The following is a 114339-nucleotide window of genomic DNA, read 5'->3' on the forward strand; positions in this document are numbered from 1 at the left end:
GGGTACGGGCGCGGTAGCGGCCATGGGCGTTCCCTTCACGGCGTCGGACGCCCCTGGATCCATCTTGCCGACGTCCGGAAAGGAAGGCCGTCCGAGATGGCGGGCGACACCACCGGCCGGACGGCGTCCACCCCCGGTGGCGCGGGTACTGGCAAGGGCCCATGCCCGACCGCGAGCGCCGCGAGCACGACGACCGCACCGCCTTCGGCCGGCTGCGCGTGCCGGAGCGGGCCTTCGTCCTGGACGCGCTGCGCACCGAGACCGTCGGCGGCCTGGTGCTGCTGCTCGCCGCGGCGGTCGCGCTGGTGTGGGCCAACACGCCGTTGCGGGGCCTGTACGAGTCCGTACGCGAGACGCACATCGGCATCGAGGCCCTCGGTCTGAACCTCTCCGTCGCCCACTGGACGTCCGATGGCCTGCTGACCGTGTTCTTCTTCGTCGCGGGCGCCGAAGTCAAGCGGGAGCTGGTGCTCGGCGACCTCCGCCACCCCGGGGCCGCCGTGCTGCCCCTGGTGGCGGCCGTGAGCGGGATGGCCGTGCCGGCGCTGGTGTACGGGCTCGTCGCCACCTCCGCCGGAGGGACCTGGGCGGGGTGGGCCGTGCCCATGGCGACGGACATCGCCTTCGCCCTCGGGATCCTGGCGGTGATCGACACGCATCTGCCCTCCGCGCTGCGTGCCTTCCTGCTCTCCCTGGCGGTGATCGACGACGTGGTCGCCATCACCGTCGTCGCCGTCTTCTTCCCGTCGACGATCAACCTGGCCGCGCTCGTCGGTGCGGTGCTGGGGCTGGGGCTCTTCTTCCACCTGCACGACCGCAGGCGGGTGCACGGCTGGTACTGGTACCTGCCGCTGGCGCTGGCCATCTGGGCGCTCACCTACACCAGCGGCGTACACGCCACGGTCGCCGGCGTGGCCATGGGGCTGCTGCTGCGGGTCACGCCGGACGGCCCCGGCGGCCGCCGGCCCGCGGAGCGCGTCGCCCACCTCGTCCGTCCCGTCTCCGCCGGGTTGGCCGTCCCGCTGTTCGCGCTGTTCGCGGCGGGGGTGAGCGTGTCGGGCGGCGCCCTGGTGGCGGCCGTCCAGCGCCCGGAGCCGCTGGGCGTGGCGCTGGGCCTGGTCGTCGGCAAGGCCCTCGGCATCTTCGGCGGCTCCTACCTGGCCGTCCGCTTCACCCGCGCCCGGCTCGCCCCCGGCCTCGCGTGGGCGGACGTCCTGGGGGTGGCCATGCTCGCGGGGATCGGCTTCACCGTCTCGCTCCTGATCGGCGAACTCGCCTACCCCCGCCCGGAGGACGCCGCCCTCGTCAAGACCGCCGTCCTGCTCGGCTCCGTGACGTCCGCCCTCCTCGCCTGCGTCCTGCTGAAGCTCCGCAACCGCGCCTACCGGCGGCGGTACGAGGCGGGAAACGGCCGCCCTACTGACGGCCGGTGAGGCGGGCCGGCGGAACCCGGCGGTGGTGCGGGCAGGCCCGGGCGGCGGCGAGGAGGTGCCGGATCTGTTCACCGGCCTGGCCCGGTTCGCGCACCGGGGCGGGGAAGAGGATGCGGACGTCGCGGTGGCCGCGGGCGTATTCGCAGCGCAGCGTGATGCCGTGGCGGTCGAGGGCGAGGGGCTGTACGCGGACGACGCCGTGCAGCAGCCGGGGTTCGGCCAGCCGGGTCAGGCGGGTCACGACGTCGTCGTGCGCGTCGGCCAGGTGCGTGAGCATCGCGGCTTCGTGGACGGCGAGGGGGTCGGCTTCGGCGAGGACGAGTTCGTCACGGCCGACGGTGACCGTTCCCGCCGCCGTTTCGAGGGTGGCGCGCTCGGTGTCGAGCCGGAGGCCGGAGTCGTGCGTGCGGGTCAGCCGCCCGGAGAGGGTGACGCGGGCGCGTACCCGGTCGCGGACGGAGGTGGCGGCGATGTCGGTGAACTCCAGCAGGGCGGCCGCGACGGCGCCGCCCGGAGCGCTCGCCGCCTGCGTCACCGGCGGACTGCCGGCCGGCGGATGGAGCGTCAGCCGGCCCCTGTCGTCGATGGTGTGGCCGCCGACGAGGTCGTGGCGGTGCCCGTCCATGGTGAGGCTCAGCGACTGCGCGCGGGCCAGTACCGAGCGGATCCGCTCCGCGGCGGACGGGTCGGCCGCCATGAAGGCCGCCGGGGCGTCGGGAGCACTCATCAGACCTCCATAAGGTTAGGCTTACCTAAGCTAGACCACTCGCCGACTCGGCAAGAAGGCCACGGGAAGGCCTCGCAAGGCATCCAGAAGGCATCCGGAAGGCATCCGGAAGGCCGGCTCCCTACCCTCAAGTGGCGTGTAACAGAAGTGGCTTGAGTGTGCACAGCGAGGGCGCGGGGTAGTGCGAGAGATCTCGACATGGTCACAAGCCCGCCGATCGGCGTCAGACCTCTAAGGTGTGCCTTACCTAAGTTGTATGGTGGCGCCGTCGGATCGGCAGCGGGGAAGGAATGTGGTGTCCATGGGCGACGTCCGCCTGGTGGCGAAGGACCTCGAGGTCGGGCACGGCGGGCGCCCGGTACTCAAACAGGTGGACCTGTCGCTCCGGGCCGGCGCGATCACCGTGCTCGTCGGACCCAACGGCTGCGGAAAGTCCACCCTGTTGCGGACGGTGGCGGGTCTTCTTCCGCCGCTCGGCGGCGAGATACGCATCGACGACGCCCCGCTCGGCTCGTTCGCCCGCCGCACGCTGTCCCAGCGTCTGGCCTTCCTCCCCCAGACCTCGCAGGCGCCCGCCGGTGTGACGGTCCGTGAGCTCGTACGCCACGGCCGGTACGCCCACCGCGGCGCCCTCGCCCGGCACACGAGCGAGGACACCGAGGCGATCGACTGGGCGCTCGACGTCACGGACGCGGCCCCGCTCGTGGAGCGGCGGCTCGACGAGCTGTCGGGCGGCGAGCGCCAACGCGCCTGGCTGGCCATGGTGCTGGCACAGCGCGCCGGGGTCCTGCTGCTGGACGAGCCCACCACGTACCTCGACATGCGCCACCAGTTCGAGGTCCTCGACGTCGTACGGCGCCTCGCCCAGGAGCACGAGATCGCCGTCGGCGTGGTCCTGCACGACCTGATGCAGGCCGCGGCCTACGCCGACGACGTCGTGGTCGTCGCCGACGGCGGGATCGCCGCCGCGGGCGCGGCCGACGACGTCCTCACGCCGGACGTCATCGAGCGGGCCTTCGGCCTGCGCGTGCATGTCCTGCGCGATCCGGCGACGGGCCACCTCGCCTGCTTCCCCCAGCGCTCCGAGGCCTCCACCGCGTCCTGAACGCATCGGCTCACCCCCCACAACGGTTCGCCCGCATCACCAGCACACAAGGAGAGATCGACCATGCAGAAAATGCTGCGCGCCCTCGCGACGGGCGGTACCGCTGTGGCCCTGATACTGACCGCCGCGGGCTGCGGGTCCGGCACGGTCGGCGAGACCACCGACGGCAAGACGGGCGGGGACAAGGCCGCCACCGGCAAGATCACCGTCGACACCGCCCAGGGCAAGGTCAGCCTGGACAAGCCGGCGACCAAGGTCGTGGCGCTGGAGTGGACGTACACCGAGGAACTGGTCGCGCTCGGCGTGACCCCCGCCGGAAACGCCGACAACAAGGGCTACAGCACCTGGATCACCGCCAAGGGCGCGGGCCTGCCGGACAAGGTCACCGACGTCGGCGACCGCAACGAGCCGAGCCTGGAGAAGATCCGGGCCCTCCAGCCGGACCTCATCGTCATCGACAACGACCGCTCCAAGGCCAACCTCAAGCAGCTCCAGGCCATCGCGCCCGTCCTGTCGTTCACGTACACCACCAAGCCGCAGCTCGAAACGATGAAGAAGAACTTCGGCGAGCTGGCGAAGGCGGTCGGCAAGGAGGACAAGGCCGCCGAGGTGACCAAGCAGATCGACACCAAGGCCGCCGACCTCAAGGCACGGCTGGACAAGGCCGGCAAGGGCGGTCTGAAGTACGCGCTGGCGCAGGGCTTCACCGCCAACGGCACCGCGTCGATCCGGATGCTCACCGATGACGCGATCGCCCCGCAGGTGCTGAACCTCGCCGGGCTGAAGAACGGCTGGAAGGGCCAGTCCGACGCCTGGGGCATGACCACGGTCGGCGTCGAGGGCCTGACCAAGGTCGAGAAGGACGCCACCTTCCTGTACGTCGCCGCCGACAACGACAACCCCTTCACCGGTGACCTCAAGAACAACGCGGTCTGGAAGGGCCTGGAGTTCGTCAAGAAGGACAAGGCCCTGCCGCTGGACCCGGGCACCTGGCTCTTCGGCGGCCCGCTGTCGGCGCTGCACATCCTCGACGAGACCGGCAAGGCTCTGAAGGTCTGATGGCACAGGAAGGACTGACGGCCCCTGTGGCCCGTCCGCTCGGCCGCCGCCCACGAGCTGTGCTCGTGGGCGGCGCCCTGTCCCTCGTCCTGTGCCTGGTCGGCGTGGTCCACCTGGGCCTCGGTGTGTCCGGTGTGGGCATCGGCGACATCGTGGACCTGCTCCTCGGCCACGGGGACGCGCGCACCGAGGACGTGCTGCTCGGCAGCCGCCTGCCGCGCACGCTCACCGGGCTGGTCGTCGGCGTGGCGCTCGGCGTGTCCGGCGTGCTCGTCCAGGGCGCGACCCGCAATCCCCTGGCGGCGCCCGACACGCTGGGCGTGAACGCCGGGGCGTACTTCGCCGTGGTGCTGGTGGCGTTCACCGGCATCAGCCTGGGCCCGCTCCCGGCCGGTGGCGCGGCGTTCCTCGGCGGTCTCGTCGCGGTCGCGGTGGTGTACCTGCTCAGCCGCAGCGGGGTGATGACGCCCGGACGGGTGCTGCTCGCCGGTGCGACGGTGGCGCTGGCGGGTACGTCGGCGGCCGAGTTCCTGCAGATGCTCGACGTGCAGGCGACCCGTGGGCTGTTCTTCTGGGGCAACGGCACCCTGATGCAGTCCGGTCTGGAACGGCCCCTGACCCTCGGCGCGGTCGTCGCCGTGGGCGCGCTGCTCGCCCCGCTCCTGGCCCGTCCGCTGGACCTGCTGGCGCTCGGCGACGAGACGGCCGAGGCCATGGGCGTACGGGTGGAACGCGTCCGCCCGGCCGCCTTCCTGGTCGCCGTCCTGCTGTCGGCCGCGGCCGTGTCGCTCGCCGGGCCGATCGGCTTCGTCGGGCTGATCGGGCCGGTCATCGTGCGGCAGTTGGGCATCCGCAAGCACGCGCTGCTCATCCCGATGGCGGCGCTGCTCGCCTCCGCGCTGGTGCTGGGCGCCGACGCGGCCGCGCAGCTGATCGTGACGCCGTCCGCCACGCAGCCCGCCGAGATCCCGGTCGGTGTGGTGACGGCGCTGATCGGCGGCCCGGTGTTCATGGCGCTGGCCCGCCGGGTGAGCACCGGCGACGCCGACACCGGGGCGGCGGTCGTGGTCTCCGACCAGCGGCGCGCCCCCGCGTACGCGGTCGCGCTGGGCGGCGGGCTGGTCGCCCTGGCCGTCGCGATGGTGCTCTCGCTGCGCGTCGGGGACGTGGAGATCACCTGGAGCCAGCTCGTCGCGTCGCTGTTCGGGTCGGCCGAGCAGATCACCGAGGCGGTGGTGGACTACCGGCTGCCGCGCATCCTGGTGGCGGCGCTGGCCGGGGCGTGCCTGGCGGTCGCCGGGGCGGCGGTGCAGGCGGTGGTACGCAACCCCCTGGCCGAGCCGGGTCTGGTGGGCGTGACCGGCGGGGCGTCGCTCGGCGCGATCGCGGTCATCCTCGTCGTCCCGTCGGCGCCGCTGGTGGCCCTGCCCGCCGCGGCGGGGGTCGGCGGCGTCCTGATGCTCGCGCTCGTGGTGCTGGTCGCGCGCGGGAGCGGGAAGGACGGCCGGACCGGGCTGGATCCGACCCGGGTGGTGCTGGTGGGCCTGGGCGCTGCCGCCACGTCGATGGCCCTGGTCAACATCATGGTGGTCGGCGCGCAGATGAACATCTCCTCCGCGCTGGGCTGGCTGGCGGGCAGCACGTACGCCCGTGACTTCTCCGCGCTGGGCTGGCTCGCCCTGCCCGCGCTGGTCGCGGTCGGCCTGGTGGTCGCCGCGCGGCCGGTGAACCTGCTCTCGCTCGGTGACGAACTGCCGCGCGCCCTCGGGCTGGAGCTGGGCCGCGCCCGGCTGCTGGTCCTCGGCGCGGGCGCGGTGCTGGCGGCGGGTACGGCGGCGGCGGTGGGCGCGGTCGGCTTCGTCGGCCTGGTCGCGCCGCACCTGGCCCGGCGGATCGTCGGCAACAACACGGCCCGGATGGTGCCGATGGCCGCCGTCCTCGGTGCGGTGCTGGTGGTGTCGTCGGACGCGCTGGGCCGCTGGCTGCTGGCCCCGACCGAGATCCCGGTGGGCATCGTCACGGCCCTGGTCGGGGCTCCGTACCTGGTGTGGCTGCTGCGGCGGCTGTGACCGCCGGTGTTCAGGAGGTCTGAGCGACACGGGACCGGGCGCGCCGCTTCGCGGTGCCGCCGATGGCCTCCGCCTCGGGCCTGAGCGTGCGTGCGGCCAGCACGCCGAGCAGGCAGACGAGCGCGGAGGCCAGGCACACGGCGCTGAAGGCACCCGAGAAGGCGGTACGGGCGAGTGGCTGGAGCGCGGGGTCGAGGAGCTCGAACCGGCCGGTCTCGACGGCCTCGCGCGCCGGACCGGCGGCCACCCCGCTGCCCAGGCCGTCGCTCAAGCGGGCGGAGAACACCGCTCCGAAGACGGCGACGCCGGTCGCCGTGCCGAGCGGGTAGCAGGCGTTGGTCAGCCCGGAGGCCATCCCGGCCCGGTCGGCGGGCGCGGCGCCCACGGCGACGCCCATCAGGGGCGGGAAGATGACGGCCCCGCCGACACCGAGCAGCACCAGGGCGACGACCGTGACGGCCTGCCCGCTGCCCGAACCGGCGGCTGCCAGCCCGAGCAGCCCGAGCCCCTGGGCGGCGAATCCCCCGGCGACCAGCGTGTCCGGCGGGAACACCTTCTGCAGCCGGGCGACGAACAGCCCGGCGATCAGCAGACTGCCCGTCAGCGGCAGCAGATGGAGGCCGACTTCCAGCGGGGAGTACGCGTGGGTGCTCTGCAGCCACAGCGTGACGAAGGCGAGTACGCCGAGGCTGGACAGCCGGGCGAGGAAGCCCAGCACGGCGGCGCCGGAGAACGCCCGGATCCGCAGCAGCGTCATGTCGATCAGGCCGTCGCCGCGGCTCTGGCTGGCCACGAGTGCCACGGCCAGTACGACGCCGGCGACTGCCGAGAGCAGCACCTCGGGCGCCGCCCAGCCGACTTCGGGGCCCGTGACCAGCGGATAGTGCAGCGCCAGGAGCGCGCCGACGCCGAGCGCCGCGCCCAGCAGGTCCATCCGGCGCCGGGTGTCCCGCGCCGCCATCGACTCGGGCATGCGGCTGAGGGCGCCGGCCACGACGAGGATGCCGATGGGCACATTGACCAGGAAGATCCACCGCCACCCGAGTACCTGGACGAACAGCCCTCCGACGATCGGGCCGAGGGCGCCCGCCGCTGAGGCGATGGCGGCGAAGGCGGCGATGGCGGCCTGGCGGCGGGCCCCTTCGTACGCGGCGGCTATCAGCGCGAGGGTGGGCGCGAACACCATGGCGCCGCCCAGTCCTTGGGCGGCGCGGGCGGTGATGAGGGTGCCGGCGTCCGGTGCCAGGCCGCAGGCGGCCGAGGCGAGGGTGAACAGCGCCATGCCGGCGGTGAACACGGTGCGGCGGCCTATTCGGTCGGAGAGGGCGCCGGCCGTGAGCAGCAGTGCCCCGAACGCCAGCGAGTACGCCGACACGGTCCACTGGACCCTGCCCAGCCCGGCCTCCAGATCCCGGGCGATGTCGGACAGGGCGACGTTCACGACGGTGACGTCCAGGGTCATCATCACGCCACCGGCGCTGACCAGGGCGAAAGTCCATCGCGGAGTGCATCGCGGGGCAGGACGGCGGGAAGGCACCGCTGATCACCTCCAGGAGAAGTGCGGGGGCGGCCAATCCGGGACACCGGTAGCTGACGGACCATCAGGCGTTAACTCGGGCTCCGTGGCTGAAAGTTGACCTTGCCCATTAGGTAAGCCTAACCTAATCTAACTCCGCTCGAACGTCCAGGTGTTCGAGCGCACTGATCCGGACATACATCGGAGCTGCCTGATGCCCACCCCCGCCGACCATCCCGTGCCCGCGCTGCCCGACGTGGACCCCGCAGCATGGCGGGAGGCCAACCGACGACTCCTCGCCAAAGCGATAGGCGAGTGGTGTTTCGAGGACATGCTCAAGGCGGTCGAGACCAGTGACGGCGGTTACCGCATCGACCTCGACAGCGGCACCACGTACGCCTTCAGCGCCACGCCCGGCGCGTTCGGCTGGCTGCGGGTCGACCCGGGGTCGATCACCCGCACCGCCACCAGCATGCTCGGCAACTCCATCGCCCAACCCGCCTGGGACGCCCAGCAGTTCCTCATGGAGGCGGCCACGACGATCGGCAGCGACCCGTCCACCATCGCCACGTACTTCACCGAGCTGTCCGCCACCCTCGCCGTCGACGCCGCCCGCATCACCCACGGCGGCGAGACCGTGGCCGAGCTGCGCGCCCTGGACCACACCGAGCTGGAGTGCCGCATGACCGGGCACAACCTGCTCGTGGCCAACAAGGGCCGCATCGGCTTCTCCGCCACCGACGTACGCCGGTACGCCCCCGAGTCCGCGCAGTCACTGACGCTCCAGTGGGTGGCCGTCCACCGGGGCCTCGCCGAGTTCCGCGGCACCTCCGAGCTGTCCGAAACCGACATCCTCGCCCGGGAGTTGGACGACGAGACCCGGGCCCGGTTCACCGCCGTCCTCCAGGAGGCCGGGGTCGACCCCGAGGGCTATGTCTGGATGCCCGTGCACCCGTGGCAGTGGGACCACGCCGTCCAGATCCTGCACGCCGCCGACGTGGCGCAGCGCCGCATCGTCCCGCTCGGCGAGAGCCCGGACGCCTACCTTCCGGGCCAGTCCATCCGGACGATGGCCAACGTCACCAGCCCCGAGCGGTACGACGTCAAATTGCCGCTGAAGATCCTCAACACCCTGGTCTGGCGCGGCATCCCGCCGCACTGCACCATGGGCGCGCCCGTCGTCACCCAGTGGCTGCGCGGGCTCGTGGAGCGCGACGCGTTCCTCACCGAGGAGTGCCGCACCGTGTTCCTGGGCGAGGTGGCCTCCGTCACCGTCCGGCACCCCTACCTCACCAAGCTGGAGGACGCGCCCTACCAGCACCTGGAGACGCTGGGCTGCATCTGGCGCGACTCGGTGACGGCGCGCAAGGACCAGGGCGAGCGCGTGCGCACCTTCGCCTCCCTCCTCCACGTCGACAACGCCGGTGACGCGTTCGTCGCCGAACTGGTCCGCGCCTCCGGACTCGACCCGCAGGAGTGGCTGCGGCGCCTGTTCGACACCCTCCTCGTGCCGATCATGCACGTGCTGTACCGGTACGGCGTCACCTTCAACCCGCACGGGCAGAACACGCTGATCGGGTACGACGACAACGACGTACCCACCCGCCTGTACCTGAAGGACTTCGTGGACGACGTGTGCGTGTCGTTCACCGATGTGCCCGAGCGCGGTCCCGAGCCGGACGGGCACGACCACGTGCTGCCCCGCAAGCACCCCTCCATCATCAAGCAGCACGTCGTCGACCAGGTCTTCGTCGGCCACTTCCGCTACCTGGCGCCGCTGTGCGCCGAGCAGCTCGGCGTACCGGAGAAAACGTTCTGGCGGCTGGTCCGGCAGACGATCCTCGACTTCCAGAAAAGGTTCCCCGAGCTGTCCGAGCGGTTCGCCGAGTACGACCTGCTCACCCCCGAGATCCCCCGCTACGGCCTCAACCGCGACCGGATCGTCGTCACCCGGTACACCGACCGCGCGCTGCGCCACGCGCTGTACCCGAACGGTACGCACCCCAACCCGCTGGCCGAGCACTGAGGAGACAGGGCGTGACACCGCTGACCGAAACCCGACCCCCGCTGTCCCCCTTCCCGCCGTCCGTGCTCGCCGGGTCCCACGACGGCCTCGCCGAGGTCCTCGCCACGCTCACCGAGGCGATCGACGCCGCGTCCACCGCCCGCCGCCCGGACGGACCGATCCCGGCGGGCACCCCCGCCGAGGTCCTCGCCGCCGCCTCCAGGGCGCTGGGCCCCGCCGAGCTCGCCCCCGAGGGGCTGGGCTCCAAGGCCGCGCTGCAGTTGCTGGCGACCGTGCTGACCGAGCACGGCATCGACCTGTCCCACCCGCGCGCCGCCGCCCACCTCCAGCCGCCGTCGCTGGCGGTCGCGGTCGCCGCCGACACGCTGGCGAGCGCCGGCAACGCCTCGCTGGACACCTACGACTCCGGGGCCGCCGCCCTCGCGGTCGAACGCTGGCTCATCGGCGTACTGATCCGGCTGGCCGGTCTCGGGGAGCGCGCCGACGGCGTCCTCACCCCCGGCGGGTCGCTGTCCAACCTGATGGGCCTGTTGCTCGCCCGGGACGCCGCCGCCGCGCGGCGCGGCATCAACGCCCGCGAACAGGGCGTCGGGGCGCTGCCCGGCCCGGTGGTGTTCTGCTCGGAGCTGGCCCACTTCTCCACCCACCGGGCGTGTGCCGCGCTCGGGCTCGGCGAGGCCGCCGTGTTCCCGGTGCCGGTCGACGAGCGCCGCCGGATGCGGCCCGAGGCGCTGGCCGCCGCCCTGGACACGCTGGGCCCGGACCGGACACCGGTCGCGGTGGTCGCCACCGCCGGGACGACGGACTTCGGCTCCATCGACCCGCTGCCGGAGATCGCCGAGATCGCCGCCGGGCACGGCATGTGGATGCACGTGGACGCCGCGTACGGGTTCGGCGCGCTGTTCTCCGAGCGGCTGGCCGGCCGGCTCGCGGGCCTGGAGCTGGCCGACTCGGTCACGCTCGACCTGCACAAGATCGGCTGGCAGCCCGCCGCGACGAGTGTGCTGCTGGTCTCCGACACCACCGCCTTCACCTCGCTCGACCGCGAGGTCGCCTACCTCAACCCGGTCGACGACGCCGAGGCCGGGTACGACGGGCTGCTCGGCCGCAGCCTGCAGACCACCCGCCGCCCCGACGCGGTCAAGGCCGCCGCCACGCTCCTGACGTACGGCCGCACCGGCCTCGGGCGGATGGTCGACACCTGCCACGACCTCGCCCGCCACGCCGAACGGCGCATCCTCGCCGAACCCGAGCTGGAGCTGGTCGCCCCGGCGGAGCTGACCACGGTGGTGTTCCGCTACCGCGGCAACGCCCACCCCGCGACCCTCGGCGACCTCAACGGCGCCCTGCGCAGACGGCTGCTGGAGTCCGGCACCGCCCTCATCGGACGTACGGAGGTCAGGGCCGCCGGACCGGGCTCCCGCACCCGGGTGTGCCTGAAGTTCACCCTGCTCAACCCCACCGCCACCACCGACGACATCGACGGACTCGTGGACACGGTCCTCGACGCCGGCCGCACCTGTGAACGACTCATCGAGGAGGGCGCCGCATGAGCATCACCACCACGGCGGCAACCACCACCGCCCCCGACCCCCTGCACACACTCGACGCCCGGGGCGCCGCCGAACACGCCCACATCGAGGCCCTGTTGCGCTGCTGGCTGCGCGAGACCGGCACGCCCGTCACACCCGGGCCGCTCCGGGTCGAGCTGCCCACCGCCGGGCTCACCCTGGTCACCGAGGTCACCCACTGCTCCCCCACCGGCTGGCACCGGTTCGCCCCCGCCCGCCTGGAGGGCCCCGGCGGCCCGCTCGGTCCGTCCGCCGACCCGGTGACGGCGGTCGCGCTGCTGTCCACCGAGGCGGCGGTACGCGGCGGCAGCCGCCCCGGCGGGGTGCCGGCCGGGGAGGTCGCCGACCTCGTGGAGCGTACGGCCGAATCCGTACGCCGGGTCGCGGCCTTCATCGCCGACCGCCGCGCCCATCCACAACCGCCCCCGGAGGTGGACGGCTTCCTCGACGCCGAACAGGCGCTGCTTCTCGGCCACTTGAACCACCCGGCACCCAAGAGCCGTGACGGCATCTCGGACAACGACGCCGCCGCGTTCTCGCCCGAGCTGCGCGGCTCCTTCCGGCTGCACTGGTTCGCCGCCGACGAGTCGGTCGTCTCGCACGACGCCGTCGAGGGCGCGCCCTCGCTGGCCGGCCGCGACACCGTCGCGCTCCTCGCCGACCTCGCCGGACGGCGCCTGGACGACGGACGGGTGCTGGTGCCCGCGCACCCCTGGCAGGCGCGGGACCTGCTGCACCGCCCCCGTATCAAGGCGCTGGTCGCCTCCGGCGCGCTCACGCCGCTCGGTGAGCTGGGCCCCGAGTGGTGGCCCACCTCCAGCGTGCGGACCGTGTACCGGCCGGACGCCGACGTGATGCTGAAACTCTCCCTCGGGCTGCGGCTGACCAACTCCCGCCGCGAGTCGACCCGTACGGAGCTGCGCCGGGGCCTGGAGATCAACCGGCTCCTCGACGCCGGGTACGCGGACACCACGTTCCTCGCCCACCCCGGGTTCGCCATCACCCGCGACCCCGCCTGGCTCGCGGTGGACGAACCGGGCCGCCCCGAGGGCCCTGACGTGACCGGCCTCGACGTCGCCGTGCGCGAAGTCCCCGACGGCATCGCCGACCTGCGGTGCCTGGTCGGCCTGGTCGCGCCGCGCCCGGGCCTCGGCCGCAGCGCGCTCGGCGAGCTGGTCGCGGCGCTCGGCCCCGGCGCGGCCGAGCAGTGGACGGCCGACTACACCGACCGGGTGCTGGTGCCGATGCTGCACCTGTACGCCGCGACCGGCATCGGCCTGGAGGCCCACCAGCAGAACACCCTGGTCCGGCTGGACGCGGCGGGCCGCGTCACCGGCTCCACCTTCCGCGACAACCAGGGCTACTACCTGGCGACGTCGTACCTGCCCGGTCTGCTGGAGCGGCTCTGCGCCGGCTCCTCCACGCTCGCCGTGGTCGACGACGCCCTGGTCGACGACCGGCTGTCGTACTACCTGCTGCGCAACCAGGCCCTGTCGGTCATCGGCTGCCTCGCCGTCGACGGCCTCGCCGACGAGCGGGACCTGCTCGCCGTCCTCGCCGGCCGGCTGCGGGCCGCGCTGCCCGCGCTCGCCGAGGCCGGGCCGGACGGCGACCGGCTGGCGCGCCGCTGGCTGGAGGCGGACACCCTGCCGTGCAAGGGCAACCTGCTGACCCGGCTGCACGGCATCGACGAGGTCCTCGCGCCGCTGGACGCCCAGTCCGTCTACCTCGACGCCCCCAACCCCCTGAGGGAGGCCGCGGTATGACACCGGCACAGCGCGCCCCGGGGGCAACCGTCCCCGGCCCGCCGCTCCCGCTGCTGAACGGCCCGTGGTCGGCGCGGGTCGCGCGGGCCGAGGGCGCCGACCTGGACCTGGTGCACGGCTGGATGCAGTCGCCGCACATCGACGCCTTCTGGCACCAGGCGTGGCCCCGCGAGCGCTGGTACGAGGAGATCGCCGGCCACCTCGCGGGCGACGCGATCCTGCCGGTGCTGGTCGACCTGGACGGCCGGCCGCTGGCGTACATCGAGGTGTACCGGGTGGTCCGGGACCGGCTCGCCGGTCACTACCCCGAACTCCCCCACGACCTGGGCGTCCACATCGCCATCGGCGAGGTGGGGCGCACCGGGCAGGGGCTGGGCCGGGCCCTGCTGCGGGCCCTCGCGGAGGGCCTGCTGGCCGCCGACCAGGAGTGCACCCGGGTGGTCGCCGAGCCGGACGTGACCAACGCGCCCTCCCTGAAGGCGTTCGAGGCGGCGGGCTTCCGGCCCGCCGGAAAGGTCACCTTCCCCGACAAGACCGCCGCCCTGATGATCCATCCGCGCGCGGAGGAGGACATGCCCCGATGACCGACACCATCCTCACCACCGAACACGACGTGGTGGCCATCGGCTGCGGCCCCTTCAACCTGGGCCTGGCCGCGCTGGCCTCCACCGTGGACGACGTCGACCTGGTCGTGCTGGAGGAGCAGCCGGAACTGACCTGGCACCGGGGCATGATGTTCGGCGACGCCTCGATGCAGGTGAACTTCCTCGCCGACCTGGTGACCCTGGTGGCCCCCTGGCACCCGCTGTCGTTCCTGGCGTACCTCCACGACATGGACCGGCTCTACACGTTCACCGTGCGGGAGAACTTCTTCCCGTCCCGGCGGGAGTACGAGGACTACCTGCGCTGGGCGGCGGCCCGGCTGCCCTCCGTGCGCTTCTCGCACCGGGCGGAGGAGGTCCGGTGGGACGCGGACGGCGAGCGCTTCACCGTGGACGCCGTACGCGGTGACGGCACCCGGCTGCGGATGCGGGCGCGCAACCTCGTGCTGGGCATCGGCACCGCGCCGTACGTGCCGGAGGCGCTGGCGGGGCTCCCGGCGGACAGGCTGCTGCACACCTCCGACTACCTGTACCGGGCGGACGACGTGGCGGCCGCCGGGAAGGTCACGGTCGTCGGCTCGGGTCAGTCGGGCGCCGAGGTGGCGGTGGACCTGCTCGGGCGGAACGTCGAGGGCGGCCCGGCGGTGAGCTGGCTGACCCGCACCTCGTCGTTCGCGCCACTGGACTACACCAAGATGAACCTGGAGCTGACGACCCCGGCGTACATGCAGTACTTCCACTCCCTGCCCGAGGATGTGCGGGACCGGCTGGTCAAGGAGCAGTGGCAGTTCTACAAGGGCATCTCCACCGACACGCTGGAGGAGGTCCACGAGCTGTTGTACCGGCGGCAGCTGGAGCACGGTCTCGCGGAGGTGGAGCTGCGCTTCGGCATCACCGTCGAGTCGGCCGCCGTGGACCCGGCGTCGGGCCGGGCGGTGCTGACCTGCCGGCACCGTGACACGGGCGAGAGCTTCGAGCACACCACCGACCTGGTCGTGGCGGCGACGGGCTACCGCAACCGGACGCCCGCCTTCCTGGAGCCGGTCGACGACCTGCTGCTCCGGGACGGCCGGGGCCGCCCGCGCGTACGTCTGGACCACTCCGTGGAACTCGCCGACGGCGTCACCGGGCGCGTCTTCGTGGCGAACGCCGAGATCCACGCCCACGGCGTCTCCGCCCCGAACCTGGACATCGGCGCCGTACGCAATGCCACGATCCTCAACGCGATCACCGGCCGGGAGACCTACCGGCTGCCGAAGCGGAGCGCGTTCACGAGCTTCGACGTACCGAGGCGCGTGTCGTGAGCGGCGGAGCCCGCCGGACCGGCATCCGGTCCGGCGGGCTCCGCCGGCTCCACGGTGGCCATGGGCACCGCCCAGTCGCCGCCGCCAGCAGGACCGGCCCGCCGACCGTCTCCGTCCCAGGGCCTCGGTGACCGCGTCGCGTCCCGGCAGGGGCGGCAGGCCCACACCGACCGGCGGCGGGCCCGAGTCGAAACCTTGTTCGCTCAGCGGATGCTCAGATTCGAATAACGGTCCGGTCACGCTTGCTGGGACTTTCCATGATTACTGATGGTTATGTGATGTGCGCCACTAAAGAATACGTAAAGGCCGTGGTAGAACTGCGCAACTCCGCAGGTGGCACCACCCCTCGCCGACCCGCGGAGCGCCGGCACGCACCGGCAGTACGTCCTGAGGTGATCACTGTCCGAGTCCGCGGACGTGTGACCCCGTGTCGCCGATCGGACAACGGCGTTCGCTCACAGACCGCACATCATCCGGCGCCCACCTCCCGCGCGCCGGTCCCTGCGCCATCGAGGTAGCAACGTGTCACTCGACTCCATCACGACATCCATCGACAAGGCCGTCAGTGGGTTCTTCGAGCCCATAGCCACGTGGCTGATCGAAGTCGTCTTCTACGCCCTCCCCGTCGGGGGTACGGAGCTCCCCCTCATCGTCGCCTGGCTCGTCGTCGCCGGCCTGGTTTTCACCGCCTGGTTCGGGCTGGTCCAGGTCCGGAAGTTCCGGCTCGCCGTCGACGTGGTGAGAGGGAAGTACGACGAGAAGGGGTCGGCCGGTGAGGTCAACCACTTCCAGGCCCTGACCGCCGCCGTCTCCGGCACCGTCGGCCTCGGAAACATCGCCGGTGTGGCCGTCGCCGTCTCCATCGGTGGCCCGGGTGCCACGTTCTGGATGATCCTGTGCGGCCTGCTGGGCATGGCCACCAAGTTCGTCGAGGTCACCCTCGGCGTGAAGTACCGCGAGGTGCACGCCGACGGCACCGTCTCCGGCGGCCCGATGCACTACCTGCCCAAGGGCCTGGCCGAGCGCTTCGGCAAGAACGGCAAGACCCTCGGCAAGATCCTCGCGGTCCTCGCCTCCTTCTTCATCCTGTTCTTCGGCCTCTTCGGCGGCAACCTCTTCCAGGTCAACCAGTCCTACGCCCAGCTCGTCTCCATCACCGGCGGCGAGGACGGCCTGATGGGCTCCTCGGCCGGCGCGCTGTTCTTCGGCATCCTCATCGCCTCACTCGTCGGCATCGTGCTGCTCGGCGGCATCCGCTCCATCGCCAGCGTCACCAGCAAGCTCGTCCCGGCCATGGCCGGCAGCTACATCGTGGCCTGCCTGGTCGTCGTCCTGGTCAACGTCACCGCCGTCCCCGCCGCCGTCGCCACCATCATCGAAGGCGCCTTCAACCCGGAGGGCGTGGCGGGCGGTGTCCTCGGCGCGCTGATCGTCGGTTTCAAGCGGGCCGCGTTCTCCAACGAGGCCGGTCTCGGCTCCGCCCCGATCGCGCACTCCGCCGTCAAGACCAAGCACCCCGCGAGCGAGGGCCTGGTCGCGCTGCTGGAGCCGTTCATCGACACCGTCGTCATCTGCACGATGACCGCGCTGACCATCGTCATCGCCAACCCGGCCAGCTGGGCCGAGGCACGCGCCGGCGAGTCCATCGGCGGTGTGACCATCACCTCCGACGCCTTCGGCACCGTGATGCCGTGGTTCCCCTACATCCTCACCTTCGCGGTGATGCTGTTCGCCATCTCCACCGTGCTCACCTGGGGCTACTACGGCCTCAAGTCGTGGACGTACCTCTTCGGCCGCAGCCGCACCAGCGAGATCACCTACAAGGTCGTCTATACGCTGTTCGCGATCGCGGGCTCGCTGCTGACGCTCCAGACGCTGATCGACATGGCCGACGCGGTGCTGTTCATGCTCGCCGTCATCAACATCATCGGCCTGTACCTCCTCGCCCCGGTCGTCAAGCGCGAGCTGAACTCCTTCCTGGAGTACGTCCGCGCCCGCAACGCCGGCGAGATCGACGACTCGGCCGGCCCCGAGGACGAGAAGGAGTCGGTCTCCCCGGGCGCCTAGCACCTGGATTCCGCTGTGCCGTGGGCCTGTCCGTACCGCTGTCGGTACGGACAGGCCCACCGGCGTGCGGGGGTCAGGGCCGGGGGTCAGGGCCGGGGGTCAGGGCCGGGGGTCAGGGTTGCCACCTCCACCCGGTGATCTCGGCCGGGTCGACACCGGTACGGCGCAGCTCCGCGCGCAGCCGGTCGCGGTGGCGGGCGTAGGAGGCGGCCAGGTCGCCGGTGGCGGCCGGGCGGCCGCGCAGATGGCCGAGGGCGGTGATGGCGAGGTCGTGCCGGGAGACGCCGTTGCTCGCGAGGAGGTCGTACGGCGTGGTGGTGGTGCCCTCCTCGACGTACCCGCGAACGTGGAAGCGGTCCGGGTGGGGCCGGCCGTGCAGCAGTTGGTGCACGGCCGCCGGGTAGCCGTGGAAGTCGAACACGACGTGCGTGTCGGTGCCGAACAGGTCCCGGAAGTCCGCGTCCGCCATGCCGTGCGGGTGCCGGCCGGGCGGGGCGAGGACGCACAGGTCGACGACGTTGACGACCCGGAGGCGTACGCCGGGCAGGTCGCGGCGCAGCAGGTCGGCGGCGGCGAGCGTCTCGACGGTGGGGATGCCGCCCGCGCAGGCCAGGATCAACTCCGGGTCCTCGCCGTCGTTCGTGGACGCCCAGCACCAGGTGGAGGCGCCGGCCTCGCAGTGCCGGCGGGCGTCTTCCAGACCGAGCCACTGGGCGGCGGTGTGCTTGCCGGCGACGACCAGGTTGATCCTGCCGGTGTCGGCGAGCAGCCGCTCCATGGTGACGAGGAGGGTGTTGGCGTCGGGCGGCAGGTACACGCCGGTGACGGTGCTCTTCTTGGTGAGCAGGTTGTTGATGAAACCGGGGCCCTGGTGGCTGTAGCCGTTGTGTTCCTGACGCCACCCCTCGCTGGTCAGCAGGTACGTCAGGTTGCTGACGGGCGTGCGCCACGGCACCTCGTCGGACATCTTCAGCCACTTGGCGTACTGGTTGAGCATGCTGTCCACGACGGACGCGAACGCCTCGTACGTCGGGAACAGGCCGTGGCGGCCGGTCTGGAGCCAGCCCTGGAGCCAGCCCTGGCAGTTGTGCTCGGACAGCACCTCCATGACGCGCCCGTCGCGGGCCAGGTCCTCGGCGTACTCGTCCACCGGCCAGGTGTAGGCGCGGCCGGTGGCGCCGAGGACGCTGTCGAGCTTGTTGGAGGCGAGTTCGTCCGGCGACATGATCCGGAAGTCGCGGCTGCTCTCCGTCCGGTGCATGATCTCCGTCAGCCAGGCGGCCAGTACGCGGTTCGGGCTCGCGGACGCCGTGCCGGGGCCCGCGCCGACGTCGACGGCGTACGGTTCGAGCGGCGGCAGGTCCAGCGGGCGGCGCAGGCGGCCCCCGTCACCGGCGGCGTTCATGCCGATACGCCGCTCGCCCTCGGGGCAGCCGGCCAGGACGTGCGGGCGGGGGCGGCCGTCCTCGTCGAACAGCTCGTCCGGCCGGTAGGACCGCAGCCACGCCTCCAGGGCCTTGAACTGCTCGTCGTCCTCGTGGACCCCGGCCAGCGGGACCTGGTGGGCGTGGAAGGTGCCCTCGATACGGCGGCCGCCGACCTCGTACGGGGCTCCCTGGCCCTTGAGGCTGCGCAGGACGAGCATCGGCCAGGCCGGCCGCTCGGGCGGGTCGCCGTCGTCGCGGGCGCGGCGCTGGATGCAGGTGATGGCCGTGTGGGCGTCGCGCACCGCGTCCACCACCCGGTCGGGGTCGGTGGTCGCGTCCACGATCCGGGGGTCCCAGCCGTAGCCGCGGAACAGCGCCGTCAGCTCGTCGTCCGTCATGGTGGCGAACAGCGTCGGCGAGGAGATCTTGTAGCCGTTGAGGTGGAGGACGGGCAGTACCGCGCCGCCGGTGACGGGGTCGAGGAACTTGGTGGAGTGCCACGCGCCGGCGGTCGGGCCGGTCTCCGCCTCGCCGTCCCCGACGATGCAGGCCACGAGGCGCCCCGGGGCGTCGAAGGCGGCTCCAAAGGCGGTGGACAGGGCGTAGCCGAGCTCGCCGCCCTCGTGGATGGTGCCGGGGACGGCCGGCGAGAGGTGGCTGGGGAAGCCGTCGGGCGCGCAGTAGCGGCGGGCGAGTTCGGTGAGGCCCCTTTCGGTGCGCGCGAGGGCGGGGTCGTGGTGTTCGTGGGTGCCCTCCAGCCATAGGTTCGCGTGGTTGGCGGGGGCGCCGTGGCCGGGGCCGGTGACCAGGAGCACGTCGGTGCCGCGCTCCTTGATGAGGGTGTTGAGCGCCGCGTACACCATGGTGATGCCGGGGCACGAGCCCCAGTGGCCGAGCAGCCGCGGCTTGAGGTGCTCGCGCAGCAGCGGCTCACGGAGCAGGACGTTGTCCCGGAGGAAGATCAGAGCGGCGGCGACGTAGTCGGCGGCGCGCCGGTACGCCTGGGTGTCGTGGGTGTCCCGCTCTGTGTGGGTCTCCCGCTCTGTGTGGGTCTCCCGCTCCATGAAGCACCCTCCCTGGTACGCCGGTCAGTCCTGGACCTCGTCGCCGGTGCTGCCCGCCGTGGTGGCCGCTCCGGTGCCGGCCGCCTCGCCGAGGCCCGGGGCGACGGAACCGCGCTCGCTCATGCCGAGGGCCACCTTCGTCCAGCCGCTCTCCCGGCGGTCGAAGGACCGGTACGCCTCGATGGCGTCGTCCACGCCGGCCCAGCGGGTGATCAGCGGGGTGGGGTCCAGGGTGCCGGAGGCGACCAGGGACACCAGGTGGGGCAGGTGGCGGCGGTGGTTGCAGTTGCCCGTCTTCAGGGTGAGGTTCTTCATGAACGCCTCGCCGAACGGATAGTGCCGAACCTGCGGCGGGTAGACGCCGACCGTTCCGACGGTGCCCGCCTTCGCGGCCATCCGCACCGACCAGAGCGCCGCCAGCGAGGGCGCGTCGCCGGGCACCCAGGTGTCGCCCCGCGGGTGCGCCTCGGGAGCCGCCTCGTCGCGCTCGTGGTCGAACTCCTCCGCCCGCTCGCGCAGCGCCTCGGCGGCCGGGCCTCGCGAGGGCCGTTGCGCGTCCACGCCGACCGCGTCGATCACCCGGTCCACGCCGATGCCGCCGGTCAGCTCCCGTACCGCCTCGACCGGGTCCTCGGCGTTGAAGTCGACCGGCTCGGCGTGCTGGCGCCGGGCCAGCTCCAGGCGGTCGGCGACACCGTCGACGACGATGACCCGTCCCGCGCCCTGGAGGCGCGCACAGGCCACGGCCGCCTGGCCCACCGGACCGGCCCCGACGACCGCGACGGTGTCGCCGGTGCCGACCTCGGCGAGCTCCGCGCCGAACCAGGCGGTGGGGTAGATGTCGGACAGCAGGATCGCCTGGGCGTCGTCGACGGTGTCCGGCAGCGGCACCAGGCCGACGTGTGCGTAGGGCACGCGTGCGTACTCGGCCTGGAGGCCGTCCAGGCCGCCCGCCGCCTCCGGGCCGCCGAAGAAGACGGTGCCCGCGCGCGGCCCGCCCGGGTTGGCGTTGTCGCACTGCGCGTAGTAGCCGGCGCGGCAGTAGCTGCACGTGCCGCAGGCCACGGTGGACGGTACGACGACCCGGTCGCCGGGCCGGAAGTCGCGTACGCCGCTGCCGGTCTCCTCGACGATGCCGACCGCCTCGTGGCCGAGCACCCGGCCCTCGCGCATGCCGGGCATCGTGCCGCGGATGAAGTGCAGGTCCGTCCCGCAGATGGCGGACGAGGTGATCCGTACGATCGCGTCGTACGGGTCCTGGATCTTCGGCTCCGGTACGTCGTCCAGTCGTACGTCGCCGATGGCGTGCCACACCACGGCCTTCATAAGCGCTCCCCGGTGCTCCCTGGTGCTCCCTGGTGTCCCGATCTTTCCGGTCTTTCCGGTCTTTCCGATCTTTCCGATCTCCGGTCTGCCCGAACAGGCCGCGAGTGCCCGGCCCGGGGACGTGCGAAACAACACGTCCGGGTGGGGTACTCGCAGGGCGGAGCAGGCCGAGCAGGCCGAGCAGGCAGGGTGCACGCGACGGAAGCGAGGCAGCACGATGCGTTTCCAGGACCGCAGGGAGGCCGGTCGTGAACTGGCCGCCCGGCTTGTCGAGCGGCAGCGGCAGGGCCGGCTGGAGGACCCCGTCGTGCTGGCGCTGCCGCGTGGCGGCGTGCCGGTGGCCGACGAGATCGCGGGAGCGCTGCACGCGCCCCTGGACGTCCTCGTCGTCCGCAAGATCGGCGCGCCGTACAACCCGGAGGTCGGCATCGGAGCCGTCGTCGGGAACCAGCCGCCCATCTTCGACGAGCGGGCGCTCGCGGTGCTCGACCTGACGCCCGGTCGGCTGAGCGTCCAGGTCGACACCGAGCAGGCCGAGGTGCGCCGCAGGGAGGAGCTGTACCGCGGCGGCCGGCCGGCGCCGGAGCTGCGCGGGCGTACCGTCGTGGTCGTCGACGACGGGCTGGCCACCGGTGTCACCGCGCGTGCCGCGCTGCGCGCCGTACGCGCCGCCGGCCCGGCCCACCTGCTGCTGGCCGTGCCGGTGTGTTCCCGTCAGGCGACGGAGGCGCTGCGCGGGGAGGCGGACGAGATCGTGTACGTGTACCAGCCTCCGCACTTCGAGGCGGTCGGGCAGTGGTACGACGACTTCGCGCAGCTCACCGACGACGAGGTGATCCGGACCCTGAGCGCCGCGCACGGCGGCTGACGCCTCCTCAGGCGTGGCCCTCGCCCCGCTCGTCGGGCTCGCCCGGCGGGGACGGCACGCCGCGGCCGGGTTCGACGACGTCGCGGCGGCCCCCGGTGTGGGCCTTCTCCAGTTGGGCGATCTCCGGGTGGTGGAGGTCGAAGGCGGGCGATTCCGAGCGGATGCGGGGCAGGGTCGTGAAGTTGTGGCGCGGCGGCGGGCAGGAGGTCGCCCACTCCAGGGAGCGGCCGTACCCCCACGGGTCGTCGACGTCGACGCGCTTGCCGCGCCTGGCGGTCTTCCAGACGTTGTAGAGGAACGGCAGGGTCGACAGGCCGAGCAGGAAGGACCCGAGCGACGACAGGGTGTTGAGGGCGGTGAAGCCGTCGGCGGCGAGGTAGTCGGCGTACCGGCGGGGCATGCCTTCGGCGCCCAGCCAGTGGTGGACGAGGAACGTCAGGTGGAAGCCGACGAGCAGCGTCCAGAAATGGATCCTCCCCAGGCGTTCGTCGAGCATTTTGCCGGTCATCTTGGGCCACCAGAAGTGGAATCCGGCGAACATCGCGAAGACGATGGTGCCGAAGAGCACGTAGTGGAAGTGGCCGATGACGAAATACGAGTCGGTGACGTGGAAGTCCATCGGCGGTGAGGCGAGGATGACGCCGGTCAGGCCGCCGAAGAGGAACGTGACGAGGAATCCGATGGCCCACAGCATCGGTGTCTCGAAGGTGATGGACGCCTTCCACAACGTACCGATCCAGTTGAAGAACTTCACGCCGGTCGGCACGGCGATGAGGAAGCTCAGGAAGGAGAAGAACGGCAGGAGCACCGCTCCGGTGGCGAACATGTGGTGCGCCCACACCACCACCGACAGGCCGGTGATGGCGATGGTGGCGCCGATCAGCCCGATGTAGCCGAAGAGCGGTTTACGGGAGAAGACGGGGAGGATCTCGGTCACCACACCGAAGAACGGCAGCGCCAGGATGTACACCTCGGGATGGCCGAAGAACCAGAACAGGTGCTGCCACAGCAGCGCTCCGCCGTTCTGGGGGGCGAAGACGTGGGAGCCGAACTGGCGGTCGGACTCCAGGCACAGGAGCGCGGCGGCGAGCACGGGGAAGGCCATCAGCACGAGGACCGAGGTCAGCAGGACGTTCCAGGTGAAGATGGGCATGCGGAACATCGTCATGCCGGGCGCGCGCATGCCGATGATGGTGGTGATGAAGTTGACCGCGCCGAGGATCGTGCCGAAGCCGGAGAGGACGAGCCCCATGATCCAGAGGTCGGCGCCGATGCTCGGGGTGCGTTCCAGCCGGTTGAGCGGCGCGTAGGCCGTCCAGCCGAAGTCGGCGGTTCCGTTGGGTGTCAGCACGCTGCCGACGACCATGAGGCCGCCGAAGAGGAACAGCCAGTACGAGAACATGTTGAGCCGCGGGAAGGCGACATCCGGCGAGCCGATCTGCAGCGGCATGACGGCATTGGCGAATCCGGCGAAGGTGGGCGTGGCGAACAGCAGCAGCATCACGATCCCGTGCAGCGTGAATGCCTGGTTGTACTGTTCGTTGGAGATCAACTGGAGTCCCGGCCGGGCGAGTTCGGCGCGCATCAGCAGGGCGAGCGCGCCGGCGAAGAGGAAGAACCCGAACGACGTGACGAGATACAGGTTGCCGATCTTCTTGTGATCCGTCGTGGTCAGCCAGTCCACCACGACACGGCCGCGACCGCGTCCCGCCACCGGCACTGGAGCGACCGGCTCCGTCGTTGTCACCATACGAATCCTCGTCAACGCACACGCACGGGCAGGACGCGCGGCAAAGTACCCCCTTACCGCCCTCCGAAACGCTATGCGTTGTGGCGTCGACGCCGCGCGCTTTGCGCCCGTACGGCGCTGGTCACGTCACCCGTTTGACGTCACCGCCGCACACCTTCCGCACCGTCTTCCCGGTCCTGGCGCTGTGCTGGATGGCCGTCTTCTTCGACGGGATGGACGGCAACATCTACCGTCAGCTTCCTTCTGGTCATCAACGCGGGCGGCATCGTCGGCCTGCTCGTCACCGGGCGCACCGCCGACCGGTTCGGCGCGGTGCGCGTCTCGGCCATCTGGTTCGTGCTCACCGCGGCGGGGGCGCTGCTGCTGCGCTCGCAGCTGCCGCTGGGGTGGACGTACGTGGTGGTGGCGTGCACCGGTGTGGTGCTGTTCAGCGCGCAGGTCATGGTGTACGCCGCCACCAGCACCCTCTACCGCGACAGCGAGCGCGCCGCCGGCCTCGGCCGGGTCGCCGGGGTGGGCCGTACGGGCGCGGTGTTCGGCCCGTGGCTGGGCGGGGTGCTGGCGGCGAGCGGCCACGACAGCTGGGGGTTCACCGCCTTCGCGATGGCCGGGCTGCTGGGCGCGGCCGCCATCGCGTGCGTACCGCTCGCCGCGCGGGCGTCGCGCGGGACGGCTCAGCCCATCGGCAGGCCGGTGTAGTTGGACGCCAGTTCTGCGGCGGCGTGCGGCGAGGAGGCGATCCGGTCGAGCTGGGCGAGCTGGAGGCGGGTGTCGAACGGCGACTGGTCCGGGTCGGTGTGCAGGGTGGTCGTCATGAAGTACGAGAAGTGCTCGGCCCGCCACACCCGGCGCAGGCAGGTGTCGGAGTACGCCTCCAGCAGCTCCTCCGAGCCCGTGGCGTGCCGGTGCGCCAGGGCGCGGGCGAGCACCACCACGTCGGCGACGGCGAGGTTGAGGCCCTTGGCGCCGGTGGGCGGCACGATGTGCGCGGCGTCCCCGGCGAGGAAGAGCCGGCCGTGGCGCATCGGCTCGGTGACCCAACTGCGCATCGGCAGCACCGACTTCTGGGTGACCGGGCCGCGCTTGAGCCGCCAGTCGGGCTCGGCGTCGAGCGCGAAGCGGGCGTCCAGCTCGTCCCAGACCCGCTCGTCGGGCCAGTCGGCGGGGTCCGTGCCGTTGGGCACCTGGAGGTAGAGGCGGCTGACGGTGGGCGTGCGCATGCTGGCGAGGGCGAAGCCCCGCTCCGAGTGGGCGTAGATCAACTCGTCGTACACGGGCGGCGCTTCGGCGAGGATGCCGAGCCAGGAGTACGGGTAGGTGCGCTCGTACGTCGTCCGCAGCCCCTCGGGTACGGCGCTGCGCGCGATGCCGTGGAAGCCGTCGCAGCCGATGACGTAGTCGCAGGTCAGGGTCTGTTCCCGGCCTTCGTGGGTGTAGCGGACGCGGGGCCGGTCGGTGTCGGCGCCCTCGATGGCGTGGACCTCGGCGCCGAAGAGCAGGGGTCCCCCGTCTTCGAGCTGAAGCGCTATCAGGTCCTTGACGACCTCCGTCTGGGCGTACACCGTCACTCTGCGCCCGCCGGTGTGGGAGAGGAAGTCGAGGCGGTGGGCGCGCCCGTCGAAGCGCAGTTCGATGCCGTCGTGGACCAGGCCCTCGCGGTCGAGGCGGGCACCGGCACCCACGTCCCGCAGGACATCGACGGTGGCCTGCTCCAGGATGCCGGCACGCTGGCGCCGTTCGACGTAGGAGCGGTCACGGCTCTCCAGGACGACGCTGTCGACTCCCACGCGGTGGAGCAGCCGGGCGAGCAGCAGTCCGGCCGGGCCGCCGCCGATGATCCCGACGGTGGTGTGCATGCGCTCTCCTGTTCGTCCAGTGAAGTAAACTTCACGATATTGGGTGGGGTGAGTGTGCGCCCGGTGCCCGACCCTGTCAACGCCCGCCCCGACCTGAGCGACGGAGAGCCGATGCCTTCCCCGAGCCCCACGGACCCACCACCGGAGGCGGTCGCCCCGCTGATGCGCGGCATCGCCGTCCTCCGCGCGCTGACCGACGCCGCCGGGACCCTCAGCCTCAGCGAACTGGAACGCGCCACCGGCCTCGCCCGCGCCACCGTCGACCGGGTCACCGCCACCCTCGCGCGCATGGGGTACGTCCGCCTCGACGGCCGCGACGCCACCCTCGCCCCGCGCCTGATGGAGCTGGGCAACTCCTATCTGGCCGCGATCCGCCTGCCCGGCCTGCTCGGCGCCCGCGCCGACGCCCTCGCCGACGAGCTGGACGAGTCGGTGTCCATGGCGGTCGCCGACCGGGACGGCATCCGCTTCGTCCACCAGGCGACCCGGCGCCGCGCCATGTCCCTCAGCTTCCGCATCGGCGACCTGCTGCCCGCCGAGCGCACCGGCCCCGGCCCCCTCTTCGCCGCCGGCTGGACGGAGACGGAGTGGACGCGCTGGCGCGAGCGCCGCGCCGCCGACCCGGAGGACCGCGGCTTCCCCGCCGTACCGCCGCCCACCCGGGAGGTGCCCTTCGAGGCGCGGGTCGAGGAGGCGCGCGAGCGAGGCTGGGCGCTGGACGACCAGCTGATCGAGCCGGGGCTGGTGGCCGTGACCGCGCCGGTCCGCGCACCGGACGGGGGGATGGCGTGCGCGGTGAGCGTGGTGAGCCACACCAGCCGGCACAGCGCCTCCTCGCTGCGGGAGGCGGCGCTGCCCCGGCTGCGGGCGGCGGTGGCGGCCATGGAGCGGGAGCTGCGCGAGGCGGCGCCGCCGCGGCCGGGGCTGAGGCCGGCCGCGCTCGCCGCGTGGACCGGCGCGTCCAAGCAGGAGCTGGGGCGGGACTTCATCGAATCGCTCGCCCGGGGGCTCACCGTGCTCACCGCGTTCGGCGAAGGGCGCGACACCCTGACCCTCAGCGCCGTCGCCGAGGCGACCGGCCTGGCCCGGGCCACCGCACGGCGCGCACTGATCACCCTGGAGCACCTGGGGTACGTCACCGCCCACGAGCGGACGTTCCGGCTCACCCCGCGCGTGCTGGACCTCGGGTACCCCCCGCTGTCCCGCACCACCCTGCCGGCGATCGCGGCGCCCCATCTGGCCGCGCTGGCCACCCGGGTCCACGATTCCGCGTCGCTCGCCGTACTGGACGGCGACGACATCCGGTACACGGCGCGCGTCGCCACCAGCCGCATCATGAGCGTCAACATCACCGTGGGGACGCGCTTCCCGGCGTACGCGACGTCGATGGGGCGCGTGATGCTGGCGGGGCTGGAGCCCGGGGAGCGGGCCGAGCGGCTCGCCCGCACCGAGCTGCGCGCCCTGACTCCGTACACCGTCACCGGCCCCGCCGAGCTGGCCTCGGTCCTGGACTCGGTCGCCCGCTCCGGGTACGCGTTGGTCGACGAGGAGCTGGAGGAGGGCCTGCGGTCCATCGCCGTACCGGTGCGCGACCGCGCCGGGACGGTCGTCGCCGCGGTCAACGTGGCCATGCACAGCGTGCGGCGCACGGCGGAGGAGTGCGTGCACGAGCTGCTGCCCCAGCTGCGGGCGACGGCGGACCGGATCGAGGCCGACCTGGCGGTCGCGGGCCGCTTCACCCGCGTCGCGACGGGGTGATCAGAAGACGGAGAGGCCGGTGAGCGTCGTGAAGCGGTCCAGCGCCGCGACGCCCGCCACCGAGTTGCCGCGCCGGTCGAGGCCCGGGCTCCACACGCACAGGGTGCAGTGGCCGGGTACGACGGCGATGATGCCGCCGCCGACACCGCTCTTGCCGGGCAGGCCGACGCGGTAGGCGAAGTCGCCGGCGGCGTCGTACGTCCCGCACGTCAGCATGACCGCGTTGATCTGCTTGGCCTGGCTGCGGGTGAGCAGGGTCGAGCCGTCGGCCCGTATGCCGTGCCGGGCGAGGAACCCGGCGGCCAGGGCCAGGTCGGCGCAGGACGCCTCCACCGAGCACTGGCGGAAGTACTGGTCGAGGAGGTCGGGCACCGGGTTGGTGATGTTGCCGTACGAGGCCATGAAGTGGGCGAGGGCCGCGTTGCGGCTGCCGTGCGCGGACTCGGACGCGGCGATCTTCTCGTCGAAGTCCAGCGCCGGGTTGCCGCTCTCGGCGCGCAGGAAGTCCAGCAGGCTGCCGGAGGCGTCACCGGTCAGCGACTGGAGGCGGTCGGTGACGACGAGGGCGCCCGCGTTGATGAACGGGTTGCGGGGGATGCCGTTCTCGTACTCCAGCTGCACCAGTGAATTGAACGGGTTGCCGGACGGCTCGCGCCCGACGCCCTCCCACAGCGTCTCGCCGTCCGTCGCGAGCACCAGGGCGAGGGTGAACACCTTGGTGATGGACTGCGCCGAGAACGGCTGCTGCCAGTCCCCCACCCCGTACACCGTGCCGTCCAGCTCCGCGACGGCCATCCCGAAGCGGTTCGGGTCGGCCTCGGCGAGGGCGGGGATGTAGTCGGCGGGCCGGCCGCGGCCGGGGGTGGCGGCGATGTCGGCGGCGATGCGGTCGAGCACGGGACGGAAGTCCGTGACGGGCTGGGCGGAGGGTGGCACGGCCCCCACAGTACGGGCTACGCCAGGGCGGGCAGCACCCGGTCGGGGGTCAGTGGCAGCTCGCGGAAGCGGACGCCGGTGGCGTGGTGGAGGGCGTTGCCGATGGCGGCCGGGGTGCCGACGATGCCGATCTCGCCGATGCCCTTGCTGCCCATCGGGTTGAGGTGGGCGTCCGTCTCCTCCACCCAGTGGGCGTCGATGTCCGGGACGTCGGCGTGGCTCGGTACGTGGTAGGAGGCGAGGTCCCGCTCGGTGAAGTCGCCGAAGACCGGGTCCATGGTGCTGTGCTCGGTCAGGGCCATGCCCAGGCCCATGGTCATGCCGCCGATGAGCTGCGAGCGGGCGGTGCGCGGGTTGAGGATCCGCCCGGCGGCGTACACGCCGAGGAGCCGTCGCACCCGCACCTCGCCCGTGCCGGTGTCGACCTGGACCTCGGCGAAGTGGGCGCCGAAGGCGTGCCGGGCGAACGGCGGGGTCCGCTCGGCGTCCTCGGTGGTGTCGGCGGCGGCGGACAGGCCCTCGGCGGGCAGCGGGCCCACGTGGTGGGCGAGCCGCTCGGCCAGCCGGGTGCAGGCCTGGTGCACGGCCCAGCCCCAGGAGGCGGTGCCGGAGGAGCCGCCGGCGAGCGGGGCGTACGGGAGGCGGGTACTGCCGATGCCGATGTGTACGGAGCCGAGGGCGACGCCGAGCGCGTCGGCGGCGATCTGGGCGAGGACGGTCCGGGCGCCGGTGCCGATGTCGGTGGCGTTGACGCGCACGTCGTAGCCGCCGTCGTGGAGCGCGGTGACGGTGGCGGTGGACGGCGAGACGAGCACGGGGTAGGTGGCGGCGGCGACCCCGGTGCCGGTGAGGAGGTGGCCCTCGCGGCGGACGCCGGGGCGCGGGTCGCGGTCGGACCAGCCGAAGCGGCGGGCGCCTTCGCGGAGGCAGGCGACGAGGCCGCGGCTGCTGAAGGGCAGGCCGCTGTCCGGCTCGGTGGCGGGCTCGTTGCGGACGCGCAGCTCGACCGGGTCCAGGCCGAGGGCGCCGGCGAGTTCGTCCATGGCCGACTCCAGCGCGTACATGCCGGGTGCCTCGCCGGGGGCGCGCATCCAGGAGGGGCTCGGCACGTCGAGGGGGACGACGAGGTGGTCGGTGAGGCTGTGGGGCGAGGCGTACATGACCCGGGAGGGGACGGCGCCCTGCTCGACGAACTCCTTGATACGGGAGGTGTGGGTGGTGACCTGGTGGCTGAGGCTGACGAGGGTGCCGTCGCGTTCCGCGCCGAGCCTGACGCGCTGGATGGTCGGGGCGCGGTGCCCGACGACGGCCGCGAGGTGCTTGCGGGGCAGGGCGATCTTGACCGGCCGGCCGGTGTGGCGGGCGGCCATCGCGGCGAGCACGACGTGCGGGCGGGGCGTGCCCTTGGAGCCGAACCCGCCGCCCACGTGCTCGGAGACGACGGTGACCCGGTCCTCGTGGAGGCGGAAGAGCCCGGCGAGGACGGCGCGCACGGGGTTCGCGCCCTGGCTGGAGTCGTACACCGTCAGGTGGGCCCCGGCGCCCTCGCCGTCCCAGCGGGCGTAGGCGGCGTGCGGCTCCATCGGGTGGTTGTGCAGCGGCGGGACGCGGTAGGTGGCGTCCACGCGTACGGGCGCGGCCGCGAAGGCCTCCTCGGCGTCGCCGCGCTCGCGGCGGGCGGGGACGCCGCCGTTGGCCTCGTCGGGGCGGTACGCGTCGGAGTGGTCGGGGGTGAGCGTGACGTCGTGCGGCTCGGTGGCGTACGTGACGTGGACGGCGTCCGCGGCGGCGCGCGCGTCCTCCAGGGTCTCGGCCACGGCGAGGGCGACGTACCAGCCGCGGTGCGGCACGGCCGGGTTCTGCAGGACGGCGAGCGTGGGGTCGTCGGGCTCGGCGAGGCGGGGTGCCGTGTCGGGGGTGAGGACGGCGAGGGTGCCGGGCAGGGCGAGGGCGGCGGCCGTGTCGACGGCGGTGACCCGGCCGCGGGCCACGGTGGCGGGCACGGGCCAGGCGTAGGCGCAGTCGGGCGGGGTGTGGGCGAGTTCGGTGGCGTAGCGGGCGGCGCCGGTGACCTTGTCCCGGCCCTCGACGCGCTCGGTGGCGGTGCCGAGGGCGGGGGCGGGCGCGGGCGGGACGCGGGTTCGGGTCCGGGTGGAGTGCATCGCTGGTCTTTCGGTTCGGAGGCCGGTTCAGGGGCGGGCGGCGGCCAGTTCGGCGAGGACGCGGCAGGCCAGGTTGTGGGCGAGCGGCACCTTGAAGGCGTTGTCCCGCAGCGGCTGCGCCAGCCCCAGTTCGGCGTCCACCGCGTGGGCGATGGCATGCTCGGTGGGCGCGGCGCCCAGCAGCGCGGTCTCGGTGAGGCGGGCCCGCCAGGGGCGGTGGGCGAGGCCGCCGAACGCCAGCGCCACATGGCGTACCGTCCCGTCATCGGCCACGTCGAGGACGGCGGCGACGGAGGCGAGCGCGAAGGCGTACGAGGCACGGTCGCGGGCCTTGCGGTACGCGGAGGGCAGCCCGGCCGTGGTGGGCGGGACGACGACCGCGGTGATCAGCTCGCCGGGCCGGATGACGGTGTCCCGCTCGGGGTGGTCACCGGGCAGCCGGTGGAACTCGGTCACCGGCACGGTCCGTTCGCCGTCGGGGCCGTGCAGGTGGACGGTGGCGTCGAGGGCGGCGAGGGCGACGGCCATGTCGGAGGGGTGCGTGGCGATGCAGTGCGGGGAGTGGCCGAGGACGGCGTGGTCGCGGTGGTGGGCCTCACGGGCGCTGCAACCGGTGCCGGGCTCGCGCTTGTTGCAGGGCTTGGAGGTGTCCTGGAAGTAGGGGCAGCGGGTGCGCTGGAGCAGGTTGCCGCCGGTGGTGGCGATATTGCGCAGCTGGCCGGACGCCCCGGCGAGCAGCGCCTGCGACAGGGCGGGATGCCGGTCGCGTACCAGGGGGTGGGCGGCGAGGTCGCTGTTGCGTACGGTCGCGCCGATGCGGAGGGACCCGTCGGGCAGCTCCTCGACGGTGTCGAGCGGCAGGCGGCTGACGTCGACCAGGGTGTCGGGGGCCTCGACCCCGTGCTTCATCAGGTCGACGAGGTTGGTGCCGCCGGCGAGGTAGCGGGCGCCGGGGCGGGCGGCATGGGCGGCGGCGGCCTCTTCGACACTTCTGGCGCGTACGTAGGCGTAGGGCTTCACCGGGTCACGTCCTCGACGGCGGCGACGATGTTGGGGTAGGCACCGCAGCGGCACAGGTTGCCGCTGAGCCGCTCACGGATCTCGGCGGGCGTGAGCTCCACGGGTCCCTGGCCGGAGGGCCGGGCGGGGTCGGTGACGTGGGAGGGGTGCCCGGCGGCGGCCTCGGCGAACACGCCGACGGCCGAGCAGAGCTGGCCGGGTGTGCAGTAGCCGCACTGGAAGGCGTCCCTGTCGAGGAACGCCTGCTGGACCGGGTGCGGCTCGCCGCCGGCCGCGAGGCCCTCCACGGTGATGACCTCGGCCCCGTCCTGGGCGACCGCGAGGAGCAGGCAGCTGTTGGCGCGCCGCCCGTCCACGAGGACGGTGCACGCCCCGCACTGCCCGTGGTCGCACCCCTTCTTGGCCCCGGTCAGCCCGAGGTCCTCGCGCAGGACGTCGAGGAGCGTGGCGCGGTGGTCGACGGTGAGGCCGCGCATTTCGCCGTTCACCTGGAAGGCGACGCGGGAGCGGGTGGGCGGCGTGGGCGGCGTGCCTCGCGTGGGCGGCGTGGCCTGCGTGCCCGACGTCGGCCGCGTGCCCGGCGTGGGCCGCGTGCCCGGCGTGGCCTGCGTGCCCGACGTCGGCCGCGTGCCCGACGTGGGCCGCGTCGGGGTCTCGGACGCCGCCTCGGCCGGGGTGTCGTCCGGGACCGGGTTGGGGGCCGGGTCCGGTGTCGGGTCCGGGGCCGGGTCGGGTGTCGGCGTCGGGTCCGGGATGGGGTTCGGGATCGGGGGCGTGTGCGCGGTGCTCATCAGTAGGTCTCGTCGGCCTCGTCGGGGACGGTGTGCATGGCCGCCTCCTCGGCGGACGCGGCGGCTCCGGCGATGCCGACGTCACGGGCGACCACGTCCTTCTCGTCGTCCGTGCGCACGCCTTCGTCGGGCGCGACGAGGCGGCCGGAGCGGTCGCGGCCCACCTGGTCGTCGATGGGTTCGCCGTCGCCGCCGGGGAGGTCGCCGATGCCGTTGGACAGGTCGGCGGTCTCCGCCGCCTGCGTCGTGTCGGGCAGCTCCTCGTTGAGCCGCTGGTCCAGGCTCTCGCGTTCGCGCTGCTCGCGGGCGGTGGTGCCGATGTGGTCGACGGCCAGCGGCCGCTCGGGCGGCGACCAGCCTTCGTCGTAGGGGTCGGCCTCGCGGTCCGACAGGGTGTCCTCGGGGTCGAGGATGCCCGTGTCCTCCCGGTCCTCGGCAACGGGCTGGTAGACCTCGTCGCCCATCGAGTTCTCGTTCTCGGTCGCCATGGCGTGGCCTCCCGTGTGCTCTCCTGCTGCTCCTGGCGCTCCTGCTCGTATGCCTGATCGCGTATCCAGCCTGGAACAGGTCACACATCCCGGCATTCCGGACAGTGCGGGAGGGCGCGGGTCGGCGCGCACGACTCGGCGGCCCGGGGCACGTCGCCTGCCGGGCCGCCGAGGGCGTGATCAGGGTGTGATCACCTACGGAATGCGTCCTTCACCTTCTTGCCCGCCTGGCGCAGATCGCCCTTGGCCCGCTCGGCGCGGCCCTCGGCCGTCAGACGTTCGTCGCCGGCCGCCCGGCCGACGTTCTCCTTCGCCGCGCCCTTGACCTCGTCGGCCTTGGCGGAAGCCTTGCTGGAACCCTTCTTGCGTGCCATGGCCACGCTCCTTCGTCGGCGTCTGCCGGGTGTGTGCCCGGCGCCGCACGGAGCAAACCTGGACAGTCAGGGCTGTTCCGTATGATCCCGCCCGAAACCGAAAACGTCCCAGGCCAGCACCCGCTCGGCTTCCTGGTGGGTGCGCTCGGCGAGCTTTCTGGCCTCGTTGAGCACGTCTCCGTGCTCCTGGACGAGCTGGTCGTATATGGGCGAGCCGGGAGGGGTGTGGCGCGGGATCACGTGCGGTTTCTCCTTCGGGCACGGGCGGCTGTGGGGTACCGGGGCGGTCCCGGCGCCCGGCGCCTGCCCATAGCTCGGCGGATCATGCGGAATCCCGGCTACCGCTTTGTGGAACATGGTGCCCGTGCGCCCGGACGTCCGTGCGGCCGTGGCGGGAACCGCTGTAGGCGGCGGCGCGCAGGCCGTGCAGCCGGTCGGTGGGGCGCAGTCCGGGCAGGCCGTGGAGGTACGGATCGTAGGTGGGCGTCGTCCCCTCCGGGTACGGCCGCGGTGTCCCGACGGTCAGGGTCGCGAACGTCCGCCAGGGCTCGCCGGGCGCGGCCGCGCGCAGCTCGAAGCGGACGGGGCCGCGCTCCAGGGCCTGGCGCAGCGCGGCCAGGTCACCGCGTACGCGGCGGCGAGGGCCCCCTGCCGGAAAGGCCGCGATCACCCGTTCCCGGTCGCCCACCCGGTAGGACAGCAGGGTGGAGTACGGCCCGGCCAGGGCGTCGCGCCTCGGGTGCGGCACATGGCGGCCGAGGCGGCCGGTGCCGCTGGAGGTCAGCAGCAGGTCCAGCGGGGCGCCGTGCCCGCCCGCCTCCGCCACGCGCAGGGCGAGGCCCAGTCCGTCCGGCAGCCGCGCCGGCAGCCCCGCCGCCCGCGACCACCGCACGGTCACGTCGTACGAGCCCGCCCGGTCGAGCAACGGCACGCCCCATGGAGCGGCGTCCCCACCGGTCCCGGGCACGTCCAGCACGCCCGCGCACGTCAGGCCCCGCGGGTGGAGGGCCGGCGCCGAGCGCCGCCGGGCGATGCGCCGCGCTATGCCGAAGGCCCGCTTCTCGATCGCCACACCGGCTCCCTTCCGTCGTCGGACAGCACCGGGTACCCCGCCCGGCCGGGGGGCTACCGGCCCCCCTGGGTGCGGCGTACGCAGGCGGCGACGACCTCGCGGAGGCTGCCGGTGCGGCGCAGCAGCTGGCGTTGGACGCGGGCGCCGTTGCCGCCGCTGAGCAGTTCGGCGAGGCCCTGGCGGGCGTAGGCGAGGTCGCCGTTCTCGTCGAGGGCCTGCTCGATGTGGGCGAGCAGGGTGTAGACGACCTGTTCGGCGGGGGCGGGGCGCATGGTGAGCGGGTGGATCAGCTCGTCGTCCAGGCCGGAGCGGCCGGCCCGCCAGGCCGCCGCGCGCAGCAGGCCGACGCCGTGGCGGGCGGGGGGTTCGCCCTCGCGCCACTCGCGGGCGGCGGTGTCCACCAGGCCGCGGGTGAGCGTGGCGAGCAGGGCGGTGGTGGACGCGTCGAGGCAGACGTCGGCGGCGCGGACCTCGACGGTCGGGTAGTTGCGGGAGAGCCGGGCGTCGAAGTAGATCATCCCCTCGTCGTGGAGGACGCCGGTGCCGATCAGGTCGCGCACCTGCTGGTGGTAGCGGTGTGCCGAGCCGAAGATCTCCACGGGGCCCGCCGAGGGCCAGCGTCCCCACACCCTGCTGCGGTAGCTGTTGTACCCGCTGTCGTGGCCTTGCCAGAACGGCGAGTTGGTGCTCAGCGCGAGCAGGACGGACAGCCACGGCCGTATCCGGTCCAGCACGCCGACGCCCTCCTCGTCGGACTCGACCGACACGTGCACATGGCAGCCGCAGGTGAGCTGTTCCAGGGCGGTGAGGCCGAAGTGCTCCTGCATCCAGCGGTAGCGCTTGCCCTCGGTGAGGGCGGGGCCGGCGGGCAGGGGCGAGGTGGCGAGGGCGACCACCGCCGCCCCGGCCTCGCCCGCGTGCCGCGCGGCCTCGGCGCGCCAGCGCTCGATCTCGGCGGCCAGCTCCTTCATCCCGCTCTGCGGGTGCGTGGCGAACTCCAGTTGCTGGCCCTGCAGCTCCTTGGTGAAGGCGTGGGTCCTGCCCCGGCTCTCCTTGGCCGCAATCGCCAGCACGGCCTGGGACAGGGCGCGCGGCTCGCCGGTCCGCGGGTCCACGAGGAGGAGTTCCTCCTCCACTCCGACAGTGCGCAACGGAAACCACCTTTCCGATCGCATCCAGCGGGTGTTGGTCCAGCGGGGACTGGCCCAACGGGGACAGCGCGGGACGCACCATCATCCCGGCTGGGACGACGCTCCGCACCGGTCCGGAGGGCGGCCACCGGGGATCTGGCGAGTTCCCGACGCCTTCGGCTTGAACCGCGAGGGCCGCAGCACGTCGGTGATCAGCCCGGCGACGCCGGGCAGCTGGTCGTTGAGGTAGAAGTGGCCGCCGGGCAGGACGTGCAGCTCGAAGGGGCCGCCGGTCTCCTCCCGCCAGGCCCGCGCCCCGTCGATCGGCACCCAGGGGTCCCGGTCGCCGGTGAGCACCACCAGGGGGCAGCTCAGCGGGGGGCCGGGCCGGCGGCGGTACGTGGACACGGCGCGGAAGTCGGCGCGCAGCGCCGGCAGGGCGAGCGCGCGCACCCCGGGGTGGTCCAGCACGCCGTCGGGGTCGCCGCCGAGCCCGCGTACCTCGGCGACGAGCCGTTCGTCGTCGGCACCGGCCGGTGGGAGCGCCGTGCCGGGCTGCCGGGGCAGTGCCGGGGCCTGCCGCCCGGACACGATCAGCGCGGCCGGCCGGGTGTGCCCGGCCGCCTCCAGCCGGCGCGCGACCTCGTACGCGACGAGGGCGCCCATGCTGTGTCCGAAGAGCGCGAAGGGCTCGTCCGCGTACGGCCGCAGCTCAGGCAGGCAGGCGTCGGCGAGCGCGTGGATGTCGTCCAGGCACGGCTCGGTGAAGCGGTCCTGGCGGCCGGGGTACTGGACGGCAAGGGCCTCGATCCCGTCCGGCAGCGCGGCGGACAGCGCGCGGTAGGCCCCCGCGGCACCGCCCGCGTGCGGGAAGCAGAAGAGCCGGACGCCGGCTGCGGGTGCGGGGTGGAAGTTCCGTATCCACGCGGTCACGTGGATCCTCCTCTGGCGGGCGGACGGCACTCCCGCGTCACCCTACTGGGTGTTACGCCACCGATCCGATGCGCCCCGTGGGGGCGACGGGGCCGTCGCGGTGGATCGGGGTGTGGGCGCCCGTCAGTGACACCCCGCTGCCGCCGCGCCGGCTCGCGACGATCTCCGCCGCGATCGACAGGGCGGTCTCCTCCGGCGTACGGGCGCCGAGGTCGAGGCCGATCGGGGAGCGCAGCCGGGCCAGTTCCAGTTCCGTGACGCCGGCCTCACGCAGCCGCTCGTTGCGGTCCTCGTGGGTGCGCCGGGAGCCCATCGCGCCGATGTACGCGACGGGAAGCTTCAGGGCCAGTTCGAGCAGGGGGACGTCGAACTTGGCGTCGTGGGTGAGGACGCACAGCACGGTGCGGCCGTCCACCTCGGTGCGCGACAGGTACTCGTGCGGCCATTCGACGACGACCTCGTCCGCCTCGGGGAAGCGGGCGGGGGTGGCGAAGACCGGGCGGGCGTCGCAGACGGTGACGTGGTAGCCGAGGAACTTGCCGATCCGTACCAGCGCCGCCGCGAAGTCGATCGCCCCGAAGACGATCATGCGGGGGGCCGGGACGCTGGACTCGACCAGCAGGGTGAGCGGCTGCCCGCAGCGCGAGCCGTCCTGGCCGATGGTGACGGTGCCGGTGCGGCCGGCGTCGAGCATGGCGCGGGCCTCGCCCGCCGCCGTGCGGTCCAGTTCGGGGTGGCCGCCGAGGCTTCCCTCGTACGAGCCGTCCGGGTGGACCAGCAGAGCCTGCCCCAACAGGTCTGCCGGTCCTTCCGTGATTCTGGCCAGAGCCGCCGCCTCCCCTCCGGCGGCGGCTCCGAGCGCGGCGGGGTACACCCCGCCGCGGACCGGGGTGACGAGGATGTCGATGATGCCGCCGCAGGTCAGACCGACCGCGAAGGCGTCCTCGTCGCTGTAGCCGAAGCGCTCCAGGACGGTCTCGCCGTCCTGCAGCGCCTGTCGGCACAGGTCGTACACGGCTCCCTCGACACATCCACCGGAGACCGACCCGATCGCCGTGCCCTCGCCGTCGACGGCGAGTGCGGCGCCCGGCTGCCGGGGCGCGCTGCCGCCGACCGCCACCACGGTGGCGACGGCGAAGTCACGTCCCTGCTCGACCCACCGGTGAAGCTCAGCGGCGATGTCCAGCATGTCGGCCTCCTTACCGATGGCAGATGTGTCAAGGATCCCGTCAGTGCGCGGTACCCGTGGCGAAGTAGAAGATGAACACCGCGGACAACACCCACATCAGGATGCTCGGCTCGCGCCACTTGCCTTGCGCCGCCTTGATGGCGCAGTACGCGATGACACCCGCGCCGACACCGGTGGTGATGGTGTACGTGAACGGCATCAGCACGACCGTGAGGAAGACCGGGACGGCGACGGACCAGTCGGTCCAGTCGACGTGCCGGGCGTTCTGCAGCATCATCGCGCCGATGACGACCAGGGCGGCGGAGGCCACCTGGCCCGGCACGAGCTGGGTGAGCGGCGTGAAGAACAGGCACGCGGCGAAGAAGAGACCGGTGACCGAGGCCGACAGGCCCGTACGCGCACCCTCGCCGACGCCCGTGGCGGACTCGATGAAGACGGTCTGTCCGGAGGCTCCGGAGACACCGCCGATCGCGCCGCCGGCGCCGTCGATGAACAGTGCCTTGCTCAGGCCCGGCATGCGGCCCTGTGCGTCGGCGAGCTTGGCCTCCTGACCGACGGCGATGATCGTCGCCATGGCGTCGAAGAAGCCGGCCAGCACCAGGGTGAAGACGATCATCGAGACCGTGGTGTAGCCGAGGTCGCCCCAGCCGCCGAACTCCACCTGGCCGAGGAGCGAGAAGTCCGGCATGGAGACGGGGCTGCCGTGCAGGATCGGCGCTGTGCCGCCCCACGCGGATTCCTTGATCAGGCCTGCGGCGGTAGCCGTGACCGAGATGACTGTGCCGGCGACGATGCCGATGAGGATGGCGCCGGGGATCTTGCGGGCCTGCAGCATGAAGATCAGCAGCAGGGTGAAGCAGAACAGCGCGACCGGCCAGCCGGCGAGCGAGCCGCCGACACCGAGGGTGACGGGTCCGCCGACCTCGCTCGGGCCGACGAAGCCGGCCTTGACGAAGCCGATGATCGCGATGAAGAGGCCGATGCCCATCGTGATGCCGTGCTTCAGCGCCAGTGGGATGGCGTTCATGATGACTTCACGGACACCGGTCACCACCAGCAGGCAGATCACGGCGCCGTAGATGACACACATGCCCATGGCCTGCGGCCAGGTCATGTCCGGGGCGACCTGGGTGGAGATGACGCCCGCGACGCTCAGGCCCGCCGCGAGGGCGAGCGGGACCTTGCCGATGAAACCCATCGCCAGGGTGGTGACGGCCGCGGCGAGAGCGGTGGCGGTGATGAGGGCGGGCTGGCTGAGCTTGTTGCCGTCCGCGTCGGGACCGCCGAGCAGCAGCGGGTTGAGCAGGAGGATGTACGCCATGGCCATGAAGGTCGTGACGCCGCCGCGCACTTCCTGCGCGACCGAGGATCCTCGGTGGGTTATGTGAAAGTACCGGTCGAGCCAAGACCGTCCGGCGGGGACACGGGAACCGGATCCCGCGTCTTCGGCGACGGTCTTCGGCTCCACTGACGACTGGGTCATGGTGCCTAACTCCCAAGGTTCAAAGGGGCACCCGCGTGCACTGGGGCAAAAGCTCTGCGGGATTTGGGATGGTGCGTTGGCTGCACGACCCGGGGGACGGCCCGAGACGAACGGTGTAATGCGGTACTGCGAGGTGGGGGGAGCGGGGTGTTGCGTGGGGGGATACTCCGGGCGGTGCGGGCTGTGGAAGTGTGACGTTCCCGGGAGGCACGCACCGCCCGGAGGGCTTATAGGGTGCCGGTGAGGTGCTCGGGGCGTACCGGCGTCTTGTTGAGCTCCAGACCCGTCGCGTTCCGGATCGCCGCGAGGACGGCCGGGGTGGACGACAGGGTCGGGGCCTCTCCTATGCCGCGCAGCCCGTAGGGCGCGTGGTCATCGGCGAGCTCGAGCACATCGACCGGGATGGTCGGGGTGTCGAGGATCGTGGGGATCAGGTAGTCCGTGAAGGACGGGTTCCTGACCTTCGCGGTCTTCGGGTCGACGATGATCTCCTCCATGACCGCCACGCCCAGGCCCTGGGTGGTGCCACCCTGGATCTGGCCGATGACGGACAGCGGGTTGAGCGCCTTGCCGACGTCCTGGGCGCAGGCCAGCTCGATGACCTTGACCAGGCCGAGCTCGGTGTCCACCTCGACGACCGCGCGGTGTGCGGCGAACGAGTACTGGACGTGGCCGTTGCCCTGGCCGGTGCGCAGGTCGAAGGCCTCGGTGGGGCGGTGGCGCCACTCGGCCTCGATCTCGACGATCTCGTCCTCCAGGACGTCCACCAGGTCGGCGAGGACCTCGCCGCCGTCGGTGACGACCTTGCCGCCTTCGAGCAGCAGCTCGGCGGTGGCCCAGGCGGGGTGGTACGTGCCGAGCTTGCGGCGGCCGATCTGAAGGACCTTCTCGCGGACGAGCTCACAGGAGTTCTTGACCGCGCCGCCGGTGACGTACGTCTGGCGGGAGGCGGAGGTGGAGCCGGCCGAGCCGACCTGGGTGTCGGCCGGGTTGATCGTCACCTGGGCGACGCCCAGCTCGGTGCGGGCGATCTGCGCGTGGACGGTGATACCGCCCTGGCCGACCTCCGCCATCGCGGTGTGGACGGTCGCGACCGCCTCGCCGTTGATGACCTCCATGCGCACCTTGGCGGTGGAGTAGTCGTCGAAGCCCTCGGAGAAGCCGACGTTCTTGATGCCGACCGCGTAGCCGACGCCGCGGACGACGCCCTCGCCGTGCGTGGTGTTGGACAGGCCGCCGGGCAGCGCGCGGATGTCGGCGCCCTCGGTGGACTCCCACTGGCGCTCGGGCGGCAGCGGGCGCGCCTTGACGCGGCGCAGCAGCTCGGCGACCGGGGCGGGCGAGTCGACCGGCTGGCCGGTCGGCATCAGGGTGCCCTGCTCCATGGCGTTGAGCCGGCGGAACTCCACCGGGTCCATGTCCAGCTTCTTGGCGAGCTTGTCCATCTGGGCCTCGTACGCGAAGCACGCCTGGACCGCGCCGAAGCCGCGCATGGCGCCGCAGGGCGGGTTGTTGGTGTAGAGCGCGATGGCCTCGATGTCGACGTCGTCGATGACGTACGGGCCGGCGGCGAGCGAGGAGGCGTTGCCGACGACGGCCGGGGAGGCCGAGGCGTAGGCGCCGCCGTCCAGCACGATCCGGCACTTCATGTGCGTGATCTTGCCGTCCTTGGTGGCGCCGTGCTCGTACCAGAGCTTCGCCGGGTGACGGTGGACGTGGCCGAAGAAGGACTCGAACCGGTTGTAGACGATCTTGACCGGCTTGCCGGTGCGGAGCGCCAGCAGGCAGGCGTGGATCTGCATCGACAGGTCCTCGCGGCCGCCGAAGGCACCGCCGACGCCGGAGAGCGTCATCCGGACCTTCTCCTCGGGCAGGCCGAGGACGGGCGCGATCTGGCGGAGGTCCGAGTGCAGCCACTGCGTGGCCACGTACAGGTCGACGCCGCCGTCCTCGCCCGGTACGGCCAGGCCGGACTCGGGGCCGAGGAAGGCCTGGTCCTGCATGCCGAAGACGTACTCGCCGGAGACGATGACGTCGGCCTTCTTGGCGGCCTCGTCGGCGTTGCCGCGGATGATGGGCTGGCGGTGCACGATGTTCGGGTGCGGTACGTGCCCGGCGTGGTGGTCGTCGCGGCCCGGGTGCAGCAGCGGCGCGTCGGGGGCGGTCGCGGAGGCCTCGTCGGTGACGACGGGCAGCTCCCTGTACTCGACCTTGATCTTGGCGGCCGCGCGGCGGGCGGTCTCCGGGTGGTCGGCGGCGACCAGCGCGACCGGCTCACCGTGGTGGCGTACCCGGCCGTGGGCGAGGACCGGGGTGTCCTGGATCTCCAGGCCGTAGTTCTTCACCTCGGTGGGCAGGTCCTCGTAGGTGAGGACGGCGTAGACGCCGGCCTGGGCGAGGGCCTCGGAGGTGTCGATGGAGACGATCTCGGCGTGCGCCACCGTGGAGCGGAGGATCTGGCCCCACAGCATGTCCTCGTGCCACATGTCCGAGGAGTAGGCGAACTCGCCGGTGACCTTGAGGGTTCCGTCGGGGCGCAGCGTGGACTCGCCGATGCCGCCCTTGGTCTTCGAACCCTGGGTGACCTTGGTGGGAGTGCCGGCCGGAGCGGCGACTCGGGTGTTCCGCGACATGGTCAGACCGCCTCTCCCTGACGTTCCTGACGGGCGGCCGCGAGGCGGACGGCGTCCAGGATCTTCTCGTAGCCGGTGCACCGGCAGAGGTTGCCGGAGAGCGCCTCGCGGATGTCCTCGTCGGACGGGGAGGGGTTGCGCTCCAGCATCTCGTCGGCCGCCACCAGCAGGCCCGGGGTGCAGAAACCGCACTGCACGGCGCCCGCGTCGATGAAGGCCTGCTGGATCGGGGAGAGCTCGGTGCCCTCGCCGGTCTGGGAGTCGGCGCCTTTGGCGGACCAGCCCTGGGCCTCCTGGAGGGCGGTGCCCTGCCTGCCGTCGCCGGAGGAGCCGCACGCGCCGGTGCCACACGCGCCGCTGTGCTCGGCACGCTGCCTGGCGTAGTCGGCGAGGCCCTCGACGGTGACGACCTCGCGGCCCTCGACCTGGCCGGCGGCCACGAGGCAGGAACAGACCGGGACGCCGTCCAGGCGGACCGTACAGGAGCCGCACTCGCCCTGCTCGCAGGCGTTCTTCGAGCCGGGCAGCCCCAGGCGCTCACGCAGGACGTAGAGGAGGGATTCGCCCTCCCAGACGTCGTCGGCTTCCTGTGGGCGGCCGTTGACCGTGAAACTCACGCGCATGGTTATGCAGCTCCTTCAAGGGTGCGGCCGGTGCCGCGGTACTGCTCCCAGGTCCAGCCGAGCGTGCGCCGGGCCATGATGCCGACCGCGTGGCGCCGGTACTTGGCCGTGCCCCGCACGTCGTCGATCGGGTTGCAGGCCCCGGAGGCGAGCTCCGCGAACTGCTTGGCGATCGAGGGAGTGATGATCTTGCCGCTCTCCCAGAACCCGCCCTCTTCGAGCGCGGCGTTCAGGAAGTCCTCGGCCGCCTTCGCCCGTACGGGCGTGGGGGCCGCCGAGCCGATACCGGTCCGCACGGTACGGGTCTCCGGGTGCAGCGCCAGACCGAACGCGCACACCGCGATCACCATCGCGTTGCGGGTACCCACCTTGGAGTACTGCTGCGGTCCGTCCGCCTTCTTGATGTGGACCGTCTTGATGAGCTCGTCCGGGGCGAGCGCGTTGCGCTTGACGCCCGTGTAGAACTCGTCGATCGGGATGAAGCGGGAGCCGCGTACGGACTCGACCTCGACCTCGGCACCGGCCGCCAGCAGGGCGGGGTGCGCGTCACCGGCCGGGGACGCCGTACCCAGGTTGCCACCGACACCGCCGCGGTTGCGGATCTGCGGCGACGCCACGGTGTGCGAGGCGAGCGCCAGGCCCGGCAGCTCGGGCCTCAGCTGCTCCATGATCTGCGTGTACGGAACAGAAGCGCCCAGCCGGACGTTCTCCTCGCCGATCTCCCACTCACCGAGCAGCTCGATGCGGTTCAGGTCCAGCAGGTACTCGGGCCGCCGATGGTCGAAGTTGATCTCGACCATGACATCCGTACCACCGGCGATGGGCACAGCCGTGGGGTGCTCTGCCTTGGCGGCGAGCGCCTCCTCCCAGCTGGCGGGGCGAAGGAAGTCCATGAGTGGCTCTCTTCCACGTGTTCCGGTGATCGGTGGTCCGGCGGTGCGTGATCGGGGTGATCGACTGGGTCCGGGGGGCGTGTGATCGAGTGGTTCGCTGGGGCTCGGGGGACGGCGGGCCCACGTGTTCGTCTTCATGTTCATGTGCTGTTAACGCGTTGTGGCCCCAGTACACCCAGCGGTGCTCCGCCCGGTGCAGTCACCGAAACCATGAAGGAGTTGGCTGGTCGCCCTCTCCGTCTTGTAGATTCGAACGAAAGGCGAGGAGCAGTAACCTCTCCGTTTCCCCCCGGAAACGGTGGCCACGGCTCACCGGCAACAACCAGACACCCACGAGACAGATCGGCGGCGATCACATGCGGCTGCGCGCACTGCTGGAAACCGATGCGCTGGGGCTGCGGCTGCTCGGCGGCGAGGACGAGCTGGACCGCACGGTCCGCGGCGTGATGACGACGGACCTGCGTGACCCCAGCAGGTACCTCTCCGGCGGAGAGCTGGTGCTCACCGGCCTCGCCTGGCGGCGGGACGCGGCGGACTCCGAGCCCTTCGTCCGGATCCTGGCCGGCGCCGGTGTGGCGGGCCTGGCGGCCGGCGAGGCGGAACTGGGCGCGATCCCCGACGATCTGGTGCAGGCGTGTTTGCGCCACCGGCTCCCACTGTTCGCAGTAAACGAGTCGGTTGCGTTCGCAACGATCACTGAGCATGTTGTTCGACAGGTGTCGGGCGAACGGGCCGGTGATCTCGCGGCTGTCGTCGATCGCCACAGAAGGCTGATGACGTCCGGCCCGGCGGGCGGCGGACCGGAGGTCGTTCTGGACCTGCTCGGCTCCGACCTGGACCTTCGCGCCTGGGTACTGTCGCCGACCGGGCGTCAGATCGCGGGCGCCGGGGCGCCGTTGCCCGCCGAGCTGGGCGCCGCCCTCGCCGCGGAGCACCTGGCCGCCACGCGCACCGGGCGGCGCGGCCCGCACCGGGCGGTCGCGCGTGGAACGACGTACTCGCTCTTCCCGATCCGGAACACCGGGCGCGGTGCCGCCCCCGCCTCGCGGGACGTGCGCGAGAGCGTGCTGTCCGACTGGCTGCTGGCCGTCGAGGCGGACGCCGGTGACTGGCCGGCCGCCCGGCTGGACCTGCTCCAGGGCGTCACCCAGCTGATCGCCGTGGAGCGCGACCGGCGGGACGCGGCGCGTACGGTACGGCGCCGGCTGGCGCAGGAGGTCCTGGAGCTGGTGCAGACGGGCGCCGCCCCGGCCGAGATCGCCGCACGCCTGCGGGTGGCCGCGCCGGTACTCCTGCCGGGGCTCGGGACCGCGCCGCACTGGCAGGTCGTGGTGGCCCGGGTCGAGTGGGGTGAGGGCGGTACGGGCGCGCCGGGCATCGAGGCCGGTCCGGTCGCCCAGTCGCTGCTGGAGGAGATCCTGGTCGACCCGGCGACCTCCGGCCCCGACTCGGCCGACCGCATCGCGGTGGCCCACACCGGCGACGAGGCCATCGCCCTGGTGCCGCTGCCGGCCGTGCCGGATTCTCCGGAGGCGGAGACGGCGCTGGAGGCAGCGGAGGCGGCGGCTGGGCCGGGGGCCGAGCCGGAGTCGGAGGACGACGAGAAGGGCCCGGTCATCGACGGCGGCGCCGGGCTGCACGCGGACGCCCTGCTCGCCGCCGTGCGCGGCCCGCTGTCGGCGGGCCTGGACGGTGACGGTCGCCTCACCCTGGGCGTGAGCGCCGCCGTTCACTCGGCCGAGGGACTGCGCGGCGCCCTGGAGGAGGCCCGGCACGCCCGGCGTGTGGCGGCGGCGCGGCCGGGGCGAGTGTGCGCGGCGGGCCACCACGAGCTGGCGTCGCACGTGCTGCTGCTGCCGTTCGTGCCGGACGACGTACGGCGGGCGTTCACGGCTCGGCTGCTGGACCCGCTGCGCGACTACGACCGGCGCCACCGCGCGGAGCTGATCCCGACGCTGGAGGCCTTCCTGGACTCCGACGGCTCCTGGACCCGCTGCGCCAGCCGGCTGCACCTGCACGTGAACACCCTCCGCTACCGGGTGGGGCGGATCGAGCAGCTGACGGGGCGTGACCTGTCGCGACTGGAGGACAAGCTGGACTTCTTCCTGGCGCTGCGCATGTCCTGACGTAACGTCATTACACCAACAGAGAGCGACACACATCGTGATGTCCGGACAAACGGACACCCCGGCAGATCTCCAGGCGCGCACCCCGGCGGACACCCCGGCAGATCTCCAGGCGGGCACCGCGGCGGACCTCCAGACGCGCCCCCCGGCGGACACCCCGGCAGATCTTCAGGCGGGCACCCCGGCAGGGACCACGGTGGGCACCCCGGCGGACCCCCTCCGCGGCGACTGCGCGAACTGCTTCGGGCTGTGCTGCGTCGCGCTGCCCTTCGCCGCCTCCGCGGACTTCGCCGTCGGCAAGCCCGCCGGCACGCCCTGCGCCAACCTGGCCGCCGACTTCCGGTGCGGCATCCACGACCGGCTGCGCGACCGGGGCTTTTCCGGCTGCACGGTGTACGACTGCTTCGGCGCCGGCCAGAAGGTCTCCCAGGTCACGTTCGCCGGCCGCGACTGGCGGCAGGACCCGGACACGGCGCGGCGCATGTTCGCCGCCTTCCCCGTCGTACGGCATCTCCACGAACTGCTCGCGTACCTCACCGAGGCGCTGGCGCTGGAGCCCGCCCGTTCCCTCCACGGCGAGCTGCGGCCCGTCCTCGACGAGACCGAGCGGCTCACGTTCCTCCCCCCGGAGGAGCTCACCGCCCTGGACCTGGACGCGCACCGCCGCATCGTCGGCGACCTGCTGCTGCGGGCCGGCGAACTCGCCCGGTCGGGCATCCCCGGCGCCCTCGGCAAGAAGAAGAACCGCCGCGGCGCCGACCTCATGGGCGCCCGCCTCAAGGGCGCGGACCTGCACGGCGCCAACCTGCGCGGCGCCTACCTCATCGCCGCCGACCTCACCGGCGCCGACCTGCGCCGGGCCGACCTCCTCGGCGCCGACCTCCGCGACACCCGCCTGGCGGGCGCGGACCTCACCGGCGCGCTCTTCCTCACCCAGCCCCAGCTGAACGCCGCGAAGGGCGACGCGCTCACCACGCTGCCCCCGGCGCTGGAGCGCCCGGCGCACTGGGGCCGCTGAACCGGCCGTGACGATTCATGGTTTCCTGAATTCAGGATTCTGTGTATCGTCCACGTCGTGTTGAATCTCGCCCAGGACATCGAGGTGCTGGCCCGGTTCGGCCGCGCCCTCGCCGACCCGATCCGCTGCCGGCTGCTGCTCGCCCTGCGCGCGGCTCCCGCCTACCCGTCCGACATGGCCGACGCCCTCGGGATCTCCCGTACGCGCCTGTCGAACCATCTGGCCTGCCTGCGCGACTGCGGACTGGTCGTGGCCGTACCCGAGGGCCGCCGCACCCGGTACGAGCTGGCCGACCCCCGGCTGGCCCACGCGCTGGACGACCTGCGTGCGGCCGTGGTGGCGGTCGCCGACGGCGGCACGTGCCAGGACGCCGAGTCGAGCGGCTGCTGCTGATGGCCACGGACACATCGCCCCTACCGGCCCCGGCACGCCGCGAGGCCCTGGCCCGTCGCATACGCCTGCTGGTCGCCGCCACCATCGCCTACAACGCGGTCGAGGCGATCGTCGCCCTCACCGCGGGATCCCTCGCGTCCTCCTCCGCCCTCGTGGGCTTCGGCCTTGACTCGATCGTCGAGGTCTCCTCGGCCGCCGCGGTGGCCTGGCAGTTCTCGGCCCGTGAGCACGCCGTGCGCGCGGCGCGGGAGAGGAGGGCGCTGCGGATCATCGCCGTGTCGTTCTTCGCGCTCGCCGCCTTCGTGACCGTGGACGCGGTCCGCGCGCTCACGGGCGGCGGGGAGGCGGAGTCGTCCGCTCCCGGCATCGTGCTGGCGGCCCTGTCGCTGGCGGTCATGCCGTTCCTGTCCGCCGCGCAGCGGCGCGCCGGCCGGGAGCTGGGATCGGCCTCGGCGGTCGCCGACTCCCGGCAGACGCTGCTGTGCACCTACCTGTCCGCGGTGCTGCTGGTGGGCCTGGCCGCCAACACCACGCTCGGCTGGGCGTGGGCGGATCCGCTGGCCGCGCTGGCCATAGCGGCGATCGCGGTCAAGGAAGGCCGGCGGGCGTGGCGCGGCGACGGCTGCTGCGCCCCGGCCGGGCTGACCTCGCTCACGGCCGCGACCGGGCCGGCGGCGGCTGGCGCGTCGGCGGGCGCGTCGGCGGCCGAGGACGCCTGTGGCTGCGCCCCGGGGTGCGGCTGCTGCGACTGACCCGCGTTCACTCCTTCGACGGAACCCCGGCGGTGGCGGGAAGCCGCGCCGACGCGGAACGCCGGGCCCTGATTGTGAATCAATTCACCTGACCCCCTTGGCCGGGCGTGCCGTTCCGTGCTGAGATTCTCCGGACCCAACAGCTCAATGGCGTGCTCGGGGAGGGCAATGTGGCGCATACCGCCATGTCTGGTTCCGGAACGACCGCAAGCGACGATCCCCTCCAGACCGCGGTATGGCGGCTGCGCTCGCGCGGCTGTTGGACCGACGCGGCCGCCCTCCTCGCGCCCGGCGCGCACGACCCCGCCGTCGCCCTCCAGCGCGCGTCGCTGCTGATCGAGCGGTGCCTGTACACCGAACAGGGCTGGGCCGAGGCGGAGGACGCCCTGCGCGTGGCGGAGGCGCTCGCCCACGACGACGAGGAGCGCGGCGCGGCCGCCTGCGAACGCGGCTACCTCGCCTACGCGTCGACCCTGCTGGGCGTACGGGACCGGGCCGACGAGGCGCGGGCCGCGCTCGGCCGGGCGGCGGCGCTCATCGCCCCGTCCGCGCCCGGCCGCCCGCTGCTGGACTTCCGGCGCGGCCTGATCGCCCAGAACCTCGGCGACTCCCCGCAGGCCGCGCGCGCCGCGTACCACCGCGCCCACGCGGGCGCCACCGCCCAGGGTGACGCCCTGCTGCTCTCCTCCACCTGGCGGCACCTGGCCGGACTGGCGCTGCGCGACGGGGAGTTGGCGGAGGCCCGGCACGGCTTCGCCGAGTCGCTGCGGCTGCGCGAGGAGCTCGGCTACCTGGTCGGTACGGCCCCGGCGCTGGCGGCCCTGGCGGACACCGAACCGGAGCCGGAGGCGGCGCGGCTGCGCGCGGAGGCGCGACGGCTGTTCCAGCTGCTCGGCGGCGTACCGACGTGGCTGGCGGCGCGGCTGGCACCACCGGCGGCGGCCTGAGGGCGTTGCGCGCAGGCGTCTGCCGGAAGGCGCTGCGGGCAGGCGTCTGCCGGAAGGCGCTGCGGGCAGGCGTCTGCCGGAAGGCGTTGTCAGAGGGCTCTGCCATGATCAGGTGCCATGAGTGACACCACCTTTGACCAGGCACACGCGGCGGTAGCGGCCCTCCGCGCCCGGGGACTCGTCGTCCTCGACGGCATCCCCGACAGCGACCTCGACCGGTGGCCGGTCCCCGTGCCCGAGGAGGTCCGCGTCGTGCTGCGCGAGATAGGCGGCGTGCGGGAGGGCGACGTCCGGTACGAGTTCGGGCCGCGCGGCTTCGCGGGCGACCGGTGGTGGCTCGGAGACTTCCCCGACGACGGGACGTCCCTGGTCGTCGGCGTGGGCGGCGCGAACTGGGGCCCCGTGCTGCGGTCCGAAGGGTGGGGCGAGGACACGCAGTTCGTGGTCGAGGCCCCGTCGTTCACGGCCTGGCTGCTGACCCTGGGGACCGAGCGGTCCGCCCCGAAGGCGTCCGTCGCGGCCATCCCGTCGATCGAGGCCGCCGAGGGCCCGGACACGCAGCTGGCGGCCCTGGTCGCCGGTGGTGACTCACTGACCGACGTGGTCGACCTGTGGGCGCTGCCGGACCATCCGTGCCGGGTGGTGTGGGAGCCGTACCACTCCCTGGACTACGAGACCGCCGACACCGGTGGCAGCGATACGGAGTGGGAGCTGGTCGGCGGGGGCCGGGCACTGCTGCTGCGCAGCCTCCCCAGCGGGGACTTCCTGGACCGCCCGGTGCGGCGCCACCGCGTACCGGCGGACGCGGCGCGGCTCGCCGTCGCCGAACTGCGAGCCCTGGCCGACGCGCACCCGGCCCATGTGACGCTCGATGCGGGCTGCGACGACACGGAGATGGACACCTGGGCGGTGCCCGTACCGGACGACATCCGCACCGTCCTGCGCGAGGTCGGCGGCGTGCGGATAGCCGGTCTGCCCCCGCTGCGGCTGCTGCCGGGCGCGCCGGAGCACACCGTCGACCCCGAGGTGCACCGCATGCTGGGCGGCGACGGAACCTACTGGCCGGTCGCCCGCGTGGAACGCCCCTTCAGTACGGCGCTCGCGCAGATCCGTATCGACCCGGACACCGGCGAATGGGGGTACGCCGTCTCCATCCCCACCGACCACCAGCTCGCCGGCGAACCGGAACTGTCCCTGCTCGCCGAGTCGTTGCCCCACCTGCTGCTGACGGTCGCGCGCATCGCCCGCGACGCGGCGGCCACCCCGGACTTCCCCGGCCACGTCCGGTCCGCCACCAGATGGTTCACGCCCAACACCGGCGAGCCCTGGACACGCCCCGCCCCGGCCACCGAGTGGGCGGGCTCCCCCGACCCCCTGCGCGCCGCCCTGGCCGGCCTGCCGCCCGGTACGCACGTCGCCGACCTGCGGGACTCCCCCATACCGACCGACCTGTGCTTCTACCGCTCGCATGCCTGGTTCTACGGCCCCGACTCCCTGGACCGGCTCCATTTCGTGGCCGGCGGGCGGCTGGTGGCGGCGATCCCGAAGATACCCGGGTGAAAGGGATGGACCCCTTTCACGGCCCCGGCTCGCGGAAGAGGCGCCGGCGCGTCCCCTCCGCGGCCGTGACGTAGGTCGCGACGAGACCCGGTTCCTCGCGGGCGAGGCCGTGGTAAATGGCGAGGGCTTCGGTGATGTCCTCCCGTGCCGCCGCCCGTTCCGGCTCGGCGCCCGTCAGGAGCCGTGTCGTGGCGGACGCGTGAAGCGCGAAGCCCAGGTGCGGCTCGGGCGCCGCGCGTCGGGCGACGGTGACGGCCTCCACGGCGGTGCGCACCGCCTCGTCGTGCAGCGTGGCATCGGCGAGGCGCAGGGCGTGCACGGCCAGCGCCCACGCCAGCAGGGGCTCATGGGCGGCCGGGTCGGCCCCGGCGAGACGGCGGGCGAGGGCGACCGCCTCCTCGGTGATCTCCAGGGCGTCGGCACACGGTGTCTCTTCCTCCACCGGATAGTGGCCGTAAGACGCCAGCGTCCAGGCCAGGGCGGGGTCGTACGCGGAGTCCGCAGCGGCCAGCCGGCGGGCGATGTCCGTGGCGCGGACGAGCAGGGCCCGTCCCTCCTCGCACTGGTGTCGGTCGACGAGGTACGTGCCCAGGGCGTGGACCGCCATCTGGACCACCGGTTCGTACGCGGGCCCGGTACGGGCCAGGTCCTCGGCCACCTCCACACCGCGCCGCAGGGTGTGATCCGCCGCCTCCGACCCGGCGCCGTGCTGGAGAACGCCGAGGAGGGGCAGCAGCGGCCCGAGCAGCCCCTGCCGGGCGGGAGCGTCCTGAAGGGGGCCGTCCAGCAGGCCGAGGGCCTCCCCCGCGAGCGGCAGGGCCTGACTGCGGCGCCCGACCGAGACCAGGAGTTCAACGGTGGCGGACAGCAGGGCGACGAACTCGGCGAGGTCGTCCGCGGGGCCCGTCCGTGCCGCCTCCCGGCAGAGAGGCACGGCTTCCAGCAGAGCCTCGGCCGCCTCTTCATGGCGACGCGCCGCGGACAGCAGCTTCCCGAGCTCTACCAGGGCGGCGGACAGCTGCGGGGTATGGAGCGCCGTGTCCTCCTGGCTGTCCTCGACCAGACGGCGGAAGAGGCCGGCCGCCTCGGCCAACGCCTCCAGGGCCTCGTCCGGGAGCCCCGTCTTGGGCAGGACGATGCCCAGCAGCAACAGCGTCTTCCCCAGCTGCGGCACGTGCGGCCCCGCGTCCAGGCCCCGCTCCCCCCGTACGAGGCCCCGGAACAGGGACTCCGCCTCGCGCGCGTCCTGTACGGCCTCGGCCGGCCGGCTCGCCGCGTACAGCCGGGACGCCCTGGTCGCGAGCATCGTCGCGAGGGCGGACCGCGCCGGTGGTGACTCGTCCGCCGCGCTGAGACGGCGGGCGACGACGACACCTTCCTCAGCCGTCGTGAGGGCTTCCTCGTGCACGTCCGCATTGCTCAGCCGATGGGTGAGGTTGTTGAACCCCATGACGAGCGCCTGGAGGAAGGCCTCGGGCCGCTTCTCGACAGCGAGCCGGTAGAGGGTGACGGCCTCACGAGCGGCGTCCAGCGCTTCCTGAGCCCGTCCGGTGGCCTCCAGTTGGCCTGCGTACGTGTTCAGGCTCATCGCGAGGTCCCCTGTGAACACTCCGGGGCTCGCCTGGTCCAGGGAGCGGTACAGGGCGACGGACTCGCGGGCGGCGTTCAGCGCCTCCTCTCGCGCCCCGGCGTCGTCCAGTTCGTTGGCGTACGTGTTCAGGCTCACGGCCAGCCGTTCCGCGAACGCGGCCGGTTCCTGTTCGTACAGCCGCCGGTAGAGGTCCACGGACTGGGCGCTCGCCGCGGCGGATTCCCGCCGCCGCCCCATCTCGGCCGCATCGATGGCGAAGGAGTTCAGCGCGTGCGCCAGGTCGGGAAGGTGCGCGGCGGGGCGTATCCGGGCCAAGTGGCGACGGATGTCGAGCGCCTCCTCGGCCACTCGCACGGCTTCCGCGTACTGGCCGGCCTCCCGCAAGCAGTTGGAGTATGTGCCGAGGCTCATGGCGAAGCCCTCCCGGAAGGCGTCGGGGTGCTCCTCGGCCAGGGACCGGTAGTGCTCCACGGATTCGCGGCTCGAAGCCAGCGCCTCCTTGTTCCGGCCAGACTCCTTCTGCCAGATGGACAGGTTGTTCAGGCCGTCGGCCAGTTCCGCCCGTTCCCGCCGCTCCCCGACCAGCTCGCGCCGGATGCCGACGGTCTCCTCGATCGCCGTGAGCGCCTTGTCCGGGCGGCCGAGCTCACCCTCGCAGTTGGCGACGGCGTTGAGGGCGTGTGCCAGTTCCGAGCGGTACACCCGGGTGCCGGACGGTGAGGCGGACTCGGCGATGAGTTCGCGGTAGAGACCGACGGCCTCGTAGGCGGGGCCCATGGCGTCGGCTCGCCGTCCCACGGCACCGAGACCGACCGAGAGGTTCTGCAGGGACGCGGCGAGGTGGGGCCGGAACGTCCGGGCGTCCGTCTTCGCCAGCGGTCTCAGCCGGATGACGGCTTCCTCCGCCACCTCGTACGCGCGCTGCCGGTGGCCCATGTGGAGGTGCCGCTGGCAGAGCTTGCGCAGCAGCCTGGCCAGGTCCGGCAGGACGCGGAGTCCGTCTCGGCGCGCTCGCGGTGGATGTCGGTCAGCCGCTCGGTGAGGTGCAGCGCCCAGGGAGCGAGGTTGTGGGAGGAAGCGGGCAGGTGGTCCAGCAGCCGCATGAGGTCCGCGAGATCCGTGCCGGGGTCGTCGGTGAGCCGGTACAGGGCCGACACAAGCGGTTCCGGCCGCTCCACCTGGGTGGCGACGTCGACGGCGAGGGCGCCGAGCACCTCGGGGTGCCGGGTGCACAGGCCGGTGAGCTGCCCGTCGAGGTGCTCGCGGTGGGCGGGGTGAGCGGCGGCGCGGGTGTGGAGGACCAGCAGCCGGGCGGCCTGGGTCTCGGACGCCCCGGCGAGGAGGCGATCGGCGAGGTCGGGATCGGCACGGAGGTGGCTGCCCACGAAGTACTCGGCGAGGCGGTCCGGGCGCAGCGTTCCCCAGACCTGCGACGGGGCGGGCGGAGGGTAGAGGGCGCTGATCCAGTCGCACACGGCCCAGCGGACGTCCGCGGTCTGGCCGTGGAGGATGGGCACCCGGTCCAGTAGGGCGTGGGCCTCCTCACGGTCGGCGGCACCGCACAGGAACGTGGCGGCGAGGACCGAGTCGATGCCCCTGCGCTTCTTCAGGCCCAGGTCGGCCTCGACGGCGATCCAGTAGCGGCGCTCGTAGTCCAGCAGCCGTTCCTCCATGGGACGGAACCGGCTCGCGCCTTCACCGGGCTTGTGGGCCGCGTCCAGCAGGTCGACGAGCGCGGTCATGTGCAGCGTGAGTGCGTCGCCCATGCCGGGCGTCCCGGCCCGGTACACGGCGGAACGCGTGAGACCCTCTGCCAGAGGTCCCCACTTGCGGAGCCTGTACCCGGGCACCTGCGGCAGGGCACGGGCCAGGCCCTCCACGGCGTCGCGGTACGCCTCGGCGTGCCGGCCTGGGTCGGACTCCAGCGGCGGCAGCGGCGTGACCGGAGCGTCGTACAGCTCCTCCAGATCGGTGGCGGCGGGGAGGTCGTACCACCAGTCGCCGTCGGCACGGGCCAGTAACAGGACCTTGACGCGCACGGTCCTGGGGGCGGCGGCTGCCGCGTGCAGAAGCGGGGGCAGCTGGTCCATGCGGGTCTCGGCGTTGTCGACCACCACCAGCAGCGGCGACTCCGTGTACTGGAGGACCCGCAGCCTGCCGGCCGGGGCGTCGCGGCTCAGCCACAAGACGCTCCAGGGCTCGTCGTCCGGCTCGTCGCGGAGCCGGTCGACAAGGCGGCGGGCGAGGCGGGTCTTGCCCTGCCCGCCCGGCCCGTACACCAGTCGCGTTCCCAGCCCCGGGGCCTCGCACCAGGCCCGCAGCTCCTCCAGTTCCCGGGTACGCCCCCGGAAGGGCACCACCGCGCGGTGCGCGTCCAGCAGGGCCGCCGGGCTCGTGGGGGCGGTCCGGGACTTGGTGACGAGGCCGTCCCACTCGACCAGCGCGCGCTGCAACTCCGCCTGGCGGTGCTCCGGCGGCAGGTTGTTGATGATGGTGTTGTCGTTCCCGATCTGCACGGAGACGAGGAAGACGCCCTCGGTCATGCGCCCGACCCGAAGTTGTTCACCATGTGGTTGTGGTCGCCCTCCTGGATCGAGACCGGGCCGCCGCCGGACGACACGTGCCAGGTCCTGGCGCCGTGCCGGGCTTCCGTACGCTGACGCAGCAGTTCCTCCAGCTCGGCCACCGCCTCATCGCGCGCTTCCGGGGGCAGCTGCTCCAGCAGCGTCTCGAACCGGCCGCGCCAGTACCCCGCCTGGTGCGTCGCTTCCGGTTCGGCGGCGGCGGACATGGTCGTCTCGGCCGCGTCGAGGCGCTCCAGCTCCGCGCGTTGCCGCTGTTCGCCCAGGCGTCCCCACCACCGGCTCGTCCACGTCCGCATCCCGGCCCAGGCATCGGTCCCCGCCGCCTGCACCAACGCCGCCCCCGCCGCGGCGGTGAGCGCCACCAACTCGTCAGGCCCCATCAGCATCCCCCTTCGCGTCGTGTCGACGGGCGACCGTAACGCGCAGCAGAGACCAACGCGCCCCGAACCGACGGAAATACGCGGGAAATCAGACGCGCAGCTCCGCCCAGACCGTCTTGCCGACCGGCACCCGGTCCACCACGCCCCACGCGTGGGCGAGCGCCGCCACGAGGACGAGTCCGCGCCCGCCGTCCCCGTCCGGCTCCGGCACGGCCGGCATGGGCCGGCGCTCGCCCCGGGTGTCGCCGACCTCGATCCGCAGCGATACGGAGTCCTCCGAGAGCAGCAGCCGCAGCTCGAAGTCCCGCCCCGGCACCCGCCCGTGCGTCACGGCGTTCGCCGCCAGCTCCCCGACCACGAGCGCGGCCGCCTCGGCACAGTCACTCCCGTACGGGACGCCCCACGCGTCCAGCCGCTCTGCGGCCAGGTGCCGCGCGAGGCGGGCGCCGAGGCGGGTGGAACTGAACCGTTGGTTGAACGTACGTACGGTCACCGGGAATTGGTCTGTCACATTGCCCGTCATGCCCCCACGGTGGCGGCCCGGCAGACCCGTTGACCAGCGGACCGGCTCGTACGCTGCGCCAGCGTACGAGTACACGCTGTGGACAGTAGGCGTTACGTTCCGTGACGATACGTCACGGAGGTGGTCGTCCCATGACGGTGAACAACACGGAGCCCGAGTCGTCGGACAGTCTCAAGGCGTTCGGTGCGGTCCTCAAGGCCTTCCGCCTACGGGCGGGCCTGACCCAGGAGGAATTCGCGCCGAAAGTCCAGTACTCCGTGAGCTTCGTGGCCTCGGTCGAGCAGGGCCGCCGCATGCCGCCGCAGGACTTCGTCGACCGGGCGGAGGAGGCACTGGACGCGTTCGGCGCGCTGCGGGGCGCGGCGCAGCACTTGTCGCGGCAGCCGGGGCTGGCGTCCTGGTTCCGCCAGTGGGCGAAGCTGGAGGAGACGGCGCTCAGCCTGGACACGTACGAGTGCCGCGTCGTACCGGGCCTGCTCCAGACGGAGGCGTACGCGCGGGCGGTGACGCTGAGCGTTCCGCCGCTGCCGTCGCCGGAGCAGGTGGAGGAGCGGGTGTCCGCACGCCTGGCGCGACAGAAGCTCCTGACGCGCGAGCAGCCGATCGCGTTCAGCTTCATCGTGGAGCAGGCGGTACTGGAACGGGGTACGGGTGGCCGGGAGGTCACGCGTGAGCTTCTGGACCATCTGATCGCGAAAGGGGAGCTGTACAACGTCGAGTTGCAGATCATGCCGCTCCACGTCTGGGAACACGCGGGAGTGGACGGGCCGATGCGATTGCTGGAGACACCGACGCACGAGTGGGTCGGCTACTCCGAGGGCCAGCAGACCGGCCAGCTCATCTCCGACCGGAAGGACATAAGCGTCCTCCAGCAGCGCTATGCGAAACTGCGTTCACAGGCTCTCACCCCTGTGGAGTCCTTGAGCCTGCTGAAGCGGATGCGAGGAGCGCTATGAACGGCAGCCCAACCGAACTGGCCTGGTGCAAGAGCAGTTACAGCGGCTCCGAGGGAGACGACTGCGTCGAAGTCGCCCTCTCCTGGCAGAAGTCGAGCTACAGCGGCTCCCAGGGCGACGACTGCGTCGAGGTGGCCACCTGCCCCACCACCGTCCACGTCCGTGACTCCAAGGACACCGCCGGGCCCCAGCTCGCGCTGTCCCCCGCCGCCTGGGCGGCCTTCCTCCCCTACGTCCGGTAGGAGAGGCACACCAGCGCGTCGTCCAGACCGACCACCAGCGAGCCGTCGGCCGTCACGGCCACCGCGCGGATGCGGGGGCCGGGGCGGAAGTCGAGGGCGCGGCCGCCGTCGAGGGGGTGGAGCTGGGCCAGGCCGTCCGCCCAGGCGACCGCGAGGAGCCGGTCGGTGGCGTGGAGGGCGACGACGGGACACGGGCGCCGCGTCACCACCGGGTGGCCGGGGCGCCAGGCGCGTACCGTGCCGTCCGTTCCGCCGCTGTACGCCGTGGTTGTCGTCGCCGTCAGGGCGGTGACCCGGCCGGTGTGCAGCGCCGCCTGTTCGAGGCCCGCCAGGCTGAACGCGTGGACCGTGCCCATCCGGTCGCCGGTCAGTACCGTGTCGCCCATCGCCGCGAGGGCGGTGGCGGGGTGGCTCGCGAGGGTCGCCGCCACGGCGTCCGTCAGCCGGGTGGCCCGGCCGCCCGGGGCGTGCAGGCGGCCTCGTTCGTCGAGGACCAGGTGCGTGCCGTCCGCGCGGCACGCGACGGCCAGAACGCGGTCCTCCCGTACCACCAGCTGCCCGTCGGGCGCCGTCGTCAGCGCGGTGCACGGCCTGCGGGACGACCACGCGAGGCTCCACGGCGCCCCGTCGGCCAGCTCCGCCAGCGCCGGGGCCAGGCGCGGGTCCGCCACGTCGTCCAGGGCGGACACCAGGACCAGGGCGCGACTGGACGGGGGCTGGTCGCGCACCAGCGACTGGCCTGCTCGCAGCCATGCGGGGCGCAGGCCGCCGTGGCGGTCGGGGTCGGCCTCGTACGCCTCGGTGACGCGCAAGGCGTCGGCGGCGCAGACGGCGGCCGGGTCGTCGAGGTCGACGGGCGCGCCGGGCGGCGGCACGCGCGGCTCTTCGAGCACGACGTCGAGGTGGCCGAGGGCGCGCAGGCCCGCGACGAGCTCGTGGTCGGGCGGCAGCGGCACCCGTACCGTCCGGGGCGGGCCGGCCAGCAGCGCCGAGAGCAGTTCGGCGGGCGTACCGGCCACCACGCCCAGCCGGTTCGCGACCTGCCAGACGGCGCCGCGCACGCTCACTTCCCGCTGGTGAAGTGCTCGCGCACCAGCGACTGGACGACCGGCAGGTCCTGGGCGATCAGCGCCTCCAGCAGCGCCGAGTGCTCGGCGGCGTCGGCGACGAGGTCGGCGCGCCGGATCGCCGGGCCGGCCACCAGGGGCCACTGGGAGCGGCGGTGCAGGTCCTCGGCGACGGCGACGAGCTGTGCGTTGCCGGCCAGGGAGAGGACGGCGCGGTGGAAGGCGCGGTCGGACTCGGCGTAGTGGGCGCGGTCGCCACGGGCCGCGGCGGCGGAGGTGGCCTCGGCGAGGGGCCGCAGTTCGCGCCAGCGGTCGGCCGGGACTGTGCGGGCCAGGCGGAGCATGACGGGGACCTCGATCAGGGCGCGGATCTCGGCGAGCTCGGCCAGCTCGCGAGGGGTGCGTTCGGTGACGCGGAAGCCGCGGTTGGGTACGACCTCGACGGCGCCCTCGATCGCGAGCTGCTGCATGGCCTCGCGTACGGGGGTGGCGGAGACGCCGAAGCGGGCGCCCAGGGCGGGGGCGGAGTAGACCTCGCCGGGGACCAGCTCGCCGCCGACCAGGGCGGTGCGCAGGGCGTCGAGTATCTGGCCGCGTACGGAGTGGCGCTGCACGAGACGGGGGGCGGGGGGCTCGCTGTGGGTGTGTTCGCCCCGGGACTGCTCGGGTATCCGGGCGGCGGCGTGCGGCTCCGGTGCCGTCACACCGGGCACCGACTGCGACGACGCGGGGTCGCGCGTTCTGCCCTGCTCCACTCGGGTCCTCCTGGCCGTTCGTTCGAGGGCCCGGCTCGCGAGGGGAGGGGCCCCTGTGCACGATAGGCGCACAGGGTTGCCGTTCACACATCGATCAAATCGGGTAAGGTAAGGCTTACCTGCTAACGATCGCGATTCGGTGGTCCCTGCATGTCCGTTCCCACGCTCCTCCCCGCCCTCCCCGCTGCCACCCTGTCCTCGCCCGTCGCCGACGCCTACGCCCGGCTGGCGGAGGTCTTTCCAGGGCTGCGCGTGCGGGAGCTGGTGGACGGCGAACCGGCGCCGCGAGGTGCCGGCTGGGTGGGCGCGGAGGAGCTGGCCGACGGCGGCGCCGCCCTGGACGCGTTCCTCGCCTGGGACAACGCGCAGGTGCTGCGGGACTACGGGCAGCAGGCCCGCCCCGATGTCGTCGCCAGTTTCGGCCTGCACCGGTACGCCTGGCCCGCCTGCCTCCTGATCACGGTGCCGTGGTTCCTGCACCGCCGGGTGCCGCGCCTGCCGGTCGGGGAGGTGGCGTTCCAGCGGGCGCTGGGCCGGATGACGGTACGGGTGGGGGAATTCGCCTGCCTGCCCGGTGACCCGGCCGCCACGCTGCCCGGCGCCCGGATCGTCCCCGACGAGGAGGCGCTGCGCGGCGAGGTCCGGGCGGCCGTCGCCGAGCACCTGGGGCCGGTGCTGGACGGTTTCGGGCCCCGGATGCGGCGCGGCAAGCGGGCCCTGTGGGGCATGGCGACCGACGAGATCGTCGAGGGCCTGTGGTACGTCGGGCACCTGCTGGGCGAGGAGTCCCGGGCCATGGCGGAGCTGTCGCTGCTGCTGCCGGGGTCGGGCACGGCGAAGCCGTACGTCGGTACGGCCGGCTTCCGTGAGCTGACCGGTCCGGACGGCACCCCGCTGCCGACCCGTGACCGGGCGAGCTGCTGCCTCTTCTACACCCTGCGCCCCGAGGACACCTGTGTCACCTGTCCGCGTACGTGCGACGCCGACCGTGTCGCCAAGTTGAGCGCATCCGCGTGACCTCCCCCTGACATCCATGCCACCCGCCCGGGTGGCGTAAATCGAACGCAACTCCCTTGCCCCATACGGCCGTTCGAGCAGATGGCACCTATTCGTATGCCGTGCGGCCTCAATGGCGTTCTCTTGCCACGAAACCCCGTGAGGCTCCGCGGCGGTCGGCCACTATGGCGCCGAAACGCCCTACAGCGAGCGATGCAAGGGACACCGCATGAGACTGACCGACATATCGCTGGACTGGCTGCTTCCGGGCGGCGTGATGCTGGTGGGAGTCCTGGCGGCGGTGGCGGTGCTCACACGCGGCAAGCGCGCCGGCGAGAAGGCCGCGGCCGAGGACACCTGGGAACGCAGCGAGGAACGCCGCCGCCGCAAGGAAGCGGTCTACGGCACCGCCTCCTACCTCCTCCTCTTCTGCTGCGCGGCGGTCGCCGCCGCACTCTCCTTCCACGGTCTGGTCGGCTTCGGCCGGCAGAACCTGAACCTCTCCGGCGGCTGGGAGTACCTGGTCCCCTTCGGCCTCGACGGCGCCGCCATGTTCTGCTCGGTCCTCGCGGTGCGCGAGGCCAGCCACGGTGACGCGGCGCTCGGCTCGCGCCTGCTGGTGTGGACGTTCGCGGGCGCGGCCGCCTGGTTCAACTGGGTCCACGCGCCGCGCGGCATCGGCCACGCGGGCGCCCCCCACTTCTTCGCGGGCATGTCGCTGTCGGCGGCCGTGCTGTTCGACCGGGCGCTGAAGCAGACCCGCCGCTCCGCACTGCGGGAGCAGGGCCTGGTGCCCCGGCCGCTGCCGCAGATCCGGATCGTACGGTGGCTGAGGGCGCCCCGCGAGACGTTCGGCGCCTGGTCGCTGATGCTCCTGGAGGGCGTACGCACCCTGGACGAGGCGGTCGACGAGGTGCGCGAGGACCGGCGGCAGAAGGAGCAGGCCCGGCAGCGGCAGCGCGAGCACCAGAAGATGGAGCGGGCCCGCCTGAAGGCGTTCAACCGCCAGCACCGGGCCTGGGGGCTCGGGCGTGGCGGCGGACGCCAGGTCGACGTCCGGACGATGAACGCCGCGCAGGTCGACGTCCAGGCCATGAACTCGGGGAGCCCCGGGAACTCCGTGGGGGGTTCCGCCCCGGCCGCCGTCGGGGCGTCCGTCGCGGAGCCCGCCATATCCGACCGAGGAGCCCTGCCGTCCCGTTCCCGGCCCTCCCTCCAGGCCGTGAAGGGCACTGATCCGCCCCGCACGGGCGACCTCCGCACGGCCGACTACCGCACGGTCGACCTCACCGCCGAGGACGACACTCAGACGCTGCCCCGGCTGGACTCGCTGGAGCGCAAACTCAAGGATCTGGAGCAGCAGTTCGGCTGACCGTTCAGAAGAGGAGGGGCCCGCCGGCCGGACGGGCCCCTCCCCTACACCCGGGCGGGCGCGGCGGGAGCCCCGGACAGCTCGAACCAGACGACCTTCCCCACGCCGTGCGTGAGCACGCCCCACGCGTCGGCCAGGGCCTGCACCAGGACGAGGCCTCTGCCGTGCGTACCGTCGTCGCAGGCCGGGGCGTACGGGGTCGGCAGGGCGGTGTCAAAGTCCCGTACCTCCACCCGTAACGTCGCCGGGGTCATGGTGGCCGTGACCACCGCGCCGTGCTCGGTGTGTATCAGCGCGTTGGTGACCAGCTCGCTGGCGAGCAGCTCCGCGACGTCCGCCGTACCCGGCTGGCCCCAGTGCCGCAGCAGCTCGCGCAGGGCCCGCCGCACCTCCGGCACCGCCGCCAGGTCGGCGCACCCCACGTGCCGGCGCCACTGTGTGATCTTCCCGTGCCGTTCAATTCCGGGAACCCGCCCGTCCGTTACGGGTCCAGCCCCTCCCTGACGTCCCATCGTCTCCCCCACACGCACGTCGTCGGCCCTTCCCCTCGAACAGGTTCACGGGATGCATGCCCCCGCCTACGCGCCGTCACGCCTTCGATTCACCGGTCCGGGGGGCGCCCGGGGGGCGCATCGGGGTAAGTCTCCGGCAGGCCGCGTGGAGCGGACACCGCGCGGCGACCGAGCGGAGGAGGAGCCGCGATGCATGACGACCGCCACCTGGTGGAAGGGCGCCTCGAACGCGCCGTGCGCCAGTTCGTGCGCCCCGCGCAGTACGCGGCCCGGGTCCCGCTCACGCTGACCGCCTGGCACGCCCCGGGAGAGCCCCGGCCCGTCTCCGAGGCGCTGAGGGCCGCGTACGAGCCGTTCGCGCCCGGCACCGCGTGGGGCTCGCCCTGGTCCACCACCTGGTTCCGGCTGCGCGGCACCGTGCCGGACGGCTGGGCCGGGCGCCGGGTGGAGGCGGTGATCGACCCGGGCTTCACCGGCGACGGGCCGGGGTTCCAGGCGGAGGGGCTGGTGTACGACGCCGGGGGCGTCCCGCTGAAGGGCATCCACCCGCAGAACCGCCACATCCCGGTGGGGGCGCCCGCACACGGGGGCGAGCCGGTGGACCTCCTCCTGGAGGCGGCGGCGAACCCCGCCGTCCTGCGCGACTTCCGTCCGACCCGCCTCGGGGACGTCCTCACCGCCGGGGACCGGCCGCTGTACCGGTTCGCCTCCGCCGAACTGGCCGTCCTGGACGAGGAGGTGTGGCACCTGCTCCTGGACATCGAGGTGCTGGACGAGCTGATGCGTGAACTGCCGGCCGACCGGTCGCGGCGGCACGAGATCCTCCGTGCCCTGGAGGACATGCTCGACGTGCTCGACCTGCACGACGTGTCCGGTACGGCGACGGCCGCCCGGGCCCGGCTGGCGGACGCGCTGGCACGGCCCGCACCGGCGAGCGCGCACCGGATCTCGGCGACGGGGCACGCCCACATCGACTCGGCGTGGCTGTGGCCGCTGCGCGAGACGGTACGCAAGGCGTCGCGGACGTTCGCCAATGTCACGGCCCTCGCGGAGGAGTACCCGGAGCTGGTGTTCGCGTGCTCGCAGGCGCAGCAGTACGCCTGGGTGCGCGACCACCAGCCGCACATCTGGCAACGCATCAAAAAGGCCGTCCAGCAGGGCACCTGGGCGCCGGTCGGTTCCATGTGGGTGGAGTCGGACGCCAATATGCCGGGCGGTGAGGCGCTGGCGCGGCAGCTGGTGCACGGCAAGCGGTTCTTCGCCGAGGAGCTGGGGGTGGAGACGGAGGAGATCTGGCTGCCGGACTCCTTCGGCTACACGGCGGCGTTCCCGCAGCTGGCGAAACTGGCGGGCGTACGGTGGTTCCTCACGCAGAAGCTGTCGTGGAACCAGTCCAACCGGATGCCGCACCACACGTTCTGGTGGGAGGGCATCGACGGCACCCGCGTCTTCACGCACTTCCCGCCCGTCGACACGTACAACTCGCGCATCCATGGCCGGGAACTGGCCCGAGCGGAGCGGAACTTCGCCGACAAGGGCCGCGCCACCCGCTCCCTCGTCCCGTTCGGGTGGGGCGACGGCGGTGGCGGACCCACCCGGGAGATGCTGGAGAAGGCGCGCCGGGTGCGGGACCTGGAGGGCTCGCCCCGGGTGACGGTCGAGAAACCGGCGGCGTTCTTCGCGGCGGCGGAGGAGGAGTACGGGGAGCAGGCCCCGGTGTGGTCGGGCGAGCTGTACCTGGAGCTGCACCGCGCCACGTACACCACCCAGGCGAAGACCAAGCAGGGCAACCGGCGCAGCGAGCACCTGCTGCGCGAGACGGAGCTGTGGGCGACGGCGGCGGCGCTGCGCTCGCCCGCGTACCGCTATCCGTACGAGGACCTGGACCGGATCTGGAAGACGGTGCTGCTGCACCAGTTCCACGACATCCTGCCGGGCTCGTCGATCGCGTGGGTGCACCGGGAGGCGCGGGACACCTACGCGCGCGTGCGGGAGGAACTCCAGGAGCTGATCGCGGACGCGGTGGCGGCGCTGGACGGTTCCGGGCCCGCGGTGCTCAACGCCTCGCCGTACGCACGCGAGGAGGTCGTCGAGACGGACGGCGGCCTTGCGGCGGTACGGGTGCCGCCGCTGGGTGCCGTGCCGCTCGACGCGGCCACGGCCGATATGCGGGAGGTCGCCGTCCGGCGCGCGGACGAGGGCATCGTCCTGGACAACGGGCTGTTGCGGGTCGTGGTCGACGCGGCGGACGGGACGCTCACCTCGGTACGGGACCTGGACGCGGGGCGCGAGGTGCTGGCGCCGGGTGCGCGGGGCAACCTGCTCCAGCTCCATCCCGATCACCCCAACCAGTGGGACGCCTGGGACATCGACCGGCACTACCGGCGTACCCGTACGGACCTCACGGCCGCCGCGTCGGTGGAACCGGTCGCGGACGGGCCGCTGCGCGCGGCGGTGCGGGTCGTACGGACCTTCCACGCGTCCCGCATCACCCAGGAGATCGGGCTGGCCGCCGGAAGCCGGCGCGTCGACATCACCACCGACATCGACTGGCAGGAGTCCGAGAAGGTCCTCAAGGCCGCCTTCCCGCTGGACGTGCACGCGGAACGGTCGTCGGCCGAAATCCAGTTCGGGCACGTCCACCGGCCGCCCCACACCAACACGGGCTGGGACGCGGCCCGGTTCGAGATCTGCGCGCACCGCTGGTTGCGGGTGGCCGAGCCGGGGTACGGGGTGGCCGTCCTCAACGACTCGACGTACGGGCACGACGTCACCCGCGCCCCGCACCCCGACGGCCTGGGCACCACCGTGCGGCTGACGCTGCTGCGCGCCCCGCACTGCCCGGACCCCGAGACCGACCTGGGCCGGCACCGCTTCCGGTACGCGCTGCTGCCCGGCTGCTCCACCGCCGACGCCGTACGCGAGGGTCTCGCGCTGAACCTGCCGCTGCGGATCGCGCCCGCCCCCGAGCTGGCGCCGCTCGTCGACACGGGCAATCCGGCGGTGACCGTCGAGTCGGTCAAGCTCGCCGAGGACCGCGGCGGGGACGTGATCGTACGGCTCTACGAGTCGTGCGGGACGCGCGCGCGGGCGACGCTGCGGGCCGGGTTCCCGGTCGCCCGCGCGCTCGTCACCGACCTGCTGGAGCGGCCGCTGCACGAGGCACCCCGGGACCTCGTACTCGACCTGCGGCCGTTCCAGATCCTCACCCTGCGCCTGGTCAGGGCCTAGGGACGTTCCGCAGGTTGGAGCGGGCCATCTGGAGCATCCGGCCCACTCCCCCGTCCAGCACGATCTTGCCGGCGGACAGCGCGAAGCCGGTCACCATCTCCGCCTTGATCTTCGGCGGGATGGACAGCGCGTTGGGGTCGGTGACGACGTCGACGAGCGCCGGGCCCTTGTGCCTGAAGGCGTCCTTGAGCGCGCCCGCGAGTTCCTTGGGCTTCTCCACCCGTACGCCGTACGCGCCGGCGGCGCGGGCGACGGCCGCGAAGTCGGGGTTGTGGTTGGCGGTTCCGTACGACGGCAGACCCGCCACCATCATCTCCAGCTCGACCATCCCCAGCGAGGAGTTGTCGAACAGCACCACCTTCACCGGCAGGTCGTGCTGCACCAGGCTCAGGAAGTCCCCCATCAGCATGGAGAACCCGCCGTCGCCCGACATGGAGACGACCTGCCGCCTGCGGTCGGTGAACTGGGCGCCGATCGCCTGCGGCAGGGCGTTGGCCATCGAGCCGTGGCTGAACGAACCGATGATCCGGCGCCGCCCGTTGGGGGTGAGGTAGCGGGCCGCCCACACATTGCACATCCCCGTGTCGACGGTGAAGATCGCGTCGTCGTCGGCGATCTCGTCGAGCACGGACGCCACGTACTCGGGATGGATCGGAACGTGCTTCTCGACCTTCCGCGTGTACGCCTTGACGACCCCCTCCAGCGCGTCGGCGTGCTTCTTCAGCATCGTGTCGAGGAACTTCCGGTCCGTCTTGGCGCGCACGCGCGGGGTGAGACAGCGCAGCGTCTCGCGCACATCGCCCCACACCGCCAGATCCAGCTTGGAGCGGCGGCCGAGGTGCTCGGGCCGCACGTCCACCTGGACGATCTTCACGTCGTCGGGCAGGAAGGCGTTGTACGGGAAGTCGGTGCCCAGCAGGATCAGCAGGTCGCACTCGTGGGTGGCCTCGTAGGCGGCGCCGTAACCGAGGAGCCCGCTCATCCCCACGTCGTACGGATTGTCGTACTGGATCCATTCCTTGCCACGCAGGGCGTGCCCGATCGGTGCCTTGATCCGCTCCGCGAACTGCATGACCTCCGGGTGCGCGCCCTTGGTGCCGCTGCCGCAGAACAGCGTGACCTTGTCGGCGTCGTCGATCAGCCGGACCAGGGCGTCGATCTCGGCGTCACCGGGGCGCACCGTCGGGCGCGAGGTGACGAGCGCGTGCTCCACCGCCTTCTCCGGCGCCTGCTGGGCGGCGATGTCACCGGGCAGCGACACCACGCTGACACCGCTGCGGCCGACGGCGTGCTGAATGGCCGTCTGGAGCAGCCGGGGCATCTGCTGGGGGCTGGAGACGAGTTCGCTGTAGTGGCTGCACTCCTGGAACAGCCGGTCGGGGTGGGTCTCCTGGAAGTAGCCGAGCCCGATCTCGCCCGACGGGATGTGGGAGGCGAGGGCGAGGACGGGGGCCATCGAGCGGTGGGCGTCGTAGAGGCCGTTGATGAGGTGGAGGTTGCCGGGGCCGCACGATCCGGCGCAGGCCGCGAGCCTGCCGGTGATCTGCGCCTCGGCCCCGGCGGCGAACGCGGCCGTCTCCTCGTGCCGGACCTGGATCCACTCCACTCCGGGGGTACGGCGGATGGCGTCGACGACCGGGTTCAGGCTGTCGCCGACGACCCCGTACAGCCGCTGCACACCGGCGCGGGCCAGGATGTCGACGAACTGTTCTGCCACATTCTGTTTGGCCATGCGTCCATCCACGCACGACGCACGCCGTTACGCCTCCCAGACGCCCACGCTCGTACGGTCATCGGCGTACCCCTTCACCCGCAGCCCGCTGTCCGCCAGGAACTGCGCGAGGCCCGGCGGCTCCCCCGTCCCCCAGCGCTCGGCCAGCTCCTTCGCGAGGGCGGGCTCGCCGCGCAGCGGCTCGGCGAGACCGGGCCCGGCGAGCAGCAGGATGTCACCGGGCCGGGCGACGGAGGCCCGGAAGCGGAACGGTTCGGCGGGCGGCGGGGCGGGCGGCTCGACGTACGGGGACGGGGGCGTGGTGATGCCCAGGTCCATGGTCAGCCGGTCACCCTGCTCGGTCTCGGCCGGCGGCGAGCCATAGCCCATCACGGGCTCTCCGCCGGTCGCGGCCGGTTCGCGCAGCTGCGGCTCGATGTCCTGCCAGGCCCCGTCCCGGAGGCGGAACAGCCCGCCGTCCCCGACACCGAAGAACACCCGGGTACGGCAACCGGGATCGGCCGTCAGCAGCAGGCAGCGCAGCCCGGCGGTGTACTCCCCGGGCGCCACGCCCAGGTCGGCGGCGCGGGCGCGCAGCTTGCCGTAGGAGCGGTCGGTGAGCCGGTGCAGGCCGGACTTGAGGTCGCCGCGGCGGCCGGCGCGGATGTCCTCGGCGAGCCGCGCGTGACTGCGCCCGACGGCTTCGGCGATCCAGCGGCACGCGTCGGCGGCGGCGAGGTGGGCGCCCTCGGTGCCGCGGGCCCCGGTGGCGACGGCGACCAGGACGAGCGCGGCCTCGCCGGTGCCGAAGCGGGCGGTGAGCAGCGCGTCGCGGCGCGGCTCGCCCCGGTAGCGCGCGGAGTCGCCGCGCACGGACGCGGCGCGCAGCGTGTACGTCCCGTACCGCGCCCCGTCCAGGACGGTGTCGGCGACGAGCTCGGCCAAGCCGTGCGCCCGCGCCTCCGGGAGCGCGGTGGGCTCGGGCTCGTAGGTGGGCGGCCCGTCACCGACGTACTCGACACGGGGACGCGGCAGGCGGAACGTACGCGGCCCCTCCGCCGGGTCCTTGGGCTCCCAGGGGGCGCGGCTCCGGCCGGGCGGACCGGCCGCGACGGTGCCGGACGCCGAGTCGAAGCGGTCGTCCAGGGTGTCGCCCGACGCGGACGGGGCCGTGTCCGGCGCGGTGTCGTCGTACAGCCTCTCCCACCAGTCGTCCTCGCCGGTGGTGGGCGTATCCCCCTGTGGGCTCATGCCCTTAATTGTCGACCGCGCGGGCCGTACGAAAACGGGCATGTGGAAAAGTGGTCCGCCGGGCGGCCCCACCCCCCACGGGAAGGACGCCCGGCGGACCGGCGTGGTCGACGCACGTCGTACGCGCGGACCACGGTCCGGGGGTCTTCATCCCACCCGCCGGTAGGTCGTACCGGGGGAAGAGGATGGGCAGGTTTCGAGAGTAATCGCTTTCGTCGAATCATGAACGGAATGTCCACGGAGTGAGAGTTGGGGGCTCAGGGGTGCTGGCGGCGATAGGGCTCGACGAGCGTGAGGAGTCGGCGTACCGCGCGCTCGTCGCGCTGGGCGCGGCCGAGGTCGCGGACCTCGCGCACCGGCTGGCGCTGCCGGAAGCGGACACCGAACGGGCACTGCGGCGGCTGGAGTCGCACGGGCTCGCCGCCCGGTCGTCGGCGCGCGCCGGGCGGTGGGTGGCGGCGCCTCCGTCCGTGGCGCTGGGCGCGCTGCTGACGCGGCAGCGGCACGGCCTCGAACAGGCCGAGCGGGCGGCGGCGGCGCTGGCGCGGGAGTACCGGGCGGAGGCGGCGGAGCGGTCCGCGCACGACCTGGTGGAGGTGGTGACCGGCGCCGCCGCGGTGGCGCACCGGCTGCGTCAGCTCCAGCTGGGCGCGACGGAGGAGGTGTGCGCGCTCGTCCCCGACGGACCGGTCACCGTGCCAGAGCGCGGGGTGGCGTACCGGGTGGTGGTGGAGCGGGAGGCGCTGACGCGGGTCGCCGAGCTGTCGGCGGCCCTCGGGCACGGCCAACCAATCCGGGTGGCCGACCGGCTGCCGACGCGGCTGCTCCTCGCCGACCGGGCGCTGGCGATGGTGCCGCTGACCGGCGCGGAACCGGCCGCGCTGGTGGTGCACGCGAGCGCGCTGCTGGAGTCGCTGACGGCCCTGTTCGAGGCGGTGTGGCGGGAGGCGCTGCCGCTGCGCCTGGGACCGGAGGGCACGGTCACGGAAGAGGAAGGGCCCGCCCCGGACGCCACGGACCTGGAGATCCTGTCGCTCCTGCTGGCGGGCCTGACGGACGCGAGCGTGGCCAAGCAGCTGGACCTGGGCCTCCGAACGGTCCAGCGCCGCGTGAAGGGCCTGATGGAACTGGCGGGCGTCACGACCCGCCTCCAACTGGGCTGGCACGCCCACGCCCGCGGCTGGGTGACCCGCGCCTGAACTGCGGGAGCCCGAGCGGTCCGGCAGGCTGGCCACATGGGTGCGTGGCAGCTCCTCCTGGCGGGGCTGGTGATGCTGCTCGGACTGTTCGGCGTGCTCGTACCGGGCGTACCGGGCGCGTGGCTGGTGTGGGCCGCAGTGATGTGGTGGTCGCTGCACGTGCAGACCGGTCTGGCCTGGTGGCTGCTCGTCGGCTCCACCGCGCTGCTGCTGGTGACGCAGGCCGTCCTGTGGCAGCTCCCACCGCGCCGGCTGCGGGGCGTCGGGGTGAGCCGGCGGATGGTGGCGTACGCCGGGGTCGGCGCGCTGCTCGGGTTCATCCTGCTGCCCGTCGTCGGAGCCGTACCGGGGTACGTCGGCGGCATCTACCTCTGCGAGCGGCTCCGCCTGGGTGGTCACCGCCCCGCCATGACGTCCACCCGGACCGTGATGCGGGCGATCGGGACGAGCGTGCTGGTGGAGCTGTTCGCGTGCCTGATGATCGTCGGCGCGTGGATGGGAGCGGTGCTCGGCGGCTGACCTGCGCTCCCTGGGCGGGCCCGGCCTGATCGCCCACCGTCCCGGGGCGTGGCCGTGCCCCATCCCTCCGGCCCGCAGATCGCCACCGGCCGGGGTGGGGCCGTGCAGGGTCGCCCCCGCAGAGGCTGGCGGCTCCGTGACGGCTCCCTTGCCCGTACCTGAGGCCGCCGGCCTCGAGGAGGTGAGCCCGGAGGGGCCACGCCCCCCACGCCCCCCACGCCCCGGCAGGCCACCGACCCGCACGGCACCGGGGCGAACCGGGAACGGGCACCGCCCCGGGAGGAGCCGCCGCAAGGGCACCGCCCCGTCCCGTTGTGCCCACCCTCCCCCAAGCTCTCGGCTTCGCTCGAGCAGGGCGGACCCCCATCGCCCCAGCGGGACGACTGCCCACAACGGGGGCGGAGGGAGGGAGGCACCGCCCAGCGGGACGACTGCCCACCACGGGGTGGCGGGCGCCGGACGACTGCCCACAACGGGTTGACGGGCGTCTGACGACTGCCCACAACGGGGGAGAGCCGACCAGCGGGACGGAGGCCCACAGCGCGGGAGGGAGCCGGCACCGGGCAAAGGCCCTCGGGGCGGGGCCGGCGGGCACGGATGGGGACGCGCCACAACGGGAGCCCCCCGGGGGTGAGGCGTCAGCGGGGGCGGTCGCCGCGTTTGGTTCGCAGGGCCTCGCGGCCCGCCGCGGACTTGCGCTTCCAGTCCTTGAGGATCTCGGACCGCAGCCGGGCGTCGGTCTTCGCGACGATCCGCTGGTTCTCGCGCAGCAGCTTGCGGTAGCTGTCGAGCCGGCGCCCGGCCAGCGCGCCGTCCTCGATGGCGGCGAGCACCGCGCAGCCCGGTTCCGTCAGGTGGGCGCAGTCGTGGAAGCGGCACTGCTCCGCCAGTTCCTCGATCTCCGAGAAGACCTGCCCGACGCCGGACTCGGCGTCCCACAGGCCGACGCCCCGCAGCCCCGGCGTGTCGATGAGGACGCCGCCGCCGGGCAGGGCGAGGAGGTTGCGGGTGGTCGTGGTGTGCCGGCCCTTGCCGTCGACCTCGCGGGTGGCCTGCACGGCCATGACGTCCTCGCCGAGCAGGGCGTTGGCGAGGGTCGACTTGCCGGCTCCCGAGGTGCCGAGCAGCACGCTCGTGCCGCCCGCGACGACGGCGGCGAGCGCGTCGACGCCCTCGCCGCCGACGGCGCTCACCGGCAGCACCCGCACTCCCGGCGCGGCGGCCTCGACGTCCTGTACCAGGTACGACAGGCCGACCGGGTCGGGCACCACGTCCGCCTTCGTCAGGGCGACGAGCGGCTGCGCGCCCGATTCCCACGCGAGCGCGAGGAACCGTTCGACGCGGCCGAGGTCCAGCTCGACGGAGAGCGGGACGGCGATGATCGCGTGGTCGACGTTGGCGGCGAGGATCTGCCCCTCGGAGCGGGTGGAGGAGGTGGAGCGTACGAAGGCGGTGCGGCGCGGCAGATACGCGCGTACGTACCGGGGGTTGCCGTCGGTCTCGACGGCGGCCCAGTCGCCGGTGCAGATGACCCGCAGGGGGTCGTGCGGGGTGACGAACGCGGTGTCACCGCGGACGACGCCGTCCGGGGTGACGATGTCGCACTGGCCGCGGTCCACCCGTACGACCCGTCCCGGAACCAGTCCTTGGTCGGCGTACCGGGCGAACTCGGCCTCCCACCGGCTGTCCCAGCCGTACGGGGTGAGGGCGTTCGAGAAAGACGAAAAAGACGAAGGTGAAGCGAGAGACAAGGGGGGCCCTTCGAAGGGTGGCCCCGGGCGGCGCCCGCTGTGGGCGATGTGTCAGCCGGTGACCACGGAGGTGGAGTGAAGCAACGTCTGGATGTGGGCAGCGCCCATCGCAACGACAGCCATCGGTCACACCTCCTGGTCATGCGCTCGCAGTTGTGCGGAACTCCTTCACCTTAGTCGGACGGCCCCGCCGCGCGCCAAGGGTTTTTCGGCTACACCGCCTTGAGCGTCGCGGCGCCGAAGGAGACGTCGAAGCGGTCGCACCAGATGCTGACGCTGGTGTACTTCTTCGGGTCGAACTCGGCGGGCAGCGCGTAGTTCTGGTCGCCCTTGTTGCCCTTGAGGTCGCCGAGGCTGAGGTAGGCGCCGTCGTCGAAGACGTGCCAGCCGGCCTTGCCCTCCCGTACGGGGGCGTCGGTGACCCAGACCTTGAGGTCGGGGCCGTTGCTGGTGTCGAGGTTCTCGATCCGGAGGATCCGGGACCCGTCGGCGAGCTTCACCACCCGCACGGTGCCCGTGGTGCTGTGCTCGTGGCTGATCAGGGTGCCGGTGGCGAGCGTCTGCGGCCCGGCGGGCGCGGCGGGTTCGGACGGCGCCGTCGACGGGTCGCCCGAGGGGTCGGTTAGGGCCGTGGACGTCGTGGAGGGGGCCGCCGGCGGGACCGCCTCGCTCACCGTTTGGTCCGCCCACAGCTTCCACGGCTGGAACCAGTAGAGCCCGAAGCCCACCGCCACCAGGACGAGCACCAGGGCGCCGATCACCACCTTGCTGGTCATCAGACGTCTTACGCGTGTCACGACTGCCTCCTCGAATCCCGCATGTCCTGCATCCGTCCCGCATCTGTCCTGCATCCCATTCAACGCGGGAAAAGCCCTGCTGAGGCCCGCGATCCGGTGACGAAAGTCTTACGCCGGGCCCGGCGCCGCCGGCAGCGTCACCTCGAAGCGGCAGCCGCCCTGGACGTTGCGCACCCCCGTGTGGCCCTGGTGCGCCTCGACGATGCCGCGCACGATGGCGAGGCCGAGCCCGGCGCCGGCGGGCGGGGTTCTGGCGGCCGTGCCGCGCCAGCCGGTGTCGAACACGCGGGGCAGGTCGCCCTCCGGGATGCCGCCGCAGCCGTCGGTGACGGACAGGACCACCTCACCGGCGCGGCGCTCGGCGGCGACGGCGACCGTGCCGTCGGGCGGGGTCCGGCGGATCGCGTTGACCAGGAGGTTGCCCAGCACCCGGGTCATCTCCCGGCCGTCCACCTCGACCGGCACGGCGTCGACCCGCTCGCCGACGAGCCGGACGCCGAGCTCGCGGGCGAGCGGGTCGGCACCCGCCATGGCCTCGCCGACCAGGTCGTACACGGATATCCGGGCCGGGGTGAGCGCGAGCGTACCGGCATGGATGCGGGAGAGGTCGAAGAGGTCGCCGACCATGGCGTTGAGCCGGTCGATCTCGGTGCGGATCTGCCGGAAGTAGCGCTGCGGGTCGGGCGCGACACCGTCCTCCAGGGCCTCGGACATGGCACGTACTCCGGCGAGCGGCGTGCGCAGGTCGTGCGATATCCAGGCGACGAGGTCGCGCCGGGAGGCCTCGAGGGCCTGTTCCCGTTCGCGTGACGCGGCCAGTTTGGCGCTGGTCGCGGCCAGTTCGCGGCTGAGCGCGGCCAGTTCGGCGGTGGAGGCGCCGTCCGGGGCGGCGAAGCTGCCACCCTCGCCGAAGGACCGTGCGGCCAGGGTCAGTTCGCGGCTGCGGGCGACGACCCAGCGTCCGAGCACCAGGGCGGTGACGAGCGAGACGACCGCGGCCATGGCGACGACCGTGGTGACGACGGAGAAGTCGTGCGGCTCCAGGAACATCGCCTTGCAGACGGTGAGGGTGCCCGCCAGCATCGCGGTCACCGTGACGGCCGCGACCACCGTCAGCGAGACCACGACCGACTTGTGGCGCAGGGCGCGCAGCACCAGGGCGCCGACGAGCCCCGCGGCGGACGCCCCGGCGAGGGCGTACCCCGCGATGAGCAGAAGGTCACGCATCACTGCCTCCGTCATCGGAATCCCCCGCCTCGAAGCGGTACCCGACGCCCCACACCGTCTGGATCAGCCGGGGGTTCGCCGGGTCGTCCTCGACCTTGCCGCGCAGCCGCCGCACATGGACGGTGACGGTCGACAGGTCGCCGAACTCCCAGCCCCACACCTCGCGCATCAGGGCCTCCCTGCTGTGGGCCCGGCCGGGGTGCCGCATCAGGTGGCCGAGCAGGTCGAACTCGCGCAGCGTCAGCGACAGTTCCCGGCCGTCCTTGGTGGCCCGGCGGGCGGCCGGGTCGAGGGTGATGCCCGCGGCCCGCGCGGGCGCGGCGGCCGGGGGCGCGGCGCTGCGGCGCAGCACGGACTCGACGCGCAGCACCAGTTCACGCGGGCTGAACGGCTTGGTCACATAGTCGTCGGCGCCGACTTCCAGGCCGAGGATCCGGTCCTCCTCGTCACCGCGCGCGGTGAGCATGATGACCGGCACGGGGCCCTGCCCGCGCAGGGTGCGGCACACCTCCAGGCCGTCCATGCCGGGCAGCATCAGGTCGAGGACGACGAGGTCGGGCCGGTGCGCGGCGGCGAGCCGCAGCGCCTCGGGGCCGTCGGCCGCCCGGTCCACGGCGAACCCGGCCCGCTCCAGGTAGCCCGTGACGACCTCGGAGACCGTGGGGTCGTCGTCCACGACGAGGATGTTCCGCATGCCGCCAGTGTCGCTCAGGGCACTGACAACGACCCATGACGATCCGGTGACGTCCGATTCGTACAAGACCGGCCGAGGCCGGGCTGCCTACCGTCCCGGTATGACTACCGCACCCCGACTCGACGCGATCGGCCTCGTCGTCTCCGACATGGCCGCCTCCCTCGCCTTCTACCGCCGCCTCGGCCTGGACATCCCGGCCGGTGCCGACTCCGCCCCGCACGTCGAGGTCACCCTGCCCGGTGGCGTGCGGGTGCTGTGGGACACCGAGGAGGTGATCCGTTCCTTCGACCCGGACTGGACCCGTCCCCGGGGCGGCGACCGGCTCGGCCTGGCGTTCCGCTGTGCGGGCCCCGCTGAGGTGGACGCGACCTACGAGGCGCTGGTGGCGGCCGGTCACCGGGGCCGGCTGAAGCCCTGGGACGCGGTGTGGGGCCAGCGCTACGCGGTGGTGCTGGACCCGGACGGCTGCGGGGTGTCCCTCTTCGCCGACGCCACGGACGCCACGTAGGCGCCCAGCGTGGTGCCGCCCAGGGCGCGCGTCTCCCGTGCCAGGTGGGCCTGATCCGTACAGCCCGCCTCGGCGGCCGCCCGCGCGTACGGCACACCCGCCCGTACGAGCGCGAGGGCGCGCTGGAGCCGCAGCACCCGGGCGAGCGTCTTGGGCCCGTACCCGAAAGCGTCCAGGGAGCGCCGGTGCAGCTGCCGGGCGCCCAGCCCGACGGCCTCGGCGGTGGCGGCGACCGTGCGCCCGGCGTTCAGCCCGTCGACGACGGCCCGCAGCAGCGGGTCGGGGCGCGGCGCGTCGGCGGCGTGCCGCAGCGCCAGGTCCTCCAGCGCGGCGGCCTGGTCGGCGGCGTCCCCGATGCGCTCGGCCAGCCGCCGCACCCGGTCGCCCGGCCACAGCGCGGCCAGCTCCACGCGCGCGTCGCGCAGCTCGTGCGCGGGCACGCCGAGCAGGGTGGGGGCGTCCCCGGGGGCGAAGCGGACGCCGGCGTACCGGGCGCCGGGGTTCTCGGGGACGTACGCACGGGTGTCGGGGCCGGCGACGTACAGCCGTCCCTCGCTCCAGAGCAGGTCCATGCAGCCGTCGGGCAGTACCGAGAAGGGGGCCGCCGGGCCGCCCGTACGGGTCCAGACGACGGCGCCGTCGAGCCGTGAGGGGCGTTCCTCGTACACGCCCCCAAGGCTAGGCGGCGCCTCCCTGATCCCGGTCCTTGTCCCGGCCCTTGTCCCGGTCCTTGTCGCGGCCCTTCTCGCGTTCCTTCTCCTTCGGCGTGTGCAGCCGGGACTTGACGTCGTCCGGCGGCAGGAACCGCGACCAGCGCTCCGGGAACTCCGACGGCATGTCCGGGTCCTCGTCGTCCAGGCCCTCGACGGCCGCCTTGGCGCGGGCGACCAGGGCGGCGGCCTCCGCCGTGCGGGCGCGTTCGTTCTCGGCGCGGGCGGCCGCCGTGGTGGCGGCGGGCCAGACGCGGTCGATCGCCGCGTTCACCGCCGCGCCCACCAGGACCGCGAAGGCGGAGATGCCGATCCACAGCAGGACCGCGATGGGCGCGGCGAGCGAGCCGTAGATCGTCGGGCCCTCGACCGTACTGGTCAGGTAGATGCGCAGCAGGAAGCTGCCGAGCACCCACATGACGAACGCCACCAGCGCGCCGGGGACGTCCTCGATCCAGGGGGAACGCACCGGGACGGACACGTGGTAGAGGGTGGTGAGGAAGGCGATGGACAGCAGGATCACGACCGGCCAGTACAGGACGGCGACGACCTCGGTGCCCCAGGGCACCAGTTCCACCACCCGGTCGGGGCCGACCACCGCCAGCGGCAGGACGACCGCGCCGATGAGCAGGGCGATGATGTAGAGCAGGAAGGCCAGCAGCCGGGTGGCGACGATGCCGCGGTGGCCGTCCAGGCCGTACATCACGGTGATGGTGTCGATGAAGACGTTCACCGCCCGCGAGCCGGACCACAGGGCGATGGCGAAACCGATCGAGATGATGTCGGGGCGCCCACCGTGGGTGACGTCGGCCAGCAGCGGTTTGGCGATGTCGTTGACGCCCCGGTCGGACAGGACCGTGCCGACCGCTCCGAGGATGTTGCGCTCGATGGAGGCGACGGTGGTGGTGTCGGTCCACTCGTCGATGTAGCCGAGGAGCCCGATCAGGCCCAGCATCAGTGGCGGCAGCGACAGGAGGGTGAAGAACGCCGCCTCGGCGGCGAGGCCGAGGATCCGGTACTCGATGCACGAATTGACGGTGTCCTTCAGGAGCAGCCAGACCATCCTCCGCTTCGACACGTTGCGGTAGAGGGCCCGGGCCCGGTGGAGTCTGCCCTGGGACCGAGGAGTCCCCGGGGGTGTTTCATTTGCTGCCTGCACCTCCTTACCGTATCCGCATGGCGACCACCACCCACACAGTGACCAACCAGCCTCCGCCCCTGGTCGGGTACGACGTCTTCACCGCCGATCACGCGCTGAGCGAGGCCGTGGAACGTCACCTTCCGCTCGAACTCCTCGACGAAGCCCGCCAGGAGCTGTCCACGCTCGGCACCACCGCCGGGTCCGCCCAGGCGCAGGAGTGGGGGTTCCTCGCCAACGAGAACCCGCCGAAGCTGCGCACCCACGACCGGTACGGCCACCGGATCGACCACGTCGACTTCCACCCCTCCTGGCACCGGCTGCTCGGCCACGCGGTCACGAACGGGCTGACCAACGCCTGGGGCCGGCCGGGCGGTCATGTGCGGCGCGCCGCCGGGTTCCTGGTGTGGGCCCAGACCGAGGCGGGGCACGGCTGCCCGCTGTCGATGACGCACGCCGCCGTCCCGGCGCTGCGCACGGACCCGGAGCTCGCCGCCTTCTGGGAGCCGAAGCTGACGTCCCAGATCTACGAGGGCGAGGAGCTGCGGCCGGCCGCCGACAAGACCGGGGTGCTCTTCGGGATGGGCATGACGGAGAAGCAGGGCGGCAGCGACGTACGGGTGAACACGACGACGGCGACGCCGCTGGAGGCGGACGGCGAGTACGTCCTGACGGGGCACAAGTGGTTCTGTTCGGCGCCGATGAGCGACGCCTTCCTGGTGCTGGCGCAGGCGCCGGGAGGCCTCACGTGCTTCCTGTTGCCGCGTGTCCTGGAGGACGGTAACCGGAATGTGTTCCGGATCCAGCGCCTGAAGGACAAGCTCGGCAACCGGTCGAACGCGTCGAGCGAGGTGGAGTTCGACGGGACGTGGGCGCGCCGGGTCGGTGAGGAGGGGCGCGGGGTGCGCACCATCATCGAGATGGTGGCGGCGACCCGGCTGGACTGTGTGGTCGGCTCGGCCGCGCTGATGCGGCAGGCGGTGGCGCAGGCGGTGCACCACGCCGCGTACCGCAGCGCCTTCGGCGGCGTACTGATCGACAAGCCGCTGATGCGCAACGTCCTGGCCGATCTGGCGCTGGAGTCGGAGGCGGCGACGACCCTGGGGATGCGGCTCGCGGCCGCGTACGACACCGACAGCGAGCAGGAGCGGGCGTTCCTGCGGATCGCGGTGCCGGCGGCCAAGTACTGGGTGACGAAGCGGTGTACGCCTACGACGGCGGAGGCGCTGGAGTGCCTGGGCGGCAACGGGTACGTGGAGGAGTCCGGGATGCCGCGGCTGCTGCGCGAGGCCCCGCTGAACTCGATCTGGGAGGGCTCGGGCAACGTCCAGGCGCTGGACGTGCTGCGGGCGCTCCAGAGGGAGCCGCTGGCGCTGAACGCCTTCCTGGAGGAGGTCGGCAAGGCGCGGGGCGCGGACCACCGGCTGGACGGGGCGATCAAGGACCTGCTGGCCGAACTGGCGGACCTGGACGGTATCGAGGCGCGGGCGCGGCGGCTGGTGGAGCGGATGGCGCTGGTGCTGCAGGGGTCACTGCTGGTGCGGTGGGCGCCGTCGGCGGTGGCGGACGCGTTCTGCGCCTCGCGGCTGGGCGGGGACTGGGGGGCGGCGTTCGGGACGCTGCCGCACACGCTGGACCTGGCGGCGGTGGTGGAGCGGGCCCGGGCGGTGGTCTGACGACTCGCGGGCGCGGTGAGGCGAAGGGGGTCCCCGGGCCAGGGGGGTGGCCCGAGCACGATCGACCGTCGGCACACCCTTGAGACCCCCCGGAGCCGAACCGAGCCGCAGGAAAAAGGGGGGCGCGGGCCGTGTGTCCATTCGGCCCGCGCCCGGAGAGCGGCTGGGATGGTGCTGCGCCGACACGGCACCATCCCGTCGCCGTACCACTTTCGTACGGGGGCAGGGCTGTTCGCGAGAGTTGCAAAGGGTTGCAGCGTTGTGGGCGATATCGGGGCGCACTGCCGCCGGGCAGGGGAGGATGGGGTGACACGTACCAGCCACCAGGTGGGGCGGCAGCGGGGAGGACCGGTGCGTCAGGCCACAGTCGACATGACACGGCTCGCCGCCATGGACACGCGCGAGGCGGCGTTGCTGCTCAAGGGCGTGCGGGAGGCGGCGCTGAAGGGCGGGCGGGCGCCGCTGGCGCCGCGCGCCGACATACGTGAGTCGTGGCAGCGGATGCTGCGCAAGGGGGTGGATCCGGACAAGGACCACCGTTCGGGGCTGCTGCCGCCGGGGGAAATCGAGCGGCGCCGCGCGGCCTCGCCGCTGGCGGAGCTGCTGCCGGTGCTGCGGGAGGGGCTGGTGTCGACCTCGGCGGCGTCCGACGCGGTGCGGCACATCATGGTCGTGGCGGACGCCGAGGGCCGGGTGCTGTGGCGCGAGGGCAGCGCGAGTGTGCTGCGGAAGGCGGACGGGCACGGGTTCGAGCCGGGCGCCGACTGGACGGAGACGACGGTCGGGACGAACGGGGTGGGCACCGCGCTGGTGACGCGCCGTCCGGTGCAGGTGCACTCGGCGGAGCACTTCGTCTCGACGCACCATTCGTGGACGTGCGCGGGGGCGCCCATCACGGACCCGAGGGACGGGAAGCTGCTCGGCGCGGTGGATGTGAGCGGGCCGCTGGCGACGATGCACCCGGCGACGCTGATGCTGGTGAGTTCGGTCGCGCGGCTCGCGGAGGCGGAGCTGCGCAACCGGCACTTCGCCGATCTGGCGCGGCTGCGTGCCGTGGCGGCGCCGATCCTGTGCCGGGTGGGTGGCAGGGCGCTGGCGGTGGACGCGCACGGCTGGCTGGCCGGTGTGACGGGGATGCCGCCGGTGGACCGGCTGGCGCTGCCGGTGTCGTTCCGGCCGGGCCGGGTGTGGCTGCCGTCGCTGGGGCTGTGCGAGGCGGAGCCGCTGCCGGGCGGGTGGCTGGTGCGGCTGGTGGACGAGGAGGCGCGGGCGGCGGGCGCGGGCGCGTCGAGCCGGCTGGTGCTGGACGTGAGCCGGCCGCGCCGCTGGTCGCTGGAGGTGTCGGGGGCCGCGGGCGCCTGGACGCGGGAGCTGAGCCCGCGCCACGCCGAGCTGCTGTACCTGCTGGCCCTGCACCGGGACGGCCGTACGGCGGCGGAGCTGGCGTACGACGTGTTCGGCGACCGCACGCGTACGGTGACGGTCCGGGCCGAGATGTCCCGGATACGCCGCACCCTCGCGGGCGTCCTGGACCACCGCCCGTACCGCTTCCGCGAGGAGGTCGAGGTGGAGGTGGTCCGCCCCGCCGACCCGGCCGACCTGCTCCCCCACTCCACGGCCCCGGCGGTACGCGCTTCCCGGGAGGAACCGGCCGATGCGGCCGAGCCCGGCCCGCCGCGCGGCGTGGGGTGACCACGGCCGGCGGTGGACCGGCCTCGGGGCTCCGTCTTGTCCGCCGGCCAGGACGCATGGTCGACCGGCGCATGGTCGGCCAGGACGCATGGTCGACCAGGGCGCATGGTTCGCTTGGGGTATGAGCATCACCGTGACCACCTGGTCCCTCGAACAGACCTCCCCCGACGACCTTCGGCCCGCCGCCGAGCCCGCCGGGGACATCCGGATCGTGCGGGCCGAGGTGCCCTCGCCCGAGTTCAGCCGGTTCCTCTATACGGCGGTGGGCGGCGACCTCCGCTGGACGGACCGGCTGGGGCTGACGTACGCCCAGTGGAGGGAGATCGTCGAGCGGCCCGGGGCGGAGATCTGGGTGGCGTACGAGAAGGGGACACCTGCCGGGTACGTGGAGCTGGACCCGCAGGACGACGGTGTCGTGGAGATCGTGTACTTCGGGCTGATACCGGCGTTCCGGGGGCGGCGGATCGGCGGGCACCTGCTGTCGTACGGTGTGGCGCGCGCCTGGGACCTGGCCGACCGCTGGCCGGGGCGGGACGCCACGAAGCGGGTGTGGCTGCACACCTGCTCCCTGGACGGGGAGCACGCGATGGACAACTATCTGCGTCGGGGCTTCCGGCTTTTCGACACCGAGGTGACGGAGGAGCCGGAGACGGAGAACCCCGGCCCGTGGCCGGGGGCAGCCACCCTCTGAGCGACCGGCTCCTCGGCCGCCGCCCCCGCACCGAGGTGCCGGGGTGGCGGCCCGACGAGTGATCCACAACACAGGCGTCCACGATGCGGGACAGCTATGTCCATATGATGGACGAACCTGGACTGGGTCCAAAGTCCCATGGCACGCTTCCGTCATGTCTCGAGCTGGAATTGCCTTGGTGAGTCGGCGGCACGTCGACCTCGGCCGCATGTCCAGCGCCATCTGTCCGGTGAGCTGATCAGACCAGCACCACCGCGATCCCCCGAACTTCTGAACCCCCAGCGCACCGCCGCGCCAACCCCTGCTCAGCGCGCGAGTGTGCAGGTCAGAGCCGCCCTCCTGCAGTCCCGAAGGACGTATCGTCATGGCCGCCACCCCCGAAAAGCCCGCCTCCGCCACCGCCCGTCGCAAGACCGGGCGTCACCGTGGCGAAGGCCAGTGGGCCGTGGGCCACTTCACGCCCCTCAACGGCAACGAGCAGTTCAAGAAGGACGACGACGGTCTCAACGTACGGACACGCATTGAGACGATCTACTCCAAGGCCGGCTTCGACTCGATCGACCCGAACGACCTGCGCGGCCGGATGCGCTGGTGGGGCCTGTACACCCAGCGCAAGCCCGGGATCGACGGCGGCAAGACCGCGATCCTGGAGCCGGAGGAGCTGGACGACGAGTACTTCATGCTGCGCGTCCGCATCGACGGCGGCCGGCTGACCACCGAGCAGCTCCGGGTCATCGGTGAGATCTCGCAGGAGTTCGCGCGCGGGACGGCGGACATCACGGACCGGCAGAACGTCCAGTACCACTGGATCCGGATCGAGGACGTGCCCGAGATCTGGAACCGCCTCGAAGCCGTGGGCCTGTCCACCACCGAGGCGTGCGGTGACACCCCGCGCGTCATCCTCGGCTCCCCGGTGGCCGGGATCGCCGAGGACGAGATCATCGACGGCACCCCCGCCATCGACGAGATCCACCGCCGGATCGTCGGCAACAAGGACTTCTCCAACCTGCCCCGCAAGTTCAAGTCGGCGATTTCCGGCTCCCCGCTGCTGGACGTGGCGCACGAGATCAACGACATCGCCTTCGTCGGCGTGAACCACCCCGAGCACGGTCCCGGCTTCGACCTGTGGGTCGGCGGCGGCCTGTCCACCAACCCCAAGATCGGGGTGCGGCTCGGCGCGTGGGTGCCGCTCGACGAGGTCCCGGACGTGTACGAGGGCGTCATCTCGATCTTCCGCGACTACGGCTACCGGCGGCTGCGCAACCGCGCCCGCCTGAAGTTCCTGGTCGCCGACTGGGGCCCCGAGAAGTTCCGCCAGGTGCTGGAGGACGAGTACCTGAAGCGCACGCTGGTCGACGGCCCGGCTCCCGAGCAGCCCGTACAGCAGTGGCGTGACCACGTGGGCGTGCACCGGCAGAAGGACGGCCGGTTCTACGTCGGCTTCGCGCCGCGCGTCGGCCGGGTCGACGGTGCCACGCTCACCAAGATCGCCGAGGTGGCCCAGGCGCACGGCTCCGGCCGGCTGCGGACCACCGCCGAGCAGAAGATGCTCGTCCTCGACGTCGAGGAGGCGCAGGTCGAGTCGCTGGTGGCGGGGCTGGAGGCACTTGACCTCCAGGTCAAGCCGTCGCCGTTCCGGCGCGGCACGATGGCCTGCACCGGCATCGAGTTCTGCAAGCTGGCGATCGTCGAGACCAAGGCGCGCGGCGCGTCGCTGATCGACGAGCTGGAGCGCCGCATCCCGGACTTCGACGAACCGATCACCATCAACATCAACGGCTGCCCCAACGCCTGCGCGCGTATCCAGGTGGCGGACATCGGTCTCAAGGGCCAGCTGGTCCTCGACGACGAGGGCAACCAGGTGGAGGGCTACCAGGTCCACCTGGGCGGCGCCCTCGGCCTGGAGGCCGGCTTCGGCCGCAAGGTGCGCGGCCTGAAGGTCACCTCCGCCGAGCTGCCCGACTACATCGAGCGGGTCCTGGGCCGCTTCCAGGAGCAGCGCGAGGACGGCGAGCGCTTCGCCACCTGGGCGGCGCGCGCGTCGGAGGAGGACCTGTCGTGAGCGAGCGCGCGGCGCCCTTCTACTGCCCGTACTGCGGCGACGAGGACCTGCGTCCCAGCGAGCAGGGTCACGGCGCCTGGGAATGCGCGGCATGCAATCGAGCCTTCCAGTTGAAGTTCCTCGGGTTGCTGACCCGGGGACTTCAGCGCAACGACGGTGGAGGGGAAGCGATATGACGGCGGTTCAGAGCAAGGAACAGCTCAAGGCGCTCGCCGAGCAGGCGGGCCGGGACCTCGAGGAGGCGTCGCCCCTGGAGATCCTGCGGTGGGCGGCCGACACCTTCGGCCCGCGCTTCTGCGTCACCTCCTCCATGGAGGACGCGGTCGTCGCCCACCTCGCCTCCCGGGCCATGCCGGGCGTGGACGTCGTCTTCCTCGACACCGGCTACCACTTCCCCGAGACCATCGGGACCCGTGACGCGGTCGAGGCCGTGATGGACGTCAACGTCATTACGCTGACCCCGCGTCAGACGGTGGCCGAGCAGGACGCCGAGTACGGCCCGAAGCTGCACGACCGCAACCCGGACCTGTGCTGCGCGCTGCGCAAGGTCAAGCCGCTGGAGGAGGGCCTGACCGCGTACGACGCGTGGGCGACCGGGCTGCGCCGCGACGAGTCCCCGACCCGGGCGAACACCCCGGTCGTCGGGTGGGACGAGAAGCGGCAGAAGGTCAAGATCTCGCCGATCGCCCGCTGGACGCAGGACGACGTGGACGCGTACGTCGCCGAGCACGGCGTCCTCACCAACCCGCTGCTGATGGACGGGTACCCCTCCGTCGGCTGCGCGCCCTGCACACGCCGCGTGCTGGAGGGCGAGGACGCACGGGCCGGCCGCTGGGCGGGCCGGGCGAAGACCGAGTGCGGGCTGCACGGCTGATGACGACTGTGGGAGAAGAGAACGTGACTGGGGCCACCATCTGGCTCACCGGGCTGCCGAGCGCCGGCAAGACCACGATCGCCTACGAGCTGGCGGACCGGCTGCGCGACGAGGGCCGCCGGGTCGAGGTGCTCGACGGCGACGAGATCCGCGAGTTCCTCTCGGCGGGCCTCGGGTTCAGCCGTGAGGACCGGCACACCAATGTGCAGCGGATCGGCTTCGTCGCCGAGCTGCTGGCGTCGAACGGTGTGCACGTCCTGGTGCCGGTCATCGCCCCGTACGCGGACAGCCGCGAGGCCGTGCGCAAGCGCCACCAGCAGGAAGGCACTCCGTACGTCGAGGTGCACGTCGCCACTCCGGTGGAGGTGTGCTCCGTACGGGATGTGAAGGGGCTGTACGCCAAGCAGGCCGCGGGCGAGATCAGCGGGCTGACCGGCGTGGACGACCCGTACGAGGAGCCGGAGACCCCGGACCTGCGGATCGAGTCCCAGAACCAGACCGTGCAGGAGTCCGCCGCGGCGGTCCACGCCCTGCTGACCGAGAGGGGAATCCTGTGAGCGACGCATGCGCGGCCGCCGGGCCGCAGATGACAACGAAGGCCGCACCTCTGCGCCGCGCAGGCGGAGAAGCGAACGAAAGGGGTGCAGCATGACGACGACCTTCAACGTCGTGAACGAGGAGACGGACAGCCCGTTCGCGCTGTCGCACCTGGACTCCCTGGAGTCCGAGGCGGTGCACATCTTCCGCGAGGTGGCGGGAGAGTTCGAGCGGCCGGTGATCCTGTTCTCCGGCGGCAAGGACTCGATCGTCATGCTGCACCTGGCGCTGAAGGCGTTCGCCCCCGCCGCGATCCCCTTCACGCTGCTGCACGTCGACACCGGGCACAACTTCCCCGAGGTCATCGCGTACCGCGACCGTACGGTCGAGAAGTACGGGCTGCGCCTGCACGTGGCGTCCGTGCAGGACTACATCGACCGCGGTGTCCTCAAGGAGCGCCCGGACGGCACCCGCAACCCGCTGCAGACCGTTCCGCTGACCGAGGCCATCCAGCAGCACCGCTTCGACGCCGTGTTCGGCGGCGGGCGGCGCGACGAGGAGAAGGCTCGGGCGAAGGAGCGGGTGTTCTCGCTGCGCGACGAGTTCTCGCAGTGGGACCCGCGCCGCCAGCGGCCCGAGCTGTGGCAGCTGTACAACGGCCGGCACGCGCCCGGTGAGCACGTGCGTGTGTTCCCGCTGTCCAACTGGACCGAGCTGGACGTGTGGCAGTACATCGAGCGCGAGGGCATCGAGCTGCCGCAGATCTACTTCGCGCACGAGCGTGAGGTGTTCTCCCGCAACGGCATGTGGCTGACGGCCGGCGAGTGGGGCGGCCCCAAGGACAGCGAGCCGGTGGAGAAGCGGATGATCCGCTACCGCACGGTCGGCGACATGTCCTGCACCGGCGCCGTCGACTCCGACGCCACCACGCTCCAGGACGTGATCGCCGAGATCGCCGCGTCCCGGCTCACCGAGCGGGGCGCCACCCGCGCCGACGACAAGCTGTCCGAGGCCGCGATGGAAGACCGCAAGCGCGAAGGGTACTTCTAGACATGACCAGCACCACCGAGCAGCTCAGCGCCACCACGCTGCTGCGCTTCGCGACCGCCGGCTCCGTCGACGACGGCAAGTCCACCCTGGTCGGGCGGCTGCTGCACGACTCCAAGTCGGTTCTGGTGGACCAGCTGGAGGCCGTGGAGGCCGCGTCCCTGAGCCGTGGCCAGGACGCCCCGGACCTGGCGCTGCTGACGGACGGTCTGCGGGCCGAGCGGGAGCAGGGCATCACCATCGATGTCGCCTACCGCTACTTCGCCACGCCCCGGCGCCGGTTCATCCTGGCCGACACGCCCGGCCATGTGCAGTACACCCGCAACATGGTCACCGGCGCCTCCACCGCCGAGCTGGCCGTGGTCCTGGTCGACGCCCGCAACGGTGTCGTCGAGCAGACCCGCCGGCACGCCGCGGTGGCCGCGCTGCTGCGCGTGCCGCACGTGGTGCTGGCCGTGAACAAGATGGACCTCGTCGACTACGCGGAGCCGGTCTTCGCCAAGATCGCCGAGGAGTTCACCACGTACGCCTCCGAGCTCGGCGTCCCGGAGATCACCGCGATCCCCATCTCGGCGCTGGCCGGCGACAACGTGGTGGAGCCGTCCGCGAACATGGACTGGTACGGCGGCCCGACGGTCCTGGAGCACCTGGAGACCGTGCCGGTCAGCCACGACCTGACCGGCTGCCACGCGCGTTTCCCGGTCCAGTACGTGATCCGTCCGCAGACCGCCGAGCACCCGGACTACCGGGGTTACGCCGGTCAGATCGCGGCCGGTGCCTTCCGCGTCGGTGAGCCGGTCACCGTGCTGCCGTCCGGGCGGACCAGCACCATCACCGCGATCGACGCGCTCGGCGAGAGCGTCGACATCGCCTGGGCGCCGCAGTCGGTGACGATCCGGCTGGCCGACGACATCGACATCTCGCGCGGCGACCTGATCGCCCCGGCCGGTGACGCCCCGGCGACCACGCAGGACGTCGTGGCGACGGTCTGCCATGTGGCGGACCAGCCGCTGGCGGTCGGGCAGCGGGTGCTGCTGAAGCACACCACCCGTACGGTCAAGGCGATCGTCAAGGACATCCCGTCCCGGCTGACGCTGGACGACCTGTCGCAGCACCCGGCGCCCGGGCAGCTGGTCGCCAACGACATAGGCCGGGTCGTGGTGCGTACCGCCGAGCCGCTGGCGCTCGACACGTACGCCGACTCCCGGCGTACCGGATCGTTCCTGCTCATCGACCCGGCCGACGGCACCACGCTGGCGGCGGGCATGGCGGGCGAGTCGTTCGCCTCGGCCAAGGCCCTCCCGGCGCAGGACGACGAAGACGGCTGGGACTTCTGACGTGACGACCATCGACGTGTACGCGACCTTCGCGAAGGAGGGCGGCCGGGTCGGCAGCGGCGCCCTCGGCGCGGGGACCGGAGGTGTCGCGCGATGTGCCCGATGACGCGCACGCTCCCGACCCGTACCGCCCGAACCGCCGAAGACCGACATCCGCCGACTTCCCGGCCACCGCGTCCCTGACGATCAGGGGGACGTGGGAGCCGGGCCCGACGAGAGGAACACCCTCCCGTGCCTGCCACGTCCCGCACCACGTCCCTACGGCGCGCCGTCGCCGCCGTCGCCGCCCTGCCGCTGCTCGTCGGGGCGCTGGCGTCCTGCGGCTACGGCTCCCAGGCGGCGCAGGACACCCGCGCGAAGGCCAAGGGCGCGAAGCTGTCGGCCGACGAGGTACGGCTCGGGTACTTCCCGAACCTGACCCACGCCACCGCGCTGGTGGGTGACCAGGAGGGCATTTTCCAGAAGGAACTGGGCGGTACCCAGCTGAAGGTCTCGCCCTTCAACGCCGGGCCGACGGAGATCGAGGCGCTCAACGCGGACTCGATCGACATCGGTTTCATCGGCCCCTCCCCCGCGATCAACGGCTTCACCAAGTCCAAGGGCAAGAACCTGCGGATCGTCGGCGGTTCGGCGTCGGGCGGCGTGAAACTGGTCGTCAACCCCGACAAGATCAAGACCGTGGCGGACGTCAAGGGCAAGAAGATCGCCACCCCGCAGCACGGCAACACCCAGGACGTGGCGTTCCTCAACTGGGTTTCGGAGCAGGGCTGGAAGGTCGACCCGCAGAGCGGCAAGGGCGACGTGTCCGTGGTCCGTACGGACAACAAGGTGGTCCCTGACGCCTACAGGTCGGGGTCCATCGACGGCGCGTGGGTGCCGGAGCCGACCGCGTCGAAGCTGGTGAGCGAGGGAGCCAAGGTGCTCCTCGACGAGTCGTCCCTGTGGCCGGACGAGAAGTTCGTGATCACGAACATCATCGTGTCGCAGAAGTTCCTGAAGGAGCACCCGGACGTCGTCGAGGCGGTGCTGCGCGGTTCGGTGAGGACCAACGCGTGGATCAACGCCAACCCCGGCAAGGCCAAGGCGTCGGCCAACGCCAGGCTCAAGGCGCTCACCGGCAAGCCGCTCGGTGACGAGGTCATCGACTCGGCGTGGCCGTCGATCCGGTTCACCGACGACCCGCTGGCCGCCACGCTCAAGGCGCAGGCCGGCCACGCGGTGAAGGCGGGACTGCTGGAGAAGCCCGACCTGGACGGCATCTACGACCTGAAGCCGCTCAACAAGGTCCTCAAGGCCGAGGGCAAGCCCGCGGTCGCCGACGCCGGTCTCGGCGCCGAGTAACCATCCATCCGCATCGCTCTCAGGAGGTGACGACCATGGCCACCACGCTCGCCAAGGCCGAGGACCGTGCGGCGGTGTCGACGCACGCCGCCCGTCTCGAGCACGTCTCGAAGTCCTTCGCCACTCCGGCCGGGCAGCAGCTCGTCCTGGACGACATCACGCTCGATGTCGCGCCGGGCGAGTTCGTCACCCTCCTGGGCGCGTCCGGCTGCGGCAAGTCGACGCTGCTCAACCTGGTCGCCGGGCTGGACCGGCCGTCCGCGGGGTCGATCGACACCCCGGGCGGCCGGCCCGCCCTGATGTTCCAGGAGCACGCGCTGTTCCCGTGGCTGACGGCCGGCAAGAACATCGAGCTGGCGCTGCGGCTGCGCGGGGTCGCGAAGAACGAGCGGCGCGAGGAGGCGGAGCGGCTGCTGGAGCTGGTCCGGCTCAAGGGCTCGTACGGCAAGCGGGTGCACGAGCTGTCCGGCGGTATGCGGCAGCGCGTGGCGCTGGCCCGCGCGCTGGCCCAGGACAGCGATCTGCTGCTGATGGACGAGCCGTTCGCGGCGCTGGACGCCATCACGCGGGACGTCCTGCACGACGAGCTGACCCGGATCTGGCGCGAGACGCGGCTGTCGGTCCTGTTCGTCACGCACAACGTGCGCGAGGCCGTGCGACTGGCCCAGCGCGTGGTCCTGCTGTCGTCCCGGCCGGGGCGGATCGCCCGCCAGTGGGACATCGACATCCCTCAGCCGCGCCGCATCGAGGACGCCGCGGTGGCGGAGCTGTCCGTCGAGATCACCGAAGAACTGCGTGGGGAGATCCGCCGTCATGGCCAGCACTGATACGACGACCGCGACGAAGGCGGACGACCTCGCCGGTCTGGAGGCGGGGCTCGACGCGCTCGACGCCGTGCAGGTGGCCCGGACCCCGGTGCGGGACGTCCTGATCCAGAAGGTCCTGCCCCCGGTGGTGGCCGTCGCACTGGTGCTGGTGGTGTGGCAGCTGCTGGTGTGGGGGAAGGTCACCGACGAGTTCAAGCTGCCGCCGCCGGCCGCGGTGTGGGACAGCCTGCGCACCATGTGGCTGCAGGGCACGCTGTTCGACGTGCTGTGGACCAGCGTGTCCCGGGCGCTGCTCGGCTTCCTGATGGCGCTGGCCATCGGTACGCCGCTGGGCCTGCTGGTGGCGCGGGTGAAGTTCGTCCGGGCCGCGATCGGGCCGATCCTTTCGGGCCTCCAGTCGCTGCCGTCGGTGGCCTGGGTGGCGCCCGCGGTGCTCTGGATCGGGCTCAACGACTCGATGATGTACGCGGTGATCCTGCTGGGCGCCGTCCCGTCGATCGCCAACGGCCTGGTGGCCGGTGTGGACCAGGTGCCGCCGCTGTTCCTGCGGGCGGGGCGGACGCTCGGTGCGACCGGCCTGCGGGGCGCGTGGCACATCGTGATGCCGGCCGCGCTGCCCGGCTACCTGGCGGGGCTGAAGCAGGGCTGGGCGTTCTCGTGGCGCTCGCTGATGGCGGCGGAGATCATCGCGTCGTCGCCGGAACTGGGCCTGGGCCTCGGCCAGTTGCTGGAGAACGGCCGCAACAACATCGACATGCCGGGGATCTTCCTGGCGATCATCCTGATCCTGATCGTCGGTATCGCCATCGACCTGCTGATCTTCAGCCCGCTGGAGCGGGCGGTCCTGCGCCGCCGCGGTCTCCTCGTCAAGAGCTGAGCGTCGTCCCATGACCCGTCCTGTCCTGCTCGTCATCGCCCACGGCAGCCGCGACCCGCGGCACGCCGCGACCGTGCACGCCCTGGTGCGGCGGGTGGGCTGCCTGCGCCCCGGCGTACGGGTGGAGACGGCGTTCCTGGACTTCAACGTGCCGCCGGTGGCGGGTGTCCTGGAGCGGCTGGCGGCGGAGGGCGTACGCGATGTGGTGGCCCTGCCGCTGCTGCTGACCCGCGCCTTCCACGCCAAGGCCGACATCCCGGCCGTGCTGCGGGAGGCCCCGCCGTCGCTGCGGATCCGGCAGGCGCCGGTCCTCGGGCCCTCGCCGCTGCTGATCTCGGCGCTGGAGCGGCGGCTGTACGAGGCGGGCCTGACGCCCGCCGACAAGCGCTCGACCGGGGTCGTCCTGGCCTCGGCGGGCTCCACGGACCCGGAGGCGATCGCAGTGATCGCTGAAATGGCGCGGGAGCTGCGGCACACCGGTTGGTGCGCCGTGCGGCCTGCGTTCGCCTCCGCATCCCTTCCCCGTACCGAGGACGCGGTGCGCGCCCTGCGCGCTCTCCGCGAGGACGGGGTACGCCGGGTGGCGGTCGCCCCGTACGTCATCGCGCCGGGCCGCCTGCCGGACCGTATCGCCGAGGGCGCCGCCGGCGCTGACGTCCTCGCGGACGTACTGGGCCCGTCGCCGGAGCTGGCGCGGCTGCTGCTCACCCGGTACGACGAGACGCGCGCCGCCTCCGGGCAGCAGGCGGCTGCCGCCTAGTCCTCTTCCGGTCCGAACGGCGTGCCCTGGTGGAAGTAGAGCAGCCAGGTGCCGTCACCGGTGCGGCGCCACAGGGAGCTTCGGTGCACGCGCCGGCCGCCCGAGTCGGTGTCGAACGTCAGGTGCACCACGTCCTCGGCGAGCTGCACGCCCCGCATGTGCGACGCGGTCAGGGGCCGGGGTGGCGTGGCCTCCTCGGACTTCGATGTGACCGACGCGAGCATGGAGGCGCGGTCCCAGCGGCGGCCGGACGCGCCGAACTCGTGGAAGTCGGGGTGGAGCAGCGCCTCGAAGAGCGCGGGGGTGGTACGGACCTGCGGGTCCAGCAGCCTCAGTTCGCCCTCGATGGCGGCGGCGATGGCGGGTGCGGCGGCCGGGGTGCGTTCAGTCACGGGTCAGCTCCACCAGTTTGACGACGGTGTTCCAGTTGCGGGTGGTGGCGGTGACGCCCTTGAGGAGGGCGGGGCGTGAGAGCGTCTCGGCCAGCTTGGAGCGGCCCAGGCCCTCGGGGGCGTACAGATACAGGGCGCGGTCGCCGAGCCGGAACTCCTCCGGGAGGAAGGCGGCCTGGTCGATGCCGGCGAACCGGTCCGGTGTGACGGGCGCGGAGAGGTAGGTGACGTGCAGCTGCCTGGCCTCCAGCCCGGCGGCCGGGAAAGGACACGCGTCGGCGACGGCGCGCAGATACGGGCCGCCGCGGACCAGGCAGTCGACGCGGAATCCGAAGTACTTCTCGATCGCCGCTTCCAGTCCGGCCGCCAGCGCGTTCTCGTCGGCGCCGGACGCGCTGGTGAAGGCCGCGTTGCCGCTCTGGAGGTACGTCGTGACGTCGCTGTGGCCCAGTTCGGTCAGCAGTGCGCGCAGCTGCGCCATCGGGACCTTCCTGTGGCCGCTGACATTGATCCCGCGCAGCAGGGCGGCGTACCTGGTCGTCATGGTCACACCATAGGACGGCCGCCGTGCCCCGTGGGGGAGGGCACGGCGGCCGCCGGTTCAGGGGGCCGGGCGGGCTACTCGACGATCTTCAGCAGCTTGTTGGCCGTGCCCTGGGCGGGGTTGGAGATCTTGTCGGGTGTGGCGCCGCCGGTGAGGGCCTTGGCGACCTGCTCCGGGGTGGCGTCCTTGTGGCCGGCCAGGTAGACGGCGGCGGCGCCGACGACGTGGGGCGTCGCCATGGACGTACCGGATATGGTCTTGGTGCCCTCGTCGCTGTCGTTCCACGCCGAGGTGATGTCCGAGCCGGGGGCGTAGATGTCCACGACCGAGCCGTAGTTGGAGAAGCCGGACTGCTGGTCGTCCTTGGTGGAGGAGGCGACGGTGATGGCCTCCTGGACGCGGGCCGGGGAGCCCTGCCCGGCGTCCGTGGACTCGTTGCCGGCGGCGACACCGAAGGTGACACCGGAGGCGATGGCCTTGCGGACGGCCTCGTCGAGGGCCGGGTCGGCGCCGCCGCCCAGGCTCATGTTGGCAACGGACGGGCCCTGGTGGTTCTTGGTGACCCAGTCGATGCCGGCGACGACCTGCTCGGTGGTGCCGGAGCCGTTGTCGTCGAGCACGCGGACGGCGACGATCTTCGCCTTCTTGGCGACACCGTGGGCGGCGCCGGCGATGGTGCCGGCGACGTGGGTACCGTGGCCGTTGCCGTCGCTCGCGTCGTTGTCGTTGTCGACGGCGTCGAAGCCGGAGACGGCGCGGCCCTCGAAGTCCTTGTGCCCGACGCGTACGCCGGTGTCGATGACGTACGCGGTCACGCCCTCGCCCGCGCTGTCGGGGTAGGTGTACTTCGTGTCACCGGCGGTGTCGGCCTGGTCGACGCGGTCGAGGCCCCAGGACGGCGGGTTGTCCTGGGTGGCGTTGATGGTGAACTTCTTGTTCTGGACGACCTTGGCGACGGCCGGGTCGGCCGCCAGGCGCTTGGCCTCGGTCTCTGAAAGGTCGCCGGCGGAAAAGCCGTTGACGGCGGAGGTGTAGCTGCGCCGGAGCGTGCCGCCGTATTCCTGGGCGAGCTTGGCCTTGTCCGCCTTCTCGTCCAGCAGGACGATGTAGCTGCCGGAGACGGCGCCTTCGGCACCGAGGCCGTAGACGGTGCCTTCGGCGGGTGTGGGGGCGGGTGCGGTGCCCGCGTGGGCCGTGCCGAAAGCGGTCAGGCCGACGACGGCGGCGGTGGCGGCGACGAGCTGAACTCGGCGTGCGCGCTGGTGAGTTGCCATGAAGAGGGGGCTCCTCGTCATCAAATTGTGTGGGGGGTTGACCACCGGACGAAAGATCTTCCGGGGTTGATTCGAAACCCTGGTCGATTGATGCGCGCAGATCAAGGCCTTCACATAGCTGTGACTTACTCAACAAGGTTCCGTAATAACAAATCCCCCACCGTGGGCCTCAACGGGCAATGAGGCGTGGCGTGACCCAAATGGCCACGCCACGCCTCGTCCTGAGGCCCTCGGGTGTCAGCGCCCGGACACCGGAAGCTCCGCCTCGATCAGGTCCGCCGCCCGCTTCGTACCGCCCTCGGCGGCCATCCGCAGCCGGATCTCCTCCGCGCGCCGGGCCACCTCGGGGTCGCCGGCCAGTTCCAGCACGGCCGCCCGCAGCGCGTCGGCGGTGGCGTCGGCCATCGGGAGGTGGCGGGCGACGCCGAGCGAGGCCAGCATGTCGGCGTTGCCGAACTGGTCGACGGCCTGCGGGACAGCGACCATCGGCGTACCGGTGGCGAGGCCCTCCTGGCTGCCGCCCGCGCCCGCGTGGGTGATGAAGGCGTCCGCCTGGCGGAGGATCGCCAACTGCGGTACCCATGTGTGCACTTCGATGTTGGCCGGCAGCTCGCCGAGCTCGGCGGCGTCGACGTACTGGCCGATCTGGAGCACGACGTGCCAGCCGGGCAGACCGCCGAAGGCCTCGACGCAGGCGCGGTAGAAGTCCGGCTGCTTGGTGAACGCCGAGCCGAGCGAGACGAGCAGGACCTTCTCCGCGCCGGCCGGCCGCTGCCACTCCCCCTGCTCGGCGCGGTCGCCCTGGCAGGCGCCGACGAAGGTGAAGACCGACTCGTCGACCCGGTCGGCGTTCGGCTGGAGGGCCTTGGGGATCAGGACGACGGCCTTGCGGGGGCGGGAGATCAGCCGGTCGGGGTGGGTGTCGATGCCGTTCCCGGCGAGCCACTCCTCGAAGCGCGCGTAGTACGCCTTGCCGCGCACCGACGCCTTGAGGTCGGCGAACATCGGCTCGGCGACCTCTTCCTCGTACCCCTCCCAGGGGACGAGGTTGGGCCACAGCGAGACGGCGGGCACGCTCCAGCGGTGGGCGAGGACGGGGGCCGGGTAGGAGGTGATGTCGTGGATGACGAGATCCGGCTCATCCCCCTCGAAGGCGGCAGCGAGCTGCGGCAGCACCTGGATCGCGTCGTGCAGGAACGGCTCGATGTTGTCGATCAGCTCGGTCCCCCAGGCTTCCGGGTCCTCGTCGGTCGGGAGGGTCGAGGTGTAGACGACGGGCTCCGCGCCGGTCGCGGCGATCTTGTCCGCGAAGGAGGCGGGAATCGCGTAGCTGACGCGGTGCCCACGGGCGACGAGCTCCCGGATCACCTCGATGCTCGGGTTGACGTGCCCGTGGGCGGCTATGGAGAACATGGCGATGTGGGCACGCTCGGTGGAGGTCATGTCCCCGACCTTACGCGAGACGAGACGTCTCGTGCAACTTGGATGGAGCTTTTTTTCAGCGCTGATATCTGGCCAGCACCAGATTGCCGTCGTCCACCAGGCGTTTCTCCAGTTCCACGGCGTCGATGGCGCCGCTGTAGTACTCCTGGAAGGCGGGCGTGGCCACCTTGTCCTTCCACTCGGGGTAGCCGCGCACCGACTGCGCCGGCGCGGGCCGGAGGTTCCCGGCGAGCGCGGCGCCGGTCGCCCAGCCGTCCTTCGCCGTATGCAACGACGGGTCCTTCAGCGCCTGTCTGCCGGTCGGCAGCATCCAGTCGCCGCGCGCGAGGCGCACCATGTTGGGCGGCTGGAGGAGGAAGTCGATGAACCGGGTGGCTTCCTTCTTGTACGGGCTGTCCTCGGCGATCGACAGGGTCTGCGGGCTCACGCCCTGTGTCAGGCCGCCGTCGCCCCCGGGCGCGGGCAGCACCATCCACTCGAACCCTTCCGGCGCCTGCTGCACGATCTGCTGCCGGTAGGAGAAGCCGAGCGGGACCATGGCGTACTTGCCGCCGAAGAAGCCGGGCAGGGTGTCGGAGCCGCCCATGCCGAGCGTGGTGCGCGGCGCGCTGCGGTCGGTGTTGACCTGGGCGTGGACGGTGCCGGGCATCACGGCGTCGCCGTCGGTGAACCGGACTTCGACTCGGCCGTCGGCACCGCGGTGGAAGAGCTTCCCGCCCGCGGACAGGCCCAGGTTGAGGGAGACGGAGACCGGCTCCTTCAGCGGCCAGGCGACGGCGTACTTCCCCTCCCCCATGGCCGCCGTCAGCTCCTTGGTGACCTGCCGGAACTCCGGCCACGTCCAGGGCCGTTCCGGGGTCGGGACGCGCACGCCGGACGCCTGGAGGATCTTCTTGTTCGCCATGATGACGCGCGGTTCCTGGAGGAACGGCACGCCGTACACGCCGTCGCCGAAGGTGGTCGTCTCCCAGCTCGCCTCCGGGATGTCCGCCTTCAGCCGGGCGGGCAGCAGCGGCCGGAGGTCGGCGAGGTAGCCGCCGTACGCGAAGTCGGCGAGGTCGTCGGAGGCGTCGTGGATGATGTCGGGCGCCTCACCGCCCTCGAAGGAGGTGAGGAGCTGGTCGTGGACGCTGTCCCAGCTTCCCTGGACGTACTCGACCCGGATGTCGGGGTGGGCGGCGTTCCACTCCGCGACCAGCTCCTTGTTGGCGTCGACGGACTCCTTCTGCCAGGCCAGAGACTGGAACCGGAGCACGGTCCCGCCCGGCGCGCGATCGCCGCGCTCGCCGCCGTCGCCGGTGCAGCCGACCGGCAGGAGGGCGAGGACGACGGCCAGGACGACGGCCACGCGTGCGCGCATCAGGACTTCACCGCCCCGGCCGTCATGCCGCCCGTGATCCGCTTCTGGATGATCGCGAAGACGACGAGGGAGGGGAGGGTGGCGAGGAACGCGGCCGCGGCGAGCGGGCCGAGGTCGGCGACGCCCTCCGCGCCGAGGAAGTGGGTGAGGACGACCGGCAAGGTCTGCTTCTCCGGGGTCTTGAGCAGGACAAGGGCGAAGAAGAACTCGTTCCACGCGGTGATGAACGCGAAGAGCGCGGTGGCCACGATCCCGGGGGCGAGCAGCGGCGCGGTGACCGAGACGAGCGTACGGAGCCGGCCCGCGCCGTCGACGGCGGCGGCCTCCTCCAGCTCGGCCGGCACGGCCCGTACGTACCCGGTCAGCATCCACAGCGCGAACGGCAGCGACCACACGACGTAGACCAGGATCAGGCCGAAGAGCGTGTTGATCAGGTGCAGGTTCTTCAGGACCAGGAAGAGCGGGATGATCACGAGCACGAAGGGGAACGCCTGGCTGACGACGACCCAGCCGGTGGCGGCGGCCGAGAGCCGGCCGCGGTGGCGGGCCATCACATACGCCATGGGCGTGGCGATGACGACGGCGATCAGGGCGGCTCCGAGGGCGGCGACCAGGCTGTTGGCGGCGGCCTGGAGCAGGGGCTGCTCGTCGAAGGCCTGACGGAAGTTGGCGAGGGTGGGGTTCTCGGGGATCCAGGTGGGGTGCAGGGAGCCGAGCTCACGGGCCGGTTTGAACGCGGTGGAGACCAGCCAGAGGAAGGGCAGGGCGAGGAAGGCCAGGTACGCGAGGAGGGCGAGGTACTGCCCGGCCCGCGCGGGCACGCTCGTACGAAGACCGCTCACCGCTCCTCGCCCCCCTTCAGCCGGGCCACCAGATGGAAGGCGAGCAGGAGGGAGACGACGGCGACCATCACGCAGCCCATGGCCGCCGCGTAGCCGAACTGTCCGTACCGGAACGCCTCTTCGTACGCGAACAGCATCGGCAGGCGCGTGCGGCCGCCGGGCCCGCCGCTGGTGAGCACGTACACCAGGGCGAAGGAGTTGAAGTTCCAGATCAGGTTGAGCGCCGTGATGGCGAGGGCGACGGGTTTGAGGGCGGGCCAGGTGACGGTGCGGAAGCGGCGCCACGCGCCGGCGCCGTCGAGGGCGGCGGCCTCGTGGAGCTCCCGCGGGGTGTTCTGGAGCCCGGCGAGGAGGGCCACGGTGGTCTGCGGCATACCGGCCCAGATGCCGACGAGGATCACGGCGGGCAGCGCGGTGGCCAGGCCGGTGAGCCAGTCCCGTCCGTCGCCGAGGCCCAGGTCGCGGACGGTCTCGTTGAGGATGCCGGCGTCGGGGTTGTAGACGAGCCGCCACATGATGCCGACGACCACCTCGGGCATGGCCCACGGGATGATCGCCAGGGCCCGCGCGAGCCAGCGGAAGCGGAGGTTCTGGTTGAGCAGCAGGGCCAGGCCGAGAGCGAGGAGGAACTCGGGGACGGTGACCCCGACCGCCCAGAGCAGACCGATCCGGAACGACTCCCAGAACAGGGTGTCGTGCAGCAGGTCCTGGAAGTTGAGCGTGCCGATCCACTGGGTGGCGCGGGTGCGCCCGGACTGGGCGTCGGTGAAGGCCAGCGCGATGCCGTAGAGCAGCGGGCCTGCGCTGAGCAGGAGGATCGGGATCAGCGCGGGCAGGACGAGGAACCAGGCCCCGTGGTCCAGCGTCCGCTGTGCCGGCCGTTGTGCTGGTCTTCCGGCTCTCCCGGCTCTTCCGGCTCTCCCGCCGGACCGCTTCGTCGCGGTCACCAATGTCACGGACAGTCCCCTTTGTGAAGTTGGGCCGGCCTGGCGTCATCGTCCTGACGGGTCGTCGGTTCGTCAAGCGTGCCTGCGCGGATGCGAGACTTTGCCGGATCGGCACAGGTACGGGAGGGACGGACGCGATGGACGAGGCGCGGGCGCGGGAGGTGCTGGCCGCCGCCGGCCTGGCCGCCGCCGGGGCGGAGCCGACGCGGTCGGCGGCGGTGCTGCTGGCGCTGGGCGAGAACGCCGTCTTCGCCGTCGGCGAGCTGGTGGTGAAGGTCGGCCGGGACGCCGAGCTGATGGAGCGGGCCGGGCGGGAGGTGGCCGTCGCGTCCTGGCTCGCGGAGTCCGGCGTCCCCGCCGTACGGGCGGCGGAGCCCAAGCCCCGCCTGGTGGAGGGGCACCCGGTGACGGTCTGGCACCGGCTGCCCGACGCCGTACGCCCGCCGGAGCCCCGGGACCTCGCCCCGCTGCTGCGCCGTGTCCACGCACTGGCCGAGCCGCCCTTCCCGCTGCCGCGCCGGGACCTGCTGGGCGGTGTGGAGCGGTGGCTGCGGCTCGCGGGCGACGCGATCGACCCGGCGGACGCGGCGTACCTGCGCGAGCGCCGCGACGGGTTCGCCGAGGCGGCGGCCGCGCTCGTCCCGCACCTGCCGCCGGGCCCCGTCCACGGCGACGCGCTGCCGCGCAATGTGCACGTCGGCCCGGACGGGCCGGTCCTGGTCGACCTGGAGACGTTCTCGGCGGACCTGCGCGAGCACGACCTGGTGGTCCTCGCCCTCTCCCGGGACCGCTACGGCCTCGACCCGGCCTCCTATGACGCGTTCACCGAGGCGTACGGCTGGGACGTGCGCGAGTGGGAGGGGTGCGGGGTGCTGCGCGGCGCCCGGGAGACCGCGAGCTGCGCCTGGGTGGCCCAGCACGCGCCGTCGAACCCGAAGGCGCTCGCCGAGTTCCGCCGCCGGGTGGCGTCGCTGCGGGACGGCGACCCGGAGGTCCGCTGGTACCCGTTCTGACATCATGAACTCCGTTCGCCGACGGGAGGATTGACATGCGGGTGGAACTCAGCGACGTGACCCTGGAGGTCCAGGACAGCGTGACCGGCCGGGACCCCGTCCTGCTGGTGCACGGCTTCCCGGACACCCACGACCTCTGGCGCCATCAGGTGCGGGCGCTGAACGCCGCCGGGTACCGCACGATCGCGCCCGACCTGCGCGGCTTCGGCGCCTCCGGCCGGCCGGAGGGCACCGAGGCGTACGACCCGGCCCGCTCGGTGGCCGATCTGCTGGAGCTGCTGGACCGGCTGGACATCGGCTGCGTGCACCTGGTCGGGCATGACTGGGGCTCGGGCGTCGCCCAGGGCCTGGCGCTGGCCGCGCCGGACCGTGTGGCGACCCTGTCCCTGCTGTCCGTGGGCAACCTCGGCTCGCTGCTGGCGGCGGGCTGGGAGCAGCACCAGGCGTCCTGGTACATGCAGCTGTTCCAGCTGGTCGGGGTCGCCGAGGACTGGCTGTCCCGGGACGACTTCGCGAACCTCCGCGAGATGCTCGCCGAACACCCGGACCGGGAGGAGGCGGTGGAGCGGCTGCGCGCGCCGGGTGCGCTCACGTCCGCGCTGTCGATCTACCGGGCGGGGCTGCCGCCGGCCGAGGTGATGTTCGGCCCGCCGCTGCCGCTGCCGCGGCTCCGGGGCCCGGTGCTGGGCGTGTGGAGCACGGGCGACCGGTTCCTCACCGAGCGGTCGATGACCGGCACGGAGAAGTACGTGGACGGCTCATGGCGCTACGAGCGGGTCGAGGGCGCGGGCCACTGGCTGCAGTTGGACGCTCCGGAGCGGGTGAACGCGCTGCTGCTCGACTTCTTCGCCGAGCACGGCCGCCCGAAGCGCTGACGGGACTTCCCGCCGGCCGCGGTCAGCCGACGGCCGGCGCGGGCTCCCGCAGCGGCCAGGCCGGGTCTATGACGGCGTCCGGGGTGCCCTTGCGGCGCAGGAAGCTCTGGAAGTCCGCCGCCCACTGCGCGTACCACCCCACCTGCCGCTCGTGCAGCTCCCCCGGGGTCAGCGCCGCCACCGAGGCGTGCCGCTCCGCTATGGCGCACGCCACCAGTACGGCCGCCAGCGCGTCGGCGGCCGCCTGGTGGGCGCCGTCGAGCACCACGCCGTACTCGGCGCAGACCGCCTCCAGGTTCCGCTTCCCGCGGCGGTACCGGTCGACGGCACGGTCGATGGTGTACGGGTCGACGACCGGGCCGATCGGCGCGCCGCCCAGCCGCTCGCTCAGGCCGGGCAGCCCGTGCCGCCGCAACTCGGCGGAGAGCAGCGTCAGATCGAAGGCGGCATTGTACGCCACGACCGGCACCCCGCGCGTCCAGTACCCGACGAGGGTGCCGGCGAGCTCGTCGGCCACCTCGCGGACCGGTCGGCCCTCCGCCATGGCCCGCTCGTTGCTGATGCCGTGGATGGCCGAGGCCTGGGCGGGGATCCGGATGCCCGGATCGGCCAGCCAGTCGCGGCGTACCACCGCTTCCCCGCCCCGTACCTCCACGACCGCGGCCGTCACGATGCGCGCTTCGAGCGGCTCCGTACCCGTCGTCTCCAGATCGAAGCCGACGAGCGTCTCCCCGTGCCAGCCCATGCTGCTCCTCCTCGCGATGCTGTGGTGCGCCCCCCATGCGGTGCACTCCCCCTGTGGGTCTTCACCCTCCCACGCACCACTGACAACGCCGCTCGGGTCCGGCTCTCACGAGACGGGACGGGAGTCCGCCCAGACCGACTCGAACTCCTCGCGGTAGGTCTCGAACAGGCCGTGCTCGCTCTCCGCCCCGGCCGTGACGACCGGTCGCCTGCCGCCGCGCAGCACGAGCACCGGTGCTTCCATGCCGCGGGCCCGGCGCAGGTAGGACTGGACGACGCCCACGCCGTCCGGCCCGTCGCCGTCGACGAGGTACGCGGTGAAGCGCGGCGTCTCGTCGAAGACCTGGATCTCGAAGGCGCCCGGGTCGCGCAGCCTGGACCGCACGCGCCGCATGTGGAGGATGTTCATCTCCACCGAGCGGCTCAATTCGCCCTTTTTGATCCCGAGTTCCCTTTCGCGCCGTTTGACGGCGCTGCTTGCCGGGTTCAGGAACAGCAGGCGTATCCGGCAGCCGGACTCGGCGAGCCGTACGAGCCGCCGCCCGGAGAAGTTCTGCACGAGGAGGTTCAGGCCTATGCCGATCGCGTCGAGGCGCCGCGCCCCGCCGAAGAGGTCCTCGGCGGGCAGCTGCCGCTGCAGCCGCACCCGGTCGGGGTGGACGGAGACCACGTCCGCGTACCGGTCGCCGACGAGGTCCTCCACCGCGTCGACCGGCAGCCGGTGCGAGGACGGGACGCCCGCGCCGCTGCCGAGGATCTCCAGCAGCCGGGCGGAGGCCCGCTCGGACTGGTCGAGCACCGTCCGCGACAGGGCCCGGTTGCGGGAGACCACGTTCCGCGTGACCTCCAGCTCGTCCAGGGCGAGCTCCACCTCGCGCCGGTCGTCGAAGTACGGCTCGAAGCAGGGCCAGTGCTGGACCATCAGCTCCCGCAGCTGCGGCAGCGTGAGGAAGCTGAGCACATTGTCGTCGGCGGGGTCCAGGAGGTAACCCTTGCGGCGGGAGACCTCGCGTACGGCGACGGCCCGCTGCACCCACTCCTGCCCGGCGGGCCCGGCGGCGGCCACCACCCAGTCGTCGCCGTGGACGGGTTCGTAGACGGGGCGCAGTACGGCGGCCACCACGGCACGCAGTCGCTGTTCGACCAGATTCAGCCAGATATAGGCACGCCCGGCGCGCTGGGCGCGGGTACGCACCTCGCTCCAGTCCTCCGCGCCCCAGTCCAGTTCCGCACCGATCTCCATCGGCCGGGCGAGTGAGACCGCGCCGGGCGGGACATCAGCGGGGTCAGTGGAGTCCCCCTCATGACCTGAGTCACCTGGGGGCAGCTCCAGCCCTCCCGAGCTCACCCGCGCACCGCCTTCTGCTCCTGGACGCCCGTCTCCAACGATCAAGGAAGGGTACTCCGGGAGCGGGAGGCGGTGCAGCCCCATGCCCGGGCTCCTTTCCCAACGACCATGATTCTTCCGGCCGTTCCGGCGGCGGGGACGAGCGGGAGTGAGCGGATTCATAATGGTGGGACCGCCGGGCCCGGCCCGGGCGCCCGCAGGCGGGCCTCCGCCGGGCGGCGCGACACGCCCGCCCGGCGCGGGCGACGCCCGGGAACGCGAAGTTGACCCGGGCAACCGGAAAGCACCCCTCCGCACGCGATCAGTGTGCTGATCGGACGAATCAGGCCCTGGGGCGGGCGATTTCCGGCCAGTGCGCTCCCCGCGCCCCGTGGTCACCCGGTAGGACCGGCCGAAGTCCTAGGAGGTCGCACCACTTTCGGGGAGGATTCTGGCTCAAGTGACCCCCATCAGCCGGATCAGAAGTGGAAGAGTCTTATCTATGCAGGTCTGGCCGGGACAGGCGTATCCCCTCGGTGCCACGTACGACGGCGCCGGAACCAACTTCGCGGTCTTCTCCGAGACCGCCGACCGAATCGAGCTGTGTCTGCTCCACGACGACGGCTCGGAGACCGCGGTGGAGCTGCGCGAGACCGACGCGTTCGTACGGCACGCGTACCTGCCCGGTGTGATGCCGGGCCAGCGGTACGGGTTCCGGGTCCACGGACCGTACGCGCCGGAGCGCGGACAGCGCTGCAACTCCGCGAAACTGCTGCTCGATCCGTACGCGCGGGCGGTCGCCGGCGCCGTCGACTGGGGCGAGGCGGTGTACGGCTACCACTTCGGCAGGCCGGACTCCCGCAACGACCTCGACTCGGCGCCGCACACGATGACCTCCGTCGTCGTCAACCCCTACTTCGACTGGGGCGACGACCGGCCGCCGCGTACCGACTACCACCGGACGGTGATCTACGAAGCCCATGTGAAGGGCCTGACGATGCTCCATCCGGCCCTGCCGGAGGAGCTGCGCGGTACGTACGCGGGGCTCGCCCACCCCGCCGTGATCGAGCACCTGACCGAACTGGGGGTCACAGCTCTCGAATTGATGCCCGTGCACCAGTTCGTCAACGACCACCGGCTGGTGGACTCGGGGCTGGCCAACTACTGGGGCTACAACACCATCGGCTTCTTCGCCCCGCACAACGCGTACGCCTCCTGGGGCGACCGGGGCCAGCAGGTGCTGGAGTTCAAGTCGGCGGTGCGCGCCCTGCACCAGGCGGGCATCGAGGTCATCCTGGACGTGGTCTACAACCACACGGCCGAGGGCAACCACCTGGGCCCGACGCTCTCCTTCCGGGGCCTGGACAACACCTCGTACTACCGGCTCGTGGAGAACAACCCCCGGTACTACATGGACACCACCGGCACCGGGAACTCGCTGCTGATGCGCTCGCCGCACGTGCTCCAGCTGATCATGGACTCGCTGCGGTACTGGGTGACGGAGATGCACGTCGACGGGTTCCGGTTCGACCTCGCGGCGACGCTGGCGCGCCAGTTCCACGAGGTGGACCGGCTGTCGTCGTTCTTCGACCTGGTCCAGCAGGACCCGGTGGTCAGCCAGGTCAAGCTGATCGCCGAGCCCTGGGACGTCGGCGAGGGCGGGTACCAGGTGGGCAACTTCCCGCCGCTGTGGACCGAGTGGAACGGCAAGTACCGCGACACGGTCCGCGATCTGTGGCGGGGCGAGCCGCGCACGCTCGCCGAGTTCGCGTCGCGGCTCACCGGCTCGTCGGACCTCTACCAGGACGACGGGCGGCGCCCGCTCGCCTCGGTCAACTTCGTGACCTGCCACGACGGCTTCACGCTGCGCGATCTGGTCTCGTACAACGACAAGCACAACGAGGCCAATGGCGAGGGCAACCGGGACGGCGAGAGCCACAACCGGTCCTGGAACTGCGGAGCCGAGGGCGAGACCGACGACGAGCGGATCGCGGAGCTGCGGCTGCGCCAGATGCGCAACTTCATCGCCACGCTGATGCTGTCGCAGGGCGTGCCCATGCTGAGCCACGGCGACGAGTTCGGGCGTACGCAGGACGGCAACAACAACGCGTACTGCCAGGACAACGAGGTCGCGTGGGTGCACTGGCCGGACGAGGACTCGGAGGAGGCCAGGTCGCTGCTGGAGTTCACCCGTTCCATGGTGTGGCTGCGGCGTGACCACCCGGTCTTCCGGCGGCGGCGCTTCTTCCACGGGCGGCCGGTGGAGGGCACGCACGACGAGCTGTCGGACATCAACTGGTTCACCCCGGAGGGTGAGGAGATGACCGCGCGGGACTGGCAGGCGGCGCACGCCAAGGCGCTGTCGGTGTTCCTGAACGGCAGTGCGATCTCCGAGCCGGGCCCGCGCGGGGAGCGGATCGCGGACGACTCGTTCCTGCTGATGTTCAACGCGAGCGCCGAGGACCTCGACTTCGTGGTGCCGGTCAATCACGGCCGCCAGTGGCAGGTGGTGGTGGACACGTCCCTCCCCGAGGGCGTCGAGCCGGGCCAGGGCGCGAAGGTCGCCGCGGGTGACCGTCTCACCCTGATCGGCCGCAGTCTGACGGTGCTCCGGCGCCCCGCCTAGGAGGCGGCTTCAAGGCGGGCACCATGGGCACGGGGTGTGCGCGGCGCCGTCCCCGGACGGCGCCGCGCGCACCCTTGCGACTGACTGGTCGAACAAGGAAACGAACGTGGCGTCGGGCGTAAATCGCATCACCCGATGACACAGAAGCCGCCCAAGCGGGTACGTACGTTCGCATGACGCCCAACTCGACCTATCGGCTCCAGATCCAGCCGGACTTCCCCTTCCGGGCCGCCGGGGAAGCGGTGCCGTACCTCGCGTCGCTCGGGGTCTCGCACCTGCATCTGTCACCGGTCCTGGAGGCGGTCCCCGGCTCCACCCACGGGTACGACGTCACCGACCACGCCCGGGTGCGCGAGGAGCTGGGCGGCGAGGAGGGCCTGAGGGCCCTCGCGCGCACCGCCCGGGCGCACGGCCTCGGCCTGGTGGTGGACCTCGTGCCCAACCACATGGCGGCGGCGCCGCGCCACAACCGGGCGCTGCGGGAGGTGCTGCGGGACGGCCCCTCGTCGCCGTACGCCCGCTGGTTCGACATCGACTGGGCGGCGGGCGGCGGGAAGGTGCTGCTGCCGGTGCTGGCGGGCCGGATCGGTGACGAGCTGGCGCGGATGCGCGTCGAGGGCGGGACGCTGCGCTACGGCGAGCAGGAGTTCCCGCTGCGGCCCGGTACGGAGGGGATGGCGCTGCCGGAGCTGCTGGACGCCCAGTGGTACCGGCTGGGCTGGTGGCGCCTCGCGCGTACGGAGCTGAACTACCGGCGGTTCTTCACCATCTCCGACCTCATCGGGGTGCGGGTCGAGGAGCCGGAGGTGTTCGAGGCGACCCACGCCAAGATCGTCGAGCTGGTACGGGACGGGGTGGTCGAGGGCTTGCGGATCGACCACCCGGACGGGCTCGCGGACCCCGAGGCGTACCTGAAGGAGCTGGCGCGGGCGACGGGCGGGGACTGCTGGATCGTCGTCGAGAAGATCCTCACCGGCGAGGAACGGCTGCCCGACCGGTGGCCCGTCGCGGGCACCACCGGCTACGACGCGCTGCGGCGCGTCGACGGGCTGTTCGTGGACGGGGCGGGTGCGGCGGAACTGGCCGAGCACTACCGGCGGTTCGCGAGCCCGGCCGGCGACCGGGGCGGCCACTGGGAGACGACGGCGCGCCGGGCCGCGTACAAGGTGGTGACGCACGCGCTGGCCTCGGAGGTCGCCCATCTGACCCGGACGGCCGCGGCCGTCTGCGCCGCCGGCCCGGACCTGCGCGACCACGCCCCATGGGCGCTGCGCGCCGCCGTCCGGGAACTGCTGATCCGGGTGCCGGTCTACCGTCCCTACGGGACGGGCGCGGAGGACGTCCTGACGGCGGAGGCGGCCGAGGAGGCGAAGGCGACGTTCGCCGTCCCGGAGGAGGCGGCGGCCGTGGACGTCGTCCGGGACCTGGCGCTGGGCCGGCTCGGGGACGGTCCTGAGCAGCGGGCGTTCCGTACGCGGTTCGCGCAGACCTCGTCGGCGCTGCGCGCGAAGTCCGTCGAGGACACGGCTTTTTACCGGTACACGCCGCTGATCTCGGCGAACGAGGTGGGCGGGGACCCGGGCAGGCCGGCGGTGAGCCCGGCGGAGTTCCACGCCTACTGCGAGCGGCTGGCCCGGGACTGGCCGGCCACCGGGACGGTGCTGTCCACGCACGACACCAAGTGCAGCGCGGACGTACGGGCCCGGATCGCGGTGCTGTCGGAGTGCCCGCAGCGGTGGGGGAAGCTGCTGGACGACGTGGCGAGCACGCCCGCGCCGGACGGCCAGGTGGCGTGGACGGCGTGGCAGACGGCGGTGGGCCTCGGGTACCCCCACGGGGACCGGCTGGCGCCCGCGGTGCTGAAGTCGGTGCGGGAGGCGGGGCTGCACACCAGCTGGACGGAGCCGGATCCGGCGTACGAGCAGGCGGTGCTGGACTTCGTGGAAGCGGGCCCCGCCGGTCCGGCCCTGTACACGGTCTCCCTCCTGGTCCGCGAGCTGGACCCGTACGTACGGGCGAACACGCTGGGCGCGGCGCTCCTGCACCTGACCATGCCGGGCGTTCCGGACCTGTACCAGGAGACGGAGCGGGTGTACCTGGCGCTGGTCGACCCGGACAACCGGCGGCCGTTCCAGGAGGGCCCGCCGGACGAGAAAACCGCCGTCACGCGCGCGGCGCTGCGGCTCCGGCGCCGGTACCCGGAGGTGTTCGACGCGTCGGGGACGTACGCGTCGGGGGCGTACCAGCCGCTGACGGCGAGCGGCCCGGCGGCCGGGCACTGTGTGGCGTTCTGCCGCTCCGACGAGGCGGTCACGGCGGTCACCCGGCTGTCGCTGCGGCTCGCGGAGAGCGGCGGCTGGGGCGACACGTCCCTGACGCTGCCGGAGGGGCGGTGGTTCGACGCGGTGGACGTGGGGCGCGAGTTCCACGGTGGTCAGCCGGTGCCGGTGGCGGAGCTGTTCGCGGCGCGGCCGGTGGCGCTGCTCAGCCGCCGTCCGGTCGCGGACGACTGACCGGAGGGGCCGGTCAGCGGGCGGAGAGCCGGAAGGTCATGCGCCCGAAGGCCACCATGTCACCGGCCCGGACGACGACCGAGCCGGTGACGCGCTGTCCGTTGACGGCGGTGCCGTTGGTGGAGCCGAGGTCGCGCAGCACCCACAGGCCGTCCTGAAGGCTCAGTTCGGCGTGCAGGCGGGAGACCGTCTCATGGCTGAGCCGCAGCCCGTTGGCCGGGTCCCGCCCTATGCGCAAGGGGTACGGTCCGGGCTCCGGCAGCAGCAGCTTCGGCAGCCGCTCGGCCTGCCAGGCCCGGCCCAGCCGCACCGTGAAGGCGGACATCCGTTCGACCGCACCGAACAGCCGCTTGGACCAGCGCCCTTCGGTACGCAGGTCCGCTGTGAGCGCCGCCAGCTCGTCGGGGCGGCGGGCGACCAGGGCCAGTTCCATGCGCCGCAGGAACGTGTCGTGCGACAGCTTGCCCTGCGCGGCGCCTTCCCTCAGCAGCCCCAGCGCACGGTCCCGTTCGGCGTCGGAGAGCCGAGCGGGGAAGGTGGAGGACTCGAAAGCGGACGTCACAGTCGTGATTGTCGGTCCGGCCGGGCCGGAGTGTCCAGACGGACCTCGTTGTCGGACCCCGTTGGTACGGTCTTGATACGAGGTCCGTGCGGCCAAGTGTCGTGCTTCCCGATCTCGATCTTGCCAGGATTGGGGCGTTACGACGACGAGGGGATCACCAGTGCTGTTCGAGGTGTGGGCACCGCAGGCAGAGGAACGGGTCGAGCTCCAACTGGACGGCCTGAGCCACCCGTTGGCGCGCGACCCGGAGCGGGACGGCTGGTGGGCGGCCGAGGCGGAGGCCGGTGACGGCGCGCGGTACGGGTACGCGCTGGACGGCGGGCCGCTGCTGCCCGACCCACGGTCCCGGCGCCAGCCGGACGGGCCCGACGGCCCGAGCGCGGTCGTCGACCACGCCGCGTACACCTGGCGGCACGAACCTCCGGGACGCGGCCTGCGCGGGGCCGTTCTGTACGAGATGCACGTCGGTACGTACACGCCCGAGGGCACCCTGGACGCGGCGGCCGCCCGCTTGGACCACCTGGTCGAGCTGGGCGTCACCCATGTGGAGCTGATGCCGCTGTGCCCGTTCCCGGGCAGGCACGGGTGGGGGTACGAGGGCGTGTCGCTGTGGGCCGTCCACGAGCCGTACGGCGGGCCCGAAGCGCTCAAGCGATTCGTCGACACGGCGCACGGCCTGGGCCTGGGCGTGGTGCTGGACGTGGTCCACAACCACCTGGGCCCGTCCGGCAACTACCTCCCCGCCTTCGGCCCGTACTTCACCGACACCCACCACACCCCGTGGGGCGCCGCCGTGAACCTGGACGCGCCCGGCTCGGACGAGGTCCGGGCGTTCCTGCTGGGCAGCGCGCTGGCCTGGCTGCGCGACTACCGGATCGACGGGCTGCGGCTGGACGCCGTGCACGCGCTGGCCGACACCCGCGCGCTGACGTTCCTGGAGGAGCTGTCGGCGGCCGTGGACGAGCTGGGCGCCGAACAGGGCCGGGAGCTGTTCCTGATCGCCGAGTCGGACCTGGCCGACCCGCGCACCACGACCCCCCGCGACTCCTGGGGACTCGGCCTGCACGCCCAGTGGAACGACGACTTCCACCACGCCCTCCACGCCATCCTGACCGGTGAATCCCAGGGCTATTACGGCGACTTCGCGCGTGCCCCGCTGGCCGCCCTCGCCAAGACGCTCGGCCATGTCTTCTTCCACGACGGTACGTACTCGACGTTCCGCGGCCGTACGCACGGCCGGCCGGTCGACCGTTCGACGACCCCGGCGCACCGGTTCCTGGCCTATGCCCAGACCCACGACCAGGTCGGCAACCGGGCCACCGGCGACCGGCTGTCGGCGTCCTGCTCCCCCGGGCTGCTGGCGTGCGCGGCGGCCATGGTGCTGACCGGGCCGTTCACGCCGATGCTCTTCATGGGCGAGGAGTGGGGGGCGAGCACGCCGTGGCAGTTCTTCACCGACCACACGGACCCGCGGCTGGCGGAGGCGGTGCGCAAGGGGCGGCGACGGGAGTTCGCCGCGCACGGCTGGGCGGAGGAGGACGTCCCGGACCCACAGGACCCGGCCACCCGGGACCGCTCGTGTCTGGACTGGTCCGAGCGCGACCGGCAGCCGCACGCCCGGCTGCTCGCCTGGTACCGGGAGCTGATCGCGCTGCGGGCCACCCAGCCGGACCTGACCGACCCGGACCTGGCCGCGGTGCGGGTGGCGTACGACGAGGAGGCCCGCTGGCTGGCGTACCGGCGCGGGGATCTGCGGGTCGCGGTGAACTTCGCCAAGGAGCCCGCCCGTATCCCGCTCGGCACCAGGGGGCGGGTGCTGGCGGCCTGGGAGCCGGTGGAGATGCCGAACGGGGACGGGCTGATGACCCTGCCGCCGGAGTCGTGCGTGGTGCTGGCGGATGTCTGACCGGCCCTACTCGACGACGGCGAGCTCGCGCGGAGTGCTGTTGAAGCGGCGGCCGCCACCGTCCTCGGTGACCGTGACGATGTCCTCGATACGGACGCCGAAGCGGCCCGGGAGGTAGATGCCCGGCTCGATGGAGAAGCACATGCCGGGCACGAGGGGCTGCTCCTCGCCCTCGATCATGTAGGGCGGCTCGTGCGTGGTGACGCCGATGCCGTGGCCGGTGCGGTGGATGAAGTACTCGCCGTACCCGGCCCGGTCGATCACCGCGCGGGCCGCCCGGTCGACCTCCTGGCACGCCACGCCCGCCGTGACCGCCTCGAACCCCGCCTGCTGGGCCTCCCGTACGACGTCGTGGACGCGCCGCTCCTCGGGCGTCGGCTCGCCGACGTGGACGGTACGGGTGGTGTCGGAGCCGTACCCGTGCTTGAGGCCGCCGAAGTCGAGGACGACCATGTCGCCCCGCTCGATGGTGCGGTCGCCCGCCTCATGGTGCGGGTTGGCGCCGTTGGGCCCCGATCCGACGACGGTGAAGTCCACCTGCGAGTGGCCGAAGTGCGTGAGCAGCGCGGCCAGATCGGCGGCGACGTCCGTCTCCTTCCGCCCCGCGAAACGGACCTTGAGGATCTCCCGGTACGCCTCGTCGGCGGCGGCGCCCGCCGCCTCCAGCCGGGCCAGCTCGGCCGCGTCCTTGACGGCGCGGAGCATGGGCAGGGCCTCGGTGAGCGCGGCGTACGAGGAGTCCGGCAGCTGCTTCTGGAGCCCGAGGAGGTGCATGGCCCAGGCGTTGTCGCTGACCCCGAAGCGGCCCTGGGGGTCGAGGAGCGGGGCGGTGACGGCGTACGGGTCGGTGCCGTCGGTCCAGTCGCGGAGGGTGAGGGCGGCGGCCCCGGGTGCCCGGTCGGCGTCGGGCGCTTCGAGGGTCGGCACGACGAGCACCGGGTCCCGGCCGGAGGCGAGGACGAGGAGCGTGAGGCGCTCGGTGTCGGCGGTGGGCCGGTAGCCGGTGAGGTACACCAGGTCGGGGCCGGGCGCGACGAGGAGCCCGGCGAGTCCCGCTTCGGCGGCGGCCTCGGCGGCGCGGGCCATGCGGGCGCGGTAGTCGTCGGCGGTGAAGGGGGCGGGGTCGGTGGCGGGGTCGGTGGCGGGGTTGGCTGCGGGGTTGGCTGCGGGGGCGCTGCGGCTGTCCATGACGGTCATCCTCGCCGGGTGGCGGGCCGGCCGCGAGCGGTATCCGGGGGCGACGTCAGAGCACGGACGCCGTCAGGGCGGCGGCCACGGTGGCGGCGGGGCCTGCCGGTTCGCCGCCACGGAGGAGTTCGGTGCGGTGGACGAGGCGCGGTTCGGTGAGCGGGACGGCGGTGGCGCCGGGGGCCGGCGGGACGGTCGTCGGCAGGAGGGTCAGGCCGTGACCGGCGGCCACGAGGGCGGTCAGCGTGCGGACGTCGGTGCCGTCGTAGCGCAGGGCGGGGCGGAACCCGGTGGTGCCCTGGGCGGCGCGGAGCCGGTCGAGCGGGAGGCCGGCGGCCGGGGCGTCGAGCCAGCGGGCGTCGACGAGGTCGCCGAGGCGCAGACCGGGGCGGCGGGCGAGGGGGTGGCCCGCCGGGAGGTGGACGGCGAGCGGGGCCTCGGCGACGCGCGTGGCGGTGAGCGGGGCGACGTCCGGGAGCCGCAGCGGGTCGTTGGGGGCAGCGAGGCCGTCGACGATCCCCAGGTCGGCGGCCCCGGCCGCGAGGGCGGCGGGGATGTCGTCACGGGGAAGGACGCGGAGCGTGACGCGAGTGGCGGGCAGCGCGGCGAGGGTGTCGGGGTGGACGGCGAGCGGGGCGGCGGCGAGGGTGAGTTCACCGGCCGGTTCGGCGGCCATGCGCGTGAGGTCGGCGCGGGCCGCGTCGAGGCGGAGCAGCAGGGGCCGGGCGTGCTCCAGGAGGCGCTCGCCCGCGCGGGTGGGGGCGACCGGGCGGCGGGCGAGCAGCGGAACGCCGAGGTCGCCCTCGAGGGCGGCGATGTGCTGGGAGACGGCCGACTGGGTGTAGCCCAGTGCGCGGGCGGCTCCCGAGAAGGAGGCGAGCCGGGCCACCGTCACGAACGTACGGAGCAGGTGTGGGTCCACGGTCACCAGTGTCCTGCCCGGCATAAGCGTTGCTGATCGGGGGTGCGGAAATCATCGTTGGACCTGAAGCGGCCCCGGCGGCAAGCATGGTGGGCATGACGCATCCTGTTGCCCGGATCGCCCTGGTCGGCGACCGTTCCTCCACCGTGCAGTCCCACGCCCGTGTCCCGGTGCTCCTCGACGCGCTGGCCGAGCGCGAGGGCCTCGTCCTCGACGGGTACTGGATCCCGACCGTCGACGCCGGGCAGCCGGGCGCCGTTGAGGGGTTCGACGCGGTGTGGCTGCTGCCCGGCAGCCCGTACCGCAGTGAGGAGGGCGCGCTGGCCGCGATCCGTACCGCGCGGGAGCGGGGGATCCCGTTCCTTGGCACGTGCGGCGGTTTCCAGCACGCGCTGCTGGAGTACGCGCGCGGCGTCTGCGGGCTGCACCGCGCAGCGCACGCCGAGAACGACCCGGGGGCCGCCGACGAGGACCTGGTGATCGGGCGGCTCGCGTGTTCGCTGGCCGGGCACGAGGGGGCGGTGCGGGTGACGCCCGGGTCGCTGGCCGAGTCGGTGATCGGTGCCGAGCGGCTGGTGGAGCGGTACGAGTGCTCGTACGGGCCCAGCAGCGCGCACCTGGACCTGCTGCGCGCGCACGGTCTGCGCTTCACGGGCGACGACGGCAAGGGACAGGTGCGGATCGTGGAACTGCCGGGGCACCCCTTCTTCCTGGCCACGCTGTTCCAGCCCGAGCTGGCCGGGGACGGCACGCGTGCGCACCCGGTCGTGCGGGCGCTGGCGTCGGCGGCGGTGCGGCACGCGAGCGCGGTGCGGCACCCGAGCGCGGTACCGGCCGGCTGAGCCGGGGGGCGAGCGCGGTCAGGACATGCGTACGACGAGGTCGGCGCGGCCACGGCCGGCGGTGACGAGCCGGGCGTTGGCCTCGTCGGACTCCCTGACCCAGCGCTCGGCGTACGGGCGGTCCTTGCCGAACCGGACGTGGCGCTCGACGAGCCGGTGGACACGGCGGCGATCGTCCAGTTCCAGGAACCAGACCTCGTCGAGGAGCCGGCGGACGGCCGCCCAGGGGCCGTCGTCGTGGAGGAGGTAATTGCCCTCGGTGACGACGAGCGGCACCTCGGGGCCGACCGGGATGCTGCCCGCGACCGGTTCCTCCAGGGCCCGGTCGAAGGCGGGGGCGTAGACGACCGTGCCCGGCTCGGCGGCTCGGAGGCGGGTGAGCAGCGCGGCGTACCCGGCGGCGTCGAACGTGTCGGGGGCGCCCTTGCGTTCGGTGCGGCCGAGGCGGCGCAGTTCGGCCTGGGCGAGGTGGAAGCCGTCCATGGGGACGAGGGCGGCGAGCCCGCCGAGCCGGTCGACCAGCCGCGCCGCGAGGGTGGACTTGCCCGCGCCGGGCGCTCCGGCCAGACCGAGGACGCGGCGGGTGCCGGGGACGGCGAGGCGGCGGGCACGGGCGGTGAGCTCGGCGAGCGCTTGCGAGTCCATGGGGGAATTCTGGCAGTCCGCGGGCGAGTGTCCAGGCGCCTTGTCATACGTACGACGGCCGCACCCCGCCCCGGGACGCCGGTAGCCGGCCTGGGTCAGCGCCCCTTGGCGCGGGGCGTGGTGAGGGCGTCGAGCAGGCCGGGGAACGCCTCGTCCATCTCGGCACGGCGGAGGGCGTTCATCCGCGAGGTGCCGACGTAGTACTGCCGGATGAGGCCCGCCTCGCGCAGCACCTTGAAGTGGTGGGTGGCGGTCGACTTGCTGACCGAGATGTCGAAGGCCCCGCAGGCGATGTCCTCCCCGGCCGCGTCGAGCTGCGTGACGATGCTCCGGCGTACCGGATCGACGAGGGCCTCCAGCACCTGCCGGAGGTCGAGTTGCGACACGTCGGGGTGGGGCGGTGTACGCAGAAGCGCTGGTCCGGCGGCAGGGGCGCCGCGTACGTCTTCGACGCCGTCGCCGGACCGGCCGTCATGGAACTGGCCCGAGCCGTGGCCGCCGACGGGACGTTGTTCTTGTGGCGCGCGCAGAGTGGGCAGCCGACGCCCTGTCCGGGGTTCGACCTGGGCACGCCCGCGCTGAACATGCACGTACACGATGCTGGAGATCGCAGGGACCCCCGGCGGCTGCGCCGTGCCGCGGCGTTCGCCACCTCCGGCCTGCGCGGCGGGTCTCTTCGACCGGTGGTCGACCGGCTGTTTCCGCTGGAGGACACCGTGCGGGCCCACCAGCGCATGGAGTGCAGCACCCGGTTCGGCAAGATCGTCGTCACAGTCGCGCACTGAGCGTGATCGGTTGATCATGGCGAGCAGCGGTGCGTGCGATGGCCGCGGCCTCGGTGGCGATGCCGTTTCCCGGGAGCGTGAAGGGCTACTCGGTTCGGCATGGATCGGTCACCGGCCTGCCGGTGGTCGCCCCCGGCGGCGCGCTGGGCGGTCGCCTCACCCGGCCGACGCGAGGACCGGCCGTGACGCCGCGTGAACGGGATAGGAGCGATCATGATGGTCGGCAAAGCGGTAGCGGGATCGCACAGGCGTACGTCCATGGCGCCCGAGGTGCGGCGGGTACTCAGGGACGGGCAGCGCGACGAGCTCATCAGCCTGCTCATGGCGCTGACGGCGGTCGCGCTGTTCGTCGCACCGTGGGTGGTGGGTTATCCCACCTCGGCGAAGGACGCCCACCGCAACGAGCTGGGGGTGGGGATGCTGGTGCTGTTCCTGGCCATGGCACGGTTCAAGTGGCATCTCGGGGCGTGGTCCGACCTCACGGTCCTGGCCGCGGGCGGCTGGCTGGTCGCCTCACCGTGGCTCCTGGGGCTGCGGAACACGGAGGTCTTCACCGACGGGGCGCACGTCTTCGACGTGGCCGCGGGCAGCGTCCTGGTGGTGCTGGCGGTCGCCTCACTGCTGCTGTACCGCGCGACACGGCGTACGGAGAACGCGGGAGAGCGGCAGCCGGAGCGCTGACCGGCGGCGGCCCGCGGCGAAGACCGGTCCGTCGCGGGGGCCGGGTGGGCGTCCTCGGCGGCGCCGGCATCTGAATGCTGAAGAGACTTGCCGCGCATTGACGCGCTCTGCCGCGCCCTCCCTCACCCGTCCGGCCCCCCACCGCCGGTCACAAAGCAAACTCCTCCAGCGAAACGGCCGAGTCGCCGAGCCACCTCCCGGCGTTGTCCGTAGCGTTTGGGAGGGTCGCGCGATCGGTATCGCCGCGCGTCCTTCCGCGTCCTTCCGCGCCCTGCTCGCACGCCGCATTCCTGGGGATTCGTATGGTCACATCGACTGAGCCGTCCACCCTCGTTCCCCAGCCGGGTCGAAGCTGGGGAAGCGTGGCGGTTTCCTGGATGACCACGACGGACCACAAGAAAATCGGGCACCTGTACCTGATCACGTCGTTCGCGTTCTTCCTCTTCGGCGGCCTGCTGGCCCTGATGCTCCGGGCGGAGCTGGCCCGGCCGGGAATTCAGCTGATTTCGAACGAGCAGTACAACCAGACGTTCACGCTGCACGGCACGATCATGCTGCTGCTGTTCGCCACCCCGACTTTCGCCGGGTTCGCCAACGCGATCATGCCGCTGCAGATCGGCTCACCGGATGTCGCTTTCCCACGGCTGAACATGCTCTCGTACTGGCTGTTCCTCTTCGGCGGCCTCATCGTCATGGGCGGCCTGCTGACGCCCCAGGGCACCGCCGACTTCGGCTGGACGGCCTACACGCCTCTCAGCGGCGGTGAGCGTACGCCCTATGTCGGCGGGGACATGTGGATCATGGGGCTGGCCCTCTCCGGCTTCGGCACCATCCTGGGCGCGGTGAACTTCATGACCACGATCGTCTGTATGCGCGCGCCCGGCATGACGATGTTCCGCATGCCCGTCTTCACCTGGAACGTGCTGCTGACCTCGGTGCTGGTGCTCCTCGCGTTCCCGGTCCTCGCCGCGGCGCTCCTCGTACTGGAGGCCGACCGCCGCTTCGGGGCCCAGGTGTTCGCGCCGGAGAACGGCGGGGCGCTGCTGTGGCAGCACCTCTTCTGGTTCTTCGGCCATCCCGAGGTGTACATCCTGGCGCTGCCGTTCTTCGGCGTGGTGACCGAGATCCTCCCCGTCTTCTCCCGTAAACCGCTCTTCGGCTACATCGGGCTGGTGGGCGCGACCATCGCCATCACCGGCCTGTCGGTGACGGTATGGGCGCACCACATGTTCGTCACGGGCGGCGTCCTGCTGCCGTTCTTCGCCTTCATGACCTTCCTGATCGCCGTACCGACCGGTGTGAAGTTCTTCAACTGGATCGGCACCATGTGGAAGGGCTCCATCACCTTCGAAACACCGATGCTGTGGGCGGTCGGATTCCTCGTCACCTTCCTCTTCGGCGGGCTGACCGGTGTCATCCTGGGCTCACCACCGCTGGATTTCCACGTCAGTGACACCTACTTCGTGATCGCCCACTTCCACTACGTCCTGTTCGGGACGATCGTCTTCGCGATGTTCGCCGGATTCCACTTCTGGTGGCCCAAGATGACCGGCACCATGCTCGACGAACGCCTCGGCAAAATCCACTTCTGGACCCTGTTCGCCGGATTCCACCTGACCTTCCTCGTCCAGCACTGGCTGGGCGCGGAAGGCATG

The 114339-nt window shown here is 72.6% G+C and carries 100 protein-coding genes and 1 pseudogene (2 of these 101 cut by a window edge); 50 read left to right on the forward strand and 51 right to left on the reverse strand.

Annotated features, from left to right (window positions below; all coding sequences use genetic code 11):
• Positions 1-24: the 5' end (the start) of a PucR family transcriptional regulator gene (locus AMK26_RS14730; RefSeq protein ID WP_079277592.1), read on the reverse strand. 1125 nt of this gene lie to the left of the window's left edge; 24 of the gene's 1149 nt are visible here — the first part of the coding sequence; its start codon is at positions 22-24; its stop codon lies beyond the left edge, outside the window.
• Between the two features lie 137 nt (positions 25-161).
• Here AMK26_RS14730 and nhaA point away from each other — a divergent pair, with 137 nt between their 5' ends.
• Positions 162-1433, forward strand: a complete 1272-nt coding sequence (gene nhaA, locus AMK26_RS14735) for a Na+/H+ antiporter NhaA (RefSeq protein WP_073755067.1) — start codon at positions 162-164, stop codon at positions 1431-1433.
• Here the strand turns inward: nhaA and AMK26_RS14740 are convergent.
• Positions 1417-2160: a DUF2470 domain-containing protein gene (locus AMK26_RS14740; protein WP_073755068.1), complete on the reverse strand. Its 744-nt coding sequence runs from the start codon at positions 2158-2160 to the stop codon at positions 1417-1419. The two genes, nhaA and AMK26_RS14740, sit on opposite strands and share 17 nt — an antisense overlap.
• Before the next feature lie 301 nt (positions 2161-2461).
• Here AMK26_RS14740 and AMK26_RS14745 point away from each other — a divergent pair, with 301 nt between their 5' ends.
• The 3 genes from AMK26_RS14745 (at position 2462) to AMK26_RS14755 (ending at position 6393) form a co-directional block, all read left to right on the forward strand.
• Entirely contained in the window at positions 2462-3265 is an 804-nt protein-coding gene (locus AMK26_RS14745) for an ABC transporter ATP-binding protein (protein ID WP_073755069.1), read from the forward strand.
• Positions 3266-3328: 63 nt separating this feature from the next.
• Positions 3329-4324: an ABC transporter substrate-binding protein gene (locus AMK26_RS14750; protein ID WP_073755070.1), complete on the forward strand. Its 996-nt coding sequence runs from the start codon at positions 3329-3331 to the stop codon at positions 4322-4324.
• Positions 4324-6393, forward strand: a complete 2070-nt coding sequence (locus AMK26_RS14755; protein WP_073755071.1) for an iron ABC transporter permease — start codon at positions 4324-4326, stop codon at positions 6391-6393. The genes AMK26_RS14750 and AMK26_RS14755 overlap by 1 nt, the downstream gene beginning before the upstream one ends.
• Before the next feature lie 10 nt (positions 6394-6403).
• On the opposite strand, the gene AMK26_RS14760 is transcribed toward AMK26_RS14755, so the two are convergent.
• Positions 6404-7858, reverse strand: coding sequence for an MFS transporter (locus AMK26_RS14760; RefSeq protein ID WP_073755072.1), 1455 nt, complete (start codon positions 7856-7858; stop codon positions 6404-6406).
• A 265-nt stretch (positions 7859-8123) separates the two neighbouring features.
• Here AMK26_RS14760 and AMK26_RS14765 point away from each other — a divergent pair, with 265 nt between their 5' ends.
• The 6 genes from AMK26_RS14765 to AMK26_RS14790 all read left to right on the forward strand — a co-directional run bounded on the left by AMK26_RS14765 (position 8124) and on the right by AMK26_RS14790 (position 17245).
• Positions 8124-9935, forward strand: coding sequence for an IucA/IucC family protein (locus tag AMK26_RS14765; RefSeq protein WP_073755073.1), 1812 nt, complete (start codon positions 8124-8126; stop codon positions 9933-9935).
• An 11-nt stretch (positions 9936-9946) separates the two neighbouring features.
• Positions 9947-11488: a pyridoxal phosphate-dependent decarboxylase family protein gene (locus AMK26_RS14770; protein ID WP_073755074.1), complete on the forward strand. Its 1542-nt coding sequence runs from the start codon at positions 9947-9949 to the stop codon at positions 11486-11488.
• Positions 11485-13272, forward strand: coding sequence for an IucA/IucC family protein (locus AMK26_RS14775; RefSeq protein ID WP_073755075.1), 1788 nt, complete (start codon positions 11485-11487; stop codon positions 13270-13272). The genes AMK26_RS14770 and AMK26_RS14775 overlap by 4 nt, the downstream gene beginning before the upstream one ends.
• Positions 13269-13856 (forward strand): GNAT family N-acetyltransferase, encoded by a 588-nt coding sequence (locus tag AMK26_RS14780; RefSeq protein ID WP_073755076.1) that lies wholly within the window; start codon positions 13269-13271, stop codon positions 13854-13856. Before AMK26_RS14775 ends, AMK26_RS14780 begins: the two co-directional genes overlap by 4 nt.
• Positions 13853-15178: a lysine N(6)-hydroxylase/L-ornithine N(5)-oxygenase family protein gene (locus AMK26_RS14785; RefSeq protein WP_073755077.1), complete on the forward strand. Its 1326-nt coding sequence runs from the start codon at positions 13853-13855 to the stop codon at positions 15176-15178. The genes AMK26_RS14780 and AMK26_RS14785 overlap by 4 nt, the downstream gene beginning before the upstream one ends.
• 522 nt (positions 15179-15700) lie before the next feature.
• A complete protein-coding gene (locus tag AMK26_RS14790; RefSeq protein ID WP_073755078.1) occupies positions 15701-17245 on the forward strand; it encodes an alanine/glycine:cation symporter family protein in 1545 nt (514 codons plus the stop codon).
• 112 nt (positions 17246-17357) lie between these two features.
• On the opposite strand, the gene AMK26_RS14795 is transcribed toward AMK26_RS14790, so the two are convergent.
• Complete coding sequence (locus AMK26_RS14795) at positions 17358-19736, reverse strand: phosphoketolase family protein (RefSeq protein WP_073755079.1); 2379 nt, start codon at positions 19734-19736, stop codon at positions 17358-17360.
• Between the two features lie 24 nt (positions 19737-19760).
• The gene (locus AMK26_RS14800; RefSeq protein ID WP_073755080.1) at positions 19761-21062 is read right to left on the reverse strand and encodes a zinc-dependent alcohol dehydrogenase; all 1302 of its coding nucleotides are present in this window, start codon (positions 21060-21062) and stop codon (positions 19761-19763) included.
• A 217-nt stretch (positions 21063-21279) separates the two neighbouring features.
• Here AMK26_RS14800 and AMK26_RS14805 point away from each other — a divergent pair, with 217 nt between their 5' ends.
• A complete protein-coding gene (locus tag AMK26_RS14805; RefSeq protein ID WP_073755081.1) occupies positions 21280-21930 on the forward strand; it encodes a phosphoribosyltransferase in 651 nt (216 codons plus the stop codon).
• Positions 21931-21937: 7 nt separating this feature from the next.
• On the opposite strand, the gene ctaD (AMK26_RS14810) is transcribed toward AMK26_RS14805, so the two are convergent.
• Positions 21938-23680: an aa3-type cytochrome oxidase subunit I gene (ctaD, locus tag AMK26_RS14810; protein WP_073755082.1), complete on the reverse strand. Its 1743-nt coding sequence runs from the start codon at positions 23678-23680 to the stop codon at positions 21938-21940.
• A 249-nt stretch (positions 23681-23929) separates the two neighbouring features.
• Here ctaD (AMK26_RS14810) and AMK26_RS14815 point away from each other — a divergent pair, with 249 nt between their 5' ends.
• The gene (locus AMK26_RS14815; RefSeq protein ID WP_241837939.1) at positions 23930-24379 is read left to right on the forward strand and encodes an MFS transporter; all 450 of its coding nucleotides are present in this window, start codon (positions 23930-23932) and stop codon (positions 24377-24379) included.
• On the opposite strand, the gene AMK26_RS14820 is transcribed toward AMK26_RS14815, so the two are convergent.
• A complete protein-coding gene (locus AMK26_RS14820) occupies positions 24355-25536 on the reverse strand; it encodes a 4-hydroxybenzoate 3-monooxygenase (RefSeq protein WP_073755083.1) in 1182 nt (393 codons plus the stop codon). The genes AMK26_RS14815 and AMK26_RS14820 overlap by 25 nt on opposite strands.
• A 111-nt stretch (positions 25537-25647) precedes the next feature.
• Here AMK26_RS14820 and AMK26_RS14825 point away from each other — a divergent pair, with 111 nt between their 5' ends.
• Positions 25648-27294, forward strand: coding sequence for an IclR family transcriptional regulator domain-containing protein (locus tag AMK26_RS14825; protein WP_073755084.1), 1647 nt, complete (start codon positions 25648-25650; stop codon positions 27292-27294).
• On the opposite strand, the gene AMK26_RS14830 is transcribed toward AMK26_RS14825, so the two are convergent.
• The 15 genes from AMK26_RS14830 to AMK26_RS14895 all read right to left on the reverse strand — a co-directional run bounded on the left by AMK26_RS14830 (position 27295) and on the right by AMK26_RS14895 (position 43021).
• Positions 27295-28230, reverse strand: a complete 936-nt coding sequence (locus AMK26_RS14830; RefSeq protein ID WP_073755085.1) for a glutaminase — start codon at positions 28228-28230, stop codon at positions 27295-27297.
• 17 nt (positions 28231-28247) lie between these two features.
• Positions 28248-30392, reverse strand: a complete 2145-nt coding sequence (locus AMK26_RS14835) for a xanthine dehydrogenase family protein molybdopterin-binding subunit (protein WP_073755086.1) — start codon at positions 30390-30392, stop codon at positions 28248-28250.
• Positions 30393-30419: 27 nt separating this feature from the next.
• Complete coding sequence (locus tag AMK26_RS14840) at positions 30420-31412, reverse strand: FAD binding domain-containing protein (protein WP_073755087.1); 993 nt, start codon at positions 31410-31412, stop codon at positions 30420-30422.
• The gene (locus tag AMK26_RS14845; protein WP_274536118.1) at positions 31409-31900 is read right to left on the reverse strand and encodes a 2Fe-2S iron-sulfur cluster-binding protein; all 492 of its coding nucleotides are present in this window, start codon (positions 31898-31900) and stop codon (positions 31409-31411) included. The genes AMK26_RS14840 and AMK26_RS14845 overlap by 4 nt, the downstream gene beginning before the upstream one ends.
• 302 nt (positions 31901-32202) lie before the next feature.
• Positions 32203-32691: a DUF5709 domain-containing protein gene (locus AMK26_RS14850; protein WP_073755088.1), complete on the reverse strand. Its 489-nt coding sequence runs from the start codon at positions 32689-32691 to the stop codon at positions 32203-32205.
• A 191-nt stretch (positions 32692-32882) separates the two neighbouring features.
• On the reverse strand, positions 32883-33065 hold the full coding sequence (locus AMK26_RS14855) for a CsbD family protein (protein WP_073755089.1): 183 nt from the start codon (positions 33063-33065) through the stop codon (positions 32883-32885).
• 66 nt (positions 33066-33131) lie between these two features.
• Positions 33132-33305, reverse strand: a complete 174-nt coding sequence (locus AMK26_RS37280; protein ID WP_198944068.1) for a hypothetical protein — start codon at positions 33303-33305, stop codon at positions 33132-33134.
• 82 nt (positions 33306-33387) lie between these two features.
• A complete protein-coding gene (locus AMK26_RS14860; protein WP_241837902.1) occupies positions 33388-34137 on the reverse strand; it encodes a phosphodiesterase in 750 nt (249 codons plus the stop codon).
• Between the two features lie 53 nt (positions 34138-34190).
• Positions 34191-35288 carry a glutamate--cysteine ligase 2 gene (locus AMK26_RS14865; protein WP_073755090.1) on the reverse strand — a complete coding sequence of 366 codons (1098 nt, stop codon included), beginning with the start codon at positions 35286-35288 and terminating at the stop codon, positions 34191-34193.
• 81 nt (positions 35289-35369) lie between these two features.
• Positions 35370-36200: a thioesterase II family protein gene (locus AMK26_RS14870; RefSeq protein ID WP_073755091.1), complete on the reverse strand. Its 831-nt coding sequence runs from the start codon at positions 36198-36200 to the stop codon at positions 35370-35372.
• Between the two features lie 52 nt (positions 36201-36252).
• On the reverse strand, positions 36253-37389 hold the full coding sequence (locus AMK26_RS14875; protein ID WP_073755092.1) for an XdhC family protein: 1137 nt from the start codon (positions 37387-37389) through the stop codon (positions 36253-36255).
• 40 nt (positions 37390-37429) lie between these two features.
• Positions 37430-38872 carry an NCS2 family permease gene (locus AMK26_RS14880; RefSeq protein WP_073755093.1) on the reverse strand — a complete coding sequence of 481 codons (1443 nt, stop codon included), beginning with the start codon at positions 38870-38872 and terminating at the stop codon, positions 37430-37432.
• A 227-nt stretch (positions 38873-39099) separates the two neighbouring features.
• On the reverse strand, positions 39100-41505 hold the full coding sequence (pucD, locus tag AMK26_RS14885) for a xanthine dehydrogenase subunit D (protein WP_073755094.1): 2406 nt from the start codon (positions 41503-41505) through the stop codon (positions 39100-39102).
• 2 nt (positions 41506-41507) lie between these two features.
• Positions 41508-42128 carry a (2Fe-2S)-binding protein gene (locus AMK26_RS14890; protein WP_073755095.1) on the reverse strand — a complete coding sequence of 207 codons (621 nt, stop codon included), beginning with the start codon at positions 42126-42128 and terminating at the stop codon, positions 41508-41510.
• A gap of 2 nt (positions 42129-42130) precedes the next feature.
• Positions 42131-43021, reverse strand: a complete 891-nt coding sequence (locus AMK26_RS14895) for an FAD binding domain-containing protein (protein WP_073755096.1) — start codon at positions 43019-43021, stop codon at positions 42131-42133.
• Between the two features lie 356 nt (positions 43022-43377).
• Here AMK26_RS14895 and AMK26_RS14905 point away from each other — a divergent pair, with 356 nt between their 5' ends.
• The 6 genes from AMK26_RS14905 to AMK26_RS14930 all read left to right on the forward strand — a co-directional run bounded on the left by AMK26_RS14905 (position 43378) and on the right by AMK26_RS14930 (position 49817).
• On the forward strand, positions 43378-45147 hold the full coding sequence (locus AMK26_RS14905; RefSeq protein WP_073755097.1) for a PucR family transcriptional regulator ligand-binding domain-containing protein: 1770 nt from the start codon (positions 43378-43380) through the stop codon (positions 45145-45147).
• 40 nt (positions 45148-45187) lie between these two features.
• A complete protein-coding gene (locus AMK26_RS14910) occupies positions 45188-46165 on the forward strand; it encodes a pentapeptide repeat-containing protein (RefSeq protein WP_079277593.1) in 978 nt (325 codons plus the stop codon).
• Positions 46166-46222: 57 nt separating this feature from the next.
• Positions 46223-46558, forward strand: a complete 336-nt coding sequence (locus tag AMK26_RS14915) for an ArsR/SmtB family transcription factor (RefSeq protein ID WP_073755099.1) — start codon at positions 46223-46225, stop codon at positions 46556-46558.
• Positions 46558-47310, forward strand: coding sequence for a cation transporter (locus tag AMK26_RS14920; protein WP_073755100.1), 753 nt, complete (start codon positions 46558-46560; stop codon positions 47308-47310). The genes AMK26_RS14915 and AMK26_RS14920 overlap by 1 nt, the downstream gene beginning before the upstream one ends.
• A gap of 185 nt (positions 47311-47495) precedes the next feature.
• Positions 47496-48257 carry a hypothetical protein gene (locus tag AMK26_RS14925; protein ID WP_198944070.1) on the forward strand — a complete coding sequence of 254 codons (762 nt, stop codon included), beginning with the start codon at positions 47496-47498 and terminating at the stop codon, positions 48255-48257.
• Positions 48258-48374: 117 nt separating this feature from the next.
• The gene (locus AMK26_RS14930; RefSeq protein WP_073755102.1) at positions 48375-49817 is read left to right on the forward strand and encodes a hypothetical protein; all 1443 of its coding nucleotides are present in this window, start codon (positions 48375-48377) and stop codon (positions 49815-49817) included.
• A 16-nt stretch (positions 49818-49833) separates the two neighbouring features.
• Here the strand turns inward: AMK26_RS14930 and AMK26_RS14935 are convergent, their stop codons facing one another.
• From AMK26_RS14935 to AMK26_RS14950, 4 genes are all read right to left on the reverse strand, one after another.
• Complete coding sequence (locus tag AMK26_RS14935) at positions 49834-52344, reverse strand: tetratricopeptide repeat protein (RefSeq protein WP_073755103.1); 2511 nt, start codon at positions 52342-52344, stop codon at positions 49834-49836.
• Positions 52290-53951 carry a P-loop NTPase gene (locus AMK26_RS14940; protein ID WP_073755104.1) on the reverse strand — a complete coding sequence of 554 codons (1662 nt, stop codon included), beginning with the start codon at positions 53949-53951 and terminating at the stop codon, positions 52290-52292. Before AMK26_RS14940 ends, AMK26_RS14935 begins: the two co-directional genes overlap by 55 nt.
• Positions 53948-54373, reverse strand: coding sequence for a hypothetical protein (locus AMK26_RS14945; RefSeq protein ID WP_143608527.1), 426 nt, complete (start codon positions 54371-54373; stop codon positions 53948-53950). Before AMK26_RS14945 ends, AMK26_RS14940 begins: the two co-directional genes overlap by 4 nt.
• An 88-nt stretch (positions 54374-54461) precedes the next feature.
• Positions 54462-54896, reverse strand: a complete 435-nt coding sequence (locus AMK26_RS14950) for an ATP-binding protein (protein WP_073755106.1) — start codon at positions 54894-54896, stop codon at positions 54462-54464.
• A gap of 131 nt (positions 54897-55027) precedes the next feature.
• On the opposite strand from AMK26_RS14950, the gene AMK26_RS14955 reads away from it, so the two are divergent.
• Positions 55028-55852, forward strand: coding sequence for a helix-turn-helix domain-containing protein (locus AMK26_RS14955; RefSeq protein ID WP_073755107.1), 825 nt, complete (start codon positions 55028-55030; stop codon positions 55850-55852).
• A complete protein-coding gene (locus AMK26_RS14960) occupies positions 55849-56094 on the forward strand; it encodes a DUF397 domain-containing protein (RefSeq protein ID WP_073755108.1) in 246 nt (81 codons plus the stop codon). The genes AMK26_RS14955 and AMK26_RS14960 overlap by 4 nt, the downstream gene beginning before the upstream one ends.
• Here the strand turns inward: AMK26_RS14960 and AMK26_RS14965 are convergent.
• The gene (locus AMK26_RS14965; RefSeq protein WP_073755109.1) at positions 56082-57155 is read right to left on the reverse strand and encodes a hypothetical protein; all 1074 of its coding nucleotides are present in this window, start codon (positions 57153-57155) and stop codon (positions 56082-56084) included. The genes AMK26_RS14960 and AMK26_RS14965 overlap by 13 nt on opposite strands.
• 2 nt (positions 57156-57157) lie before the next feature.
• Positions 57158-57916, reverse strand: coding sequence for a GntR family transcriptional regulator (locus AMK26_RS14970; protein ID WP_073755110.1), 759 nt, complete (start codon positions 57914-57916; stop codon positions 57158-57160).
• Positions 57917-58066: 150 nt separating this feature from the next.
• Between AMK26_RS14970 and AMK26_RS14975 the strand changes: the two genes are divergently transcribed.
• Positions 58067-58933, forward strand: a complete 867-nt coding sequence (locus AMK26_RS14975; RefSeq protein ID WP_073755111.1) for a (2Fe-2S)-binding protein — start codon at positions 58067-58069, stop codon at positions 58931-58933.
• 208 nt (positions 58934-59141) lie between these two features.
• Positions 59142-60284, forward strand: a complete 1143-nt coding sequence (locus tag AMK26_RS14980) for a DUF2637 domain-containing protein (protein ID WP_073755112.1) — start codon at positions 59142-59144, stop codon at positions 60282-60284.
• 44 nt (positions 60285-60328) lie between these two features.
• Here AMK26_RS14980 and AMK26_RS14985 read toward each other — a convergent pair whose 3' ends face one another.
• Positions 60329-60796 carry an ATP-binding protein gene (locus tag AMK26_RS14985; RefSeq protein ID WP_073755113.1) on the reverse strand — a complete coding sequence of 156 codons (468 nt, stop codon included), beginning with the start codon at positions 60794-60796 and terminating at the stop codon, positions 60329-60331.
• Between the two features lie 189 nt (positions 60797-60985).
• Between AMK26_RS14985 and AMK26_RS14990 the strand changes: the two genes are divergently transcribed.
• Complete coding sequence (locus AMK26_RS14990) at positions 60986-64027, forward strand: alpha-mannosidase (RefSeq protein ID WP_073755114.1); 3042 nt, start codon at positions 60986-60988, stop codon at positions 64025-64027.
• Here the strand turns inward: AMK26_RS14990 and AMK26_RS14995 are convergent.
• Both AMK26_RS14995 and AMK26_RS15000 read right to left on the reverse strand, forming a co-directional pair.
• Positions 64017-65759 carry a pyruvate dehydrogenase gene (locus AMK26_RS14995; RefSeq protein WP_073755115.1) on the reverse strand — a complete coding sequence of 581 codons (1743 nt, stop codon included), beginning with the start codon at positions 65757-65759 and terminating at the stop codon, positions 64017-64019. The two genes, AMK26_RS14990 and AMK26_RS14995, sit on opposite strands and share 11 nt — an antisense overlap.
• A gap of 27 nt (positions 65760-65786) precedes the next feature.
• Entirely contained in the window at positions 65787-66989 is a 1203-nt protein-coding gene (locus AMK26_RS15000; RefSeq protein ID WP_073755116.1) for a protein phosphatase 2C domain-containing protein, read from the reverse strand.
• Between the two features lie 263 nt (positions 66990-67252).
• On the opposite strand from AMK26_RS15000, the gene AMK26_RS15005 reads away from it, so the two are divergent.
• Both AMK26_RS15005 and AMK26_RS15010 read left to right on the forward strand, forming a co-directional pair.
• Positions 67253-68188 (forward strand): helix-turn-helix domain-containing protein, encoded by a 936-nt coding sequence (locus AMK26_RS15005; protein ID WP_073755117.1) that lies wholly within the window; start codon positions 67253-67255, stop codon positions 68186-68188.
• Between the two features lie 36 nt (positions 68189-68224).
• Positions 68225-68707 carry a DUF456 domain-containing protein gene (locus AMK26_RS15010; protein WP_073755118.1) on the forward strand — a complete coding sequence of 161 codons (483 nt, stop codon included), beginning with the start codon at positions 68225-68227 and terminating at the stop codon, positions 68705-68707.
• Between the two features lie 638 nt (positions 68708-69345).
• Here AMK26_RS15010 and rsgA read toward each other — a convergent pair.
• The 4 genes from rsgA to AMK26_RS15030 all read right to left on the reverse strand — a co-directional run bounded on the left by rsgA (position 69346) and on the right by AMK26_RS15030 (position 73176).
• Positions 69346-70458: a ribosome small subunit-dependent GTPase A gene (rsgA, locus tag AMK26_RS15015; RefSeq protein WP_073755119.1), complete on the reverse strand. Its 1113-nt coding sequence runs from the start codon at positions 70456-70458 to the stop codon at positions 69346-69348.
• Positions 70459-70670: 212 nt separating this feature from the next.
• On the reverse strand, positions 70671-71234 hold the full coding sequence (locus AMK26_RS15020; protein ID WP_073755120.1) for a DM13 domain-containing protein: 564 nt from the start codon (positions 71232-71234) through the stop codon (positions 70671-70673).
• Positions 71235-71363: 129 nt separating this feature from the next.
• Entirely contained in the window at positions 71364-72482 is a 1119-nt protein-coding gene (locus AMK26_RS15025; RefSeq protein WP_073755121.1) for a sensor histidine kinase, read from the reverse strand.
• The gene (locus AMK26_RS15030) at positions 72475-73176 is read right to left on the reverse strand and encodes a response regulator transcription factor (RefSeq protein WP_073755122.1); all 702 of its coding nucleotides are present in this window, start codon (positions 73174-73176) and stop codon (positions 72475-72477) included. The genes AMK26_RS15025 and AMK26_RS15030 overlap by 8 nt, the downstream gene beginning before the upstream one ends.
• Before the next feature lie 100 nt (positions 73177-73276).
• Between AMK26_RS15030 and AMK26_RS15035 the strand changes: the two genes are divergently transcribed.
• Entirely contained in the window at positions 73277-73684 is a 408-nt protein-coding gene (locus tag AMK26_RS15035) for a VOC family protein (RefSeq protein ID WP_073755123.1), read from the forward strand.
• On the opposite strand, the gene AMK26_RS15040 is transcribed toward AMK26_RS15035, so the two are convergent.
• Positions 73615-74352 (reverse strand): DUF6597 domain-containing transcriptional factor, encoded by a 738-nt coding sequence (locus AMK26_RS15040; protein WP_073755124.1) that lies wholly within the window; start codon positions 74350-74352, stop codon positions 73615-73617. The two genes, AMK26_RS15035 and AMK26_RS15040, sit on opposite strands and share 70 nt — an antisense overlap.
• Before the next feature lie 10 nt (positions 74353-74362).
• The gene (locus AMK26_RS15045; RefSeq protein ID WP_073755125.1) at positions 74363-75553 is read right to left on the reverse strand and encodes a YihY/virulence factor BrkB family protein; all 1191 of its coding nucleotides are present in this window, start codon (positions 75551-75553) and stop codon (positions 74363-74365) included.
• A gap of 17 nt (positions 75554-75570) precedes the next feature.
• Here AMK26_RS15045 and AMK26_RS15050 point away from each other — a divergent pair, with 17 nt between their 5' ends.
• The 14 genes from AMK26_RS15050 to AMK26_RS15110 all read left to right on the forward strand — a co-directional run bounded on the left by AMK26_RS15050 (position 75571) and on the right by AMK26_RS15110 (position 89253).
• Positions 75571-77208 carry an acyl-CoA dehydrogenase family protein gene (locus AMK26_RS15050; RefSeq protein WP_073755126.1) on the forward strand — a complete coding sequence of 546 codons (1638 nt, stop codon included), beginning with the start codon at positions 75571-75573 and terminating at the stop codon, positions 77206-77208.
• A gap of 351 nt (positions 77209-77559) precedes the next feature.
• Positions 77560-78900 carry a helix-turn-helix domain-containing protein gene (locus tag AMK26_RS15055; RefSeq protein WP_107420951.1) on the forward strand — a complete coding sequence of 447 codons (1341 nt, stop codon included), beginning with the start codon at positions 77560-77562 and terminating at the stop codon, positions 78898-78900.
• Positions 78901-79021: 121 nt separating this feature from the next.
• On the forward strand, positions 79022-79591 hold the full coding sequence (locus AMK26_RS15060) for a GNAT family N-acetyltransferase (RefSeq protein WP_107420971.1): 570 nt from the start codon (positions 79022-79024) through the stop codon (positions 79589-79591).
• A 154-nt stretch (positions 79592-79745) separates the two neighbouring features.
• The gene (locus tag AMK26_RS38695) at positions 79746-79829 is read left to right on the forward strand and encodes a putative leader peptide (RefSeq protein ID WP_312846103.1); all 84 of its coding nucleotides are present in this window, start codon (positions 79746-79748) and stop codon (positions 79827-79829) included.
• Positions 79830-79955: 126 nt separating this feature from the next.
• A complete protein-coding gene (locus tag AMK26_RS15065) occupies positions 79956-81653 on the forward strand; it encodes a nitrite/sulfite reductase (protein WP_073755129.1) in 1698 nt (565 codons plus the stop codon).
• On the forward strand, positions 81650-81829 hold the full coding sequence (locus tag AMK26_RS15070) for a hypothetical protein (protein WP_073755130.1): 180 nt from the start codon (positions 81650-81652) through the stop codon (positions 81827-81829). The genes AMK26_RS15065 and AMK26_RS15070 overlap by 4 nt, the downstream gene beginning before the upstream one ends.
• Positions 81826-82527 (forward strand): phosphoadenylyl-sulfate reductase, encoded by a 702-nt coding sequence (locus tag AMK26_RS15075; RefSeq protein WP_073755131.1) that lies wholly within the window; start codon positions 81826-81828, stop codon positions 82525-82527. The genes AMK26_RS15070 and AMK26_RS15075 overlap by 4 nt, the downstream gene beginning before the upstream one ends.
• A complete protein-coding gene (gene cysC, locus AMK26_RS15080) occupies positions 82527-83084 on the forward strand; it encodes an adenylyl-sulfate kinase (RefSeq protein WP_073755132.1) in 558 nt (185 codons plus the stop codon). Before AMK26_RS15075 ends, cysC begins: the two co-directional genes overlap by 1 nt.
• Before the next feature lie 91 nt (positions 83085-83175).
• Positions 83176-84114 (forward strand): sulfate adenylyltransferase subunit CysD, encoded by a 939-nt coding sequence (cysD, locus tag AMK26_RS15085; RefSeq protein ID WP_073755133.1) that lies wholly within the window; start codon positions 83176-83178, stop codon positions 84112-84114.
• A gap of 2 nt (positions 84115-84116) precedes the next feature.
• Positions 84117-85448 carry a sulfate adenylyltransferase subunit 1 gene (locus AMK26_RS15090; protein ID WP_073755134.1) on the forward strand — a complete coding sequence of 444 codons (1332 nt, stop codon included), beginning with the start codon at positions 84117-84119 and terminating at the stop codon, positions 85446-85448.
• Positions 85449-85679: 231 nt separating this feature from the next.
• Positions 85680-86789: an aliphatic sulfonate ABC transporter substrate-binding protein gene (locus tag AMK26_RS15095; protein WP_073755135.1), complete on the forward strand. Its 1110-nt coding sequence runs from the start codon at positions 85680-85682 to the stop codon at positions 86787-86789.
• Between the two features lie 35 nt (positions 86790-86824).
• The gene (locus tag AMK26_RS15100; RefSeq protein ID WP_073755136.1) at positions 86825-87616 is read left to right on the forward strand and encodes an ABC transporter ATP-binding protein; all 792 of its coding nucleotides are present in this window, start codon (positions 86825-86827) and stop codon (positions 87614-87616) included.
• Positions 87603-88493 (forward strand): ABC transporter permease, encoded by an 891-nt coding sequence (locus tag AMK26_RS15105; protein WP_073755137.1) that lies wholly within the window; start codon positions 87603-87605, stop codon positions 88491-88493. Before AMK26_RS15100 ends, AMK26_RS15105 begins: the two co-directional genes overlap by 14 nt.
• A gap of 10 nt (positions 88494-88503) precedes the next feature.
• Positions 88504-89253: a sirohydrochlorin chelatase gene (locus AMK26_RS15110; protein WP_073755138.1), complete on the forward strand. Its 750-nt coding sequence runs from the start codon at positions 88504-88506 to the stop codon at positions 89251-89253.
• Here AMK26_RS15110 and AMK26_RS15115 read toward each other — a convergent pair.
• The 7 genes and pseudogenes from AMK26_RS15115 to AMK26_RS15145 form a co-directional block, all read right to left on the reverse strand.
• Positions 89250-89645 (reverse strand): nuclear transport factor 2 family protein, encoded by a 396-nt coding sequence (locus AMK26_RS15115; RefSeq protein WP_241837903.1) that lies wholly within the window; start codon positions 89643-89645, stop codon positions 89250-89252. The genes AMK26_RS15110 and AMK26_RS15115 overlap by 4 nt on opposite strands.
• Complete coding sequence (locus AMK26_RS15120) at positions 89638-90189, reverse strand: DUF1697 domain-containing protein (RefSeq protein ID WP_073755139.1); 552 nt, start codon at positions 90187-90189, stop codon at positions 89638-89640. The genes AMK26_RS15115 and AMK26_RS15120 overlap by 8 nt, the downstream gene beginning before the upstream one ends.
• A gap of 74 nt (positions 90190-90263) precedes the next feature.
• Positions 90264-91463: a S8 family peptidase gene (locus AMK26_RS15125; RefSeq protein ID WP_073755140.1), complete on the reverse strand. Its 1200-nt coding sequence runs from the start codon at positions 91461-91463 to the stop codon at positions 90264-90266.
• Positions 91464-91700: 237 nt separating this feature from the next.
• A pseudogene (gene mgt / locus AMK26_RS15130) lies at positions 91701-92943 on the reverse strand (macrolide-inactivating glycosyltransferase).
• 18 nt (positions 92944-92961) lie between these two features.
• Positions 92962-94266 (reverse strand): ABC transporter substrate-binding protein, encoded by a 1305-nt coding sequence (locus AMK26_RS15135; RefSeq protein ID WP_073755142.1) that lies wholly within the window; start codon positions 94264-94266, stop codon positions 92962-92964.
• On the reverse strand, positions 94266-95108 hold the full coding sequence (locus AMK26_RS15140; protein WP_073755143.1) for a carbohydrate ABC transporter permease: 843 nt from the start codon (positions 95106-95108) through the stop codon (positions 94266-94268). Before AMK26_RS15140 ends, AMK26_RS15135 begins: the two co-directional genes overlap by 1 nt.
• A complete protein-coding gene (locus tag AMK26_RS15145) occupies positions 95105-96064 on the reverse strand; it encodes a carbohydrate ABC transporter permease (RefSeq protein ID WP_073755144.1) in 960 nt (319 codons plus the stop codon). The genes AMK26_RS15140 and AMK26_RS15145 overlap by 4 nt, the downstream gene beginning before the upstream one ends.
• Positions 96065-96192: 128 nt before the next feature.
• Between AMK26_RS15145 and AMK26_RS15150 the strand changes: the two genes are divergently transcribed.
• Positions 96193-97068 (forward strand): phosphotransferase enzyme family protein, encoded by an 876-nt coding sequence (locus AMK26_RS15150; protein ID WP_073755145.1) that lies wholly within the window; start codon positions 96193-96195, stop codon positions 97066-97068.
• Between the two features lie 35 nt (positions 97069-97103).
• Positions 97104-97943, forward strand: a complete 840-nt coding sequence (locus AMK26_RS15155) for an alpha/beta fold hydrolase (RefSeq protein WP_073755146.1) — start codon at positions 97104-97106, stop codon at positions 97941-97943.
• Positions 97944-97965: 22 nt separating this feature from the next.
• Here AMK26_RS15155 and AMK26_RS15160 read toward each other — a convergent pair whose 3' ends face one another.
• A complete protein-coding gene (locus AMK26_RS15160) occupies positions 97966-98688 on the reverse strand; it encodes a 3'-5' exonuclease (RefSeq protein ID WP_073755147.1) in 723 nt (240 codons plus the stop codon).
• A gap of 105 nt (positions 98689-98793) precedes the next feature.
• The gene (locus tag AMK26_RS15165) at positions 98794-100035 is read right to left on the reverse strand and encodes an SAV2148 family HEPN domain-containing protein (protein WP_073755148.1); all 1242 of its coding nucleotides are present in this window, start codon (positions 100033-100035) and stop codon (positions 98794-98796) included.
• Positions 100036-100516: 481 nt separating this feature from the next.
• Here AMK26_RS15165 and glgX point away from each other — a divergent pair, with 481 nt between their 5' ends.
• Together glgX and treY are read left to right on the forward strand one after the other, a co-directional pair.
• Positions 100517-102640: a glycogen debranching protein GlgX gene (gene glgX, locus AMK26_RS15170; protein ID WP_073755149.1), complete on the forward strand. Its 2124-nt coding sequence runs from the start codon at positions 100517-100519 to the stop codon at positions 102638-102640.
• Between the two features lie 173 nt (positions 102641-102813).
• Positions 102814-105153, forward strand: coding sequence for a malto-oligosyltrehalose synthase (treY, locus tag AMK26_RS15175; RefSeq protein ID WP_073755150.1), 2340 nt, complete (start codon positions 102814-102816; stop codon positions 105151-105153).
• 13 nt (positions 105154-105166) lie between these two features.
• On the opposite strand, the gene AMK26_RS15180 is transcribed toward treY, so the two are convergent.
• Positions 105167-105715 carry a DUF1707 and FHA domain-containing protein gene (locus AMK26_RS15180; protein ID WP_073755151.1) on the reverse strand — a complete coding sequence of 183 codons (549 nt, stop codon included), beginning with the start codon at positions 105713-105715 and terminating at the stop codon, positions 105167-105169.
• Between the two features lie 160 nt (positions 105716-105875).
• On the opposite strand from AMK26_RS15180, the gene treZ reads away from it, so the two are divergent.
• Positions 105876-107621 carry a malto-oligosyltrehalose trehalohydrolase gene (gene treZ, locus AMK26_RS15185; protein ID WP_073755152.1) on the forward strand — a complete coding sequence of 582 codons (1746 nt, stop codon included), beginning with the start codon at positions 105876-105878 and terminating at the stop codon, positions 107619-107621.
• 6 nt (positions 107622-107627) lie between these two features.
• On the opposite strand, the gene AMK26_RS15190 is transcribed toward treZ, so the two are convergent.
• Complete coding sequence (locus AMK26_RS15190) at positions 107628-108707, reverse strand: aminopeptidase P family protein (protein ID WP_241837940.1); 1080 nt, start codon at positions 108705-108707, stop codon at positions 107628-107630.
• 157 nt (positions 108708-108864) lie between these two features.
• Positions 108865-109731, reverse strand: coding sequence for a LysR family transcriptional regulator (locus AMK26_RS15195; RefSeq protein WP_073755521.1), 867 nt, complete (start codon positions 109729-109731; stop codon positions 108865-108867).
• A 95-nt stretch (positions 109732-109826) separates the two neighbouring features.
• On the opposite strand from AMK26_RS15195, the gene AMK26_RS15200 reads away from it, so the two are divergent.
• Positions 109827-110573 carry a CTP synthase C-terminal region-related (seleno)protein gene (locus AMK26_RS15200; protein ID WP_073755522.1) on the forward strand — a complete coding sequence of 249 codons (747 nt, stop codon included), beginning with the start codon at positions 109827-109829 and terminating at the stop codon, positions 110571-110573.
• 18 nt (positions 110574-110591) lie between these two features.
• Here the strand turns inward: AMK26_RS15200 and AMK26_RS15205 are convergent, their stop codons facing one another.
• Both AMK26_RS15205 and AMK26_RS15210 read right to left on the reverse strand, forming a co-directional pair.
• Positions 110592-111218: a nucleoside/nucleotide kinase family protein gene (locus AMK26_RS15205; RefSeq protein WP_073755153.1), complete on the reverse strand. Its 627-nt coding sequence runs from the start codon at positions 111216-111218 to the stop codon at positions 110592-110594.
• Positions 111219-111313: 95 nt separating this feature from the next.
• Positions 111314-111604 (reverse strand): ArsR/SmtB family transcription factor, encoded by a 291-nt coding sequence (locus AMK26_RS15210; protein ID WP_079277594.1) that lies wholly within the window; start codon positions 111602-111604, stop codon positions 111314-111316.
• On the opposite strand from AMK26_RS15210, the gene AMK26_RS15215 reads away from it, so the two are divergent.
• From AMK26_RS15215 to ctaD (AMK26_RS15225), 3 genes are all read left to right on the forward strand, one after another.
• The gene (locus tag AMK26_RS15215; RefSeq protein WP_241837904.1) at positions 111596-112003 is read left to right on the forward strand and encodes a zinc-binding dehydrogenase; all 408 of its coding nucleotides are present in this window, start codon (positions 111596-111598) and stop codon (positions 112001-112003) included. The genes AMK26_RS15210 and AMK26_RS15215 overlap by 9 nt on opposite strands.
• A 213-nt stretch (positions 112004-112216) precedes the next feature.
• The gene (locus tag AMK26_RS15220) at positions 112217-112684 is read left to right on the forward strand and encodes an SPW repeat domain-containing protein (RefSeq protein ID WP_079277595.1); all 468 of its coding nucleotides are present in this window, start codon (positions 112217-112219) and stop codon (positions 112682-112684) included.
• Between the two features lie 302 nt (positions 112685-112986).
• On the forward strand, positions 112987-114339 hold the 5' portion of the coding sequence (gene ctaD, locus AMK26_RS15225; protein ID WP_073755155.1) for an aa3-type cytochrome oxidase subunit I. 375 nt of this gene lie beyond the right edge of the window; 1353 of the gene's 1728 nt are visible here — the first part of the coding sequence; it begins with the start codon at positions 112987-112989; its stop codon lies off the right edge, out of view.

It is taken from the genome of Streptomyces sp. CB03234 (assembly GCF_001905885.1).
GTDB lineage: Bacteria > Actinomycetota > Actinomycetes > Streptomycetales > Streptomycetaceae > Streptomyces.

Excerpts from the sequence above, each read along its gene's own strand:
- nhaA (WP_073755067.1), top strand. The coding sequence starts at position 162 with ATGCCCGACCGCGAGCGCCGCGAGCACGACGACCGCACCGCCTTCGGC.
- AMK26_RS14740 (WP_073755068.1), bottom strand. The coding sequence starts at position 2,160 with ATGAGTGCTCCCGACGCCCCGGCGGCCTTCATGGCGGCCGACCCGTCC.
- AMK26_RS14745 (WP_073755069.1), top strand. The coding sequence starts at position 2,462 with ATGGGCGACGTCCGCCTGGTGGCGAAGGACCTCGAGGTCGGGCACGGC.
- AMK26_RS14750 (WP_073755070.1), top strand. The coding sequence starts at position 3,329 with ATGCAGAAAATGCTGCGCGCCCTCGCGACGGGCGGTACCGCTGTGGCC.
- AMK26_RS14755 (WP_073755071.1), top strand. The coding sequence starts at position 4,324 with ATGGCACAGGAAGGACTGACGGCCCCTGTGGCCCGTCCGCTCGGCCGC.
- AMK26_RS14760 (WP_073755072.1), bottom strand. The coding sequence starts at position 7,858 with ATGATGACCCTGGACGTCACCGTCGTGAACGTCGCCCTGTCCGACATC.
- AMK26_RS14765 (WP_073755073.1), top strand. The coding sequence starts at position 8,124 with ATGCCCACCCCCGCCGACCATCCCGTGCCCGCGCTGCCCGACGTGGAC.
- AMK26_RS14775 (WP_073755075.1), top strand. The coding sequence starts at position 11,485 with ATGAGCATCACCACCACGGCGGCAACCACCACCGCCCCCGACCCCCTG.
- AMK26_RS14780 (WP_073755076.1), top strand. The coding sequence starts at position 13,269 with ATGACACCGGCACAGCGCGCCCCGGGGGCAACCGTCCCCGGCCCGCCG.
- AMK26_RS14785 (WP_073755077.1), top strand. The coding sequence starts at position 13,853 with ATGACCGACACCATCCTCACCACCGAACACGACGTGGTGGCCATCGGC.
- AMK26_RS14795 (WP_073755079.1), bottom strand. The coding sequence starts at position 19,736 with ATGGAGCGGGAGACCCACACAGAGCGGGAGACCCACACAGAGCGGGAC.
- AMK26_RS14800 (WP_073755080.1), bottom strand. The coding sequence starts at position 21,062 with ATGAAGGCCGTGGTGTGGCACGCCATCGGCGACGTACGACTGGACGAC.
- AMK26_RS14805 (WP_073755081.1), top strand. The coding sequence starts at position 21,280 with ATGCGTTTCCAGGACCGCAGGGAGGCCGGTCGTGAACTGGCCGCCCGG.
- ctaD (WP_073755082.1), bottom strand. The coding sequence starts at position 23,680 with ATGGTGACAACGACGGAGCCGGTCGCTCCAGTGCCGGTGGCGGGACGC.
- AMK26_RS14820 (WP_073755083.1), bottom strand. The coding sequence starts at position 25,536 with ATGCACACCACCGTCGGGATCATCGGCGGCGGCCCGGCCGGACTGCTG.
- AMK26_RS14825 (WP_073755084.1), top strand. The coding sequence starts at position 25,648 with ATGCCTTCCCCGAGCCCCACGGACCCACCACCGGAGGCGGTCGCCCCG.
- AMK26_RS14835 (WP_073755086.1), bottom strand. The coding sequence starts at position 30,392 with ATGCACTCCACCCGGACCCGAACCCGCGTCCCGCCCGCGCCCGCCCCC.
- AMK26_RS14850 (WP_073755088.1), bottom strand. The coding sequence starts at position 32,691 with ATGGCGACCGAGAACGAGAACTCGATGGGCGACGAGGTCTACCAGCCC.
- AMK26_RS14855 (WP_073755089.1), bottom strand. The coding sequence starts at position 33,065 with ATGGCACGCAAGAAGGGTTCCAGCAAGGCTTCCGCCAAGGCCGACGAG.
- AMK26_RS14875 (WP_073755092.1), bottom strand. The coding sequence starts at position 37,389 with ATGCTGGACATCGCCGCTGAGCTTCACCGGTGGGTCGAGCAGGGACGT.
- AMK26_RS14880 (WP_073755093.1), bottom strand. The coding sequence starts at position 38,872 with ATGACCCAGTCGTCAGTGGAGCCGAAGACCGTCGCCGAAGACGCGGGA.
- pucD (WP_073755094.1), bottom strand. The coding sequence starts at position 41,505 with ATGTCGCGGAACACCCGAGTCGCCGCTCCGGCCGGCACTCCCACCAAG.
- AMK26_RS14890 (WP_073755095.1), bottom strand. The coding sequence starts at position 42,128 with ATGCGCGTGAGTTTCACGGTCAACGGCCGCCCACAGGAAGCCGACGAC.
- AMK26_RS14895 (WP_073755096.1), bottom strand. The coding sequence starts at position 43,021 with ATGGACTTCCTTCGCCCCGCCAGCTGGGAGGAGGCGCTCGCCGCCAAG.
- AMK26_RS14905 (WP_073755097.1), top strand. The coding sequence starts at position 43,378 with ATGCGGCTGCGCGCACTGCTGGAAACCGATGCGCTGGGGCTGCGGCTG.
- AMK26_RS14910 (WP_079277593.1), top strand. The coding sequence starts at position 45,188 with ATGTCCGGACAAACGGACACCCCGGCAGATCTCCAGGCGCGCACCCCG.
- AMK26_RS14920 (WP_073755100.1), top strand. The coding sequence starts at position 46,558 with ATGGCCACGGACACATCGCCCCTACCGGCCCCGGCACGCCGCGAGGCC.
- AMK26_RS14925 (WP_198944070.1), top strand. The coding sequence starts at position 47,496 with ATGTCTGGTTCCGGAACGACCGCAAGCGACGATCCCCTCCAGACCGCG.
- AMK26_RS14930 (WP_073755102.1), top strand. The coding sequence starts at position 48,375 with ATGAGTGACACCACCTTTGACCAGGCACACGCGGCGGTAGCGGCCCTC.
- AMK26_RS14935 (WP_073755103.1), bottom strand. The coding sequence starts at position 52,344 with ATGGGCCACCGGCAGCGCGCGTACGAGGTGGCGGAGGAAGCCGTCATC.
- AMK26_RS14940 (WP_073755104.1), bottom strand. The coding sequence starts at position 53,951 with ATGACCGAGGGCGTCTTCCTCGTCTCCGTGCAGATCGGGAACGACAAC.
- AMK26_RS14945 (WP_143608527.1), bottom strand. The coding sequence starts at position 54,373 with ATGGGGCCTGACGAGTTGGTGGCGCTCACCGCCGCGGCGGGGGCGGCG.
- AMK26_RS14950 (WP_073755106.1), bottom strand. The coding sequence starts at position 54,896 with ATGACGGGCAATGTGACAGACCAATTCCCGGTGACCGTACGTACGTTC.
- AMK26_RS14955 (WP_073755107.1), top strand. The coding sequence starts at position 55,028 with ATGACGGTGAACAACACGGAGCCCGAGTCGTCGGACAGTCTCAAGGCG.
- AMK26_RS14960 (WP_073755108.1), top strand. The coding sequence starts at position 55,849 with ATGAACGGCAGCCCAACCGAACTGGCCTGGTGCAAGAGCAGTTACAGC.
- AMK26_RS14975 (WP_073755111.1), top strand. The coding sequence starts at position 58,067 with ATGTCCGTTCCCACGCTCCTCCCCGCCCTCCCCGCTGCCACCCTGTCC.
- AMK26_RS14980 (WP_073755112.1), top strand. The coding sequence starts at position 59,142 with ATGAGACTGACCGACATATCGCTGGACTGGCTGCTTCCGGGCGGCGTG.
- AMK26_RS14985 (WP_073755113.1), bottom strand. The coding sequence starts at position 60,796 with ATGGGACGTCAGGGAGGGGCTGGACCCGTAACGGACGGGCGGGTTCCC.
- AMK26_RS14990 (WP_073755114.1), top strand. The coding sequence starts at position 60,986 with ATGCATGACGACCGCCACCTGGTGGAAGGGCGCCTCGAACGCGCCGTG.
- AMK26_RS14995 (WP_073755115.1), bottom strand. The coding sequence starts at position 65,759 with ATGGCCAAACAGAATGTGGCAGAACAGTTCGTCGACATCCTGGCCCGC.
- AMK26_RS15000 (WP_073755116.1), bottom strand. The coding sequence starts at position 66,989 with ATGAGCCCACAGGGGGATACGCCCACCACCGGCGAGGACGACTGGTGG.
- AMK26_RS15010 (WP_073755118.1), top strand. The coding sequence starts at position 68,225 with ATGGGTGCGTGGCAGCTCCTCCTGGCGGGGCTGGTGATGCTGCTCGGA.
- AMK26_RS15020 (WP_073755120.1), bottom strand. The coding sequence starts at position 71,234 with ATGACCAGCAAGGTGGTGATCGGCGCCCTGGTGCTCGTCCTGGTGGCG.
- AMK26_RS15025 (WP_073755121.1), bottom strand. The coding sequence starts at position 72,482 with ATGCGTGACCTTCTGCTCATCGCGGGGTACGCCCTCGCCGGGGCGTCC.
- AMK26_RS15030 (WP_073755122.1), bottom strand. The coding sequence starts at position 73,176 with ATGCGGAACATCCTCGTCGTGGACGACGACCCCACGGTCTCCGAGGTC.
- AMK26_RS15035 (WP_073755123.1), top strand. The coding sequence starts at position 73,277 with ATGACTACCGCACCCCGACTCGACGCGATCGGCCTCGTCGTCTCCGAC.
- AMK26_RS15050 (WP_073755126.1), top strand. The coding sequence starts at position 75,571 with ATGGCGACCACCACCCACACAGTGACCAACCAGCCTCCGCCCCTGGTC.
- AMK26_RS15060 (WP_107420971.1), top strand. The coding sequence starts at position 79,022 with ATGAGCATCACCGTGACCACCTGGTCCCTCGAACAGACCTCCCCCGAC.
- AMK26_RS38695 (WP_312846103.1), top strand. The coding sequence starts at position 79,746 with ATGTCTCGAGCTGGAATTGCCTTGGTGAGTCGGCGGCACGTCGACCTC.
- AMK26_RS15065 (WP_073755129.1), top strand. The coding sequence starts at position 79,956 with ATGGCCGCCACCCCCGAAAAGCCCGCCTCCGCCACCGCCCGTCGCAAG.
- AMK26_RS15075 (WP_073755131.1), top strand. The coding sequence starts at position 81,826 with ATGACGGCGGTTCAGAGCAAGGAACAGCTCAAGGCGCTCGCCGAGCAG.
- cysC (WP_073755132.1), top strand. The coding sequence starts at position 82,527 with ATGACGACTGTGGGAGAAGAGAACGTGACTGGGGCCACCATCTGGCTC.
- cysD (WP_073755133.1), top strand. The coding sequence starts at position 83,176 with ATGACGACGACCTTCAACGTCGTGAACGAGGAGACGGACAGCCCGTTC.
- AMK26_RS15090 (WP_073755134.1), top strand. The coding sequence starts at position 84,117 with ATGACCAGCACCACCGAGCAGCTCAGCGCCACCACGCTGCTGCGCTTC.
- AMK26_RS15100 (WP_073755136.1), top strand. The coding sequence starts at position 86,825 with ATGGCCACCACGCTCGCCAAGGCCGAGGACCGTGCGGCGGTGTCGACG.
- AMK26_RS15105 (WP_073755137.1), top strand. The coding sequence starts at position 87,603 with ATGGCCAGCACTGATACGACGACCGCGACGAAGGCGGACGACCTCGCC.
- AMK26_RS15110 (WP_073755138.1), top strand. The coding sequence starts at position 88,504 with ATGACCCGTCCTGTCCTGCTCGTCATCGCCCACGGCAGCCGCGACCCG.
- AMK26_RS15120 (WP_073755139.1), bottom strand. The coding sequence starts at position 90,189 with ATGACGACCAGGTACGCCGCCCTGCTGCGCGGGATCAATGTCAGCGGC.
- AMK26_RS15125 (WP_073755140.1), bottom strand. The coding sequence starts at position 91,463 with ATGGCAACTCACCAGCGCGCACGCCGAGTTCAGCTCGTCGCCGCCACC.
- AMK26_RS15135 (WP_073755142.1), bottom strand. The coding sequence starts at position 94,266 with ATGCGCGCACGCGTGGCCGTCGTCCTGGCCGTCGTCCTCGCCCTCCTG.
- AMK26_RS15150 (WP_073755145.1), top strand. The coding sequence starts at position 96,193 with ATGGACGAGGCGCGGGCGCGGGAGGTGCTGGCCGCCGCCGGCCTGGCC.
- AMK26_RS15155 (WP_073755146.1), top strand. The coding sequence starts at position 97,104 with ATGCGGGTGGAACTCAGCGACGTGACCCTGGAGGTCCAGGACAGCGTG.
- AMK26_RS15160 (WP_073755147.1), bottom strand. The coding sequence starts at position 98,688 with ATGGGCTGGCACGGGGAGACGCTCGTCGGCTTCGATCTGGAGACGACG.
- glgX (WP_073755149.1), top strand. The coding sequence starts at position 100,517 with ATGCAGGTCTGGCCGGGACAGGCGTATCCCCTCGGTGCCACGTACGAC.
- treY (WP_073755150.1), top strand. The coding sequence starts at position 102,814 with ATGACGCCCAACTCGACCTATCGGCTCCAGATCCAGCCGGACTTCCCC.
- AMK26_RS15190 (WP_241837940.1), bottom strand. The coding sequence starts at position 108,707 with ATGGCCCGCGCCGCCGAGGCCGCCGCCGAAGCGGGACTCGCCGGGCTC.
- AMK26_RS15200 (WP_073755522.1), top strand. The coding sequence starts at position 109,827 with ATGACGCATCCTGTTGCCCGGATCGCCCTGGTCGGCGACCGTTCCTCC.
- AMK26_RS15205 (WP_073755153.1), bottom strand. The coding sequence starts at position 111,218 with ATGGACTCGCAAGCGCTCGCCGAGCTCACCGCCCGTGCCCGCCGCCTC.
- AMK26_RS15220 (WP_079277595.1), top strand. The coding sequence starts at position 112,217 with ATGATGGTCGGCAAAGCGGTAGCGGGATCGCACAGGCGTACGTCCATG.